Source organism: Streptomyces sp. NPDC002853 (genome assembly GCF_053591915.1).
On sequence record NZ_JBSFUS010000006.1, the window covers coordinates 230,685 to 346,027 of the forward strand.

The window sequence follows — 115,343 nt, forward strand, 5'->3', positions numbered from 1 at the left end:
GCGTACTCGCCGCTGCCCATGACCAGCGGATAGAAGCCGAGCGAGGAGAAGAGGAACCAGGCCGACTGCTCGCCGTTGTCCTCGTCGCCGTGGTAGCCCTGCCCGATCTCGCTGCCGGTGTAGAGGCGGGAGAGGACCTCGCGGACCTTCTCCTGCGTCTTGGACGGCTCACCGGCCGCGTCGTACATGTAGGCCGCGTGGTGGGCGACCTGGTTGGAGTGCCCGTACATGCCCATGCGTACGTCGCGTGCCTCGGTCATCTCGTGGATGACGCCCCCGTAGGAGCCCGCGAACTCCGCGGAGCCGGTCTCCGGAGTGGCGAAGTACGTGTCGAGCTTGTCGCCGAGGCCCTTGCGGCCGCCGTACAGGTTGGCGAGGCCGCGCGAGTCCTGCGGGGCGGTGAAGGCGTAGCCCCAGGCGTTCGTCTCGGTGTAGTCGTGACCCCACACGCGCGGGTCGAACTTGTCGGACTGGACGCGCCAGTCGCCCTTCTTGTCCTTGCCCTGGAAGAAGCCCGGCGTGGTGCCTGCGCCAGCCGCCTTGTCGTCGAAGAGATGCACGTAGTCCCGGGCGCGGTTGAGGAAGTACTCCGACTCCTCCTTGTAGCGCTTCTCGCCCGTCTTCTTGTAAAGGGCCTCACCCATGCGGGAGATGCCGTAGTCGTTGACGTAACCCTCGAGCGCCCAGGACAGGCCCTCGTGGGTCTCGCTGGAGGTGTAGCCGAGGAAGGGTGAGGTCTCCATGCCCTTGCGGCCGACGCCCTTGCTCGGCGGTACGACCGTCGCGTTCTTCAGCGCCGCGTCGTACGCGTCCTTGGCGTCGAAGTCCACGCCCTTGACGTACGCGTCGGCGAACGCCACGTCCGACGAGGTGCCCGTCATCAGGTCCGCGTAGCCGGGCGACGACCAACGGGACGTCCAGCCGCCGTCCTTGTACTGCTGCACGAAGCCGTCGACGAGCTCACCGGCCTTCTTCGGCGTGAGGAGCGAGTAGGCGGGCCAGGTCGTGCGATACGTGTCCCAGAAGCCGTTGTTGACGTACGGCTTGCCGTCGACGATCTTCGCGCCGGTGTGCGTCGGGGTGTCGGGACCCGTCTGCGGCGAGAAGGGCGACGCGTACTGGTACTTCGACTTGCCGTCCGCCGAAGTGACCTTCTCGAAGCCCGAGTTCGGGTAGAGGTACAGGCGGTAGAGGGAGGAGTAGAGGCTGGTCCGCTGGCCCTCGCTCGCGCCCTGCACCTCCACCTTGCCGAGGATGTCGTCCCAGCTCTTCTGCGCGCGGTTCTTCACGCGCTCGAAGGACGTGCCGGAGGGGATCTCGCTGTTCAGGTTCGCCTTGGCCTGGTCGAGGCTGATGAGCGAGGTCGCGAGGCGCAGGTTGACCGTGCGGTCCTTGCCGGCCTTGAAGCGCAGGTAACCGGTGACGTCACCGCCGCCCCCGCCGTCGAGCTTGCCGCCCGCGGTGACGGGCGAGTCGAAGGTGCCGTACACGAAGAGACGCGTGGCACCGGTGGAGAGCCCGGACTTCACGTCCGAGAAGCCGCTGACGACACCGCTCTCCTTGTCGAGGGTGAGGCCGCCCTTCTCCGAGACGTTGTCGAAGATGACGCTCGCGTCGTCACCGGGATAGGTGAACTTCATCATCGCCGCGTGATCGGTCGGGGCCATCTCGGCCTTCAGACCGTTCTCGAACGTCACGCCGTAGTAGTGCGGGCGTGCCGTCTCCTTCTCGTGCTTGAAGGGCAGCGCGCGCTTGGTCCGGGACGCGGATGGGGTGTCCTTGTCGACCGACGGCATCATCTGGAAGGTCTGCCGGTCACCCATCCAGGGGCTCGGCTCGTGGCTCGCGCTGAACGCCTGGATCGTCGGCAGGTTGTCCGCGTTGTTGCCGCGCGCGTAGTCGTAGAGCCAGCTCAGGGAACCGGCGTTGGTCACCGGCGTCCAGAAGTTGAACCCGTGCGGCACGGCGGTCGCGGGGAAGGTGTTGCCGCGCGAGAAGCCGCCGCTGGAGTTCGTGCCGCGGGTGGTGTCCGCGTAGTCCGAGGGGTGGGCCTTCGGCTTGGCCGGGGCCTTCTCCTTCAGGGAGACGTCGTCCACCCAGCCACGGAACTTCGCCGGGCCCTTGGGGGAGTCGTACGCGACGAGCACCCGGTCGACGGTCTTGCCGCGCGCGACCTGCCCGATCCGGGATGCCACGTTGTTCCACTGGTTGACGTAGAGGCCCTTCGCGGCGCCCTGGCCCTGCGGGGAGAGCGCGAAGCCGTTCTGGTCCACGGCCTTGAGGTCACTCAGATAGGTGCCGTCGGTGAAGGCCAGGTCGACCGACACGTTCGTGGCGTCGTAGTCGAGGTCGCCCTCCGCCATGGACGGGAAGATCCGGTAGGAGAGCTCGGTGTCCCGGCGCACCGAGACGTTCACGTCGAAGACCTTGTTGTACGAGTAACCGCGGCCGTCCACCTTGTGGGTGCCCGCGTAGCGCAGCGCGCGCTTGCCGGTGAACCCGGCGCCCGACTTCGCGGTCGGGGAACCGCTGGGCCCGCGGTCCACGAGGGAGAGCATGTCCTCGGGTACGGGCGACTCGGTGCCGCCGACGGAGAGCTGGACGTCGGAGAGCTGGAGGGCGTCGGACGCGCCGTTGTTGGCGGTGACCTCCAGGCGGTAGTGGGCGTACGCGGTGCCGTTCTCGAAGTCGTACTTCTTGGTCTGGTGGCGCTTGTCGAACGTTTCACCCTTGCGGGTGTCGAGGACCTTCCAGTCCTTGCCGTCCGTGGAGCCCTGCAGGGTCCAGTCCTTGGGGTCGCGCTCGTCGTGGTCGTTCGCCGACGTCAGCGCGTACGTCACGGCCTTGGCGGGCTCGTCCAGGTCGAACTCGACCCAGCCGGTGGCCGCGAAGGTGAGCCACTTGCTGGTGGGCTCACCGTCGATCAGGTTCTCCTTGACCTCGCCGCTGCCGGAGTTCTCGCCGCTGGCGCGGACCTCCGTGACGTGGTCGTTCACACTTCCGGGTATTCCCGCACTGAACGCGCCGTTGACACCGGCGGTCCGCTTCTTGCCGTCGGGGCCGGTGTCCACGGTGTTCAGCCAGTCGGGCTGGGCGTCGCCCTCCTCGAACGAGGAGACGAACTCCCGCGCGGCTTTGGGCGGTGCGTCCGGTTTGGCCACCGCCGCGCCCTGCGCGGTCGCGACGAGCGTGAACGCGGCGGCTCCGAGGACCGCGGCCGAACGATGGTGTCTGAAGCGAGGTCTGCGTGATCTGTGCGGCATCCCCGAACCCCTCCCTGCGAGTTGGACAACGTTGTCAATTCGCTGCTCAGGGTCATGTAGGGCGGTAAGTGGTGGGTGGTGTCAAGGCTGTTGGAAGCGTCGCGGGAGCCGGCAGGGGTGACGGGACGCAGGGGAAAGTCCAAGGGGACCCAGGAGAAAGTCCAATGAGGTGCGAGTGGCTGCCGGGGAAGATCCATGAAGGGGAGCGGCAGCGGGTCCCGGACGCGATCGTCTCCTTCGGCTGAATTTGCTCACGCCGTGAACGAACCAGGCCGTGTCTCCGCGAGGTCTCAACTCGGGAAAGACTGCTGGCCCAAGCTGCGTTCGATCTTGCTCTGCTGCCGAGAAGTGGACTATACCTATCGGCACCCTGAGTGGCGGGTGCGAGCCCTTGCCATGTAGTTGTCGCACGCAACGCACCACGAAAGCTTCAACTGACCCGCGGTGTCGGGCCCTTCGCCAATGGCGAGCTGTCGGGAGCCCCGTACGCCGCCTGAGTCCTGGAGAAGGCGAGGACTTGAGCATGGGATCCACCAGCATCAACCGTCGTGACGTGATGAAGAGGGCGGCGGCCACCAGCCTTCTCGCAGTGCCGGCCGTCGGCGCCCTGAGCTCCTGCGCGAGCGGTGGCGGGGAAGAGAACAAGGCGGAGAAGGGCGAGAAGTCCAAGAAGAACCCGCTCGGCGTGAAGGGCGACGCCGGACTCGCCGTGGTCGTCTTCAACGGCGGTTATGGCGACAAGTACGCCCAGTTCGTGACCGACATGTACAAGAAGCGGTACCCGGACTCGGATGCCGGCCAGAAGTCGACGACGAAGATCGCCACTCAGGTGCAGCCGAAGATCGTCCGCGGCAACCCGACGGCCGACGTCATCAACAACTCCGGCGCCGACCAGATGAACCCCGGCAAGCTGGTCTCCAACAAGCAGGTCGCGGACCTCACCGAGCTGCTCGACGCCCCGTCGTGGGACGACCCGAGCGTCAAGGTGCGCGACATCCTCGAACCGGCGGTCGAGGCGAGCGGCAATTTCGGTGGCTCTGGCACCTTCCAGGCCGGCATCTCGCTGACGGTCTACGGCACCTTCTACTCCAAGAAGCTCCTCGAGGAGGGCCTGGACTCCGCGTACCCGAAGACCTGGGACGAGATGCTGGCCGTCTGCAAGAAGGCCAAGGCCAAGGGCATCCACGGCTGGAGCTACCCGGGCGGCCACCCGCGGTACATGTTCTTCAGCATCTACACGATGTTCGCGCAGCGCGGCGGGCGCGAGATCACCACGGCCATGGACCACCTCGAGCCGGGCGCCTGGAAGAACGACGCGGTCAAGGACGTCTTCGAGGCCTGGGAGGAACTGGTCGCCAAGAAGTACGTCCTGACCGGCTTCGACGGCACCGAGGCGCACACCGAGATGCAGACCGCCTGGACCAAGGGGGGCAAGTGCGTCTTCGTGCCCAACGGTTCCTGGGTGGAGAACGAGGCCAAGGACACCACCCCGAAGGACTTCGGGATGTCGTTCGGCCCGAGCCCGTCACTGGACTCGGGCGACAAGATGCCGTTCGGCACGATCAACGCGCCGGCCGGTGAGTTCTACGTCGTCCCCGAGAAGGCGCAGAACCGGCAGGGCGGCCTCGAGTGGCTGCGGGCGATGTACAGCAAGGAAGCCGCCCTGAACAACTTCAAGGAGCTGTCCGCTCTGCCGGTGGTCAAGGGGGCCATCGACGGTCAGAAGATGCCGCACGGTGTGGCGAGCGTGCAGGCGGCGATCAAGGCCGCCGGCGAGAACGTCGTCATCGCCAAGCACATGGACTGGTACAACGAGCTGTTCCGCGAGGACTTCAACAACATGATCGCCAAGTTCATGCTGGGCCAGATCGGCACCAAGCAGGCCATGGACATCATGGAGAAGGCCGGGGCCCGGATCCTCAAGGACCCTGACGTCGTCAAGGTCAAGAAGTCCTGATCAGCGGCGGATCAACCGAGAACGCGGGCACGTGAGCGAGGCGGGGCGGAGTGGCGTGAAGACTGACACCCGGGTGGACGATTCGCCACCTTCGAAGAAGGCACCGGACGCGGCGGGACGGCCCAAGTCGCCCAACGGGTTGCTGTTCGTCCTGGCGGTGCTCCTTCCGCCCCGCTTCACCCCGCAGAGCGTGCGCTACGACCGGCGCTACCGGACCCTCGACAAGTACCGCTTCATCGCGGGCTTCCTGTCGCTGCCGCTCGCCTTCTACGCCCTGTTCGTCATCTCGCCCTTCATCCAGGCGATCTACTACTCGTTCACGGACTGGTCCGGCGGTCCGGTGGCGAACTTCATCGGCTTCGACAACTTCACCAAGATGTGGAACGACGAGCGCTTCTGGGAGTCCCTGGAGGTCAGCATCACCCTGGCGGTCGTCGCCCCGGTGATCACGCTCGTGCTCGGCATGTTCTTCGCGTACATGATCACGTCGGGCGGCAGGCACCGGAGGGGCCAGGCCATCGCGGGCGTCGCGGGCTCCTCGCTCTACAAGGTCGTCTACTTCTTCCCCCAGGTCCTGTCCGTCGCGATCATCGCCGTGGTCTGGGGCCGCGTCTTCAACACCAACAGCGGCCTGATCAACGGCGGGCTCGACAAGATGGGCGTCGACGGCCCGGCCTGGCTGGGCGGCGACCGCTCACTGGCTCTCATCGCCGTGATGATCGTGCTCTCCTGGAGCTTCGTCGGCTTCTACGTGGTGCTGTTCTCCGCCGCGATGGGCGCGATCCCCAAGGACATCTACGAGGCCGCGCTGCTCGACGGCGCGGGCCGGGGGCGGACCTTCTTCAGCGTGACGCTCCCGCTGATCTGGGACACCGTGCGGACCGGCTGGATCTACATGGGCATCCAGGCGCTCGACTCGTTCGCGATCGTCCTGGTCATGGTGCCCGAGCACGTCCTGAAGGTGACCCCGGTCTTCCTCTACGAACGGTTCCGTGACGGTCAGTACGGCTATGCCACCTCCATCGGCGTCGTCCTCCTCGTCCTCAGCATGGCGTTCTCGCTGATCGTCATGAGGATCGGGAACCGCGACCGGATCGAATACTAAAGACCGCGGGAGCACTGCATCATGACCACGACCACCGCACCCCGCGCCGAGTCCGCCGACACATCCCGCCGGGAGGGCGATTCGGCGAGCGGCGCGACCCTGAACGTCTTCTCGCACGCCTTCCTCGTCCTGTGGGTGGTCCTCGCGGCCGGCCCCCTGATCTGGGTCGCCCTCACCGCGTTCCGTCCCTCGGTCGAGATCCTCAGCGATCCGATGGGCTGGCCGACCTCCTTCCACTGGGAGAACTTCACCAACGCGTGGACCGAGGCGAACATCGGCCAGTACGCCATCAACTCGGTGATCATCCTGGCGGGTTCGCTGACCGGCACCATGCTGCTCGGCTCGATGGCGGCCTATGTGATCGCCCGCTTCACCTTCCCGGGCAACCGGTTCATCTTCATGCTCTTCGCGGGCGGCATGATGTTCCCCGTCATCCTCGCCCTCGTCCCGCTCTTCGCGGTCATGGAGAACTTCGGCCTCCTGGACACCCGCCCCGGCCTCATGATCGCCTACATCGCGTACTCGCTGCCCTTCACCACCTTCTTCCTCACCTCCTTCTTCCGTACGCTGCCGACCGGCGTGCAGGAGGCGGCGATGGTCGACGGGGCCTCGCACACGCGCACGTTCTTCCAGATCATGCTGCCGATGGCCAAGCCGGGCCTGGTGAGCATCGGCATCTTCAACTTCCTCGGCCAGTGGAACCAGTACCTGCTTCCGCTGCTGCTCAACAACGAGGAGGAGAGCAGGTACGTGCTGCCGCAGGGGCTCGCCACGCTGGCGGTCTCGCAGGGCTACCGGGGCGACTGGGGAGCGCTCTTCGCGGGCCTGACGATCGCGATGCTTCCGGTGCTCGTCGTGTACGCGGTCTTCCAGCGGCAGGTGCAGGCCGGGCTCACCGCGGGTGCTCTCAAGTGACCCTGTTCGCGGGTGATTTCAGCTTGGCCACGAAAGTGGTCTAGGCCTGTTGTGCCAATTCCGGCCGTGAGTAATGTCGGCCCCACGGCGCCGCGGGGGGAACCTTTTGCCCGCGTTCAAGTCGACACCGATGTCGAAGGGTTGAACAGCATGAGGAATCGATTGATCGCCACCGGTGCGGCAACGCTCGCGATGGCAATGGGAGTTACCGCCTGCGGCGGTGACAGCGACAGCGGTGACGGCAAGACCATCAAGATCGTCGCCGCCGACTACGGCGACAAGGCCTCCAACGCCTCCAAGAAGTACTGGAACGGCGTGAAGAAGGACTTCGAGGCGGAGAACAAGGGCTACAAGGTCGACGTCCAGGTCATCAACTGGAACGAGATCGACAAGCAGGTCAAGAACATGATCCAGGCGGGCAACCAGCCCGACCTCCTGCAGACCGGCGGCTACGCCGACAAGGTCGCGGACGACCTGCTCTACAAGGCCGACGAGGTCCTCTCGCCCAAGACGCAGGAGAACCTCATACCCACCTTCGCCAAGGCCGGCGAGGTCAAGGGCACGCAGTACGGCATCCCGTGGGTCTCCTCCAGCCGCGTCATGTTCTACAACAAGGCCGTCCTGAAGAAGGCGGGGGTCAAGACGCCGCCCAAGACCTGGGACGAGGTCGCCGCGGCCGCCAAGAAGATCAAGTCCTCCAAGGCAGCCGACACCCCGTACGCCCTGCCGCTCGGCCCCGAGGAGACCCAGGGCGAGACGATGATGTGGGAGCTCGGCAACGGCGGTGGCTACACCGACGAGAGCGGCAAGTACACGCTGGACAGCGCGCAGAACGTCGAGACCTTCGACTGGCTGCAGAAGAACCTCGTGAAGCCCGGCCTCACGTACTCCAACCCGGCCTCCACCGACCGCAAGACGGCCTTCGCGGACTTCGCGGCCGGCAAGGTCGGCATGCTCAACGGCCACCCGAGCCTGATCCAGATGGCCAAGGACGGCAAGGTCGACTACGGCGTCGCGCCGATCCCCGGCAAGGACGCGCCGCTGGAGTCCACCCTCGGCGTGGCCGACTGGATGATGGCGTTCAAGGACGGCGGCGCCGAGAAGGAAGGCGTCAAGAAGTTCCTGGACTTCACGTACTCCAAGAAGATGCTGGAGTTCGACGAGATGTACAACCTGATGCCCGTCACCCAGGACGCGCTGAAGGAGATGCAGACCAACGGCAAGCACAAGGACCTGGAGCCGTTCTTCGAGGTCCTGCCGAACGCCAAGTTCTACCCGCTCGGCGACACCGCGTGGGACGTCATCTCCGCCGAGATGAAGAAGACCGGCGGCAAGGCCGTGAGCGACGACCCGAAGACGGTCCTCGGTGACCTGCAGAAGAAGGCGGAAGCGGCGGCTGCCGAGGCCAAGTAGCAGGCAGCCAGCTCCCGTTCGCTCCGTACGCAAGGAGTCGTTGTGTCACTGAAGGCCCCTCCGCCCCCGGCCGACGCAGGCCGGGGACGGAGCGGGCGCGCACCCAGGCCGGTGAGCCGCCGCAGCGGCATCGCCCGGCTCGGCCCGCTGCCCTGGATAGCGCCCGTCATCCTGCTGATCCTCGCCGTGGTCATCTGGCCGGTCGTCGAGCTGATCCGCACCTCGTTCCTCAACATTTCGATCGCCGGCATCGTGCGCGGCAGCGCGGGGACCGACAAGTACAAGAAGCTCTTCGAGGAGACCGACTTCGGGGCGGTCCTGCTCTGGACGGTCATCTGGACCGTCGTCGTCGTGAGCGTGACGATGCTCCTCTCGCTGGCCCTCGCCCAGCTCTTCAACCAGAAGTTCCCCGGCCGCACCGTCACCCGCTGGGCGCTCATCGCGCCCTGGGCGGCATCCGTCCTGATGACCGCGATCGGCTTCAAGTGGATGCTCAACCAGACGGCGGGCGTGCTCAACACGCTGATGCTGGACCTCGGCCTCATCGACAAATCGAAGGACTGGCTCGGCACACCGGAGACGGCCTGGCCCTGGATGATGGCCGTGGCGATCTTCGTGTCGCTGCCCTTCACCACGTACACGCTGCTCGCCGGTCTGCAGACCATCCCGCACGAGGTCTACGAGGCGTCGCGGATCGACGGGGCGAGCCCCTGGCAGACGTACCGGCACATCACCGTGCCGATGCTGCGGCCCGCGTTCCTGGTCGGCGTGGTCATCAACCTCATCAACGTCTTCAACTCCTTCCCGATCATCTGGGCCATGACGCAGGGCGGCCCCGGCTATGACACCTCCACGACCATGGTGTTCATGTACAAGTTGAAGGAGACCGACATCGGTGAATCCGCCGCCATGTCCGTGGTCAACTTCGCGATGGTCGTCGTGCTCGTGCTGATCTTCCTGAAGGTCAGCCGCTGGAACGAGGAGGACTGATGGCCACCGCGACCCAGACCCGCGCGGGGTCCCCGAAGAGTCCCGCGCCCCGGCTCAAGGCCAAGCGCACGTTCCGGCCGCGCACCCTGGTCATCACCGTGGTCGCCTGGGCGCTGGCGGCGATCTTCCTGGCTCCGTACCTGGAGATGGTGATCACCGCGCTCCGGCCCAAGGAGGAGCTGCGGGACCGGACGTATCTCCCGAGCAACCTGGAGTGGTCGAACTTCATCGAGGTCTGGAAGGAGTCGGAGCTCGGCCAGAACCTCCAGGTGACGCTGCTCGTCGCGGGCGGTGCCACGCTCCTGGTGCTCCTGGTCTCGCTGCCCGCCGCGTACTACACCGCGCGCATGCGCTACCGCGGGCGCAAGGCCTTCCTGCTCCTCGTCCTGATCACGCAGATGTTCCAGCCCACCGCCCTCCTGGTCGGTCTCTACCGCGAGTTCCACCAGCTGGACATGCTCAACTCGGTCTGGACGCTGATCATCACGAACGCGGCGTTCAACCTTGCGTTCGCGGTGTGGATCCTGACGGCCTACATCGGCTCCATCCCGAAGGAGCTCGAGGAGGCGGCCATGGTGGACGGCACCAGCCGCTTCGGGGCGATGGTGAAGGTGACGCTGCCGCTCGCGCTGCCGGGCGTGGTGACCGCGGTGATCTTCACTTTCATCACCTCGTGGAACGAGTTCGTGATGGGCCTCACGCTCACCACCGAGCCCGACAAGCAGCCGCTGACCGTCGGCATCAACAACTTCATCGGCGCCTACACCGTGGAGTGGAACTACCTCTTCGCGGCCTCCGTGGTGGCGATCGTGCCGGTCATCGTGCTCTTCGCCTTCATCGAGCGGCACGTGGTCTCGGGTCTCACCGCGGGTTCGGTCAAGTAACGGATCGACCCGCACAGGCCGGGTCTGGGTGGTTTGGGGTGCATCCTCGCCACTTGGACCCGGCCTGTCCCGCTGTTCAAGGGTGCCGATTTGGGTCAAGGACTTGACTGCGCCAACCCGTTCAGCAGAGCTTGGAGTTCACAACTTGTACGGGCAGCGACGTCGCTGTTACGTCATACGGAAAAGGGTGGCTGAGTCAATGGAGACTCCGGGGTCGCAGTCGTCGCTGCACCGGGCCAATCTCGAGCGGGTCGTACGTGCCGTACGGCTCGCCGGATCGCTCACTCAGGCGGAGATCGCCAGGACGACGGGACTGTCCGCGGCCACGGTCTCCAACATCGTCCGGGAGCTCAAGGACGGCGGAACGGTCGAGGTCACGCCCACCTCGGCAGGTGGCCGCAGGGCCCGCAGCGTCTCGCTCAGCGGCGATGCGGGCATCGTCATCGGCGTGGACTTCGGCCACACGCACCTGCGCGTGGCGGTGGGGAACCTCGCCCACCAGGTGCTCGCCGAGGAGTCCGAGCCGCTGGACGTGGACGCGTCGGCCGCGCAGGGCTTCGACCGCGCCGAACAGCTGGTCAGCAGGCTGATCGGGGTGACCGGCGTGGACCGCGCGAAGATCGCGGGCATCGGCCTCGGCGTGCCGGGCCCCATCGACGTCGAGTCCGGGACGCTCGGCTCGACGTCGATCCTGCCGGGCTGGACCGGCACCAAGCCCGCGGAGGAGCTCAAGGACCGCCTCGGCGTCCCCGTGCACGTCGACAACGACGCCAACCTCGGCGCGCTCGGCGAGCTGGTGTGGGGCAGCGGCCGCGGGGTCAGGGACCTGGCGTACATCAAGGTCGCGAGCGGTGTCGGCGCCGGCCTGGTGATCAGCGGACGGATCTACCGCGGCCCCGGCGGCACCGCCGGCGAGATCGGGCACATCACCCTGGACGAGTCGGGTCCGGTCTGCCGCTGCGGCAACCGCGGCTGCCTGGAGACCTTCGCGGCGGCCCGCTATGTGCTGCCCCTGCTCCAGTCCAGCCACGGCACCGAGCTGACCATGGAGCGCGTGGTCGCCCTGGCGCGCGAGGGCGACCCGGGCTGCCGGCGGGTGATCGCCGACGTCGGCCGCCACATCGGCAGCGGTGTGGCGAATCTCTGCAACCTCCTGAACCCCAGCAGGGTCGTCCTCGGCGGCGACCTGGCGGAGGCCGGTGAGCTGGTCCTGGGGCCCATCAGGGAGTCCGTGGGGCGCTACGCGATCCCCAGCGCGGCCCGGCAGCTGTCCGTCCTTCCCGGGGCGCTGGGCGGCCGCGCGGAGGTGCTCGGGGCGCTGGCTCTCGCGCTCAGCGAAATGGGCGATTCGACCCTTTTGGACGGCTCTCTGCCCGCCACCGCACCTGCCTTCACTTAGATAACGCATGGCACCGTTGTCATCTCGTTAAGGATTTACTCCTTGACGCTGGTGTGGCGGCCGAGTTGACTTCGAGCCACCTCGGCCGCAACGACGCGGCCACGTCAGGGAGGTTCCCGAATGAACACGCGTATGCGTCGTGCCGCCGTTGCCGTTGCCGCCACCACCATGGCCGTCACCCTTGCTGCCTGTGGCAGCGCCAAGGAGTCCGGCGGTGACAAGGATGAAGCGGGCTCCGGCTCGAAGAAGGGCGACGCGCTGAACATAGGTCTGCTCCTGCCGGAGAACCAGACCGCGCGTTACGAGAAGTTCGACAAGCCGCTGATCGAGAAGCACGTCAAGGAGCTGACCGACGGCAAGGGCAAGATCACCTACGCCAACGCCAAGCAGGACGCTTCCGTTCAGAACCAGCAGGCCGACACCATGATCACCAACAAGGTGGACGTGCTGATCGTGGACGCGGTGGACTCCAAGGCCATCGCCGGTTCGGTCAAGAAGGCCAAGGACGCCGGCATCCCGGTCGTGGCGTACGACCGCCTCGCCGAGGGCCCCATCGACGCGTACACCTCGTTCGACAACGAAGAGGTCGGCCGCGTCCAGGGCAAGGCCCTCATCGAGGCCCTCGGCGACAAGGCCAAGGGCGGCACGATCGTGATGATGAACGGCGCGATCACCGACCCGAACGCCAAGCTCTTCAAGAAGGGCGCCGAGTCCGAGCTCAAGGGCAAGGTCAAGATCGGCAAGTCGTACGACACCAAGGAGTGGAAGCCGGAGAACGCCAACGCCAACATGGAGGGCGCGATCTCCTCCATCGGCAAGGACAAGATCGACGGCGTCTACTCCGCGAACGACGGCATGGCGGGCGGCATCATCACCGCCCTCAAGGCCGCCGGCATCAGCAAGCTTCCCCCGGTCACCGGCCAGGACGCCGAACTCGCCGGTGTGCAGCGCATCGTCGCGGGCGAGCAGTTCATGAGCGTCTACAAGTCCTACCCGCAGGAGGCCGAGGTCGCCGCGAAGATGGCCGTCGCGCTCGGCAAGGGCGAGAAGCTCGACTCGATCGCCAAGACGACCGTCGACAGCCCCACCGCCAAGGACGTTCCCACCGTGCTCGTGCCGGTCGTCTCGCTGACCGACAAGAACATCAAGGAGACCGTCATCAAGGACGGGATCTACGCGGTCGACGAGATCTGCACCGCCAAGTACAAGGCCGACTGCGCCAAGGTCGGCCTGAAGTAAGTCCCCGCTCCAGCCCGGGACTTCACCACCATTGAGGCCTGTCCGGCGCCCCGTTCCAACAGCCCCGCAGCTCTAGGCGGGGCGCCGGACAGAAACGCGCACCGGTCGCGTACAGGTCTTTTCGTTCGTTGCGTTCTTCTCGTTCTTCTCGTTCTCTTCTGTTCAACCTCCCGCCGGTCAGGCGGCGAAGGAGATGGTTCACGTGTCCGCTACGCCCGTGTTGGCGTTGCGCGGGGTCTCCAAGCGATTCGGTGCCGTCCAGGCGCTCACCGACGTCGAGCTTGAGGTCCACGCCGGTGAGGTGGTCGCCCTGGTCGGCGACAACGGCGCAGGAAAGTCCACGCTGGTCAAAACGATCGCCGGCGTGCATCCCATCGATGACGGCGTCATCGAGTGGGAGAGCAAGGCCGTATCGATCAACAAGCCGCACGACGCCCAGAACCTGGGCATCGCGACCGTCTACCAGGACCTCGCGCTGTGCGACAACATCGACGTCGTCGGCAATCTCTACCTCGGTCGTGAGCTGCGCAGGCGCGGTGTGCTCAACGAGGTCGAGATGGAGCGCCGCGCCCGCGAGCTGCTCACCACGCTGTCGATCCGCATACCCAGCGTCCGCATCCCGATCGCCTCGCTCTCCGGCGGTCAGCGCCAGACGGTGGCGATCGCCCGCTCGATGCTCGGCGAGCCCAAGCTCGTCATCCTCGACGAGCCCACCGCCGCACTCGGCGTGGAGCAGACCGCCCAGGTCCTCGACCTGGTGGAGCGGCTGCGTGAGCGTGGCCACGCGGTCATTCTCATCAGCCACAACATGGCGGACGTCAAGGCCGTCGCGGACAAGGTGGCGGTGCTCCGGCTCGGCCGGAACAACGGCGTCTTCGACGTGAAGTCCACCTCGCAGGAAGAGATCATCTCCGCCATCACGGGCGCCACGGACAATGCCGTGACCCGTCGCGCGGCGCGCAATGGGGAGGCCCAGAAGTGAGCAGCATCGACAAGACCTCCACGCCCGGCGACGCACCCGTCGACGCCCCGGCGGCCGCCGCCGACGCCGTCACCGCGGTCGACCCGCGCCTCCTGGTGCGCGAGCAGGGCTTCGCGGGCTACATCACCGAGTTCAAGCGGAAGATGCGCGCCGGTGACCTGGGCTCCATCCCGGTCGTCGCGGGCCTCATCATCATCTGGGCGATCTTCGCCTCGATGAACTCGCGCTTCATGACCGCGGAGAACCTCAGCAACATCTCCGTCGCCATGGTCGGCACCGGCATGATCGCCGTCGGCATCGTCTTCGTGCTGCTGCTCGGCGAGATCGACCTGTCGGTCGGCTCGGTCAGCGGTGTCGCGGGCGCGGTCGCCGCCGTTCTCGCCGTCACGCACGGCGCCCCCGAGTGGATCGCGCTGCTCGTCGCCATCCTCTCCGGCACCGTGATCGGCACCATCCACGGCTTCTTCTTCGCGCGCATCGGCGCCCCGGCGTTCGCCGTCACCCTGGCGGGCCTGCTGTTCTGGCAGGGCTTCATGCTCCAGATCCTGGGTGACAACGGCACCATCAACCTGGACTCCGAAGGCCTGATCGCCAAGCTGACCTCGTACTACTTCACGGACGTCGCCGCGGCCTACGGCCTCGCGATCGTCGCGGTCGCGGCCTTCTTCCTCTCCTCCTTCCTGGACAGCCGCCGCCGCGAGGCCGCCGGTGTCCCGTCCAGGCCGCTGAGCGAGATCATCGTCCGTACCGCGGTGCTCGCCGTGGTGGCCTTCGCCGCCGCGATCATGTTCAACCAGTACAAGGGCCTGCCCCTCGCCCTGGTGATCTTCCTGGTGGTCCTGGTCGGCACCGACTTCGTGCTCCGCCGCACCGGCTACGGCCGCAAGGTCTTCGCCCTCGGCGGCAGCGTCGAGGCGTCCCGCCGCGCGGGCATCAACGTCACCCTGATCCGTACGTCGGTCTACGCGATCGCCGGTACGTTCGCGGCGGCGGGCGGCCTCTTCATGGCCTCCAAGATCGCCGCGGCCAACCAGGGCGCCGGCACCGGTGACCTCCTGATGAACGCCATCGCGGCGGCCGTCATCGGCGGCACCAGCCTCTTCGGCGGCCGCGGCCGCACCTGGAACGCCCTCCTGGGTGTCATGGTCATCACCTCGATCCAGTACGGCCTGGCGCTCGAAGGCATCGCGACGCCGGTCCAGTACATGATCACCGGTGGCGTACTGCTCGCCACGGTTGTGATCGACTCCGTGACGCGCAAGACCCAGAAGACGGCAGGCCGCGCCTGACCTGCCAGAACCCAGAGCAGAGCTGCCCGGTACCGCAATGGAGCGGTGCCGGGCAGCTCTCTGTGCGGGGGCCGGACACCGCCGATCGCGTGACGCGGAACTCACGGCCCGGACGCCGTCCGCAACGGCGGAACATTAGACTCAACAAGCCCGGCAACATTCCGGTCAACGCTCGAACAGCTCTACTGCAAGGAGGCACGGGTGCCGCTGCTGACCCGCATCAGGGGACCGCGCGATCTGGACCGGCTCAGCCCGGAGGAGCTGAACCAGCTGGCCGGCGAGATCCGCGCCTTCCTCGTCGACGCAGTGTCCAAGACAGGCGGCCACCTCGGCCCCAACCTCGGCGTGGTCGAGCTCACGATCGCCATGCACCGCGTCTTCGACTCCCCGCAGGACAAGGTGCTCTTCGACACCGGCCACCAGAGCTACGTGCACAAGCTGCTCACCGGCCGCCAGGACTTCGGCAAGCTGCGCACCAAGGGCGGCATCTCCGGCTACCCCTCGCGCGCCGAGTCCGACCACGACGTGATCGAGAACTCGCACGCCTCGACGGTCCTCGGCTGGGCCGACGGCCTCGCCAAGGCCAACGAGGTGCGGGGCAAGGACGACCACGTCGTCGCCGTCATCGGTGACGGCGCGCTCACCGGCGGCATGGCCTGGGAGGCGCTGAACAACATCGCCGCCGCCAAGGACCGCCCCCTGGTGATCGTCGTCAACGACAACGAGCGTTCGTACGCCCCGACCATCGGCGGCCTCGCGAACCACCTGGCGACCCTGCGCACCACCGACGGCTACGAACGCTTCCTGGCCCGCGGCAAGGACCTCCTGGAGCGCACCCCGGTCGTCGGCCGGCCCCTGTACGAGACGCTGCACGGCGCGAAGAAGGGCCTCAAGGACTTCATCGCCCCGCAGGGCATGTTCGAGGACCTCGGCCTGAAGTACGTCGGCCCCATCGACGGCCACGACATCGAGGCCCTGGAGTCCGCCCTGGTGCGCGCCAAGCGCTTCGGCGGCCCCGTCATCGTGCACTGCATCACCGAGAAGGGCCGCGGCTACAAGCCCGCCGAGGAGGACGACGCCGACCACTTCCACGGCATCGGCCCGATCCACCCCGACACGGGCCTGCCGATCGCCGCGGGCGGCATGGACTGGACGTCCGTCTTCGGCGAGGAGATGGTCAAGCTCGGCCACGAGCGCGAGGACATCGTCGCGATCACCGCCGCCATGCTCCAGCCGGTCGGTCTGAAGAAGTTCGCCGAGCAGTTCCCCGACCGGGTCTACGACGTCGGCATCGCCGAGCAGCACGCCGCGGTGAGCGCCGCGGGCCTGGCCACCGGCGGCCTGCACCCCGTCTTCGCGGTGTACGCGACGTTCCTCAACCGCGCCTTCGACCAGCTCCTGATGGACGTGGCCCTGCACAAGTGCGGCGTCACCTTCGTCCTGGACCGGGCGGGCGTCACCGGCACGGACGGCGCCTCGCACAACGGCATGTGGGACATGTCGATCCTGCAGTGCGTGCCGACCCTGCGCATCGCGGCCCCGCGCGACGCCGACCAGGTCCGCCTCCAGCTGCGCGAGGCCGTCGAGGTCGACGACGCCCCGACCGTCGTGCGCTACTCCAAGGGCGCGGTCGGCCCGGCGGTCAAGGCCGTCGGCAAGGTCGGCGGCATGGACGTCCTGCGCAAGGCGGGCACCAACCGCCCCGACGTGCTGCTCGTCTCCGTGGGCGCGCTCGCGCCGATGTGCCTGGAGATCGCCGACCTCCTGAACAAGCAGGGCATCACGACGACGGTCGTCGACCCCCGCTGGGTCAAGCCCGTCGACGAGGCGCTCGCCCCGCTCGCCGAGAAGCACCGCGTCGTCGTCACCGTCGAGGACAACTCCCGGGCGGGCGGCGTCGGTTCGGCCGTCTCGCAGGCCCTGCGCGACGCGGGCGTCGACGTACCGCTGCGTGACTTCGGCATCCCGCCGCGCTTCCTGGACCACGCCTCGCGCAAGGAGGTCATGGCCGAGATCGGTCTGACCGCCCCGGACATCTCCCGTCAGGTGACCGGCCTGGTCGCCAAGCTGGACGGAAAGTTCGAGCGCACGGCCGCCGTCGACTCCGTCGAAGCCGGTGAGCCCGCGCGCGACTGACGTCAACGAGCACCGCCGATGGGCCGGTTCCGACACCCTGTACGGGTGGTGGAACCGGCCCATTCGCGTGAATAGGCTCGCGCCACGGCCTGCGGGGTACTCGCCCTCTCGATCATGTCGAGGACGACAAGCGTGGAGGTACGTCCGTGGCAAGCAGCCTTTTCAGAACGAAGAGCATCGAGCAGTCCATCCAGGACACCGAGGAGCCGGAGCACGCGCTCAAGAAGTCGCTGTCCGCCCTTGATCTCACGGTCTTCGGCGTCGGCGTCGTCATCGGCACCGGCATCTTCGTGCTGACCGGAGCGGTGGCCAAGGAGACAGCGGGGCCCGCCACCGCGATCGCCTTCGCCGTCGCCGGTGTCGTCTGCGCCCTCGCGGCGCTCTGCTACGCGGAGTTCGCCTCCACCGTGCCGGTGGCCGGATCGGCGTACACCTTCTCGTACGCCTCGCTCGGTGAGCTGCCCGCCTGGACCATCGGCTGGGACCTGGTCCTGGAATTCGCCCTCGGCACGGCGGTGGTCGCCGTCGGCTGGTCCGGCTATGTGCGCTCGCTGATGGACAACGCGGGCTGGAAGCTGCCCGACGCGCTCAGCGGGCCCGATGCCGCCGACGGCTTCAGCTTCGACATCCTCGCCACCGCGCTGGTCCTTGTCCTCACGGTCGTCCTCGTCCTCGGCATGAAGCTGTCCGCGCGGGTCACCACCGTGATCGTCGCCATCAAGGTGGCCGTCGTCCTCATCGTCATCATCGCGGGCGCCTTCTTCATCGACGCGGACAACTACAAGCCCTTCATCCCGAAGGCGGAGGCGGTGACCGCGGGCAACAGCATCGATTCCCCGCTCATCCAGTTGATGTTCGGCTACGAGCCCACCAACTTCGGCATCCTCGGCATCTTCACGGCCGCCTCCATCGTCTTCTTCGCCTTCATCGGCTTCGACATCGTGGCGACCGCGGCCGAGGAGACCAAGATGCCCCAGCGGGACATGCCGCGCGGCATCCTCGGGTCACTCCTCATCTGCACCGTCCTGTACGTCGCCGTGTCGATCGTCGTCACGGGCATGCAGCATTACAGCGAACTGTCCGTGGACGCCCCGCTCGCCGACGCCTTCAAGGCCACCGGGCATCCCTTCTACGGCGGCGTGATCAGCTTCGGCGCCGCCGTCGGCCTCACCACCGTCTGCATGATCCTGCTGCTCGGCCAGACCCGCGTCTTCTTCGCGATGAGCCGTGACGGACTGCTGCCCCGGTTCTTCTCCCACGTCCACCCGAAGTACCACACGCCGCACCGCCCGACCATCCTGCTCGGTGTCCTCATCGCGATCCTCGCGGGCTTCACCAGCCTCGACGAACTCGCCGAACTGGTGAACATCGGCACCCTCTTCGCCTTCGTCGTGGTCGCCCTGAGCGTCATCATCCTGCGCCGCACCCGCCCCGACCTGCCCCGCGCCTTCCGCACCCCGCTGGTGCCGCTGGTGCCCATCCTCTCGGTGGCGGCCTCGGTGTGGCTGATGCTGAACCTGCCCGCCGAGACCTGGCTGCGGTTCGGCGTCTGGATGCTGCTCGGCTTCGTCGTGTACTTCGTGTACGGGCGCTCGCACAGCCGGCTCGGTCAGCAGGGCAAGCAGCAGCCGACCGGTGACGTCCGGTAATCGCATCGGTCACTTCCGGTCAATCGCCCGGCCCCGTATGTCCCGATCCGATGGGAACTGCGGGGCCGGATAGCGTGCACCTCATGCTCGCCGAGCCCTCCGCATCACCACGCTCCGTACACGGGCCGAGGCTGCCGCGCCCGCGCACGGAGCAGGCCTTCGCGCCGTACTGGCCGCGTCTGCTGCCGCTCCTCGCCGCACTGGCCTGCGTCACCCGTGTCCCGTCCTTCCGGTGGCCGCTGTGGAGCCCGGACGAGGGCTATCTCGCCGTCCAGGCAAGGATGTTGGCCGACGGGGGCGAGCTCTACGAAACGGTCGTCGACCGCAAGCCGCCGCTCGTCCCCTGGCTGTACGAGGCGGCGTTCGCGCTCTTCGGCGACGCGACGCTGCTCCCGCTGAAGGTGCTCGCGGTCGCGGCCCAGCTCCTGACCGCCGTCCTCCTGGTCTGCGTCGCGAGGCGCCGCTGGGGCGACGGCGCGGGCCGTACGGCGGGCGTGCTCTATCTCCTCGTCTCGGTCGGCCTGAACCCCGAGGACGTCCAGGCGGCCACCTTCGAGGTCTTCATGCTGCCGTGTACCGCGGCCGCCCTCTGGTGCGCCGACCGGCGCCGCTGGGGCGCGGCGGGCGCCGCGGTGGCCTGTGCGTTCCTGGTCAAGCAGACCGGGGGAGCGGTCCTGGTGCCGGTGGTGTGGCTGCTGTGGCAGGCGGGCGGTGCCCGAAGGGACGTACTGCGCCTGGGGGCCGGCCTGTGCGGGCCGGTCCTCGCGGTGGCCGCGGTCACGGATCCCGCGGGGTTCCTGTTCTGGACGGTGACGGGGTCGGGCGCGTACGCATCCTTCACCGGCTCCGAACTTCACGTGCTCTTCCGCGGGTTGACCAACGCGGCGATCCTCGCGGCGGCCTGCGTCGGCATCATCCCGCCCGTCGTACGGGTCCTGCGCATCGCCCGCACCGGCTCGACGGAGCTGTGGCTCTGGCTCGCCTCATCGGCGGGAGCCGTCCTCGTCGGCTTCCACTTCTTCGGCCACTACTACCTGCAACTGACCCCGCCCCTCGCCCTGTTGGGCGCCGCAGCGCTGCAGATCCTGCCCCGCGAGCGCACCCTGACGGCGGTCTCGGTCACGGCAGGGGCGTGCGCGCTGTTCCTGACCTGGGGGATGCTGGCGCCGCGCCCCGAACTGGCGCACGCCACGCGCCTCGCGGAGAGCGTCCGGGCGCTGACGTCACCGCAGGACAAGGTGCTGTTCTGGGGGATACACCCGGAGGCGTACTGGCTCGCCGACCGCCCTCCCGCGAGCCGCTACCTCACGGCGGGGCTGCTCACCAACTACAGCGGGGGCAGGAACGGGCCGCAGGTGGGCGAGAGGTACGCGGTCGAGGGCTCCTGGAAGGTCTTCCGCCGGGAACTGGCGGAGCACCCACCGGCGGTCGTCGTCGACGACTCCAGGGGCAAGCCGTTCGCCCCGGAGCGGCTGCCGTCACTGCGGCGGGTCCTCGCCGTCGGATACGAGCCGGTGGCGAAGGTGGGGGGAGCGGTGGTGTACGCCCGTGCCGAGCGCTGAGGCGGGCGCGGGGCGGCGGGGGAGAGGTCAGTCGTCGCGCACCGTTCGCGGGCCCACCGACCGTGCCCCGCACTCGCCCACCCTGCGGCGCAGCTCGCGGTCGGCCGTGACGACCACGCACGGGCGGCCCTCGGCCTCGGCGGCCAGTTCCACGATGCGGTCGTCGCCGCTGCCGGGTGCGGGAACCACCCGTACGCCCTCGACGGACTCGACACCCCGGGCGGCGCCCTCGACCACGAGCACGACCTCCAGCGGCCCCGGATGCCCCGCGATGCCCTCGTCGGCGTACGCGACGAGCCTGTCCCGCAGCCGCTCGGCGGCCCCGTGCCGGTCGCGCCACCAGCCGTCGGGCACCGAGCCCACGACGTTGGCGGCGTCCACGACAAGGAGAGTTCTCATGGCGCCACCCTGGCACACCGGCAACTTAGACTGATCGAGCCGGAGAAACGCACGCCCACAGGAAGGTCCGCGCCGAGTCATGCCGCAGAGGTCCGCCCCCAGGCCCGAGCGGGAATCATCCCGCCCGACGGCCGCCGCCGCCGGCCACGTGGCGAGCGGCACCCTCGCGACCGCCCGCTGGCTGCTGCGCGGCAAGGACGGCAGGCTCACCGCCTACGCCCGCTCGGCGGACGGCCTGCTGCGCTGGACGGAGTCCCGCCCCGGCGGCCCCGACTGGACGGGCCCCGACCTCTTCGAGACACCGCACCTGACCCACCTGACGCTGGCCCAAGGCGCCGACGGGTACGTCCATTTCGTCGCCCTGCGCAAGCTGCCCAAGGACGGCGGCGGCACGGAGGTCGACGTCGTGCACGCCGTCCAGTACCAGTCGGGCCGCCCGCTCATGGACTGGCGCTCGCTCGGCAACCCGCACACCAAGATGGTCGAGCGCGCCCCCCACCTCGGCGCCCCGACCGCCGCGGTGGACGCCTCCGGCACGGTCCACGTCTTCGTGCGCGACGCGGTGAACAGCGTCCGGCTGCGGCGCGAGGGCAAGGGCGGCAAGTGGGAGGGCTGGAAGGACTTCAAGGTCCGCGAGGTCCTGGACGGCATCACGGCGCTCGCCACCTCCACCGGCCGGGTGGAGGTCTTCGGCCCGGCCGAGAACAAGACGCTGCACTGGACCCAGGAGAAGCAGGGCGCCGAGTTCCAGCGCACCGACGACATCCCGCTGCCCCCGGCACCCGGCTCGGGCACGGCCCTGGAGACGGCCCCGGACCGCCTGACGTACTACGCCACCGACGTCCGCGGCAGGGGCGTCCTCGCCCACCGCTCCGACGCCGAGGACGCGCGCGTGCTCGGCGGCGCCCCGGACACGGGCCACACGGCCGCCCTCCGCGCGACGATAGAGGGCCACGACTGCACGGTCCTCGCCCACCGGGGCGCGGACGGCCGCCCGGTCATCGCGGCCTACCCCACGCAGGACGAGAAGGCGGGCGCCTGGTGGGCCGCCACCGGCGAACCCTGCCTGGGCTCCCCGGCGTTGGCGCTGGACGCGCGGGACCGCGTGGTGATGGCGACCATCGGCCTCGACGGCACGCTGCGGCTCGCGCGGCAGAAGGCGGAGTCGGGGCTCGCGCTCGACGCGTGGACGCGCGTGTAGCCGAACGACCGCAGAAACGGGCGATGCCCGGCCGCCCGAGCAGGACGGCCGGGCATCGCCCGTACGCGGAGGTGTTACGCGGGAACGCTGGCCACGCCCGGCGCCAGGAACCGCTTGCCGGTGACGCGCTCGCTGACACCCTCACGGTCCAGGTACGGCGTGATGCCGCCCAGGTGGAAGGGCCAGCCGGCGCCGGTGATCAGGCAGAGGTCGATGTCCTGCGCCTCGGCGACGACACCCTCGTCGAGCATGAGGCCGATCTCCTGCGCCACGGCGTCGAGCACACGGTCGCGGGTCTGCTCCTCGGTCAGGACGGTGTCGCCCTGCTTGAGGAGAGCGGCGACCTCGGGGTCCAGCTCCGGCTTGCCGGAGTCGTAGACGTAGAAGCCGCGCTTGCCGGCCTTGACGACCGCCGCGAGGTTCGGGGAGACCGTGAAGCGCTCCGGGAAGGCGCGGTTCAGGGTCTCGGACACGTGCAGACCGATGGCGGGCCCGACCAGCTCAAGCAGCACCAGCGGCGACATCGGCAGACCGAGCGGCTCGACGGCCTTCTCGGCGACGGCGACCGGGGTGCCCTCGTCGATGACGTTCTGGATCTCGCCCATGAAGCGGGTGAGGATGCGGTTCACGACGAACGCCGGGGCGTCCTTCACCAGGACCGCGGTCTTCTTCAGCTTCTTGGCGACACCGAAGGCCGTGGCCAGCGAGGCGTCGTCCGTCTGCTCGCCGCGCACGATCTCCAGGAGCGGCAGGATCGCGACGGGGTTGAAGAAGTGGAAGCCGACGACCCGCTCGGGGTGCTTCAGCTTCGACGCCATCTCGGTGACCGAGAGCGAGGAGGTGTTGGTGGCGAAGATGGCGTGCGCCGGAGCGACCGCCTCGACCTCCGCGAACACCTGCTGCTTGACGCCGATCTCCTCGAAGACGGCCTCGATGATGAAGTCGGCGTCGGAGAAGCCCTCGGCCTTGTCGAGCACGCCGGAGACGAGCCCCTTCAGACGGTTCGCCTTGTCCTGGTTGACGCGGCCCTTGAGGAGGAGCTTGTCGATCTCCTCGTGGACGTAGCCGACGCCCTTGTCGACGCGCGCCTGGTCGATGTCGGTCAGCACGACCGGCACCTCGAGGCGGCGCAGGAACAGCAGCGCGAGCTGCGAGGCCATCAGACCGGCGCCGACGACGCCGACCTTGGTGACCGGGCGCGCCAGGTTCTTGTCCGGGGCACCCGCCGGGCGCTTGGCGCGCTTCTGGACGAGGTTGAACGCGTAGATGCCGCTGCGCAGTTCGCCGCCCATGATGAGGTCGGCGAGCGCCTTGTCCTCGGCGTCGAAGCCCTTCTGCAGGTCACCGTCCTTGGCGGCCTCGATGATCTCCAGGGCGCGGTAGGCGGCCGGGGCGGCGCCGTGCACCTTGGAGTCCGCGATGCCACGGCCACGCGCCACAGCGGCGTCCCAGGCCTCGCCACGGTCGATCTCGGGGCGGTCCACCGTGAGCGAGCCGTTGAGGACGGAGGCCGTCCAGATCAGCGACTGCTCGAGGAAGTCCGCGCCATCGAAGAGCGCGTCGGCGATGCCGAGCTCGAAGACCTGCTTGCCCTTGAGCTGGCGGTTCTGGTTCAGCGAGTTCTCGATGATGACCGAGACCGCGCGGTCCGCGCCGATCAGGTTCGGGAGCAGCGCGCAGCCGCCCCAGCCCGGTACGAGACCGAGGAAGACCTCGGGCAGCGAGAAGGCCGGGAGCGCCTTGGAGACGGTGCGGTACGAGCAGTGCAGACCGACCTCGACGCCACCGCCCATGGCGGCGCCGTTGTAGTACGCGAAGGTCGGCACGGCGAGGCCGGAGAGCCGCTTGAAGACCTCGTGGCCGCCCTTGCCGATGGCGAGTGCGTCCTCGTGGCGCTTGAGGATCTCGACGCCCTTGAGGTCGGCGCCGACGGCGAAGATGAACGGCTTGCCGGTGACACCGACACCGACGATCGTGCCCTCGGCCGCCTCCTTCTCGACCTGGTCGATCGCGGTGTTCAGGTTCGCGAGCGAGCCCGGACCGAAGGTGGTCGGCTTGGTGTGGTCGAAGCCGTTGTCGAGCGTGATGAGCGCGAAGCGTCCGGCGCCCGCGGGCAGGTCGAGGTGGCGTACGTGCGCCTGCGTGACGACCTCGTCCGGGAACAGCTCGGCCGCGCCCTTCAGAAGCTCCGTGGTGGAGCTGGTGGAGCTGCTCACTTGTCGCCTCCGGCGTCCTTGTGGTTCGGGTTCTCCCAGATGACCGTGGCGCCCATGCCGAAGCCGACGCACATCGTGGTCAGGCCGTAGCGGACGTCCGGCTGCTCCTCGAACTGCCGCGCCAGCTGCGTCATCAGACGCACGCCGGAGGAGGCGAGGGGGTGGCCGTACGCGATGGCGCCGCCGTACTGGTTCACGCGCGCGTCGTCGTCCGCGATGCCGTAGTGCTCCAGGAAGGCGAGCACCTGCACGGCGAAGGCCTCATTGATCTCGAAGAGACCGATGTCGGAGATGGAAAGGCCCGCCTGGGCGAGCGCCTTCTCCGTGGCCGGGATGGGGCCGTAGCCCATGACCTCGGGCTCGACACCCGCGAAGGAGTACGACACGAGCCGCATCTTGACCGGCAGGTCGTTCTCGCGGGCGAAGTCCTCGGAGGCGATGATCGACGCCGTGGCGCCGTCGTTCAGGCCCGCGGCGTTGCCGGCGGTGACGCGACCGTGCGTACGGAACGGCGTCTTGAGCGTGGAGAGGCTCTCCAGGGTCGTGCCCGGACGCATCGGCTCGTCGGCGGTGGCGAGGCCCCAGCCGGTCTCACCGGCCTCCTCGTTCGTGCGGCGTACGGAGACGGGCACCAGGTCCTGCTGGATCTTGCCGTTGGCGTACGCCTTGGCGGCCTTCTCCTGCGAGCGCACCGCGTACTCGTCCGCGCGCTGCTTGGTGATCGTGGGGTAGCGGTCGTGCAGGTTCTCGGCGGTCATGCCCATGAAGAGGGCGGACTCGTCGACGAGCTTCTCGCTCACGAACCGCGGGTTCGGGTCGACGCCCTCGCCCATGGGGTGGCGGCCCATGTGCTCGACGCCACCGGCGATGACGGCGTCGTACGCGCCGAACGCGATGGAGCCGGCGGTGGCCGTGACGGCGGTGAGCGCGCCCGCACACATGCGGTCGATCGAGTAACCGGGCACGGACTGGGGCAGGCCCGCCAGGATGCCGGCGGTGCGGCCCAGCGTCAGACCCTGGTCGCCGATCTGCGTGGTCGCGGCGATGGCGACCTCGTCGATCTTGGCGGGGTCGAGGGCCGGGTTGCGGCGAAGGAGCTCCCGGATGGCCTTCACGATCAGGTCATCCGCACGGGTCTCGTGGTAGATGCCCTTCGGGCCCGCCTTGCCGAACGGGGTGCGGACGCCATCAACGAAGACGACGTCCCTGACGGTACGAGGCACGATGGCTCTCCTCCAGGGTGCGGGTGCGCCTGCCGGCGCGCTTCCGGGTTCCATGCTACTTGTCGGTAACTATGCTGCCCAGTCCCGGCTCGGGGAGGCGAAGGTCACACTTGCCCTGCGGGCCCGCTTGGTGGTGCCTGTTCGCCGCTTCGCGGCGGATGCTCCCCACCCACCCGCCCGTTCACCCGGCATCCGCCTGGAACCGTTCCGGGCGTGGGCGAGGGGCTCCCCTCGGGCCGGTGGTGGCACCCCTGTCCCGCCGCTTCGCGGCGGATGCTCCCCACCCACCCGCCCGTTCACCCGGCATCCGCCTGTTCCGTGTCGGGCCTGGGTGAGGGGCTCCTCGCGGCCGGTGGTGCCCGCTTCCCTCCCGCCCCACCGCGCCCCCGACGCGAACCACCCACCCGCTCGCCCCGGCACTGCGGGGAAACGGGTGGGTGGGTGGGAGTGAGCCGCCGCGGAGCGGCGAGGGTGTTCGCGGGGGGCCGGTCGTCAGGCCGAGGTTGCGGTTTGGGTGAGGGCGGTGACCAAGGCCGGGGTCACGTGGGTGATCTGCCACTGCCGCGCCCCGTGCGAGGCCAGCGCCGCGGCCACGGAATCCGCGTCCACCTGACCCGGCGGCTCCCAGCAGACCCTTCGTACCGTGTCCGGAGTGATCAGGTTCTCCTGGGGCATGTTCAGCTCCTCCGCCAGGGAGGAGACAGCCGCACGCGCCGCGGAGAGGCGGGCCGCGGCGGCCGGGTCGCGGTCCGCCCAGGAGCGGGGCGGCGGCGGCCCGGAGACGGTCTGTCCGGGCTGCGGAAGCTCGGAGTCGGGCAGGGCTCTGGCCCGGTCCACGGCGGCTTGCCACTGCTCCAGCTGACGGCGCCCCATGCGGTGCCCGAAGCCGGTGAGCGCGGAGAGCGCGTGCACGTTGGGCGGCAGCCCCAGCGCCGCCTCCACGATCGCGCCGTCACTGAGCACCTTGCCGGGCGACACGTCACGCCGCTGGGCCACCTTGTCGCGAGCGGTCCACAGCTCCCGTACGACCGCCATCTGGCGACGGCGACGCACCTTGTGCATGCCGGACGTACGCCGCCAGGGGTCGACGCGGGGCGGCGGAGGCGGCGCGGAGGAGATCGCGTCGAACTCCTCGCGGGCCCACTCCAGCTTGCCCTGCCGGTCGAGCTCCTTCTCCAGCGCGTCCCGCAGGTCCACGAGCAGCTCGACGTCCAGTGCCGCGTAGCGAAGCCAGGGGTCGGGCAGCGGGCGCGTCGACCAGTCGACCGCCGAGTGGCCCTTCTCCAGGACGAAGCCGAGCACACCCTCGACCATCGCGCCGAGGCCGACCCGGGGGAATCCCGCGAGGCGCCCCGCGAGCTCCGTGTCGAAGATGCTGGTGGGGATCATGCCTATTTCACGGAGGCAGGGGAGATCCTGCGTGGCCGCGTGGAGGACCCACTCGGCTCCGGAGATCGCCTCGCCGAGCCCCGACAGGTCGGGGCAGGCGACGGGGTCGATCAGGGTGCTGCCCGCGCCTTCACGGCGCAACTGCACGAGGTAGGCACGCTGGCCGTACCGATAGCCGGACGCGCGTTCGGCGTCCACGGCCACGGGGCCACTGCCGGCCGCGAACGCGGCGATCACCTCTGCGAGGGCGGTCTCGTCGGCGACCACCGGGGGGATGCCATCACGCGGCTCGTCCAAAGGGATCGGCGCCGTTTCGACGTCGTCCGGAGGGCCGCCTCCGGTGGTTCGCAGTGAGCTGTCTGCTGCGGTCTCTTGGGCGTCGGTCACCTGTCAAGGGTATCTGTGTATGCACAGCGCCCGTCGACGGAACGTTCCGTCGACGGGCGCGCGAGGGGTGTAAATGAGTCAGTGGATGATTCCGGTGCGCAGGGCCACCGCCACCATCCCGGCGCGGTCACCCGTGCCGAGCTTGCGCGCGATGCGGGCGAGGTGGCTCTTCACGGTCAGGGCGGAGAGCCCCATCGAGACACCGATGGCCTTGTTCGACTGACCCTCCGCGACGAGGCGGAGAACCTCCACCTCACGGCCGGACAGCTCTCGGTAGCCACCGGGGTGGCTGGGTGCGCCCGGCGGGCGGCGGTGCATTCGGGCGGCGGCCGAGCCGATGGGCGCGGCGCCGGGGCGGGTGGGGAGACCGACGTTGTTGCGGGTGCCGGTGACGACGTAGCCCTTGACGCCGCCCGCGAGGGCGTTGCGTACGGCACCGATGTCATCGGCGGCGGAGAGGGCGAGGCCGTTCGGCCAGCCCGCCGCGCGGGTTTCCGATAGGAGCGTCAGGCCGGAGCCGTCGGGGAGGTGGACGTCTGCGACGCAGATGTCACGGGGGTTGCCGATGCGGGGACGAGCCTCCGCGATCGACGAGGCCTCGATCACGTCGCGTACACCGAGGGCCCACAGGTGGCGGGTGACGGTGGAGCGGACGCGCGGGTCGGCCACGACGACCATGGCGGTCGGCTTGTTCGGGCGGTAGGCGACCAGGCTTGCGGGCTGCTCGAGGAGAACGGACACCAGGCCTCCTGGGGTGCGGGACTGAACCGGCTCGGGGATGAAGCCGGGACGAACCGTGCTTTCAAGGTCACCAACCTCTTCGGCATCAAACCCGTCCGCCTTTAGAGAATGATCACGATTTGGTGAGTAACAATTCGGGCGATTCGGACATGCGCTCGATCATCCGAAGATCAACCCGAATCGCAGTCGTTCAGAATCGCTCATCCGCGTGATCGTCCAGTGTCCGTCCAGTGCCCGTTCGGGTCCGTTCGGTGTCGTTCGAACGCATCCCGCCGCCCGGCACGGCGCCCTCACGGCGTCTGCGGCCCCCGCCGCTGGGGCAGCGACACCACCGAGCCGTCGCCGCCGTGCCCCTGGTTCACCGGCGGCAGCCCCGCGATCTGGCAGAGCAGATCGCACCACGCCGCGAGATGCGCCGCCGTGTCCGGCACCCCGCCGTGCCCTTCGCGCGGCGTCCACGACGCCCGGATCTCGATCTGCGACGCGGGCGGCCGCTCGGCGAGCCCGCCGAAGTAGTGCGAGCCCGCACGCGTGACGGTGCCGCTCGGTTCCCCGCAGGCCAGACCGCGCGCCTGCAGCGCGCCCGTCAGCCAGGACCAGCAGACCTCGGGGAGCAGCGGATCCGCCGCCATCTCCGGTTCCAGCTCCGCGCGGACGAGCGTGACGAGGCGGAAGGTGCCCTGCCAGGCGTCGTGCCCCGCCGGATCGTGCAGCAGGACGAGCCGTCCGTCCGCCAGATCCTCGTCGCCTTCGACCACCGCCGCCTCCAGGGCGTACGCATGCGGGGCGAGGCGCTGAGGCGGCCGCGTCGGGTCGATCTCGATCTCGGGCCGAAGCCGTGCCCCCCGCAGCGCGTCGACCGCCGCGCGAAAGGGCAACGGAGCCGAATCCGCCACCTTCCCCTCCGTACTTTCCATCTCGCCAGCGCCGTCCGACCGTTGTCCCTGAGCCGCAGCCATGCGGGGAAGATTAAGGGGAACGGCGGCTTCGCGCAGGGAGAGACACCCGTGAGAGGGGCCCCGGTCAAGCCAGGGTGTCCCTCCGGGCAGGGGGCGTGCGGGCCCGTGCGAGACTTTCCGCGTGAGTGCCAACAGCAGCAGCCCCGCGGGCCAGCAGAACGCAGCGACGTACGACTCAGCCTTCATGAAGGCCTGCAGGCGCGAGCCCGTGCCGCACACGCCGGTCTGGTTCATGCGGCAGGCGGGGCGCTCACTTCCCGAGTACCGCAAGGTGCGCGAGGGCACGGCCATGCTGGAGTCCTGCATGATGCCGGAGCTGGTCACCGAGATCACGCTGCAGCCGGTGCGCAGGCACAAGGTCGACGCCGCGATCTACTTCAGCGACATCGTCGTGCCCCTCAAGGCCATCGGCATCGACCTGGACATCAAGCCGGGCATCGGCCCGGTCGTCGCGAACCCCATCCGCTCGCGCGCCGACCTCGCCCAGCTGCGGGATCTGACGCCGGACGACGTGAGTTACGTGACCGAGGCGATGGGCATGCTGACGGCCGAGCTGGGGTCGACCCCGCTCATCGGATTCGCCGGAGCGCCTTTCACTCTCGCGAGTTACCTGGTCGAGGGTGGTCCGAGCCGTAACCACGAGAACACGAAGGCGCTCATGTACGGCGACCCGCAGCTGTGGGCCGACCTGCTCGACCGGCTCGCGGAGATCACCGGCGCCTTCCTCAAGGTGCAGATCGAGGCGGGCGCGAGCGCCGTGCAGCTCTTCGACTCGTGGGTGGGCGCGCTGGCCCCCGCCGACTACCGCCGCTCCGTGATGCCCGCGTCGCAGAAGGTCTTCGACGCCGTGGCCTCGTACGGCGTCCCGCGCATCCACTTCGGTGTCGGCACGGGCGAGCTGCTCGGTCTGATGGGCGAGGCGGGCGCCGACGTGATGGGCGTCGACTGGCGTGTGCCGATGGACGAGGCCGTGCGGCGGGTCGGTCCCGGCAAGGCGCTGCAGGGGAATCTCGACCCGGCGGTCCTCTTCTCCACGCGTGAGGCGATCGAGGCCAAGACGGACGAGGTCCTGGACGCCGCGGCGGGGCTCGAGGGCCACATCTTCAACCTCGGCCACGGCGTCCTGCCGACCACGGACCCCGACGCCCTGACGCGGCTCGTGGAGCATGTCCACACGCGGACCACACGCTGACGAAGTCGTTTCGTAGTTGGCTGAAAATCTCGCCTGAATGTGATGGGTGAGGAGGGGAAAGGGGCGTGTCCGCGGTGCGGACCCGCCCCTCGCGGCCCTAGCCCGCCGCCCGCACCGCCGCGACCGCCTTGCGTGCCGCCACCAGGACCGGGTCCCACACCGGTGAGAACGGCGGTGCGTAGCCGAGGTCGAGTGCCGTCATCTGGTCCACCGTCATCCGGGCCGTCAGGGCCACGGCGGCGATGTCGACGCGCTTGGCCGCGCCCTCACGGCCGACGATCTGGACGCCGAGCAGCCGTCCCGAGAGGCGCTCGGCGAGCATCTTGACGGTCATCACGGCCGCCCCGGGGTAGTAGCCCGCGCGGCTCGTCGACTCGATGGTCACCGTCACGTACTTCAGCCCTGCCGCCCGCGCCTCCCTCTCGCGCAGACCGGTGCGGGCGATCTCCAGGTCGCAGACCTTGCTGACGGCCGTGCCGACGACACCGGGGAACGTCGCGTAACTGCCGCCCACGTTCGAGCCGATGACCTGGCCGTGCTTGTTGGCGTGCGTGCCGAGCGCGATGTGGCGCTCGCGGCCCGAGACCAGGTCGAGGACCTCGACGCAGTCTCCGCCCGCCCAGATGTTCTCGTGGCCCCGCACCCGCATCGCGAGATCCGTGAGCAGCCCGCCGTACTCACCGAGCGGCAGACCCGCCGCGCGGGCGAGCTCCGTCTCGGGGCGCACGCCGATGCCGAGCACCACCACGTCCGCCGGGTACTCGGCGTCCTCGGTGGCCACCGCCCTGACCCGGCCGTCGTCACCGGTCAGGATCTTGGTGACCTCCGCGCCGTTCACCATCTCGATGCCCATGCCGGACATCGCGTCATGGACGAGGCGGCCCATGTCCGGGTCGAGCGTCGACATCGGTTCCGCGCCGCGGTTGACGACCGTGACCTGGTACCGGCGCTGGATCAGGGCCTCGGCCATCTCGACGCCGATGTAGCCGGCGCCGATGACGACCGCCCTGCGGCCCGGCGTGCGGGCCAGCGTGTCCAGGAGCGCCTGGCCGTCGTCCAGGGTCTGTACGCCGTGCACGCCGGGGGCGTCGATGCCGGGCAGGGCCGGGCGGACCGGCCGGGCACCGGTGCCGATCACGAGCTTGTCGTACGCCGTCCAGGCCTCCGCGCCGGACTCCAGGTCCCGTGTGCGGACCCGGCCGCCCTCGACGTCGATCTCCATGACCTCCGTACGCATCCGCAGGTCGATGTCGCGGGCCCGGTGCTCCTCGGGCGTACGCGCGATCAGCTCGTCCCGCGAAGGGACGTCGCCGCCGACCCAGTAGGGGATGCCGCAGGCCGAGTACGAGGTGAAGTGGCCGCGTTCGAACGCGACGATCTCCAGCTCGTCCGGCCCCTTGAGCCTGCGTGCCTGCGACGCGGCGGACATCCCCGCCGCGTCGCCCCCGATGATCACCAGTCGTTCTTTCGCGCTCCTCATACGGACACGCTACGACCCGGCGGCAGTTGGCGGGCCGCTAGTCGTCGTCGCCCTCCCGCTCCGGGACCGCGGGAGCCGTCGCCGCAGCGGGCCGCCGCGCAAGCCTCGGCCGCACCAGGCGCTGCCACAGCAGGAACAGCAGGGCCGCCACCGCCACGAACGGCAGGATCGCGCCGAGGGCGACCGCCACCCACCGCAGCATCGTCACGAAGGCACTCCAGCCGCCGGACAGCGCGTCCACGAACGTCGGGTCGTCATCGGCGGCGTCCGCCTTCTTCACCGCCGTCTCGCTGAGCGAGAGCGTGATCGTGGACATGCTCGTACGGTCCTTGAGCGAGGACTGCTGGGCGAGCAGCGCCTCCAGTTCGGACTGCCGGGAGCTCAACTCCCCTTCCAGGGTGACCACGTCGCTCAGCTTCGTCGCCTTGTCCATCAGCTCCCGCACCCGCGCGACGCTCGCCCGCTGCGACTTGACGCGGCTCTCGACGTCGACGACCTGATCGGTCACGTCCTGCGCCTTGGCCTTGCGCTCGATCAGCTTGCCGGTTCCTTCGAGCGACGTCAGGACCTCGTCGTACCGGTCCTGCGGGACGCGCAGGACGACGCGGGAGCGCTCGTGGCCCCGGCCGTCGCGGTCCGTGGTCTCGTCGCCCACGACGCCGCCCGCGTCGACGGCCACCGCGCGCGCCTCGTCCAGGGCCTTGGGCACGTCCTTGACGCGGACGGTCAGGGTGGCGGTGCGGATGATGTGCGTGCCGGTGAGCTCGGGCGGCTTCTTCTTGCCGGACTTGTCCGCCTGGCCGCCGCCCACCCCCTTGGAATCCCGGTTGCCGGCCGCGTCGGCCCCCTCCTGGGCGGCGCTGCCCGCCGCCTTGTCGCTGTCGCCGCCGGAGTCGCCGCCCGCGGTACAGCCGGTGAGTGCGAGGGCGACGGCCAGGAGGAGGGCCGAGAGCGCCTGGACCGTGCGGTGCCTTGACGTGCTTTCACTGGACGCGTGCATCTCGACGTACCCCCGAGGGTCGTGGTGACTGATGCTCCTTTGACGCCGGAGAGGGGCAGAACGGTGGTTGCCGACCGGTCCCGATGGGGTCACGGTCGGGACTCGCGCGACGCGTGGAGCACGACTCGTAGAGTGGAGGCATGCGCGAAACGGACACACGTACGGGCCATGTCGTAGTCATCGGCGGCGGGATCGCCGGCCTTGCCGCCGCCCACCGATTGCTCGATACCGGCGCCCGCGTGACCGTCCTGGAGGCCTCGGACAGGCTCGGCGGCAAGCTGCTTCCCGGCGAGATCGAGGGCGTGCGCGTCGACCTCGGCGCCGAGTCGATGCTGGCCCGCCGCCCCGAGGCCGTCGCCCTGGCCCGCGAGGTGGGCCTCGCCGACCGGCTGCAGCCGCCCGCCACGGCGACCGCCGCGATCTGGACCCGCGGTGCCCTGCGGCCGATGCCCAAGGGCCACGTCATGGGCGTGCCAGGCGACGCGTCGGCCCTCTCCGGAGTGCTCTCCGACGAAGGCCTTCAGCGCATCGAGCGGGACCGTGACCTGCCGCCCACCGAGGCCGGGGACGACGTCGCGGTCGGTGAGTACGTGGCCGCGCGCCTCGGCCGCGAGGTCGTCGACCGCCTCGTGGAGCCGCTGCTCGGCGGGGTGTACGCGGGTGACGCGTACCGCATCTCGATGCGCTCGGCCGTCCCGCAGCTCTTCGAGGCCGCCCGCACGCACGCCTCGCTCACCGAGGGCGTCCGCGCCATCCAGGCCCGCGCCGCCAAGAACCAGCAGACCGGGCCCGTCTTCATGGGCATCGAGGGCGGCGTCGGCCAACTACCGCTCGCCGTCGCGGAGTCGGTACGCGCGCGGGGCGGAGACATCCGCACCGGGACGCCGGTCACCGAGCTGCGGCGCACCCCGGAGGGCTGGCAGGTGAGCACCGAGGAGTACACCATCGACGCCGGTGCCGTGGTCGTCGCCGTGCCCGCGTACGCCGCCGCCGCGCTGCTCGGCGTCGAGGCGCCCGCCGCCGCGGCCGAGCTCGCAGGAGTCGAGTACGCCTCCATGGCCCTGATGACCCTCGCCTACCGCCGCAGCGAGATCGACCTCCCCGAAGGCAGCGGTTTTCTCGTGCCGCCCGTCGACGGGCACACCATCAAGGCGTCCACCTTCGCGTCACGCAAGTGGGGCTGGATCGCCGAGGAAGACCCTGACCTGCTGGTGCTGCGCACGTCGGTGGGGCGCTATGGCGAAACGCAGATACTGAAGCGCGAGGACGCCGAGCTGATCGAGCTCTCCCGGCACGACCTGCGCGCGGCCACCGGCCTGGACGCCGAGCCCGTCGCCACCCGTGTCACCCGCTGGCACGACGGCCTGCCGCAGTACCCCGTCGGCCACCACGCGCGCGTGGCCCGCGTCCGCGAGCACGTGAGCAAGCTGCCCGGCCTCGCCGTGTGCGGAGCGGCGTACGACGGAGTGGGCATCCCCGCGTGCATCGCGAGTGCGTACGCCGCCGTCGATCAGCTGGGCGGTGACCTGGCCGGTGTGCAGGAGCTCACCGCCAACCCGGTGCAGAGTCTGCACGGCGGCGGAGGAGAATAGGGCCATGAGTGACGACGCCCCCGCCAAGAGCCCGAACGCGGGCAAGAAGGCCAAGGACCTCAACGAGGTCATCCGCTACACGCTGTGGTCCGTCTTCAAGCTGAAGGACCTGCTCCCCGAGGACCGCGCCGGCTACGCCGACGAGGTCCAGGAGCTGTTCGACCAGCTCGCCGCCAAGGACATCACCGTCCGCGGCACGTACGACGTGTCGGGCCTGCGCGCCGACGCGGACGTCATGATCTGGTGGCACGCCGAGACCTCCGACGAGCTGCAGGAGGCCTACAACCTCTTCCGGCGGACCAAGCTGGGCCGCGCCCTGGAGCCGGTCTGGTCGAACATGGCGCTGCACCGCCCCGCCGAGTTCAACAAGTCGCACATCCCGGCCTTCCTGGCCGACGAGACGCCGCGCAATTACATCAGCGTCTACCCCTTCGTGCGCTCCTACGACTGGTACCTCCTGCCCGACGAGGACCGCCGCCGCATGCTCAAGGACCACGGCATGATGGCCCGCGGCTACCCCGACGTGCGCGCCAACACCGTCGCCTCGTTCTCCCTCGGCGACTACGAGTGGCTGCTCGCCTTCGAGGCGGACGAGCTGTACCGCATCGTCGACCTCATGCGGCACCTGCGCGCCTCCGAGGCACGCATGCACGTCCGCGAAGAGGTGCCGTTCTACACCGGCCGCCGCAAGTCGGTGGCGGACCTCGTGGCGGGCCTCGCCTAGTTGAATCGGTTGCCGCTGCACGCACTGCGGTGTCCTGCACGCCAACCGCACGGCGGGCGACGACAACGCCCTGCCGCTGACCCGGCTCGCGGTGCGCCCGCTGGCCCAGCCGCCGTTCCCGCTGGAGCGGCTCAGCGCCTTGTAGTCGTCATCTAGTGCTTCTCGGGGAGAGCCGCCGCCCGCTCGCCGGACAGCGGCTCGGGCTCCTTGTGGGGTGCGCACGCCGCGCGCTCCACGGGGAGCCTGCCCTCGAGGAGGTAGGCCTCCATGTGGCCGTTGACGCACTTGTTGGGTCCGGCACCGATGCCATGGGTGCCCGCGTCCCGCTCGGTCACCAGGACCGAACCGCCCAGCCTGCGATTCAGCTCCCGCGCGCCCTCGTACGGGGTCGCCGCGTCCCGCTCGGCGGCCAGGATCAGCGTCGGGGGCAGCTCCCCCGCCTCGGTGCGGACGTCCAGGGGCTGCCGGCGGGTCTCGGGCCAGTAGGCGCACGGCAGGTTCATCCAGGCGTTGTCCCAGGTCTCGAAGGGGGCGACGCGCGCGAGCATCGAGTTGTCGCGGTTCCAGGTCTTGAAGTCCGTCGGCCAGGGCGCGTCGTTGCACTCGACCGCGGTGTAGACCGCGTTGCCGTTCTCCTGCTCCTTGGCCGCCTTCGGCTCGGGCGCCGCCTGTTCGATCAGCGGCTTCGGGTCGCCCTTCACGTACGCCGAGAGCGCCGAGGCGCGGGCCGGCCAGTAGTCGTCGTAGTACCCGGCCTGGAGGAAGGCCGACTGCAGCTGGCCGGGGCCGACCTTGCCGCCCGCGGGCTTGGCCGCCAGCTTGTCGCGCACCGTCTCGTAGCTGCGCAGCACCGCTTCGGGCGTCTTGCCCAGGTGGTACGTCTTGTCGTGCTTGGCCACCCAGGCGCGGAAGTCGGCCCAGCGCCGCTCGAAGGCCGCGGACTGGTCGAGGTTGTTGCGGTACCAGATCTGCGCCGGGTCGGGGTTGACCGCCGAGTCGAAGACCATGCGGCGCACGTGCGAGGGGAAGAGCGAGGCGTACACCGCGCCGAAGTAGGTGCCGTACGAGGCGCCCATGAAGGTCAGCTTCTTCTCGCCGAGCGCCGCCCGCAGCACGTCCAGGTCACGGGCGTTGTTCAGACTCGTGTAGTGCCGCACCGCCTTGCCGGAACGCTTGACGCAGCCCTCCGCGTACGCCTTGGCCTGCTTGACGCGCTCCAGTTTGTACGCGGTGTCGGGGTGGGTCGGTGACTGCGTCGGGGCCTTGGCGAACTCCTTGGGGTCCTGGCAGGAGATCGGCGCCGAGCGGCCGACACCCCGCGGGGCGTAGCCCACCAGGTCGTACGCCGCCGCGATGCGCTTCCACTCGGGGAGCATGCCGACCATCGGGAAGTACATGCCGGAGCCGCCGGGGCCGCCCGGGTTGAACACGAGGGCGCCCTGCCGCTTCACGGACTTGCCGCGCCGCGGTTCGGCCCGCTCCGTGGCCTTGATGCGGCTGACGGTCAGTCTGATCTGCCTGCCGCTCGGGTCCGCGTAGTCCAGCGGCACGGAGACCGTGGCGCACTTGACCGAGGGGGGCAGGCCCTCGGCCTTCGGGCAGGCGGCGAAGCGCAAACCCGCCGCCTGCGCGCGCTGGGCCGCGATATGGGTGCCCTGCGTTTCCGGGTACGGGGTGGTGTCGGCCGCGGACGCGCTTCCCGTGGGGGCGGCGACGAGTGCGGTCAGGACCAAGGATCCGGCGGTTCCGTAGAGGGCGGCTGCTGCTCTCATCGCTCTTCATCCCTTCATTCGGCCGTGCGTTGCTCGAACAAAAGGGATGATTCGTTTGGTATTGGGCGAAGTAAAGCACCGCCCCGCCGGTGTCGGGCGTGTCGGGCTCAATGACTCCGATGCGCCGTGTCCCGGTGCGCGAAGGCCGCACGGAGTTCCGGGTCGGCGAGGGCGCGGGTGCCGCGTACGGCGACGGTGGTGAGGTCGGAGCCGCCGCGGGCGGGCAGTGCGCTGAGCAGGAGCTGGCCCGCGGGCGAGGCCCAGCGCGGGTAGGGGTGGATCTCGAAGCGGGCGATGGCGAGGCAGCTCGCGTTCAGGACGAGGGCCGCCGCGAACCAGAGCGCGACGGGCACCTCTCCTTGCGGGTCCTGGGCCGGCATCAGCAGCGCGACGGTGCCGAGGGCGAGCACCGCGGCCGCGGCCGCCCGCACCTGCCTGACCGCTCCCGCGACCCCCGACCAGGTGCCTTCCGGCAGGGCGAGTCCCGCCGCGACGAGACGGTCGGCGAGGGCGCGCATCGCGTCGGTGCCGGCCGCCGCACGGCGCACCGGCGCTATCGGTGACTGCCCGCCCGGCCCTATCGCGCCGAGCACGGACCGCTCCATGTCGTCGCCGCCCACCGGGTCGACGACCGTCGCCCAGCCGGTGTGCGCGAGCAGCAGACGCCGGGCGCGGGCCATCGACACCAGGGTGAGGTCGGTGACACGGGCGGGGCCGCCGGAGAGGAACGCGGCTTCGTAGAGCGTCAGTTCATGGCCTTGCCCCGGTGTCGCGTCGTGCCGGGCGGCGCGGTACGCCGTGAGACAGAGCCGGGCGCAGGACAAGCCCGTCGCGACCCAGGCCACGAGAAGGAGCGGAAGCCAGAACATGCCGGTGTTCTATGCGAGGGGGCGGGGCAGTGCCATGGGTTATTCAGCATGCGGACGCGGGGTCGCGGGTACATAACGTTCCGCTTTGCTGCGGGGCTTCTCCTTGCCGCTGTCACGCCCCTTGTCCTTCTTGGGTCCCTTGTCCTGCGTGGGGCCCTCCTCCTTCGGCTTGGGGCGGGAGGCGGGTGGAGGCAGCGAGAACGTGGGGGAGGGGGAGACCGGGGTCGCCGGAGCCGGGGACTCGGTCGGTCCTGGCGGGGCGGGGGAGCGGGTCACCGGGACGGGGCCCGCCGACGCCGCGTCCCGCGCCAGATCGTCGAAGTCGACCAGGCCCGTGCCTTCGAGGACCGTGATGTGGTCGAGGACCGTCGTGTTCGCGTCGTCCGCGAGGGCGCGCACCAGCGAGTTGCGGGTGGTCGCGCGGACCTCGGCGACCACCGAGAAGACCTTGCCGTGGGCGGCGCGCAGGATGTTGGCGAACTTCTCGTCGTACGCGCCGCCGTGCGCGTCGCTCATCTCGTCGAGCCAGCCCCGCTGCTGCGAGGTCGGCTGGTTGGGCAGTTCCATGTTGAGCCGCGTCGCCACCTCGCGTACGCGCGCGTCCAGGAACGTATGGCCCTCGACCAGGTGCTCGCCCGCCGTCTGTACGGCCTTGGTGGTGCCGCGCGCCTCGGCCTGCTGTCCTGCGGGCAGCTCCCAGAGGCCCGCGAGCCGCACCTTGGTGATGAAGTCCCGGTCGAGCGCGGAGAGCGGGCCGAACTCCGTCGACACGGTCTCCGCGTCGAGGAGGTCCTGGCCGGTGCCCGACCTGTCCTCGTACGACCAGACGGGAAAGAGCAGCGCGGCCAGCGTCGCGACGAGCCCCGCGACGATGAGGCCGGTGCCGTTGATGGATCGCATGACGCCTCCTGTTGCGGCACCGCACGTTAGTGCGCCACAGAGAGGCACCTGCGCCATACGGAGCGGAGTACGTCAACTGCCGTACGGGTAAGGGGCATCGGATGCGGGGCGGGTGCTGCGGACGCGGCGGAGGGCGGCGAACCGCCCTTGTCGCCGCCTTCGCGCCACGGCGCGGGGTCCGGGTCCTGCCCGGCGCCCGCGCGCCGGGCAGCCGCCTAGGAGCTGCCCCCTCCGCCGCCCCCGCAGCCGCCGCCCCCTCCACCGCCGCCGCACGACGAGGAGCCGCCCCCGCAGCCGGAGCTGCCGCAGCTCGCGCCGCCGCACGCCGAGCTGCTTCCCGTGCCCCCGCACCACGCGATGGTGCCCGAGCCGGAGCTTGCGTACGACGAGGATGTCGCCGCCGTACGACCCGGCCGGACGCGGTGCGCGGCCTGGAGCTGGGCGCGCAGATCGGGGTCGAGGACGCCGACCAGGCCTTCCACGGCCACGCGGTATGCCGCGCCCGGCGAGAGCGCGCCCGCGGCGCGGTACTCCGCCAGAGCGGTCCGGCCCGTGGCGGTCACCCGTGTGCGGGTGGCGCGGCCGCCGAGCAGGCCGACCAGGGCGCCGAGCACCCAGGCCACGATCAGCAGGATCGTCGCCGTGCTCACGGGATCCCAGGAAGGGCCGTCGCCGTCCTCGACGGCGATGACGCCGATGACGAGGAAGAACCCGATGAAGATCAGGGCGTTGTGCCGGATCTTGCGGCGCCGCAGGCGGACAAGGGCCTCGGGGCGCACCATGAGCCCGCGCCGGGCCAGCGTGTCGCCGATCGCCTGCACGGCGGGGCTGCGCATCACGCCGATGCGCAGCCAGTGCAGGGCGCCGCTCGGCGCGGCCTCGTGCGCCTGGAGCACCGCGCCTTCCACCGGGTTGCGGACCTCGGCCGAGCGGAGCGCGACGACACCGGGGAACGCGACCACCAGGCGTCCGTCCTCGTGCATGGCCGCGATCGCGGCGTCGGCGACCCGGCCGGGGCCACCGCCGAGGAAGGCGGCTTCCATTGGGTCGAACACCGCGCCGTGCCGGGCGTCGGACTGCGGCGGCGCGGCCTGTCGTATGCGCGAGACGCCGACGAGGAGAGCGGCCGACGAGGCCGCGACCAGTAAGGCGAAACAGATGGACAGGATCTCCACGGCTGCCGCCCCCCTAGCCCCGGCGCAGCGCGAACCGCGCCGCCCGCAGCCACCGGGTGACCGGCCGCGCGTCCAGCGGCGCAGGCCCTGACCGGTCGAGCCACCACCGGGTCAGCCTGCCCCGCGCCTCCGCGTCCTCGGGCAGCCCGGCGAGCAGCAGCCGCTCGGCGAAGTCCAGCGCGTCACGTCGGTAGCCGCCGGACATCGGCCGCGACTGCGCGTAAGCGAAGAACTCCGCGCGATAGCGCTCGCCGAGGATCTCCGGCAGCTCGGGCGCCACCTTGGCCACGACGTCCGCCCGCTTGCCGGTCAACGCCCGGCTCTGCACGGTCAGCCGGGCCCGGTCGAAGCCCTCGGGCGCGGGTGTCCTGGCCACCAGGGCGGAGAGGAGCGCGGTCTGCGCGAGGGCGAGCCGCTGCCGGGCGGCGGCGGGGGCGGCGGCGGACGCCGTCTCCGCGCCGGGCTCACCCGCGTCCCGCGCCGTACCGGAAGCGCACTCACCGGATGCGGGCGCCTTCGTCCGCACCCTCTCCCGTATCGCCTCCAGCTCCCGCTCCAGCTCGCGCGGCGCCGGAAAGTTCTCGTCCCGTTCCAGCAGGACACCCGGAGGGCTCACGCGAGCCGCCAGATCCGACAGGATCGCCAGGACCGGCTCGGGCACCGGATGGGCGTGACTGTCGTGCCAGACACCGTCCCGCTCGAAGCCGCCCGCGACATGGACGTACGCGATGGCCTCGACCGGGAGCTCGTCCAGGGCCTTCGACGGGTCCTCGCCGCGGTTGACGTGATTCGTGTGGAGGTTGGCGACGTCGATGAGGAGACGTACGCCGGTGCGCTCGACGAGCTCGTACAGGAACTGCCCCTCCGTCATCTCCTCGCCCGGCCAGGAGATCAGCGCCGCGATGTTCTCCACGGCGAGCGGCACCGGCAGCGCGTCCTGCGCGATGCGCACGTTCTCGCACAGCACGTCCAGGGCGTCGCGGGTGCGCGGCACCGGCAGCAGATGGCCCGCCTCCAGCGGCTGCGAGGCCGTCAGCGGGCCCCCGGCGCGCACGAACGCGATGTGCTCGGTGACCAGCGGCGAGCCGAGCGCCTGCGCGCGCTCGGCGAGCGCGGCGAGGCGCGTCTCGTCGGGGCGGTCGGCGCCGCCGAGGCCGAGCGAGACGCCGTGCGGCACGACCGTGACCCCGCGTTCCCGCAGCCGCAGGAGGGAGTCGGGGAGGTGCCCGGGGCACAGGTTCTCCGCGACGGCCTCGACCCAGTCGATGCCGGGCATCCGTTCCACGGCGTCCGCGATCTCCGGACGCCATCCGATTCCGGTCCCCAGATGTTTCATGATCCCCCTCCTCCGCCAAGACCCCGCGTCGCGCCACGTGTCTTGTGAACGTGTGCAGGAGTCATGGCCCCGGCCGGGACGGCCGAACCCCTGAGGAGGGACGTTCAGAGCTACATTTGAGGTTCCGGCCGGTCCGTGTTGACCTCGCCGGGCGGCGCCGGAGAGGGCCGCGAGGTCGTGGACACGTCGCCGGTCGGGCCGGCCGGCGGGGGCTCCGGGGGAGCGACGCCGGAGGGCGGGGGAGGACCGCTGGGGCTGGCCGTGGCGGTGGCCGCGCCGCCGTTCGCGATGTCGTCGAAGTCCACGAGGCCGGTGGCCTCCAGCATCGTGATGTGGTCGAGGACCGTCTGGTTGGAGTCGCTGGCGAGCTGGCGTATCAGCGTGTTGCGGGTGCTGTCCCGCACCTGCGCGATCACGCTGAACACCTTGCCGTGCGCGACCCGCAGCAGATTCGCGAACTTCCGCTGATACTCCATGCCCTCGGCCTCGGTCAACTCCTGCAGCCAGCCCTGCTGTTGGGCGGTGGGCTGGTTCGGCAGCTCCACGCCGAGCTGCGCGGCGACCGCACGGGCCCGCTTGTCGAGGTCCGTGTGGCCGACGATCAGATGGTCACCGGCCTCCTTGATCGCCTCGGTCGGTGCCCGCTCGACGGCCTGCTGGCCCGCGGGCAGTTCCCACAGGCCGGCCAGCCGTACCTTCACCAGCAGATCGCGGTCGGCCGCCGAGAGCGGACCCCACTGGGTGGCCACGGAACCGGCGGCCAGATTGGCGGGCCCCGTGCCCGAACGGTCCGCGTAGGACCACATGGGGAACGCGAGCGCGCCCAGTGTGACCACGAGTGCCGCGATGATCAGAGCCGTGCCGTTGATGCGCCGCAATGTGCCGTGCCTTCCTGCCCGTCGACCTGCCCGTCAACCTGCCGTGAGGCAAGCTACTTCCTGGTACCAGGGGATACGGAAGATGCGTGCGTGATGTTCAACGCTTTGCCCGGCCGTTGTGTGACGTGGGCGACCTCCCCAGGAGCGCCAGCATCTCCTCCAGCGGCGAGGCGTCCTCCGGTGTGGGCAGGGCCGGCGCGAACGCGGCGCCTGGCCCCCGGAGTTCGGGATCCTTCGGCACCCGGCGGCCGATGTCGAGCGCGGCATCCACGACCGGCCCGGGGAGGTCGAGGCCGACCCCGAGGGTCGTCGCCACGTCCCAGGAGTGCACCACGTAGTCCAGGAGATGGAAGCCGACGGCGATCCGCCCCGTGAACGTCCCGCCGATCTCGGGAAGCGTGAACCCCCTTTCCATGAGGCCCTCTTCGGCGAACGCGGCCAGCACATGGCGCACCGACTCGTCGTAGACCTTGAACGGGTCGCGTCCGAGGTCCGGCGCGATCCAGTACGTACGATCGGCGCCCGATCCGCGAGCCGCCGCCGCGAACCCGTGGTGCTGAGCGGTCATGTGGGCCACCAGGTCGCGCAGCGTCCAGCCGGCGCAGGGGGAGGGAAGCTCCCAGTCGGGGTCACGGACCGCACGCAGGACGCGGAGGGATTCCTGGAGGGCGGCGCGGTCGAGTGCGATGAGGTCCGTCATGCGGGTGTCACTCACTTTCCGTGGCGTGAACGGCGCCGGGTGGCGGGGGAGTTGAGCCGATGGGGTCCGGGCCGGTGAGCAAGGAGTGCGCGGTGGCCCAGGCGCCGTCGGGATCGAATCGGCCGACCGCCCAGGCGGTGGCGCGCATCTCGCCCCGGTCCCGGTGCGCGCGGACGATCCGTACGTGGTCGGGGCGTCCGACGAACGCGTACAGCGACCGCTCGTCGGTCCAGACCGAGACGGAACCCGAGCGCTTGCGCCACGGGTCGGCCCAGAGCCACATGCCGACGGCGCCGGGCGTACGAGGCCAGCTCCGGCGCAGCCGCAGCCCCGCCAGGGCGATCGGGAGGGTCTGGGAGTGACGGCGGGCGGTGAACTCCGTGACGCTCACCAGGGCCGGGCCCGGCGTGAGTGCCTCCGGGCCGGGTTGCCAGGGCGAACGGGAGATTGATCGCGGGATCAGTGAAGGCATGCGAGGAGCGTAAATCTAAACGAACGGTCGTGCTACTTGTTTCGCGAAGTCGGCTGGTTCGGGATGAGCCCGGCCGGTCGGCGGGAAAGTCCCGCCAGGAGCCGGGCTCGGCACCTCAGGGGAGTGGGGGCACTCGCGAGGGGTCCGTCGCCGCCGCGCGCAGTCGTGCCGTGATGGCGACGCCCGCCCTGCGGTAGGCCTCCGGCTCGCCGTGCAGCACCGAGTGCGCGTTCGCCGTCTCCATCGGGGCGATGAGCTCGAAGGCGAGCTGGGAAGCATCCGCGTCCGGGAGCAGTTCGCCGGTGTCGCGCGCCTCGGTGACGCAGCGCTCCACCCGGCCGGTCCAGTCACGGTTGGCGCGGACCAGCGCGTCGTGCACGGCGCCCTCGCGGGCGCCGAACTCGGCGATCACCCCGTAGAAGAAGCAGCCACCGGGAAAGACCCGCCGCTCCGAGTAATCGAGCCAGCACGCGCACAGCTGCCGCAGCCGGTCGAGGCCGGGCGGCGACTGCCCGGCCGGTTCCACCACGGCGTCCAGGAAGATGCGGCCCGCCGCGCGTACGGTCGCGAGCTGCAGTTCCTCCTTGGAGCCGAAGAGCGCGAAGACCCCGCTCTTGCTGAGCTTCAGCTCGGTGGCGAGACGGCCGACGGAGAGCGCGTCCAGGCCCTCGACCGAGGCGATGTCGACCGTGCGGCGCAGGACGAGACGCCGGGTCTGGTTGCCGCGCTCGACGCGCCCGTCAAGCTTGGCACCGGCCGCACCGGCGCTCACGCTCACACGGGACTCGCTCGCCATGTGGATCTCCTCAACGCCGTGCCTCGGTGGGCTTCTTCCCGGGTACATCCTCTCGCGTGGCGCCGGGCCGGCCGTCGGTTCCGCCGGTCGTCGGCTTCGCGGCGCGGGGTGGGCTCAGCGCAAGGCGGGGTGGTCGGCGACCACGGTGCAGGAGCCGGGGGCGATCTCCGTGAAGCCCGCGTCCCGTACCACCGGCAGGCCGCTCGCCACGAGCTCGCTCCAACGTGCGGCGTCCGGGGTGCGGACGGAGAGCGGGTAACCGGCGTCGCGCCAGGCCCGGCGCTCCTCGTCCGACAGCTCCCACCAGGCGAGTTGGGCGCCGTGCCCCGCCTGTGCCATCGCCTTGCCCGCCGACATGTCGACATCGGGGCTCATCCACAGGACCGGTGCCGTCGCGTCCGCGGGCGGCACCGCCTCCGGGTCGTCCAGGTCCGTGCCCGAGACCTGGAGCCGGGCCAGGTCCTTGGGCCAGCCGTCCAACGGCACCGGGGGAAAGACGCGGACCTGCGCCGACTTCCCCGTGACCGTGATGCCGGGCAGCGCCTCGGCCCGCCGCCACTCGGCGCCGCGGGCCCGCCGGACCACCTTGCGGATCCTGGCGTCCTGCCAGTCACGCATGGCCTGCGCCCACTCGCCGTCGCCGAGGGACCGCTCGTCGCCGAGCATGACGAGCACCGCGCGGGCCGCGGTCTCCAGGGCGTCCGTACGATGCGGAGGCTCGGCGCGCTCGATGCGGGCCACCAGCGGCAGTACGTACTGCGGTGCCTCGTCGCGTGTCGTCTTCTCCACCCGGAAGGGGCTGTCCTGGGGGTCTGGGATGTCCTGCGGCTGGGAGATCCCGGCGGTCTGGTCGCTGCTCACGCGTCCAGTCTGCCAGGCGGAAGATCGGACCCGCCGGGGGCTTCGCCTCGCCCACGGTTCCTGCTCCCGCCTCCCGCTCTTGCCCCGTGGCGGTGGCCCCTGCGCGAGGATGACCGCATGGACAGTGATCTCGCAGGGGCCGTGCTGCGGCTCGACGGGGTGGGGCGGCGCTACGCCATGGGTGGGCCGTGGGTGCTGAGAAACGTCGGACTGGGCGTCGGCGCGGGCACGCTGGTGCGGGTCGATGGGGCGAACGGCACCGGCAAGTCCACTCTGCTGCGGTTGTTCGCCGGGATCGACGCCCCGACGGAGGGCCGCGTCGCCGGACGGCCGCGCACGGCGTACGTTCCCGAACGCTTCCCCGTGGCGCTGCCGTTCACGGCCGCCGGGTATCTCACGCACCTGGGTCGCATCCACGGCCTGGCGAGGGGAGCGGGCGCGCGGGGCGCTGAGGAGTGGCTCGAGCGCTTCGGGGCCGGGAGCTACGCCCGTACGCCCCTGTCCGAACTGTCCAAGGGCAGCAGTCAGAAGGTCGCCGTGGCCCAGGCGCTCCTCGCGGGGCCGGAGTTGCTCGTCCTCGACGAGGCCTGGACGGGTCTGGACACGGCGGCCCGCGACGAACTCGACCGGGCCGTCGCCGAGCGGGTCGCCGAGGGCGGCGCCGTGGTGTTCGTGGACCACGACCCGCGCCGGCTCTCGGGGACGGTCGACGTGACGTACGCGGTGATCGGTACGTCGGTGAACGCCCGTACTTTTGAGGGCACTTCACCTGAAGAAGGCGCCGAGGGGACGGGAACCCCCCGTGACCGTGATCGAGGCGCAGGGCCCGCCGGGCGCCGCACCGCCCTCCCTGCCGGGCACCGTCACCGGGCACTCCCGAGATGGGGCACTGCGACTGACGGTGCCCTCCACCCAATCGGACATCGCCCTGCGCGCCCTGCTGTCGGCGCGCCCGCCGTGGGAGCGGCCTGCGGGCTGGCCTCGCGCCGGGGTTGAGTACGTCCGGATGTCAGAGAGGGGCTCAGCCCGAGCAGGCCGTGCGCTGTGCCTCGTGCCACTCGCACACGGGGCACAGCGTCACGCCCTTGTGCGTCTCCGGATACTCGGTGGGCTCACGGCAGAGCACACACTCGGCGAACGGGCCCGTGGCGGGACCGGCAGCATCGGCGGATTCGCTGGTGGCGGGGGGGCCGGCGGTCTCGTCCATGCCCGCAAGGCTAGGGCTTGAGGCCCTCAGGACCCTGGCCGCGTGCGCCCGCCGCCCTGATCTGCTCCGACACCTTCACGAACCGGAAACCGCGCTCGCGCAGCTTCGGGACGATCGTCCGCAGGGCACGTTCCGTCGTGGGCGCCGCGCTGCGCGTGCAGTGCATGACGACCACCGAGCCGGGACGCACCCCGTCGAGCACCTGCCGGGCCACGGCGTCGGCGTCCGTCGCGAAGGCGTCGCCGCTCACCACGTCCCACTGCACGGCCGTGACACCGCCGGGGGCGATCGCGCGCAGCGCCCGCTTGTCGTAGCAGCCGCCGGGGAAGCGGAAGTACGGCACCTGATGCTCGACGCCCGCCTTGCGGAAGGCGGCGAAGGCGCGCTCGACGTCGTCGTGCATACGGGAGGCGGGCACGGTCGGCAGCCCGTAGCAGCGTTCGGTGAAGGCGTAGTGGCTGTACGAGTGGTTGGCGACCTCGAAGAGCGGATCCCGGCCGATGTCCTTGGCCTGCGCCGGGTACTCCTCGGCCCAGCGCCCCGTCATGAAGAACGTCGCGGGCACCTTCAGGCGCCGCAGCGTCGACACCAGTGCCGGATTGTCGAACCGCTCGCCCGCAGCGGCACGTGACCCCTGGTCGGCAGTCATGTCGGCGTCGAAGGTCAGAGCGACGGCGGGGGAGGCGGACGCCGGGGTGCGGGGGGCGTTCTTGAAGACGGGGGTGAGGCCGGCGGGACCGGGGGCGAGGGTCGCGGGGCGGGGCGACGCGTCCGCCTTGGGGTGCTCGGTCCGGTCGCGGCTGCCGGGCGCGGGGTCGGCGCCGCAGGCTACGAGCGTGGTGAGGGCGAGGGCGCTCAGGACGCAGCCGGCGGTGAGCCGCGGAGCCCTCCGTCTCCTTGGGGCCGGTCTTGGCGCGGTCAGTGTGCGTGTCGGGGCGTTCATCCGGCGAACGTATCGACATAAAAAGGATGAAATGGTTAGGTGCGCTTCATGCCGCCCCACGCCACCCCGGACGGCCGAACCGCGGACCCCGCCTCCCGTGTGCGGGCGTGACGGCAGCCTGCAGGAAGAGCGCGGAACGCCGGTCCGCGGAGAGCAACGTGAACAGCGAGAGCGGCGCCCCCCCCGGCCCCGGCCTCTCCGGAACGGCGCCCCTCCGATCAGCCCTCTGATCGGCCCTCCGGACAGCCCTCCGAAGTCACGCGCCGTCCGCCGCCGTCTGGCGCAGCCCTTCCGTGAACCGCTGCCGTAGCAGCTCGTACTCCGCCTGGCGGCGCGGCAAGCGGCCCGGCGGGCGTTCCGCGGAGCGGGGTGCCGGGCTCGCATCGCGCTGACCCGAACCCCCCGCCCGCACCCATTTTGAAGCGATCGATTCAGAATGTGCTAGCGTCCCGATCGTTGATTTTGGAGCGAGTGCTCCAAAATGTGGATCGCGATCAGGAGGAGCAGCAATGCCGCCTGCGGTATACGTGGTTGGGTTCGGCATCTTCACCCAGGGGACCTCCGAGTTCATGCTGTCGGGCCTCCTGCCGGGCATGGCCGCCGACCTCGGGGTGTCGATTCCGGACGCGGGGCTGCTGATCTCCGCCTTCGCGATCGGCATGGTCGTCGGCGCACCGCTGCTCGCGGTGGCCACCCTGAGCTGGCCCCGACGGACCGCACTGGTCTCCCTCCAGGCGGCCTTCGTCGTCGCCCACGTGATCGGCGCGCTCGCGCCCGGCTACGAGGTCCTCTTCGTCACGCGCGTGGTCAGCGCTCTCGCGTACGCGGGGTACTGGGGCGTGGCCGTGGCCACCGCGGTCGCCCTCGTGCCGCCCGCCGCCAAGGGCAAGGCGGTCGCCGTGGTGGCGGGCGGCCTGACGCTGGCCACGGTCGTCGGCGTGCCGGCCGGCACCCTGCTGAGCCAGTACTCCAGCTGGCGTGCCGCGTTCTGGGCGGTGGCCGCCGCCACCCTGGTGAGCCTCGTCTGCACGCTGCTCGTCGTCCCCGGCGGCCGGTCCGAGGCCGGGCGTACGTCGGCGAGGGAGGAACTGCGCGGCATGGCGCGGCCCCAGCTCTGGCTCTCGTACGCCGTCACGGCCTTCGCTTTCGGCGCGGTCATCGTCACCTTCAGCTATCTCGCCCCGCTGCTGACCGAAGTGAGCGGAGTGCCCGAGGGGTGGGTGCCGGCGGTTCTCGCCCTGTTCGGTGTCGGCGGGATGGTGGGCCTCGTCATCGGCGGACGCACGGCCGAAGCCCGTCCCCTGCGGACCCTCGGCCTGGGGCTCGGGGCGCTCGCGGTCTTCTCCGCGCTGCTCGCGCTGACGGCCGGTTCCGTGGTCGTCGTGATCGTGCTTGTCTTCCTCCTGGGCCTTACCGGGTACGTCACCAACCCCGCCCTGCAGTCACGGGTGTTCACCCTCGCCCCGGCCGCCCCGACGCTGGTCGGCGCCACCAACACGGCCGCGTTCAACGTCGGCAACACCCTGGCCCCGCTCCTCGGCGGCCTGACCATCGACGCCGGGTTCGGTTACGCCTCCGTGGCCTGGGTCGGCACCGCGCTCGCCACTGCCGGGACGGTGGCGGTGCTCTGGGCCCGGCGGCTCCAGCGGGCGGAGCGGCGGGACGGCGCGGCGCCGACCCTTGAACGCACGCGCGCCCGTATGACGCAGGCCTGATGAGGGAGGCCAGTCGGCATTTCGTCGAGGATCGCCGCGCTGTTTTGTACGTGTGTTCCAAAACCCGTACTGTGGGGTCCATGGCCAGGCCGAGAGAGTTCGACGAGGACCGCGTCATCACCGCGGCCATGGACACCTTCTGGCGCCACGGCTACGAGGGCACCTCGACCCGTGCGCTCTGCGACAGCACCGGCCTCGGCCCCTCCAGCCTCTACAACACCTTCGGCGGCAAGCGGCAGCTCTATCTGCGCGCGCTGCGGCGCTACCACGAGACGAGCACGGCCGAGCAGGTCGCGATCCTGCGGGGCGAAGGCACGGCCAAGGAGCGGTTGCGGGACATGATGGTCCACGCCTTGGACGCCGATCTCGACGAGGCGGACGGACGCGGCTGCTTCGCGATCAACGCGGCCGTCGAGATCGGCGGGCTCGACCCGGAGGTCAAGGACGCGGTGCGGCGCAACTTCGACCAGGTGGAGGAGGAGCTGCGCGCGGTCGTGGCGACCGGCCGGCGCACGGGTGAGCTCCGGTCGACGGCCGACGCGCGGACCGTCGCCCGCCGGGTGCAGAGCACGTACTACGGCCTGCGCGTCCTCGCCCGCGTCCAGGACGACCGGCAGGCACTGCTCGACACGGTGGAGAGCGCGCTCGCCGACCTGTGAACACCAGGTCGGCCCCCGGCTGTTCACGTTCCGGCGGGCCGCATCGCGTCCTGGCGGGACGCACAAAATCATCGCTCTCCCGACGCGCGTTCTTTGTTCACGCGACGTATCCCCAGAAGTAATCACGGCTGATTGGATGTGCGGCGCCCCATCAGCCACGCCGCGTGCACCACACGCACATCGCGTGCACGCCCCCAACAACCCCCCACCACCAGGAGATTCAGTGCCGCACCCAGCGCTGCGCAGGACTCACGCCGCCGCGATCACCACCGTGCTCGCCGCGGCCACGCTCACCGCCGTCGCGCCGGCCGCGACCGCCGCCGACGCGCCTGCCGCCTCCGTCGACACTCCCGCACTCAAGGTGCTCTCGTACAACGCGTTCCTCTTCAGCAAGAACCTCTACCCGAACTGGGGCCAGGACCACCGCGCCAAGGCCATACCGGCCGCGGACTTCTTCCAGGGCAAGGACGTCGTCGTCCTCCAGGAGGCGTTCGACAACTCCTCGTCCGACGCGCTGAAGGCCGAGGCGGCGGACCGCTACCCGCACCAGACCCCCGTCATGGGCCGCAGCAAGAACGGCTGGGACGCCACCGGTGGCGCGTACTCGGCGGTGACCCCGGAGGACGGCGGCGTGACCGTCCTGAGCAAGTGGCCGATCCAGCGCAAGGAACAGTACGTCTACAAGGACGCCTGCGGCTCCGACTCGTACTCCAACAAGGGCTTCGTCTATGCCCAGTTGAACGTGAACGGCACGAAGGTGCACGTCGTCGGCACCCACGCCCAGTCCACCGACCCGGGCTGCGGCTCCGGCGAGGCGGCCGCGACACGCGCCCTGCAGTTCAAGGAGATGGACGCCTTCCTGGCCGCCAAGAACATCCCGGCGGGCGAACAGGTCATCGTGGCAGGGGACTTCAACGTCGACGCGCACAGCGGTGAGTACGCCTCGATGCTCGCCGACGGCAACTTCGCGCCCGCGGACGGCCGCAGGGGCCACCCGTACTCCTTCGACACCCAGGACAACTCCATCGCGTCCGAGCGCTACCCGGACGACCCCCGCGAAGATCTTGACCACGTCTTGCACCGCAAGGGCCACGCTCGCCCCGCCACCTGGCACAACGAGGTCGTCAAGGAGCAGAGCGCACCCTGGACGGTGTCCAGTTGGGGGAAGCGGTACACGTACACCAACCTGTCCGACCACTACCCGGTGATCGGCTCCTAGCAGGTGCCACGGGTGGGGTGCGCGACGACCGCCGCGCACCCCGTCCGGTCACTGGCGGGTCGGATCAGGTCCGGTGCCAGGGCCCCGTCACGGCGAACGTGGTGCCGGGGTTGTAGCAGTTGACGTACATCGTGTCGTGGTCCGGCGAGAACGAGACGCCCGCGAACTCGCCCCACTCGGGCTCCTCGGGGGTGCCGACGTTCTGCCGGCCGCGGGCCATCGCGTAGACCTCGCCCCGGCGCGTCACGCCGTACACGTGCTGGGCGCCGCCGCCGTCCTCGGCCACCATCAGGCCGCCGCTGGGCGCGAGGCAGATGTTGTCGGGGGACTCGCCGGGCAGCTGGATGTCGGTGCTCGGGCCGAAGACGATCACCAGGGTGAGGCGGCGTTTCGACGGTTCGTAGCGCCAGATCTGCCCGAAGTGGTCGGCTGCCGAGCCCTCCGCGCTGTGCGCGAAGGACGACACGAAGTAGACGGAGCTGCCGCCCCAGTAACAGCCCTCCAGTTTCTGCGCGTGCGTGATGCCCTTCGGTCCGAAGTCCTGCAGCCGGATGGGCGTCTGGACGGCGAGCGGGTCGGGTACGTCGACCCATTCGACGCCGCCGAAGGACGCGCCCGTCTCCTGGATCGCGGACAGGTCGGGCACGCCGGGTACGCGCATGGCCTGCAGCCTGCCGCCCGCGCGGAGCGAACCGCGGCCTCCCTCGGGCTTCTTGGGCAGGAAGCGGTAGAAGAGGCCGAAGGGCTTGAGGAAGGCGTCCTCGGTCTCGTAGACCACGCCCCGCCTGGGGTCGACGGCGATCGCCTCGTGCTGGAATCGGCCCATCGCGGTGAGCGGCACGGCTCCCGTGCGGCGCGGGTCGACAGGGTCGACCTCGAAGATGAAGCCGTGGTCCTTGGTGTAGCCGTTCGTGCCGGCCTTGTCCTCGGTCTCCTCGCAGGTGAGCCAGGTGCCCCAAGGGGTGGGCCCGCCCGCGCAGTTGACCGCGGTCCCGGCGATGGCGACGCGCTCGCTCAGGACGTTGTTGTGGCGGTCGAGCGCGAGTGCCGTACAGCCGCCCTTGCCCATCGGGTCGTAGGTGAGGCCCTTGACCGTGGGCACGGGGGTTCTTCCGTTGTGCCGGTTCTCGTGGTTGCGGACGAGGTGCACGCCCCCGCGCTTGCCGCGGAACGCGTCCATGCCGTCGAAGTTGCTCGGCACCTTCCCCTCACCGGAGGGCAGGTCGCCGCCCTCCCGCGAGAGGACCTTGTAGCGGAAACCTTTCGGCAGATCGAGCAGCCCGGCCGGGTCGGGCACCAGCGGCCCGTACCCGGCCTTGCCCTGCGCGGCCGCGCTCCCCGCGAAGAGTTCCGTGAGGGCGCCGGTGAAGGCGATTCCCGCACCCACCGCACCGGTTCGGGCGAGCACCTGACGTCGTGTCGTGGACATAAAAGGTCGACCTCCTGCTGGCGGACAGGAACATGACCGGATGTGTGTACCACGCGCCTAGGCGTGCGGGAACCACGCGCGTAGCGTGAGTCGCTACGGCTTTACGAGGCTCTTCGCGTCCCGTGCCAGGGCCGTGAGCCGGGATATCGCCCGGAAGTACTTCTTCCGGTAGCCGCCGTTCAGCATCTCCTCGCTGAACAACTGGTCGAAGGGGACACCCGAGGCGAGCACCGGGACCTCGCGGTCGTACAGCCGGTCGGCGAGCACCACCAGGCGCAGGGCGGTCGACTGGTCGGGCACGGGCATCACGTCGGTGAGGCAGACGGCCCGGAGGTCGTCGGTGAGCGCCCCGTACCGGCTGGGGTGCACGCGCGCGAGGTGGTCGAGCAGCTGCGGGAAGTCGTCGAGGCTCGCGCCCTCCGTCGCGTACGCGGCCTTCGTGACCTGCCCCTCCGAGTACGGAGCGGGAGCTTCCGGCAGGCCCCGGTGGCGGTAGTCCTCGCCGTCGATGCGCAGCGACTTGAAGTGGGTGGCCAGGCCCTGGATCTCGCGCAGGAAGTCGGCGGACGCGAACCTTCCCTCGCCGAGCTTGCCCGGCAGCGTGTTCGAGGTGGCGGCGAGCGCCACGCCCTCGTCGACGAGCCGCGCGAGCAGCGAGGAGACGAGCACCGTGTCGCCCGGGTCATCGAGTTCGAACTCGTCGATGCAGAGCAGCCGGTGACCGCTGAGGGTGCGCACGGTCTGCTGGAAGCCGAGCGCGCCGACCAGGTTCGTCAGCTCGACGAAGGTGCCGAACGCCTTCTGTTCGGGCGCCGCGGGCGTCGCGTGCCAGAGGGAGGCGAGCAGGTGGGTCTTGCCCACTCCGTAGCCACCGTCGAGGTAGACGCCCCGGGGGCCGGTGGGGGCCGCGGGCTTGGCGCGGCCGAACCAGCGCTTCTTGCCCGCGCCGGAGGCGTGCGCCCCGCCGAGCCCGGCCGCGAAGCCGCTCAGGACCCGCACGGCCTCGGTCTGGCTCGGCTGGTTCGGGTCCGGGATGTACGTATCGAAGCGGACGGAGTCGAAGCGCGGGGGCGGCACCATCTCGGCGACCAGGCGGTCGGCGGGGACATGGGGCTCGCGGGCGCACAGCGACAGGGGAGCCGCTTCGGCTATGGGGCTCTGCCCGGAGGCGGCGGTGGAGGACGACACGGTTCCTAACCCTAAGGGCCGTGCGAGACTGCTGGGCATGCGACGCCTGTTCCCTGTGACCGACCAGACAGACGAAACATCAGTACGAGAGTGGGGACTGGGGGAGCTGGCCGACGCGTACGCCTATCCTCCGGACGCGACCTCCTGGCTGCGCGCCAACATGGTGTCCACGCTGGACGGGGCGGCCCAGCACGACGGCCGCTCGCACCCCATCTCGAACGACACGGACATGAAGATCTTCGGCACCCTGCGTGCGGTCGCCGATGTCGTGGTCGTCGGTGCCGAGACGGTCCGCCAGGAGGGTTACCGCCCGGCACGCGCGCGTGAGGCCTTCGCGGAGCGCAGGGCGGCGGCCGGACAGTCGGTGGCGCCCGCTATCGCCGTCGTCAGTGCGAGCCTCGACCTGGATTTCAGCCTTCCGCTTTTCACCTCGCCCCTTGTGCCCACGCTCGTGGTGACCGGTGCCGCGGCCCCCGCCGACCGGGTCGCGGCCGCCGAGAAGGCGGGTGCCGTGGTGGTGGTCGCGGGGGAGGGGACCGCGGTCGAGCCGGAGCGGGTCGCGCCCGCTCTGGCCGGGCGTGGCCTGACCCGGTTGCTCACGGAGGGCGGGCCCCGGCTGCTCGGCCAGTTCGTGGCGGCGGGAGCCCTGGACGAGCTCTGTCTGACGGTGTCCCCGATGCTCACCGCGGGCGACGCGCAGCGGATCGCCTGGGGGTCGGCGTTGGCGGTGCCGGAGCGGTTCGCACTGGCGTCCGTACTGGAGGAGGCCGGGTTCCTCTTCACCCGATACCGTCGAACCTGACAATCAGCGGAATCAGCCGTTCCGTTTCGCTTCCGTTGGGCACACTAAAAGTCGCAGACCCCGTGCGGCCACGGGGCAGGATGGTTTCCGCAGGGGCCTGTCGAGACAGACACTCGGCAGCCCACGGATGAGAAGGGCGCCTGTCGTGTTCACAAGCGTATTGATGATCGAGAAGGCCCTGACGTCCGCCGACGTGGAGTTCGTCACCACCTTGCACGGCGACGAGACGGTCAGCTTCCGGGTGCTGCTCCAGCCCCGCGGAGATCAGGCGGACCGCCTCCTTCGGGCCATCGACGACGTGGCTCTGGGGGAGCTCGACGAGGCGGCGAAGGAAGGCGACGTACCCGAGGGGCAGGACGCCACGGCTCCCGCGCAGAAGGCCCTGGAGGTCTCGCTGACGGCGCTGCGCGCGGCGGGCTGCGAGGCAGCGGGACGGCTGATCGAGGACCACCCCCTCGACGCGCTCAAGCAGCTGGTCGACGAGGCGAACGCGGACGAGGTCATCGTGCTGACCGACCCGCACTACGTGGAGGAGTTCTTCCACCGGGACTGGGCCTCGCGGGCGCGGCACAAGGTGGGCGTACCGGTCCTGAAGCTGTTCTCGCACGCGAAGGACTGAGCGCGGCGGCGTCCGGCGGGGCTCAGGCGGGGCTCAGGTGTGCCCGGTGCCTGCCCGAGGCAATAGTCTGGGCCCTGCTCATCTGCCGTAACTCTTGGACTCTTGGGGAGACACACGTATGGCACCCGGCCTGCCCACCGCCATGGACCGACCGCACTTCATCGGCATCGGCGGCGCCGGAATGTCGGGCATCGCCAAGATCCTGGCCCAGCGCGGGGCCAAGGTCGCCGGCAGCGACGCGCGGGATTCGGCCACGGCCGAGGCCCTGCGGACCCTGGGCGCCACGGTCCACATCGGCCACGACGCCGCGCACCTCGCGTCCGACGCCACCTGCGTCGTCGTCTCCTCCGCGATCCGTGCCGACAACCCCGAGCTGGCCCGCGCCACCGAGCTGGGCATTCCGGTCGTCCACCGCTCGGACGCGCTCGCCTCCCTCATGGAGGGCCTGCGTCCGATCGCGGTGGCCGGCACGCACGGCAAGACCACGACGACGTCGATGCTCGCCGTCACCCTCTCCACCCTGGGCCTCGACCCGTCGTACGCGATCGGCGGCGACCTGGACGCGCCGGGTTCGAACGCGCTGCACGGCGACGGCGACATCTTCGTGGCCGAGGCGGACGAAAGCGACCGCAGCTTCCACAAGTACGCGCCCGAGGTCGCCATCGTCCTGAACGTGGAGCTCGACCACCACGCCAACTACGCGTCGATGGACGAGATCTACGAGTCCTTCGAGACCTTCGCGGGGAAGATCGTTCCCGGCGGCACGCTGGTGATCGCGGCGGACCAGGAAGGTGCCGCCGAGCTGACGAAGCGCGTCCGTGGCCAGGGCGAGCTGAAGGTCGTCACGTACGGCGAGTCCGAGGGCGCCGACCTGCGCGTCCACAAGATCACCCCGCGCGGCCTGACCAGCGAGGTCACCGTCGTCCTGAACGGCAAGTTCCTGACCTTCACGGTCTCGGTCCCCGGCCGCCACTACGCCCACAACGCGGTGGCCGCCCTCGCCGCGGGCATCGCCCTCGGCATCCCGGCACACAACCTCGCGTCGGCCATCGGCTCGTACACCGGCGTCAAGCGCCGCCTGCAGCTCAAGGGCGAGGCCGCGGGCGTCCAGGTCATCGACTCGTACGCGCACCACCCCACCGAGATGACCGCGGACCTGGAGGCGATGCGTTCCTCCGCGGGCGACTCGCGCATCCTCGTCCTCTTCCAGCCCCACCTCTTCTCCCGCACGCAGGAGCTCGGCAAGGAGATGGGCCAGGCCCTGGGCCTCGCGGACGCCTCCGTGGTCCTCGACATCTACCCCGCGCGCGAGGACCCGATCCCGGGCATCACCAGCGCACTGATCATCGACGCGGCGGCCGAGGCCGGCGCCGACGTACGGCCCGTGCACGACAAGGGCGACGCCGCCGCGGTCATCGCGGGAATGACGAGGCCCGGCGATCTCGTTCTCACCATGGGAGCGGGCGACGTCACGGACCTCGGCCCGCAGATCTTGGCAGAGCTTTCGAAGTAAGGGGTTCAGTCTCATGTCGTACGACGTCGAGAAGCCGGACGAGCAGTGGCGCGCGGAGCTCAGCCCCTCGGAGTACGCGGTGCTGCGCCAGGCGGGCACCGAGCCCGCGTTCGTGGGTGAGTACACCGACACCAAGACCAAGGGTGTCTACTCCTGTCGCGCCTGCGGCGCGGAGCTGTTCACCTCGGAGGAGAAGTTCGAGTCGCACTGCGGCTGGCCGAGCTTCTTCGACCCCAAGGACACGGACGCGGTCGAGCTCCTCCAGGACTCCTCGCACGGCATGGTCCGCACGGAGGTCCGCTGCGCCCGCTGCGGCTCGCACCTCGGCCACGTATTCGAGGGCGAGGGCTACGCGACGCCGACGGACCAGCGGTACTGCATCAACTCCATCTCGCTGACGCTGGCGCCCACGGAGGGCTGAGCGGCGGTTCACGTCATCGGGGCCCGGCAGCGGACGAACGCTGCCGGGCCCCGAGGCGTGTCCGGTCAACAACGCCTCAGAACGTCAGCTTCCAGCTGTTGATGTAGCCGGTGTCCTGCGCTGCCACGTCCTGTACGCGCAGCTTCCAGGCGCCGTTGGCCGCCTCGCTCGACGCGTTGACGGTGTACGTCGCGATGACGTTGTCCGCCGAGTCGTTGCCACTGGAGTTCTTCAGGCGGTACGCCGTGCCGTCGGGCGCGAGCAGGTCGACGACCACGTCGCCGCGCCAGGTGTGCCGGATGTCGACGTCCGCCTTGAGCGTGGCCGGGGCGTTGCCCGTGCGGCCGGTCACGTTCACCGTCGAGGTGACGGCCGCGCCGTTGTCCGGGATGGCGACGTCCGCGGTGTTCTCGTACGAGTCGCCCGGCGGGACGGGGGTATCCGTGCCGAGGGTCCAGACGGCGTGCGCGATGGCGTCGCTGTTGCGGTCCAGGGCGGTGTCGTTGATGTTCGACGTGGTGTCGCACGACGAGTGGTAGCAGCGGTCGAAGGCCTGGCCGGCCGTGCCGCCCCACTTCTGGGCCTGGGCGCTGGACTTCGTGCGGCTCGCGCCGGTGAAGAGACCGCCGACCGGGATGCCCACGTTCTTGAAACTGGCGTGGTCGGAGCGGCCGTCACCCTCGGTCTCTATCTCCGTGGGGACGTTCAGACCCGCGTAGTAGTCCTTGAAGGTCTTCTCGATCGTGGGGTCGTCGTCGTAGACGAAGTAGCCCGGGTTCGGGGAGCCGATCATGTCGAAGTTGAGGTAGCCCGCGACCTTCGAACGCTCGGTGGAGGGAAGGTTGTTGACGTAGTACTTCGAGCCGACCAGACCCAGCTCCTCCGCGCCCCACCAGGCGAACCGCAGGTGTTTCGTCGGCTGCAACTGAGCTCGTGACACGGCGAGCGCGGTCTCCAGGACTCCTGCCGAGCCCGAGCCGTTGTCGTTGATGCCGGGGCCCGAGCTGACGCTGTCGAGGTGGGCGCCCGCCATCAGGACCTTGTTCGGGTCGCCGCCCGGCCAGTCCGCGATGAGGTTGTAGCCGGTCGCGCCGCTGGAGGTGAACTGCTGCACGGTGGTGGTGAACCCGGCCGCGTCCAGCTTGGCCTTCGCGTAGTCGATGGAGGCCTTGTAGCCGGGGCGGCCGTGGGCGCGGTTGCCGCCGTTGGCCGAGGCGATGGACTGGAACTGGGAGAGGTGCGCCTTGACGTTGGCGAGCGGGATGTCGGGTGCCGCGAGCGTCGGGGAGGGTGCCGCCAGTGCCGTGGGCGCGGCGGTGGCGAGCAGTCCGGCGGCGGCGAGGGTGGCGACGCCCGCGGTGACCCGTCTCAGGGTGCGGGGTATGGCAGGTCTGGAGATCTTCATGTGGGGCTCCGAATTCCGAACAGCGAGGGGGACGGAACGTACTGACGCCCTGCGACGCGGATGCCGCAGGGCGCTGGAGCTGTACTGAGCAGAGGTGGGGCGCGTGGTGCGTTGCCTGATGTTGGGGGTGGGGCGGGGCAGCGTCAAGAGGGGAAACCGGTCAGAAGCCGGTCAGCCAGTTTCGGATATCGGACAGCCCTCGTCCGGCTGCTGTCGGACGGCCCTCGTCCGGCTGCTGTCGGACGGCCCTCGTCCGGGCCGCGGGGCAGCCGGACGGGCTCAGTCCTCTTCGGGCGTCTCCGGACGCAGCAGCGGGTGCTTCACGCCCGGGAACACACGTGCCTTGACCACCGGCTCGGCGTCCGCACCCTGGACCACCGTCTCGGCGATGCCCCAGGGGCGGCCCGGCAGGACGACGAGGATGGTGTACGAGGAGGCGCAGCCCATGCAGTCGTAGCGGTCCGCCCAGGTCTCGACCTCGGTGCGGCTGCCGGGGTAGCGGGCCACGTGGCGGTGGCGGGCGTGGCAGTGGTCGCACTTCTCGCCCGGCTCGCAGGTGCCGCCGCAGGGGCACGGCACGTCCAGGGTCTCGGCCGGCTGCCAGCGCTGCGTGACGACGGCCTCGCGCGTGGCGCCCATGTCCTTCATGGCCTTGAGGTTGCGGGCGGCGACGTTGTACGACTCGCCGGTCGACGTCATCCGGTTGCGGATCACGTCCTTGCGTCCGCGGTTCGTCGTCATGCTGGGGCCTCCTGGGGTTCACGCAGCCCACCAGGAGGCCCATGAGATCGGTCCTCCTACGGTACCTGCCGCAGGGCACCGCCCTGGAACGCCTACTCGATGACGAGCTCGACCTCGATGTTGCCGCGGGTGGCCTTGGAGTACGGGCAGTACGCGTGCGTGGCCTCGACCAGCTGCTGCCCGGTCTCGCCCGCCAGGGAGTCCGGCAGCTCGACGCGCATCACGACCGCGAGCCCGAAGCCCGCGTCGTCCTTGCCGATGGAGACCTCGGCGGTCACCGAGACGTCCTTCGTGTCGACCTTCATCTCACGGGCGACCGCGCCCATGGCGCTGGCGAAACAGGCCGCGTACCCGGCGGCGAAGAGCTGCTCGGGGTTGGTGCCCTGTCCGTTGCCGCCGAGGGCCGGGGGCATGGCGAGCGCGAGGTCGATCTGGCCGTCGGAGCTGACGGCGCGGCCCTCGCGGCCATTCGCGGTGGCGACGGCGGTGTACAGCGCGTTCATGGGGTGCCTCTTCCATTGGGTCGGCTTGTTCGCTGCCATAATGGTTGCACACCATTCAGTTGTGCACAACTGAATGGTGTGTGCGAGTACCCTGGACGCATGACGTCATCGCCGACCGCAGGACCCTCCGGCCCCGTAGCCGGACGCGAGATGCCCGACGTGACCGACGACGCCGAGCTCCTCCGCCTCGATCACCAGGTCTGCTTCTCGCTGCACGCCGCATCGCGCGCCTTCGGCGGCGTCTACCGCGATGCCCTCAAGGACCTGGGCCTCACCTACCCCCAGTACCTGGTCATGCTCGTCCTCTGGGAGGACGGCCCGCAGTCCGTCAAGGCCATCGGCGAGCGCCTGCGACTCGACTCCGGCACGCTCTCGCCGCTCCTGAAGCGGCTCGAGACGGCCGGTCTCGTACGGCGTGAGCGCAGCGCGGCCGACGAGCGCTCCGTCACCGTTCACCTGACCGACGACGGCTCCGCGCTCCGGGAGCGGGCGCTGGCCGTGCCGCGCCGGATACTCGAATCGACCGGTCTGACGGTCGAGGAGGCCCTCGCGCTGCAGGGACTCCTCGGCCGCCTCACCGGCGCGCTCGACCGGGCGGCACGCTGACACCGCCAAGGTCTCAGCGCTCCAGTTCCCGCACGTACTTCCCGAACTTCTCCAGGCCGTCGATGTTGCGGGGCCCGCTGATGCCCTCGTTGTAGTCCAGGACGAAGAAGTTGTTCTTCTTCACGGCGGGCAGTTCCTTGGTGTGCGGGGACTTCTTCAGGAAGTCGATCTTCTTCTTGGCGGGCATGTCGCCGTAGTCGAAGATGATGATGACCTCGGGCTCGGCCTCGGCGACGGCCTCCCAGTTCACCTGGGTCCAGCGCTCGTCGAGCCCGTCGAAGATGTTCCTGGCGCCGGCCGACTTGATGATGTCGTTGGGCGGGACCTGGCTGCCCGCCGTGAAGGGCTGGTCGGTGCCGGAGTCGTAGAGGAAGACGGGGACGCGTCTGCCTTCGGGGGCCTTGGACTCGACGGCGGCCACGCGCTTCTTGAGGTCGCCCACGACGTCGTCCGCCTTCTTCTCGACCTTGAAGATCTTGCCAAGGCGGTCCAGGTCCGAGTACAGGGCCTTGAACGGGGTCACTTTCTCCGGGTACTCGGGGTAGTTGAAGCAGCTCTCCGTGTGCATGAAGCTCTGGATGCCGAGCTTGTCCAGGATCTTCGGGGTGATGCCGCGCTGGTCGCTGAAGCCGGAGTTCCAGCCCGCGACGACGAAGTCCGACTTGGCCTCCACGACGAGCTCCTTGTTGAGCAGGTCGTCGCCGAGCATCTTCACCTTGGCGTACTCCGACGCCCAAGGCGACTCGCTCACCGGCGGGTTGGCCGGTGGCATGACGTAGCCGTGGACGTGCTCCGTCAGGCCGAGGCTGAACATCTTGTCGGCGCTGCCGCCTTCGTAGACCACCGCGCGCTGCGGAGTCTTGTACGTGACCGGCTCACCACAACGCTTGACGGTGACCTTCTTGGACTCGCCCGCGGCCTTGGAGTCCGAGTCGACCTCCGCGCCGCAGCCGCCGATCAGCAGGGTGAGCACGAGTGTGGATCCGGCGGCGGTACGGGTACGGGTTCTGGGCATGACGTCGTTGCGCCTTTCAGAGGGGAGTGGACGGAATCAGTGCGTAGAGAAGCTGGGGGTCGCCGGTCAGGGGGTGGCTGATCACGCTGGCCTTGACGCCGAACACCTCGTCGACGAGACCCGTGGTGAGCACCTCTTCCGGCGTTCCGGCGGCCACCAGCGCGCCCTGCGACAGCACGCCGATGCGGTCGCACGCGGCCGCCGCGAGGTTGAGGTCGTGCAGGACCACGAGGACGGTCAGGCCCGAGCCCTTCAGGAGCGAGAGGAGCTCGATCTGGTGGCGCACGTCGAGGTGGTTGGTCGGCTCGTCGAGGACCAGGATCCGTGGCTCCTGCACCAATGCCCGGGCGAGGAGCACCCGTTGGCGTTCGCCGCCCGACAGGGTGAGTACGCCGCGGTCGGCGAGGCGGGTGAGGTCGAGCCGGGCCATCGTCCGGGCGCACAGGTCCCGTTCGCGTGCGTCGAGTGCCTGGTTGCCGCGCAGATGGGGTGCGCGGCCCAGGGCGACGACCTCCTCCACCGTGAAGTCCAGGTCCACCGCGCCGTCCTGGGCCATGGCGGCGACGACTCGCGCACTCTGGCGCGGCGAGAGGCGGGAGAGGTCGTCGGCGCCCACCCGGACCACGCCGGAGCTCGGGCGCAGCGCGCGGTAGACGCACTTGAGCGCGGTGGACTTGCCGCTGCCGTTCGGGCCGACCAGGCCCACGATCTGGCCGCTGCCCACCTCCAGGGACAGGTCCCGGACGAGGAGCTTGCCGTCGATCGTCACGGACAGGCCGTCGAGTGCGAGTTCCACCTCAACGGCCCCCGAACATATAGCCCTTGCGCCGCATCAGCGCGACGAACACCGGCACTCCGACCAGTGCCGTGATGACCCCGAGCGGCAGCTCGCGCGGCGCCACAAGGGTGCGCGACACCAGGTCGACCCAGACCATGAACACCGCCCCGACCAGCGGTGCGACGGCGAGCACCCGGGCGTGGGTGGCGCCGACCACCATGCGTACGAGATGGGGCATGACCAGGCCGACGAAACTGATCGCGCCGCTGACGGCGACCATCACCCCGGTGATCAGCGAGGCGAGCATGAGCAGGCCCTTGCGGTGCCGGTCGGGGCTGATGCCCAGGCTCGTCGCGGTCTCGTCGCCGAGCGCCAGGACGTCCAGGGCCCTGCTGTAGCGGTGGAGCACGGCGAGGCCGAGCAGCACGCAGGCGGCCACCACGGGCAGCGCGCCCCAGCTCGCGGCGCCGAAGCTGCCCATCGTCCAGTAGAGGACCATGCTGGTGGCCTCGCTGTCCGGCGCGAAGTAGATGATCACGCTCATCACGGCCTGGAAGCCGAGCGCCATGGCCACGCCGGTCAGGACGAGCCGCAGCGGCGAGAGCCCGCCGCCGCGGCTCGCCGAGGCGACGTACACGAGGAGGGAGGCGACGAGCGCTCCGATGAACGCCCCCGCCGACACCGCGTAGATGCCGAGGGCCGCGAGCCCGCCGGTGACCGTGACGGCGACCGCGCCGACCGAGGCGCCGGACGAGACGCCGAGGACGAACGGATCGGCGAGCGCGTTGCGCACCAGTGCCTGGATGGCGACGCCCACCGCGCTGAGCCCGGCCCCCACAAGTGCGGCCAGGAGCACGCGAGGTGTGCGGATCTGCCAGATGATCTGATACGTCGTCACCTCGTCCGCGTCGATGTTCCCGCCGCTCAGCGCCGCCCACAGCAGCCGGGCGGTGTCGCCCGGCGAGACGACGGCGGAGCCGAGGCCGATGGCCACGACGACGGAGCCGAGGAGGACGAGGAGCAGCGCGACGCAGGCGGCCGCAAGGCCCGCTCGGGAGCCGATCCGACTCCGCACGCCCTTGACCGCCGGGTCTGGAGGGGGTGCGTCGGGCACCGTGGTGATGGCTGCCGTAGGAGACGGGACGGGTGGAGGAGGGGAGGGTGCGGGTGGAGGCATGGCGGTCGGTCCTTCGCGTCAGGGTGGAGGGGATGTGCGTGTGGGCCGGCGGGGCACCGGGTGGTTCGGCGGAGTCAGAGCGGTACCGCGCCCTGAAAGGGGCGCGGGGAACTGCGCGGCCGCCCCCGCCGGCCCGCGGTTTCCACCACCGCCCGGCCGGCGGAACGCTCAGGCCGCGGGCTCCGCCTCCTCCGCCTCCCGCGCAGGGCCCGCGGCCCCCGGGTCCCCGGGGTCGGCCGGTCCGGCCCTCAGCACGAGCACCGCGGCCCCCAGCGCCACCACCACCAGCGCGCCGAAGGTCACGGCGACACCGGGGTACCCGGCCAGCCCGAGCCCGAGCCCGCCGAGGCCGGCGCCCACGAAGACGCCGAGGCTCATTCCCGCGGAGTTCACGCTCAGGGCCGCGCCGCGCTGCGTGCCGCAGCGGCGGACGAGGAGGCTGACCACGCAGGCGGCCACGACGGCGTGGCTCGCGGCGTGCAGGGACGTCATGGCGAGCGCGAGCGGCAGCCAGTGGGTGAAGTAGAAGCCCACGACCGAGACGAGCGCGGCGAACAGGCCGATGGCCAGCATGCGCTCGGTGCCGATCCGTGGCTCCTCGGAATTCGTGATCCGCCCGGTGAGGAGATTGCTCACGAAGAACGACGCGCCGCTGAGCGTCCACACGAACGCGAAGAGCCCGGGGTCGAGCTGGAACCGGTCGTCGTAGTACGCAGCCAGGTAGGACAGGTAGCCCATGAAGACGGCGGTGCGCAGCAGGGCGATAAGCAGCAGCGGCACGACTCCGGGGATGGCCCCGAGTGCCTTGAACGAAGCGACGTAGCCGAGGCGTTGGGTCTCGTCGCTCTCCTCCACCGGCTTGTTCTTGCCGCGCACGAAGAAAACCGCGGCGAGCAGCAGCGACACCCCGGTCACCGCGAACAGATCGCCCTGCCAGCCCCAGAACAGCGCGGGCAGCGCGATGACCGGCGCCGCCAGCATCGCGGTCATCGACTGGGTCGCCGTGACGAGCGTCGCCGCGCGCCCGGCCGCCTTCCCGGAACCGAAGCGGTCGGCGGCGGCCGCGGTCAGCGCGGGGTTCAGTACCGACGTACTGGCGCCGACCAGCAGGCAGAACACGGCGAGCAGGATGAAGTCCCCGCTCGCGCCGAGGGCGGCGGACACGCCGAGTGCGGCCAGGCCGCCCGCCGCCGCCCACTCCTTGCGCACCCGGTCGATCAGCGGGGCGAGCGCGGTGCCCACCAGCAGGGCCGCGAGGCCGCCGAGTCCGCGCAGCCCGCCCAGGGTGGCGACGCTGCTGTCGGCGTCCTCGGCCATCGGCACCAGATACGTGCTGAAGACGGTGAACGGCAGCAGTCCGACCGCGGACGCGACCAGGACGGGCCACAGTGTGCGGGCCATCCGCAGGTCGCCGGGCAGTGCCTCCTCGGCGGGAGCGCCGGGGGCGGGGGGCGGGGAAGCCACGTCGGAACCCGTGGACCTGGATTCGACGCTCACGCCGCCTCCTTGTAGCGGTAGAGCGGCGTCTCGTCGGCGCTGAACTGCGAGAACGCGAAGGGCTCGGCGGAGAGGCCGGAGACCCCGGCGGGCAGGAACGCGCGGGCCACGGCGCTGCCGCTCTGCGCGTACACCACCAGCGGCACCCCGTGCTCGCGGCAGTGCGCGAGGATCAGGTCGAAGGTGCCGTTGCTCAGCGTCATGCCGGTGGCGACCACGGCGTCGGCCTCCTTGAGCACCTCCGTCATGTCGTCGGTGACCCGGTCGCCCCACTGGGTCGTACGGAGGTTGAGATCGCAGGGCAGGCAGACACCGCCCCGCTCGCGTATCGCCGCGACCAGCGGATTGACCACGCCGATGAGCGCCACCTTCGCGCCCGGCTCGATGTCGAGGAGCCCGGCGATGGCCGCGTCGCGGGCCTTTGCCCGGACCTCCGGGGTGCCGGTGGGCAGCATGACCCGCTCGGCGTCGGCGGCGTCCCGGTGCGGGCTGACCTGCGCGAGGTAGGCGTCGAGCGCGGCGATGCGGACGGGTGTGGACTCGGCGCGCAGCAGCTTGTCGAGGGTGTGGCCCGATGCGTTCTCGCAGAAGTCCGGGGCGAGTTCACCGGCCTCGAAGGAGCAGGCGCCGAACGCCGTGCCGACCCGCAGCAGCAAGTAGTGGTTGTGGTAAGTCACTTGGCTGCCCGCGAGGCGAGTGGTGTTGTAGAGCCAGAACGCGCTGGTGACGGAGAGGTCCTTGGGGTGGGGGCCGTACTCGCCCGCCAGGACGGCGTCGATGAGCTCCGCGACGTTGTGCGGCGTGCGCGGATCGGGGTGTGACATGGGGAGTTCTCTCCGTGTGGTGGTGACTGCGTGGCGAATACGGTGGTCGGTTCGGCGGTGGATGCCGTCAGGGAAGGTCGGGCCAGGAAGTGGTCGACCACGGGTGCCTCAGCTCGTCGAGCGAGGTGATCTCGTGGGGCTTCAAGGTGTCGATGTCCGGTGCCTGCGCGTGTTTCGCGTAAGCGCTCTCGACATAGCGGTGGCCCGTGTCCGCGGCGATGAAGACGTACGTACGGGAATCGTCGCGGCGCTGTTCCCAGAGGGTCGTCAGATAGGCGGCGCCGGTGGACAGGCCGGCGAAAATGCCGCTGTTCCTGAGAAGCGACACCGCGCCGGACACCGCGCAGTCGAAATTCACCCAGTGCACGCGGTCGTATGCCTCGTGCCGGACATTCTCGAATGCGATGGCGCTGCCGATCCCGGCGATGATCATGTCCGGGTCGGCCACGTGTTCCGAGCCGAAGGTGACGCTGCCGAAAGGCTGCACGCCGACCAGTGAGACATCGCGGCCCGCGTCCCGCAGATACCCGGCGATGGCGCCGGTTGAGGCGCCCGAGCCGACCCCGCCCACCAGGGCGAGCGGCCCCGCGGGCACCTCGGCGTCGATGGTCCCGGCCACGTCGCGGTAGCCGAGGTAATGAATGCTGTCGTGGTACTGCCGCATCCAGTGGTACGAGGGATTCGCCTCGAGTATCTCGGCGATGCGCCGCACTCTCAGCTCCTGGTCGAGCCGGAGATTCTTCGAGGGCCGCACCTGTTCCAGCGTGGCGCCGAGTATGTCCAGCTGGACGCGCAAGGTGTGGTCCACGGTCGTGGAACCCACGATGTGGCATTTCATTCCGTAGCGGTGGCAGGCGAGTGCGAGGGCCTGCGCGTAGATGCCGCTGGAACTGTCGATGAGGGTGTCGCCGGGTTTCACGGCACCGGAATCAAGAAGGTGACGGACCGCTCCCAGAGCCGAATAGATCTTCATCGTCTCGAACCGGAGACAGACCAAGTCCGGCTCCAGGGCTATGAGATCGGGTTTCTTCACTGCTTCGGCTATGTGGTCGTGCACGTCTGCCCCCTGTGTTCCTGTGTTGCTGTGTTTCCGGGTGTCCCTGGTCGGTCCGGTGCCGGTCGCCGAGCCGAGAGCATCACACTAGATGAAAATGATTGTCAAGACGCATTGGGTTGTGGCAGCCTGTGGGCGCTGGAGGCGTCGGGCCAGAGGCGTCGAGATGTCGGGAGGAGACCCGTGAAGCTGTCCCAGGAGGCCGGACCAAGGCCCCGCGCGGCGGGTGTGAGAAGGGCCGGAATCGGGGTGGGCACCGCCTTCGGGACCTTCGGTGAGCTGCTTCAGGGCGTGCTGCCGGAGGAGGACGGAGACTTCCTGGTGACGCTGCCCGTCGCCCGGTGGACGATGGCCACGTACCGGCCGCAGCCCGGCTTCGATGATGTGGTGGTCCGGCCGGGCGGCAAGACCAAGGCGCTCCAACTGGCCCGCACGATCAGCGAGTTGGCGGAGCGGCGGACGGGCATGCCGAGTGGGGGAACCCTCGACGTCAACAGCGTCATCCCCGAGGGCAAGGGCCTGGCGAGCTCATCGGCCGACCTGGTCGCGACCGCGCGGGCGGTCGGCCAGGCGCTGGGCGTCGAGATGCCGCCGGCGCGCATCGAGCGGCTGCTCGCGGGCATCGAGCCAACGGACGGAGTGCTGTACCCGGCGATCGTCGCCTTCCACCACCGCACCGTGCGCCTGCGCGGCATCCTCGGATCGCTGCCGGTCATGGCCGTGGTGGGGATCGACGAGGGCGGCTCGGTCGACACGGTGGACTTCAACCGCATCCCCAAGCCGTTCACCCTGGCCGACCGTCACGAGTACGCACGGCTTCTCGACCGGCTCGCGTGCGCCGTTCGCCGCCGCGATCTGGCGGAGGTCGGCAGGGTCGCGACCCGCAGCGCCCGGATGAACCAACTCCTGCGCCACAAGTGGTCGTTGGAGCCGATGCGGGAGATCTGCCGGGAGGTCGGCGGCCTGGGCGTCGCCGTCGCGCACAGCGGCACGACCCTCGGCATCCTCCTCGACACCGCCGATCCCTCGTACACCCAGCGCGTCAGCGCGGCGGCACAGGCGTGCGCGGAGCTGGCGGGCGGCGTGACGGTGTACCGGACGCTGAGCTTCCCCTAGAAGAACACCCCGCACCGCAGCAGCACGTTCGCGTACGGCGTGGCCTCTCCGGTGCGTACCATCAGGCGGGCCGTGGCCGTGCGGCGCTTCAGCTCCTCGTGCGGGATCAGGGTGAGGGGCGTGACCCGGGCGCAGAGGAGCCGGGCCGCCGCCGGGTTCGCCTCCTGGACCTCCTTCGCCGCCGTGCCGCCCTCCGTCACCAGCTCGGCGAGCAGCCCGTCCAGGACCTCGGCGAAGGACGGGACGCCCGCCCGGAAGGCCAGGTCCACGACCCGCGGACCCGGCGGGATCGGCATCCCCGCGTCGCAGATCAGGACCGTGTCGCCGTGGCCCAACTCGGCCAGGGCGCCGGAGAGATGGCGGTTGAGTATGCCGGCCTTCTTCACGCGGGGACACTCCCGTCAGGGGCCGCGACCTCGTCCGCCGTCGGGTACGACTCCTGCGCGCCGCGCCGGGTGACCGATGCGGCCCCCACACGCGCCGCGTACGCCGCCGCCGTCGGGAGGTCATCGCCCAGGCCGAGGCGCCAGGCCAGCGCCGCCGTGAACGCGTCGCCCGCGCCGGTCGTGTCCACCGCGTCCACCTTCGGGCTCGGCACCGTGACGGGAGAGCCGTCGCCGTCCGCCGTAAGGGCGCCGTCCGCGCCCAGGGTGATCACCACCGAGCGCGGGCCGAGGGCGAGGAGTTCGCGCGCCCAGTCCTCGGGAAGGTCCGATGAGGTCCCGCCCAGGATGTATCGCGCCTCGTGCTCGTTCACCACCAACGGGTCGCACGCCGCGAGGACTTCGGCCGGCAGCGGGGCGGGCGGCGAGGGGTTGAGGACGAAGCGCGCGGCGTCCGGCAGGGTGCGCACGAGCTCCGTCACGGACTCGACGGGGATCTCCAGCTGCGTCGAGACCACCCGCGACGCGGCGAGCAGACTGCCCGCAGCGCGGATGTCCTCGGGCGTCAGCCGGGCGTTGGCGCCCGGCGAGACCACGATGCTGTTGTCACCGGACGGGTCGACGGTGATCAGCGCGACACCCGTGGGCGCCCCGCCGACCAGGACGCCGACCGTGTCCGCGCCCGCCGCGCGCTGCGAGTCGAGCAGCAGCCTGCCGTGCGCGTCGTCGCCGACCCGTGCGAGCAGGGCGGTGCGGGCGCCGAGACGGGCCGCCGCGACCGACTGGTTCGCCCCCTTGCCACCGGGATGCGTGGCGAGGTCGGAGCCGAGGACCGTCTCGCCGGGGGCGGGGCGGCGCTCGACGCCGATCACCAGGTCGGCGTTGGCCGACCCGACGACCAGGAGGTCGTACGTGGCGTCATCGATGTCGGGCTCGCGGTCGTGCATCAGTGGGTCCAACTCCTGCTCGTACGGGGAACGGCGACGGTGGCGCGGCGCGTGGTGGCGCGGCGCGTGGAGGCGTGGCGTGTGGAGGTGCGGCGCGTGGAGGTGCGGTCAGGAGAAGTCGGCCACGTTCTTCTTCGTGACCACCTTCACCGGGACCTTCACCATCGTCTCGACGTCCTTGCCGCGCGCCGCCTTCACCGCGTTCCGCACGGCGATCCTGCCCAGCTCCTTCGGCTGCTGCGCCACGGACGCGTACAGCGTGCCCGCCTCAACGGCCTGGAGGCCGTCGGGAGTTCCGTCGAAGCCGACCACCGAGACCGACTTGCCCGCCTTGCCGCCGAGTGCCTTGGCTGCGCCGAGGGCCATCTCGTCGTTCTCGGCGAAGACGCCGTCGATGCCGGGGTTGGACTGCATGAGGTTCGTCATGACGTCCAGGCCCTTGGTGCGGTCGAAGTCCGCGGGCTGCGAGGCGACGACCTTGATGCCGGGGTACTCCTTGATGCCCTCGGCGAAGCCCTTGCCGCGCTCGCGGCTCGCCGACGTGCCCGCGACGCCCTGGAGCGTGACGATCTTGCCCTTGCCGCCCAGCTTCTCCGCGAGGGTCTTCGCCGCGAGCTTGCCGCCCGCCACGTTGTCGGAGGCGACGAGCGTCGCCGCCTTCGCCTTGTTCACGCCGCGGTCGGCGGCGATCACCGGGATGTCCGACTTGTTGGCGCCCCGCACCGCCGGGCCCACCGCGTCCGAGTCGACCGGGTTGACGATGATCGACTTCATGCCTTCGCCGGTGAAGTTCTGCAACTGGTTCGTCTGCTGCGAGGCGTCGTTCTGCGCGTCCGTCACGGTCAGGTCGATGCCCGCCTTCTCGGCCTCCGCCTGCGCGCCCTCCTTCATCTGGACGAAGAAGGGGTTGTTGAGGGTGGAGAGCGACATGCCGACCTTGGTCGTCGTGCCGGAGGAGGAGTCCTTGTTGAAGACGGAGATGCCACCGATGACGGCCGCCACCAGCACGGCCGCGAGACCGAGCTTCAGCACCTGCGGCCCCTTCTTCCCGCCGCCCGCTGCCGCGCCCGTCGAGGCTCCGGGAGTCGCCCCGGCCTTACGGCGCAACGTGTCGAGCAGGACCGCCAGCGCGATGACCACGCCGATCACGACCTGCTGCCAGAAGGCGGACACGGACAGGAGGTTGAGGCCGTTGCGCAGGACCGCCAGGATCAGCGCGCCGATCAGGGTGCCGGACGCCTTGCCGACCCCGCCCGCCAGGCTCGCGCCGCCGATGACGACCGCGGCGATCGCGTCCAGCTCGTAACCCTGCGCGGCCTGCGGCTGCGCGGAGACCAGCCGGGAGGCGAGGACGATGCCCGCGACGGCGGCGAAGAGGCCGGAGAGGCCGTAGATGACGAGCTTCTGGCGCTTCACGCGAAGGCCGGAGAGGCGGGCGGCCTCTTCGTTGCCGCCGATCGCGTACATGGAACGGCCGATGTACGTGCGGCCCAGGACGAGCGCCGTGATCAGCCCCATCGCGACCATCACGATGACCGGGACCGGCAGCCAGCCGCCGATGGTGTCACCCAGGTTGGAGACCGAGTCGGGGAACGGGATGGGGCTGCCCTGAGAGATGACCAGGGAGAGACCGCGGGCCACCGACAGCATCGCCAGCGTCGCGATGAACGGCGGCAGTTTGCCGTACGAGACGAGCAGGCCGTTCACGAATCCGCACGCGATGCCGGTGCCGACCGCGAAGATGATCGCGAGCCAGACCGGCAGCCCCTGTGAAGTCGCCGTCCAGGCAAGGACGGTGGCCGAGAGCGCGGCCACCGAGCCGACCGACAGGTCGATGCCCGCCGAGACGATGACGAAGGTGACGCCGAACGCGAGGATCGCGGTGACGGCGGCCTGCACGCCCACATTGAGCAGGTTCTGGGTGGTGAGGAAGTCCCCGGACAGCAGCGACATCGCCACCAGGAGGACCACCAGGGCGCTCAGCGCGCCGTTGTCGAGCAGCACGCGGCGCAGACCGGTGGCGCCACCCGCGTTGCTCTTCAGCGTTTCAGTGGCCACGGGAGGCCTTCCCTTCGGTTGTTCCGTTCTGGACTGCTGCGGGTGCTTCCGTCGCGGTGGTGCTGACGGCCAGGGCCATCACCGCGTCCTGTGTCGCGTCGTCCGCCGCGAGTTCGCCCGCGATGCGGCCCTGCGCCATGACGAGCACGCGGTCGCTCATGCCGAGGACCTCGGGCAGATCGCTGGAGATCATCAGGACCGCGTGCCCGGAGGCCGTCAGTTCGTTGATGAGCTGGTAGATCTCGACCTTCGCGCCCACGTCGATGCCGCGGGTCGGCTCGTCGAGGATCAGGACCTTGGTGTCGGCGAGCAGCCACTTGCCGATGACGACCTTCTGCTGGTTGCCGCCGGACAGCGTGCGTACGTGCTGGCCGAGCCCGGCCATCCGCACGCCGAGCTGCTCGGCGATCCGGGCCGCCGCGACGCGCTGGCCCTTGAGGTCCACGAGCCCGGAGCGGGTCGCCGAACGCAGCGTCACCAGACCGAGGTTCTCCTGCACGGAGGCGTCGAGCAGGAGTCCCTGGCCCTTGCGGTCCTCCGGTACGAGGCCGATGCCCGCTCCCATCGCGGCGATCACGTCGTGCCGGGGCAGCCGTTCACCGCGTACGTCGACGGAGCCCGCGTCGTACGGATCGGCGCCGAAGACGGCACGCGCCACCTCGGTCCGCCCCGCGCCGACGAGCCCCGCGAGGCCGACGACCTCGCCGGCCCGCACCTCGAAGCTGACGTCGTGGAAGACGCCGTCGCGAGTGAGGCCCCGCACGGAGAGCAACGCACCCCCGGTGTCCGGGCGTTCACGCGGATACTGCTGCTCGATGCTGCGGCCCACCATCAGGCGCACGAGCTCGTCCTCGGGGGTCGAGGCCGGCACCTGGTCGACGCTGCGGCCGTCGCGCAGGACGGTCACGCGGTCACCGAGCGCCGCGATCTCCTCCAGGTGGTGGGTGATGAAGACGACGCCCACGCCGTCCGCGCGCAGCTGCCGCACGATCGCGAAGAGCTTGTCGACCTCCTCGCTCGTCAGGACGGCCGTCGGCTCGTCCATGATCAGGACGCGGGCATCGAGGCTGAGTGCCTTGGCGATCTCGACCATCTGGAGCCGGGCGATGCCCAGTTCGCGCACCTTGGCGCGCGGCGAGACCTGGACGCCGACCCGCTTCAGGAGTTCCTCGGCGGCAGACTCCATCGCCTTCCGGTCGATCATCCCGAAGCGGCGCGGCTGGCGGCCCAGGAAGATGTTCTCGGCGACGGTGAGGTCGGGTACGAGGTTGAACTCCTGGTAGATCGTGGCGATGCCGAGCCGCTCGGCGTCCTGCGCCCCGTGGATGCGGGTTTCCTCGCCGTCCACGAGGATGCGGCCGCTGTCGGGGCGGTAGGCGCCGGAGAGCATCTTGATGAGCGTGCTCTTGCCCGCGCCGTTCTCGCCGAGCAGTACGTGCACCTCGCCGCGGCGCAGGTCGAAGTCGACGGAGTCGAGCGCGACGACGCCGGGGAAGGTCTTGCGCATCCCCTCGATCCTCAGCAATTCGTCGGGGCCGCCGCCGGCGCGGCGCGGCAACTCGTCCGTGTCGCTCACGTGTTGCTCCTCTGCTCGGTGGGGGACGCGCCGCAGGAGCGGCGTACGACGAGACGGGCGGGCAGGGTCACCGACTGCGGGTGCCTGCCCTCGATCCGGTCGACCAGGGCCTGCACCGCGGCCCGGCCGAGCTCTCCGGTCGGCTGGGCGATGGCGGTGATCGGCGGATCGGTGTGCACGAACCACGGGATGTCGTCGAAGGCGGCGAGCGCGATGTCGTGCGGCACGCGAAGGCCGCGGGCGCGGATCGCGTCGAGCGCGCCGAGAGCCATCAGGTTGTCCGCGGCGAAGATGACCTGGGGCGGCTCCGGCAGCGCCAGGAACCGCTCGGTGTTCCGGCGCCCGCTGTCGGCCTGGAAGTCGCCCTGCCCGATGTGGTCGTCGGGCAGCGGGAGCCCGTACGCGCCGAGTGCCTCGCGGAAGGCCTCGACGCGCTCGCTGCCGGTGGTGGTGGCAGCGGGCCCGGCGATGATCGCGAGCCTGCGGTGGCCGATGGCGTGCAGGTGGGCGACCAGGTCACGGACGGCGGCGCGGCCGTCGGCGCGGACGACCGGGACGTCCACGCCCGGGATCCAGCGGTCCACGAAGACCATCGGGGTGCTGGAGCGCGCCGTGTCGAGCATCAGCGGGGAGCCGCCGTCGGTGGGGGAGACCAGGAGTCCGTCGATCCTGCGGTCCAGGAGCGTGCGCACATGGTGGTCCTGCAGCTCGGGCCGCTCGTCGGCGTTGCCGATGATCACGCTGTAGCCGAGCGCGCGGGCCGCCTCCTCGACGGAACGGGCCAGGGCCGTGAAGTACGGGTTGAGTACGTCGCTGATGACCAGGCCGAGCGTGCGGGTCTGGTCGGTGCGCAGCGAGCGGGCGACGGCGTTCGGGCGGTAGCCGAGGCTTTCCACCGCGGCGATGACGCGGGCGCGGGCGGCCGGGCTGACCGAAGGGTGACTGTTCAGGACGCGAGAGACCGTGGCGACGGATACGCCTGCCTCGGCTGCGACGTCCTTGATGCTCGCCATCGCCGGTCCACCTCCTCGTGGAATCGATTACACGGAGGATTGGAATCGATTACACGGACGGGTGGCAAGACCCTGACGGGACAGCGAGACCAGATTGTGATGCGAGGCGCTCAGGTGAGCGGAGTGGTCCGGGAGCCCGCCGGGCGGCTACCGGATCATGCGAAGGGCACCGTCAGCCACGGGCTGTCCGGATCGGAGACCAGCTCGCGGTGGGCCTGGAGCACCGTCGTGTACCAGTCGCCGAACTGCTCCTCGTCGAAGTGGAGGCAGCGGCCAAGGACGTACCCGGCGGAGAACTCCTCCCACGAGGCGTACGCCGACGACCTGGCCGCGCGGCTCACGCGCTCGACCGCCGCCTCCAGCTCCGCATGGGTCGCGTACCGGGCGCCGCGCCCCCAGCGGGCCATCTTCGAGGCGCGCCCGATGTCCCAGGCCGCCACGGAGCGGACATGACCGTCGGGCGGCAGGAGCCCGTCGGCGCGGAAGCGGGACTCGTAACGGATGACCTTGCCCACGAGGCCGCGCAGCGCGGCCACGAAGTCGTCCAGGTCGGGGTCGTCACCCGGCTTGTGCGGGGAATCGGGGCCGCCGGACTCGGCCGTGCGGTCACGGATCGTCACTTCCACGCACTCGCGCCACAGCTCCGGGTCGACGCGCGGCCCGAACCGCTCGATCAGCGACGTGCGGGCGCCGAGCACGAAGTCCCAGTACCACGGGCTGACTTCACGCTGCAGGAGTCGCTCCTGCGTCGCGAGCCAGTCCGCACGGCTGTGCACGTCCCACCACTCCGCCAGGCGCTCGACCTCGGAGTTGTAGCCCGCGCCGTGCCAGTCGAGGGTGTTCCAGGCGTCGCCGTTGGCGAAGCAGAGGTGGGCGCCGCAGGCCAGGCCGTGCAGCAGGGCGGGGGAGTCCGGGGCGCCGGTGCGGCGGGTCTCGACGCGATCGTGCAGACGGCCGTCGACGTAGAGGTCCGCGTGCAGGTCCGCCCAGACGTCCCGCTCCTCCTCGGTCGTCAGGTAGAACTGCTGGCAGGGTGTGGCCGCGTTGATGACCAAGATGTCGATGTCGTCGGGCAGTTGGTCCGCGAGCGTGCCGAGCGTGACGAACTCGTACACCACCTCGGGGTGCGGGCGGGGGAGCAGCCCGACGGTGTACATCTGCGCGATCCGGCGGCCGTCGGGTATGTCGACGGAGAGGACCGGGCGCTCGGTCGCGCCCGGCTCGACGTCGGCCACCGCGACCGGGCGGTAGAGGCCGGTGACGGCTATCGCCCGCAGGTAGGTGTACGAGTCGTCGGCCTCGCACAGTTCGTACAGGTGCTCTTCGAGGTCGGCGGGCGCCTGCCAGGGTGAACCGTCCGCGGGTGCCTCGACGTTCGGGAAGACGTCGTCGTGGTTCTCGTCCTCGGCTGCGGGGACGGCTGCGCCGTGCATGCGGGGGTCTCCGTGGTCAATGGCGCGCGGGCGCGCGGGGCTCGCGGTGGATCTTGAACCGTATCCGATGGCTTCCGCGCCCCGGCACCTGGACCGGCGGCGAACCCAACCCGTTGATGAAGTGGGACACGGGGTGCGGCCCGGGGCCGCGTGGGCCTCAACCCCCGCAGCCCAAGGGTGCGTTGGGTGTCTACGATTCCGTGGCCGGGGTGTCCACCGCCTGCCGTTCCAGCGAGGCGATGCGTGCGTCGGCGGCTGCCCGGCCCTGGTCGGTGTCCTGCAGTGACCGGTGCAGGCGCGCTGCCCGCATCGCCTGGGTGTAGTCACCGATCCGTGCCAACTCATCCCGCAGTACTGCCAGTTGTGCTGCGTCGGGGCCGGTGTCGTCCAGCTCGCGGATCAGGTAGGCGCGGGCCGCCTCCACCATGCCCTGCTCCCGTGCGAGCTCCAGCCAGGTGGATTCCGGTTCGTCGTCGGGGTCCATGCCGTAGTTGGAGTCGTCGAACGAGCGCGCCCACTCGCGCACCTGACCGGCCTCCCGCGGAAGACCGGCAAGACCGCACCAGGTGTCGTACGTCGTCTCGTGGACCTCGCGCAGCAGCGGCAGGTCCTCCGCCAGGCCGTGGAGCCCCACGAGGACGACGGCGAGCCGCAGTTCGTCGGACATGGGGGCGTCCGCCTCATGCTTGAGGAGGTGGCGCAGGAGAGGGCGGTCCGTGTTCCGCCGGTCGTACTGCGCGGCACGCAGCGCCGCCACCCTGCGGGCCCGGCTCCCCGCCACGGCGTCCCAGACCGCGCGGTCGCCCGTCCGCAGCAGGGCCAGGTCGCTGCGGCCCCTGGCGAGCACCAGCTCCCACAGGGGCGGGCGCGGATGCGGATCGAGACGCCTGTACGCCAGGTGCTCGACGGCGTTGAGGAGGAGGTGGTCCGGTTCGGTGCGCAGGAGTGCGGCGTGCAGGCGCGCGACGAGCTGCAAGGGGGAGCGCTCGGGCAGCCCGAGCCCGGCCCGCAGCTCGGTGCGGCGCGCGTCGAGATCGGGCACGCAGTCCTCGCGGAAGTCGCCCTCCGTGTCGGCGATCTCCGCGAGTATCCGTGCCTCGCCGTCGGTCGGCGACAGGCCCACGTAGTCATGCCAGCCGGGCAGGCCGACGAGGATCTCCAGGGCTTCGTCCACGCTGTCCCCGATGGTCCCGGCGGACCCCTCGGAATCGGCGTACAGCACGGAGCCGTCCCCGCACACGAAGTACGTGCCCCCGGAATCGTCCCCCGCGATCGGTTCCAGCGGACCGCCCGACGCCAGGCGGACCTCTTCGACGTGGTCCGCGCGGGACAGGTCGAATGCGAAAGGGAACGCGGCCAGCTCGGCCAGGCGCGGGTCCTGACGCAGCAGACGGAGTGCACGTTCGGTCATGTTCCGAAAGTAACAGCGGTCCCTGACAGCAGACCCACAACAGGACTCACCGATTCCCTATGTGCTTTCCGATACTTTTCCTGCGGAATGGGGGATTCGTGGAACTTGGCACGGGCGCCGGGAGTCTTCTTGTGTGAGGGGGGCGGCCACTGACCGGGCCACCCAACCGGCCGCGCCACAGCGGCCATTGCGTTTGCATTGATCAACACGGGGGTGTTCATCATGACCGACATCATCGAGCGCGCAGCGGACCGATCGACAGGTGTGCCGGCCGGCGCGGACCCGCCCGCGCGGGCACAGGGGGAGCTCACGCCGTTCGTCGCGCCGTTGCCGGTGCCACCGGTCCTGCGGCCGGACTCCGTCGACGTACGCGACGAGACAGACGTGCCCGCGGAGACCGAGATCGCGCTGCGCCCGGCCTGGATCCGGCTGCACCCGCAGCTGCCGCCGACCCTGATGTGGGGGTATGACGGCCGTGTGCCGGGCCCGACGATCGAGGTGCGCCGCGGCAGGCGCGTCCGGATCGCGTGGACGAACCGCATCCCGAAGGACAGCGAGTATCCCGTCACCGCCGTGGAGGTCCCGAGGGCCGTCCCGAGCCCCGGCACCCTGCCCGGGCGCGCGGGTGTCGAGCCGAACAAGGACGTGGCCGCGCTGCCCGCCTGGTCGGTGACGCATCTGCACGGCGCGCAGACCGGCGGGGGCAACGACGGGTGGGCGGACAACGCGGTGGGCTTCGGCGACGCCCAGTTGTCCGAGTATCCGAACGACCACCAGGCGGTGCAGTGGTGGTATCACGACCACGCCATGAACATCACGCGGTGGAACGTCCTGGCGGGGCTTTACGGCACGTATCTCGTGCGGGACGACGAGGAGGACGCGCTCCGTCTGCCCTGCGGTGAGCGGGAGATCCCGCTGCTGCTCGCCGACCGGAATCTGGACACGGACGAGGACGGCCGGCTGAACGGCCGACTGCTGCACAAGACCGTCATCGTCCAGGCGAAGAACCCCGAGACGGGCAAGCCGGTCTCGCTGCCCTTCACGGGCCCGTACAGCACGGTGAACGGCCGCATCTGGCCATACGCGGACGTCGACGCGGCCTGGCACCGCTTCCGCCTGGTGAACGCGTCGAACGCCCGTATCTACGACCTCGTGCTGGTCGACGAGGACAACAACCCGGTGCGGGGCGTCATGCACCAGATCGGCAGCGACGGCGGTCTGTTGCCGCGCCCGGTGCCGGTCGACTTCGACGACGCGCTGCCCACGCTCACCGTCGCCCCGGCCGAGCGGATGGACCTTCTGATCGACTTCCGCGCGCTGGCGGGCCGGCGGGTGCGTCTGGTGAACAAGGGCCGTGGCCAGGCACCCGGAGTGCCGGACCCGGCGAACGACGTGCGGTATCCGCAGGTCATGGAGTTCCGCGTGCGGGACGCCGAGGCCGATGACCCCTTCTCGCTCCCGGAGGTCCTCTCGGGCTCGTTCCGCCCGCTGAGCCACGACATCGACCACGGTCACCGCCTGATCGTCCTGACACCGCCCGCCACGAAGGGTGGCGGCGGCCACCCGGAGATCTGGGAGATGGCCGAGATCAAGGACGCGGGCGACGTCCGGGTCCCGACGGAGGGGATCATCCAGCTGCGAGGCGCGGACGGAAGGACCAAGACCTACCGCCGCACGGCCCGTACGTTCAACGACGGGCTCGGCTTCACCCTCGCCGAGGGCAGCCACGAACAGTGGAGCTTCTTGAACCTCGCGGTGAACCCACCGGTGACGCACCCGATGCACATCCACCTGGCCGACTTCCAACTCCTGGGCCGCGACGCGTACGACGTGTCAGGCTTCGACGTCGCCGTGGGCGGCACCCTGGCCCCGATCGCCTTCGACCCGAGGACGGAGATCCCCCTCGCCCCGAACGAGCGGGGCTGGAAGGACGTCTTCCTGGTCCCCGGCGGTCAACTGCTGCGGGTGATGGGCAAGTTCGACGGCGCGTACGGCCGCTTCATGTACCACTGCCACCTCCTGGAGCACGAGGACATGGGCATGATGCGTCCCTTCGTGGTCATGCCGAAGGAGGCCCTGAAGTTCGACCACGGGGCGGGGCACGGTGGTCATGGCGGCGGGCATGGCGGGGCCGGGACCGGTGGCGAAGGGGGTCACACGGGCTGACAGAGCCCCCGGGCGGACAGCCAGTCCCGCAGGCCATCGGCATCCACCAGCGGGAACTGGCCGTCCTTGCCGCAGTCGAGGTCACCGCCCGACCCGCTCAGGTGCAGGGTCAGCTGCTCGACATGCCGGCCGCGGGCATCGCTGAGCGTGAACCGCAGATCGCCCCAGCACATGCAGCAGAAGGCGTCAGCGGTCAGGTCGACCGCCAGCAGCCGGGACAGCTCGCGCAGTTCGCCGGGGTCGCGCACGTCGCGCTCCAGCTCCGGTTCGCCCATCGTCCCGGTGATCTCGACTCTGGTGGTCCGGGCCCAGAGGGCCGTGAGGTCGGCGGCTGTCGTCATGCGGTCACGGTATCCACCGCGTCGGCCGTGAAGGACGCACACATGGACGTCACTCGTTCGTGAATCGTCGCGCCGCATCACGCCGGGTAGGGCTGTGGCCGGAGGCGAGCCATGGAACAGACTGCGTTGCGTCCCAAGCCGATGCCCGGACAGGAGCCCGGCACAGGCGGCAAGTTCAGCAGAGGCGGCAGAGGCAGCAGAGACGGCAGATTCGGTGCGGGCCAGAAGTTCGGCGTCGGGCGAAGGCTGGGCATCGGGCGCAAGGCCCGCGCCGGGCAGACACCCGGCACGGGCCGCGGATCCGGTACCGGCCACCGTCCGCACGCCGCGCGGCGGCGCGGGCGGCGGCTTGTCACCCTGCTCTTCGGGCTGCTCTTCTCGGTCGTCCTCGTGCTGGCGGGGGTGGGGCTCGGCACGGTGAGCGCCACCGTCATCGGCATGAGCAAACTCGCCGACATGCAGAAGCAGGCACAGGCCGCCCAGGGCGGCGCCAAGGGCGGCGCCAAGGGACAGGGCGGTCAGGCGACTCCGGATGGGCAAGCGGCTCCACATGGGCAAGCGGGCCCGGGCGGCCCTGCCGGGCCCGGTACGCCCGCCGCTCCGGGCCGGGCGTCCAAGCCCGCCGCCCCGCCGGAGCCGCCGCGGAAGGAGCCGGGCGGCGGCGGGGAGCGGACCGCACGCCCCACGCTCGGCGTGGAGGCCGTCGACGCCCCCAGGGGCCCCGGGGCCCTGCTCGTCGGCGTGCACAGCCCGGGGCCCGGGTACACCGCGGGGCTCGTACGCGGCGACGTGCTGCTCGCCTTCGGCAAGACCCGCGTCGCGTCGGCCAAGGCGCTGGCGGCCGCGGTCGCCGCCGCTGCCCCGGGAAGGAACGTGACCGTGACCGTCCGCCACCAGAACGGAGGGCGGCAGTCCCTGTCGGTGACGCCGGGCTTCGTGACGTGAGGCGAGCGAGAGGACATGAGGTGACGTGACCGGGGCCGCCGTAATCGGCTCGCGCATGCCCTGGGGCAGGGGCAGGATCGGCATCATCGGCACCGTGCCGTACTCGCCGCAGCGAGCAGCCCTGGAGGCCCCCATGACAGGCATCCCCGCGCCTTTCACCGCCGACGACTACAAGGCCCGAATGGACCGCGCCGCGGCAGCCGCGGCGGACGCGGGGCTCGCCGGACTGCTCGTCGCGCCGGGCCCCGACATGGTCTGGCTGACGGGGTACGCACCGACTGCCGCCACCGAGCGCCTCACCGTCCTCGTGCTCGCCGCGGGCCAGGAGCCGGTGCTCGTGGTGCCCACCCTGGAGGCCCCGGACGCGGAACTGGCCGCGGGCGCGCGGGCGCTCTCCCTGCGGGACTGGACCGACGGCAAGGACCCTTATGCCGCGACAGCGCCGCTCCTGGACGTCGACGGCCGCTTCGGGATCAGCGACAACTCCTGGGCCATGCACCTCCTGGGCTTCCAGAAGGAACTGCCGAACACCTCCTACGTATCCCTGACCGAGGCGCTCCCCATGCTGCGCGCCGTCAAGGACGCCGCCGAGCTCGAGCGTCTCGCGGCGGCGGGAGCCGCCGCGGACTCGGCGTACGAGGAGATCAAGAAGGTCCCCTTCGCGGGCCGCAAGGAGACCGACATAGCCGCCGACCTGGCCGATCTGCTGCGGCGGTTCGGGCACTCCCAGGTCGACTTCACCGTCGTCGGCTCCGGGCCGAACGGCGCCAACCCGCACCACGAGGCGGGCGGCCGCGTCATCGGGAACGGCGACATGGTCGTCCTCGACTTCGGCGGCCTGCTGCACGGCTACGGCTCGGACACCTCGCGCACCGTGCACGTGGGCGAGCCCGGCGCCGAGGAGCAGCGGGTCCACGACATCGTGCGCGAGGCGCAGGAGGCCGGCTGCGGCGCGGTGCGGCCCGGTGCCGCCTGCCAGGACGTCGACAGGGCGGCACGGGCGGTGATCACCGATGCCGGATACGGCGAGAACTTCATCCACCGCACCGGGCACGGCATCGGCGTCACCACCCACGAGCCGCCCTACATGATCGAGGGCGAGGAACTGCCGCTCGTCCCCGGCATGTGCTTCTCCGTGGAGCCCGGCATCTATCTGCCGGGCCGCTTCGGGGTGCGCATCGAGGACATAGTGACGGTCACCGAGGACGGCGTACGGCGCCTCAACTCCACGCCGCGCGAGCTGGCTGTCGTCAACTGACCGCCCGCGCGGGCTTCCTGAGCCGGTCCGGCCGGTCCGGCCTCATGGTGTCGCGAGCACCGCGCACGACTCGGCGGGCAGCCGCAGCACCCCGTCCGCCCCGGGCGCGGTGACCGGTTCCCACGCCGCGAGCACCCGGGCGCCCCGGCCGCCCAACGGGATGTCGGCCGGCTCCTTGCCGATGTTCACCGCGATCCGCAGGTCGCCGCGCCGGACCGCGAACCAGCGCCTCTCCTGGTCGTACGCGACCCGCAGCGCCGCCAGGTCGGGGTCGCGGAGGTCGCCGCGGGCGCGGCGCAGGGCGATCAGCTCGCGATACCAGGCCAGCACGCGCGCGTGGGGGTCGGTCAGGGGCTCGGCCCAGTCGAGACAGGAGCGGTCCCTGGTGGCCGGGTCCTGCGGGTCGGGGATGTCGCCCTCGGCCCAGCCGTGCGCCGCGAACTCCCGCCGCCTGCCCCGGCGCACGGCTTCCGCGAGCTCGGGATCGGTGTGGTCCGTGAAGAACTGCCACGGGGTCGCGGCGCCCCACTCCTCGCCCATGAAGAGCATCGGCGTGAACGGTCCGGTGAGGGTGAGTGCGGCGGCGCAGGCGAGCAGACCGGGGGAGAGGGTGGCGGAGAGCCGGTCTCCTTGCGCTCGATTGCCGATCTGGTCGTGGGTCTGGGTGTAGCCGAGGAAGCGGTACGCGGGCGTCCGGGTGCGGTCCACGGGACGGCCGTGCCGGCGCCCGCGGAAGGTCGAGTACGTCCCGTCGTGGAAGAAGCCGCCGGTGAGCGTCTTGGCGAGCGCGGCGAAGGGTGCTCGGGCGAAGTCCTCGTAGTAGCCGTGTGCTTCCCCGGTCAGCGTGGTGTGCAGCGCGTGGTGGAAGTCGTCGTTCCACTGCGCGTGCAGGCCCATGCCGCCCTGAGCGCGCGGGGTGATGACCCGCGGATCGCCCTGGTCGGACTCGGCGATCAGCGAGAGCGGCCTGCCGAGCTCGTCGGACAGCTCGTCCACGGCCGCCGACAGCTCCTCCAGGAAGTGGCACGCGCGCGTGTCCCGCAGCGCGTGCACCGCGTCCAGGCGCAGGCCGTCCAGGCGGTAGTCGCGCAGCCAGGCGAGCGCGCTGCCGATCAGATACGCGCGCACCTCGTCCGAACCCGGGGCGTCGAGGTTGACCGCCGCGCCCCAGGGGGTCTGGTGGGTCTCCGTGAAGTAGGGCCCGAACGCGGGCAGATGGTTGCCGGACGGGCCGAGGTGGTTGTGGACCACGTCGAGCACGACGCCGATGCCGTGCGCGTGCGCGGCGTCGACAAATCGTTTCAGCGCTTCGGGGCCGCCGTACGGCTCGTGCACGGCCCACAGGGAGACACCCTCGTACCCCCAGCCGTGCCGCCCGGGGAACGGGCAGAGCGGCATCAGCTCCACATGGGTGATGCCGAGCTCCGCGAGGTGGCCGAGCCGCCCCGCCGCCGAGTCGAGCGTGCCGTCCGGTGTGTACGTCCCCACGTGCAGCTCGTACAGGACCGCGTCCCGCACTCCGCGCCCCGTCCAGGGCGCCCGCCAGGCGTACCGGTCGTGGTCCACGACGGCGCTGAGGCCGTCGGGGCCGTCCGGCTGGCGACGTGAGCGGGGGTCGGGCAGCACGGGGCCGTCGTCGAGCGAGAAGCCGTATCGCGCCCCGTCGGCGGCGTCCGCGGCCACTCTCCACCACCCGGCCCGGCCCTCGGCACGCTCAAGCGCACGCGTGCTGCCCTCGCACAGCAGTGCGACGCGTTCGGCTCCCGGTGCCCACACCTCGAACTCCACCGACAGTTCCCCCTTGTCCGCCATCCGCCGTCGTCCGTCGTGTCCGTCCTGTCCATCGTGCTGCAGAAGTGATCGGTTCGCGGTCGTTACGCGTTTTCTGGACACCCCGGCCGAGCTGACCGACAATCACCAGGGTGACGTCGTCCTTTGAGATCCACACGTACCCCGCGCGGCTGACCGACGCCGAGCGCGACAGGGCGCTGAAGGTGCTCAGGGAGGGCGCTGCCCTCGGCAAGCTGTCGCACGACACGTTCGTGCGGCGCATGGAGCTGGCGCTCGCCGCCCGGCAGCCGGACGAACTCGCCGCGCTCACCGCGGATCTGCGGACCGAGGGCCGTCTCTCGCGGGCGGTGTTCGGCACCGTCGGCGCGGTCTCCGGGTTCACGGTCCGGCTGCGCAGGGCCTGGCAGGCCGAGAAGCTCCCGAAGCTGCTCCTGCCGGTGCCGGGGAACCCGTATCCGCTGCGGATCGGCCGCGACCCCGCGAACGGACTCAGGCTCAGTCACGAGACGGTCTCCCGGGTGCACGCCGAGCTGAGCAGGCAGGGCGGCATGTGGGTGCTGCGCGACCTCGGGTCGACCAACGGCACGTCCGTGAACGGCCGCAGGGTGATCGGCGCTGCCGTCGTCCAGGACGGCGATCAGGTCAGCTTCGGCAAGATGGGCTTCCGCCTGTCCGGTTCGTAAGCCCCGCACTTGGCTGGTCGGCCCCCACGCGCGCGTGGCGTGCGGCCGCGACCGTCGTCCGTGACTGGTGCTCGACCTGATCCTCCAGCGGCACCCAGCGCGCCCTGAACCGCTCGGCGAACGCGTCGCTCCACCGCAGGACGAGCCTCTCCAGGCGGGGCGCCGCCGGGTCGCCCGCCGTGTCGAGGACCCGCAGCAGCATCGCGGCGGACCGCAGCGGAAGACGGCGGCCGAAGGCGTCGACGCTCCCGATGTACGCCTTCGACGTCCCCGCGGGCGGCAGCCTGGCCCAGTCGTCGGCGAGGCCGGGCACCAGGTCGAGCGCCCAGCGCGCCGCGCGCAGCAGCGGCCCCTGCGCCTCAGGGAGCCGTGGCAGCGCCTCGCGCAGGATGTCCTCGACCAGTCCCGCGTCGTGCCGCAGCCGCCGTGAGAAGCCGCGCAGCGCCCGCACCGGGAAGGGATGGACGGCCGCGTCGTCCACGAGGTCGCTGGCCCACATGGGGACCTCGACGATGGCGGTCAGGCCGCCGTACCGGTGGGCGTGGTGCCAGGTCGTGTGCCGGGCGTCCTCGGGGAGGCTCGGGTAGGCGGCCGCCGAGCCGGGCCCGGGAAGCACATGAACCCCCGGCCCCGAGACCGGCCAGCCCGCGGCGTCCGAGGCCCCCGTCTCCACCGGTATGTGCAGCTCGGCCGCGGACTTGGCGAACGGCTCCGCGAGCCCCGGGATGTCCCGCGTCAACTGCACCCAGCTGCCGCCGAGATCGGTGCCGTGCAGCGACACCTGCAAGTAGGGCCGCAGTTCGTCGATGACGCCGGTCAGGGCGCGGGTCTCGGGCGGCAGCCGGTCGGGCGGCAGCACCGAGGGAGACCACTCCGGCTGCTCGGGGCCCGCGGGGCGGAAGAAGTGCCGGTGGTAGTCGAACAGGGTGCGCGGGGCCGGCGTGCGGTGCAGGTTCGCCCCGTCCGGGTCGGCGCACAGCAGGAAGTGCCAGGAGGTGTCGGCGCGCAGGTCCTCGTCCCGCAGGGCCCGTTCCGCGAGGTTCAGCAGCGTCGAGCCGCCCGTGGGTTCGTTCGAGTGCGCGCCCGCGACGACCAGGACGGCACGCGGGGAGCGGCCGACGGACAGCAGGTGCAGAGGTCTTCCGGCGCGCGATGTGCCCACTTGACGCAAGGTGCTGAGCTCGGGGCGGTGGGCGGCCAACTCGCGGGCGGACAGCACGAGTTCGGCCACATTGGGATAACGCTGGTCCGCCAGTTGACTCACCCCCGCCTTGTCCGCTGACGCAATCCGCAGTACGCCACGCGGTCGGGCACGTGTCAAGCGGGTGGCCCAAGGGATGTCAGCCCACGTCGGCGTTGCCCCGCAGCGTCACTCGAATGGGTGTATGCGGACTGCGTGCGCCGCCCCGCGGTGGTCCCCTGAGATCCACCGACCACGCCCGTTCCGGCGGGGGTGCCCAAGAGGAACGGGGAGTCTGCCGTGTTGTCGAGCTCGGCCCCCCACGGGCACCTTCTGCCACCGGCCCCGCTGCCCAGCCTGCTGTCCGCCGACGTGGCGCGCGACCCCTACCCGCACTACCGGCTCCTCCGTGAGCGCCACCCCCTCGTCCGCGACGAGCTTCTCGGGGCCTGGCTGCTCAGTCGGTACGCGGATGTGCGGACCGCGCTCGGCGACGTACGGCTCGGTGCGGCGGGGGCCGGGCCGAGCCCGGTCCGCCGCAGGCTCGTCGAGCCCGCGCTGCGGGCCGCCGCCGAACGCACCGCCTTCGTCCTCGCGCGGCGGATGGCCGGGCGGCACGAGGTCGACCTCGTCGCCGAGTTCAGCGCCTGGCTGCCCGCGGCCGCCGCCGTCGCCGCGCTCGGGCTGCCCTGGGAGGACGCCGCACGGGTGCGGGAGTGGTGCCGTACGGCGCCCGCGCACACCGGTGGCCCGGACCCGGGGCTGGCCGCGCTGCTGCGCCCCCACGTGACGAGGCGGCGCGCCCACCCCGGCCGCGATCTGCTCTCCGTGCTGTGCGGGGCGCGCACGGACGGGCGGGCCCTCTCCGACGAGGCGGTCACCGCTCTCGCCGAGACGCTCCTCATGGGCGGCGGCGAGGCCGCCGGCCTGGCACTGGCCTCCTTCCTCGCCAACCTCCTCGACCACCCCGCCCAGTTGGCGCTCGTGCGCGCCCGCCCGGGGCTGATACCCGGCGCCTGGGCGGAGTCCCTGCGCCGTGACCCGCCCGCCCAGGTCGTGCTGCGCCGCGCGCTCGCGCCGATATCCCTGGGCGGCACCACGCTGCCCACGGGCGCGATGGTGGCCTGCCTCATAGGCTCCGCGGGGCGTGACCCGTTCCGCTTCGCGGACCCCGACCGCTACGACATCTTCCGCCCGGACCCGGCGCACCTGGCGTTCGGCGCGGGACAGCACTTCAGCCCGGCCGCCGCTCTGGCCGCGCTCACCGCCGAATGCGGCCTGCGGGCCCTCCTCGACGCCATGCCGGGCCTGCGCTGGGCGCCCGGAGCCAGGCCCGCGCCCCAGGGCGTGATGGCGCGGGCCCCACGCCGGCTACTCGTCCGCCCCTGCTGAGTCCTCACCCGCGTCCGTCCCGGCCGCCGGGACCCGCTCCAGCAGCACCACCGGCAGCTCCCCGAAAAGCTCCGCCACGCGCGCGTGCCCGGTGAACTCCCGCCCCCGGGTGAGCAGATCCGTCCACCGCCCCTTCGGAAGCTCCAGTTCCGTCGAGCGCCAGCCGCCCGCCTCCGCCAGCCGCAGGGAGAGCCGGCTCACCGCCGCGATCACCTCTCCGGAGCGAGCGAAGGCCACGCAGTGCGCGGCGCCGGGACCCCGCGCCGCCAGTGGTTCGTACGTCGCGGCGCCGCCGAACAGCTCCGGGCGGCGCCTGCGCAGCCGCAGCGCGGTCGCCGTCAGCGCCAGCTTCTCCTCGGAGAGGTCCCAGCGGTCCCGGTGCTGTTCCAGGTACTCCAGGACATGGGGCTGGAACCGCACGGGCCGCCGGTTGTCCGGGTCCACCAGGGCGCGGTACTCGCCCTCCGTGCCCTGGTAGAGGTCGGGCACCCCGGGCATCGTCAGCTGGAGCAGCGTGGTCCCCAGGATGTTCGCCCGCACATGGGGCCGCAGCCCGTTCGCGAACTCCGCCACGGTGTAGAGCGGCGGCCCGCAGGGCCCCGCCTCCACGAACGCCGTCACGGCCTTCTCGTACGCCTCGTTCGGCTCGGTCCAGCTCGTGTGCAGGCCCGCCTCGCGCACGTGCTTGAGCAGCGCCTTCTGCAGCCGCTCGTCGTAGGGGAAGCCGAACCCGACGGCCGTCTGCCAGGCGGCCCAGGCCAGTTGGGGGTCCGGTGCGCTCGCGCCGCCCATCCGCGCGGTCTGCTCGGTCACGTCGACCAGGAGGTCGGCCCACTGATCGGGGCACTGCGAGAGGACGGCGATGCCCGCTCGTACGTCGGCGCTGCGCTTCGTGTCGTGCGTGGTGAGCACCGTGCCCGAGTACGGCCAGTCGCGCTGCACGCGCGCGCAGTACGCGTGAAAGGCCTCCGTGGACACCGCGGGACGCTCGGGGGAGCCGCCCACCTCTGCGGCCGAGAGGAGCGGCGCGTGCCGGTAGAACGCCGTGTCCTCGACCGCCTTGGCCCGCAGCGCCGACGAGATCTGCGCGAACCGCGCCCGGAAGCCGTCGACCGCGGGCCCCGACCCCAGCCGTCCGAGGACCAAGTCCCGTACGACGTCGACCGCCTCGGCCTCCTCCCGCACCGCGAAGGCGGCCTTGGACTCCTCGGCGGCCCCCACCGTGAGCACCGAAGCCGGTTCGGCGCCCCCGGAGACGTACGGCCGGTAGACGGGAAGCCGCACCAGCAGCTCCAGGAGCGCGGTGCGCAGGGCCCACGGCGCGTGGTCGCGCAGAGCGGGGTCCGCGGCGCACAGGGCGGTCGCCTCGCGCGTGAGGCGGTCGGTCTCGGCGGCCAGCTCATGGGTGAGCACCTTGTACGCCGCGCGCCGCACCGTCGCGTCCCAGTCGCCGCCCCGGTCCACCGCGGGAGCCGTGAAGCGCCGGTACTGGCCGAGGAGCTCGCCCGCCCCCGCCGGGTCCGTGAAGAGGCCGTCGAGGTGGCGCAGCGCGTCGTACCCGGTGGTGCCCGCGACGGGCCACGCGGCCGGCAGCCGCTCCCCGTCGGCGAGGATCTTCTCCACGACCGTCCAGCGCCCGTGCGTGGCCTCCTGGAGCCGCTGGAGGTAGGCCCCCGGGTCCGCGAGCCCGTCCGGGTGGTCGATGCGCAGCCCCTCCACGACCCCTTCCCGCAGCAGTTCGAGGATCTTCGCGTGGGTCGCGTCGAACACCTCGGGGTCCTCGACGCGCACCCCGATGAGGTCCGAGATGGTGAAGAAGCGCCGGTAGTTGAGCTCGGTACGGGCAAGGCGCCACCATGCGAGCCGGTACCACTGGGCGTCCAGGAGCCGGGGCAGCGGCAGCTCGCCGGTGCCTTCCCGCAGCGGGAACGCGTGTTCGTGGTAGCGCAGCACGTCGCCGTCCACCCGCAGACTCGCCAGCTCGTCCCCGACCCCGCGCCCGAGCACCGGGAGCAGCACGCGCCCGTCGCCCGCGTCCCAGTCGATGTCGAACCACCGCGCGTACGGCGAATCGGGGCCCTCCCGCAGGACCTCCCAGAGGGCGTGGTTGTGGCGCGGCACCGCCGCCATGTGGTTCGGCACGATGTCCACGACAAGGCCGAGCCCGTGCGCCCGCGCGGTGCGTGAGAGGGACCGCAGCCCCTCCTCGCCGCCCAGCTCGCCCCGCACGCGCGCGTGGTCCACGACGTCATAGCCGTGCGTGGACCCCGGGACGGCCTCGAGCACCGGCGACAGATGCAGGTGCGAGACCCCCAGCGATGCCAGGTACGGGACGGCCGCCTCGGCGGCGTCGAACGGGAACTCCGGCTGAAGCTGCAGCCGGTACGTGGCGGTGGGCGGCGGCGGGACCGCGGGCTCTGGGCGCTCAGGCGTCATGCGAACGTACGTACCCGCCTGGCGGGCTTTCGTGCCATCGACTCATGCTTCTGGGCGTCATGGTGTGACTAGCTTCGGACGATGGCTGCAAAAGCACAGGTCGCACAGGACGCGCACGAGGGGCGGAAGGAGGGGCGGAAGGAGGACCGGGGCGCACCCGGTCTCCTGGACACCTACCGGGTGGTGATCGGGCACACCGGAACCCTCCTGCCGGTGATCTCGTTCCTCGGCAGGCTTCCTGTCGCCATGATCCAGTTCGGCAGTGTCCTGCTGGTCACCGAGACCAGCGGATCGCTCGCCACGGGCGGCGTGGTCGCCTGCGCGCTCGCGCTCGGCCAGGTGACCATGGGCCCGCTCGTCGGCCGCCTCGCCGACCGCCGGGGCCAGCGCCCCGTCGTCCTCGGGTTCTCGCTGCTCAACGCAGTGGCGATCGCGGTCTACACGCTCGGCGCCCTGCTCGAACTGCCCACGCCCGTGCTCGTCGCCCTCGCCGTGCTCGCCGGCGCGAGCATCCCGGGGATCGGCCCGCTGGCCCGCGCACGCGCCGTCCCGCTGGTGCGCGAGGCGGGCGGTGACGACCGTCTGGTGAACACCGTCCTCTCCCTGGAGAGCACCATGGACGAGCTGTCCTTCGTGCTCGGCCCCGCCTTCGTGGGCCTGGCCGCGGTGGCGGGCCACCCGGCGTACGCCTTCGGCGCCGCCGCGGTCCTGGTCGCCGTCTGCGGCTCCGGCTTCGCGCTGCACCCCACGGGCCGGACCCCCCGCGTGACGGGGCAGGCGGCACGCGCGCGTGGCGGCCGCGAGCGCCTCCCGCGCCAGGTCGTCGTCGTACGCGTCGGGCTCGTCTTCGTCGGTGTCCTGCTCGGCGCCTGTGGAGCGGGCATCACGGCCCTCACCGAGGAGTTGGCGCAGCCCGGCCAGGCGGGCCTCGTCTACGCCGCCATGGGCGTCATGAGCGCCGTCGTGGGGCTCTCCATGGCCGCGCTGCCCGAGCGGTTCGGCCTGTACGCGCGCTGGCGCGTGGCGACGGCCGCCGCCGCGCTGCTCTCGCTGCCGCTGGTGTGGACGGACAGCATGACGGCCCTGTACCTCGTGGTGACCGTCTTCGGCGCCGTGTACGCCCCGAACCTGATCACCGGCTTCGCGCTCACGGAGCGCTCCTGCCCGCCGCGGCGCCTCGCCGAGGGCATGACGTTCGCCGCGAGCGCCTTCGTCGGCGGCCAGGCGGTCACCCTCGCGGTGGCGGGCCGCCTTGCCGAGTCCCACGGCCCCGGCGCGGCGTTCGCACTCGGCAGCGTGGCAGCCGCCGTCGCGTTCCTCGTCGCGCTGGTGGCCCGCCCCCCGGCGGAGGGCAGGCCGCAGGTCACGCCGGGCGCCGCAGGACGGTGAGGCTTCGGTCGGTGAGCGTCAGGCGCTCACCGGCCCCCGCCTTCGGACCCGAGTCCGGCGCCACGCCCTCCGCCCGCGAGGTGTCCACGACCACCTGCCACTGACGGCCGTGATTGACCGGGACCACGAACTCCAGCGGTTCCGCGGACGCGTTGAACATCATCAGGAACGAGTCGTCCGAGATCCGCTCGCCCCGGGTGCCCGGCTCGGAGATCGCGTTGCCGTTCAGGAACACCGTCAGCGCCCGTGCCTGCGACGCGTCCCAGTCCTCCTGCGTCATCTCCTCGCCCTCCGGCGTGAACCAGGCGATGTCGGAGAGCTCGTCGTGCGTGCCCTCCACCGGACGGCCGTGGAAGAAGCGCCTCCTGCGGAAGACGGGGTGGTCGCGCCGCAGCCACGCCATCGCGCGCGTGAACTCCAGCTGAGCGCTCTCGCCCTGCGGCCAGCGCACCCACGCGATCTCGTTGTCCTGGCAGTAGGCGTTGTTGTTGCCTCCCTGCGTCCGGGCGAACTCGTCGCCGTGGCTGAGCATCGGGACGCCCTGCGAGAGCATCAGCGTCGCGATGAAGTTGCGCATCTGCCGCTCGCGCAGTTCCCGGACGTCCGGGTCCTCGGTCTCGCCCTCGGCCCCGCAGTTCCAGGAGCGGTTGTGGCTCTCGCCGTCCTGGTTGCCCTCGCCGTTGTCCTCGTTGTGCTTCTCGTTGTACGAGACGAGGTCGTACAGGGTGAAACCGTCGTGACAGGTGGCGAAGTTGATCGACGCCAAGGGTCGTCGCCCGTCGTCCTGGTAGAGGTCGGACGAACCGGTGAGCCGGGACGCGAACTCCGCGAGGGTGCGCGGTTCACCCCGCCACAGGTCGCGCACGGTGTCGCGGTACATGCCGTTCCACTCGGTCCACAGGGGCGGGAAGTTGCCCACCTGATAGCCGCCCTCGCCGACGTCCCAGGGTTCGGCGATCAGCTTCACCTGGCTGACGACCGGGTCCTGCTGCACGAGGTCGAAGAACGACGACAGGCGGTCCACCTCGTGGAACTGGCGCGCGAGTGTCGCCGCGAGATCGAAGCGGAAGCCGTCCACGTGCATGTCGGTGACCCAGTGCCGCAGCGAGTCCATGATCATCTGGAGTACGTGCGGCGACCGCATCAGGAGCGAGTTGCCGGTCCCCGTGGTGTCCATGTAGTAGCGGGGATCGTCCGTCAGGCGGTAGTACGAGGCGTTGTCCAGGCCCTTGTAGGAGAGCGTGGGACCCAGGTGGTTGCCCTCGGCCGTGTGGTTGTACACGACGTCGAGGATCACCTCGATGCCCGCCTCGTGCAGCGCCTTCACGGCCTGCTTGAACTCCAGGACCTGCTCGCCCCGGTCGCCCCACGAGGCGTACGCGTTGTGCGGCGCGAAGAAGCCGATCGTGTTGTAGCCCCAGTAGTTGTTCAGGCCCATGTCCACCAGGCGGTGGTCGTTCACGAACTGGTGCACCGGCATCAGCTCCAGGGCCGTCACCCCCAGCTGCACGAGGTGATCGATGACCGCCGGATGCGCGAGCGCGGCGTACGACCCGCGCAACTCCTCCGGCAGGTCGGGGTGGAGCATGGTCAGGCCCTTGACGTGGGCTTCGTAGAGGACCGTCTCGTTGTACGGGGTGCGTGGCGGCCGGTCGTCCCCCCAGTCGAAGTAGGGATTGACCACCACGGAGGTCATCATGTGCGGCGCCGAGTCCATGTCGTTGCGCTTGTCCGGGGCGCCGAAGCGATAGCCGTACACCTCCTCGCCCCAGTCGACCTTGCCGCTGACCGCGCGCGCGTACGGATCGAGCAGCAGCTTCGCCGAGTTGCAGCGGTGCCCTTGCGCGGGGTCGTACGGACCGTGCACACGGAAGCCGTACCGCTGGCCCGGCATCACGCCGGGCAGGTACGCGTGCAGCACGAACGCGTCGGACTCACGCAGCTCGACGGCCGTCTCCGAGCCGTCGTCGTGCAACAAACAGAGCTCTATGCGGTCGGCGGCCTCGGAGAAGACCGCGAAGTTCGTGCCGGCGCCGTCGTACGTGGCACCGAGTGGATACGCCTGCCCTGGCCACACCTGCATGCATACGACTCTTCCACTACCGCCCCCTCGGCTCGGGGTCACTTTGGTCAGAGTCTCCCCGAAAGTGGGGCAACCACGCGGGAGTTGAACCCGTCTAACCGACCGACCACATACTCGGTATGCCCCTTTGTAGGGGCTCGTGGGGGAAAAGGGGAGTAAGTGCGAGAGCTAGTCAGACGCCACCTGGGGAAGGTGGTGGCGAGCGCGGCAGTCGCGGTGGCCGCCACCGCGGTGCTGGTGGGCGTCACACTGCCGGGGGCAGGCGAGTCGGGGGGCCGCCAGGCCAACGCGGCGGACGCGAAGCAGAACGCGATCGCGAAGGACGGCGTCGTCGAGGCCGCGCCCGACGAGGGCGAGAAGGGCATAGGCAGCGACCCGCTGACCGACGCGGAGATGGAACGGGCCGAGAAGGCGTCGGTGTCGGGCGCCCTGCGCTCCAGCGCCAGGGACGTCGAGGGCGACCGCGGCCCGCAGCTCCTGTCGACCAACCTCAGTGAGCCCGAACCCACCGACGCGGGCGCCGCGGCCCCGCGCCGCGCGGAAGTCGTCTACTACGACTACAAGAAGGACGCGGTCATCACCAAGACGGTCAATGTGGAGACCGGCAAGGTGGAGAACACGAACACCACGCAGAACGTCCAGCCGCCGCCCAGCCAGGAAGAGCTCGCCGAAGGCGCCCAGCTGCTGATCGGCGACCCGCTCGGCAAGGGCCTGAAGAAGGACTTCAAACACGCCACGGGCAAGGCGCTGACCGGGCCGGGACAGCTTCAGCTGAGCGGCATGGTCTTCCGCAAGGAGACCGTCGAGCGTGTGCCGGCCGGCCTCGCCGAGTGCGGCAAGCACCGGTGCCTGCAGGTCGTCACCAAGGTCAAGAACGGCCCGTGGATCGACACCAGGTCCCTCGTCGTCGACCTGAGCACCCGCTCCGTGGGCCGCCTCGGCTGACCGGGGCCGGACCCGCACGACACCACACTTCTGCTTCTCCTCGTACGAGGGAGTTCTCACCGCAATGCACGTCAACAGACTTTCGCGCGCCCGCAAGAGGGCCGGCCTGGCCCTCGCGGTCTCCGCGCTGATCGGCGGCGTCGTCACCGTCGCCTCGCCCGCATCGGCCACCCCCAAGGCGCCGAGCGCCCCAGCGGCGGCCGCCGACTGCAGTGACGCCTACAAGATCGAGCAGACCGTCGACGGCGGCACGACCTGGCGCATGTGCTGGCACTACAACACGCTGTCCGGCCTGATCCTCGACAAGATCAGCTACCAGCCCAAGGACGAGGCCAAGCCGATACCCGTCCTGACCAGCGCCCGCCTCGCGCAGGTCCACGTCCCCTACGACGACGGCGAGGCCGAGTACGACGACGTCACCGGCACCGACTTCGGCCAGGCCCTGCAGAACCTGAACCCCGGCGAGTGCCCCGGCGGCACCATCAAGACCGTGAAGGTCCCGCAGCGGGGCGACGTGAAGGGCCTGTGCACCACCACGCGCGCGCGTGGACACGCGTACCGCCTCAACGACGACGAGAGCACCGGCGGCACCGGCAAGGTCTTCACCGGCCAGGGCAAGGACCTGCTCGTCTACACCGTGAACAAGGCCTCCTGGTACGAGTACATCACCGAGTGGCGGTTCTCCTCGGACGGCACCATCACCTCCCAGGTCGGCGCGACCGGCAGCCTCTCGCCGTATGACTACGACGGCGGCGACAGCCGCGGCTGGCCCATCGGCAAGGGCGACCAGGCCAAGGCCGAGAGCCACGCCCACAACGTCTTCTGGCGGCTCAACTTCGGCCTTGACGGCTCCCCGAAGGCCAAGGTCGAGCAGTACGACTCCAAGGTCACCCCGCCCACCGGCCAGGGCAGCCCCACCACGAAGACCACCCGCACCAAGGTCACCAAGGAACTCGCCGGTGACCGCAAGGACATGCGCTGGTGGCGCGTGGTCAGCGGGGCGGGCAAGAACAAGGACGGCCACCCCCGTTCGTACGAGATCGTGCCCGGCGCCAGCACCAAGCACGCCGGACGCCCCTTCACCAAGCACGACGTGTACTTCACCGAGTACAAGAAGTGCGAGCAGTACGCGAGCAACAACCCGGGGTGCGCCAACGGCGTACCGGACAGCGTCGACAAGTGGGTGAACGGCCAGTCCCTCACGCACCCGGTCACCTGGGTGCACGTCGGCTTCCACCACATCGCCCGTGACGAGGACCAGCAGCCCATGCCGGTCCACTGGCAGGGCTTCTCGCTGGCCGCGCGCGACGTGACCGCTATGAGCCCGCTCACTCCGCAGGACCTCGCCGACCAGAACGGCCAGCCGCCGCTGGGCGGTTGAGAATCCACCCTCCCCATCCGGCTGCACCGGCCGCCGCTCCCGGAGTACCCTTCCTTGATCGTTGAACGGGGGAGTGCTCGGGGGAGCGGAAGGGGTGCGTCGGGTGAGCTCGGGAGGGCGGGAACTGCCCCCTGGTGACGAGGGTCACGAGGGGAGTTCCGCGGACGGCCCGCCCGGAGCGGTGTCCCTGGCGCGGCCGATGGAGATGGGATCTCAGATCGGACCCGAACTGGACTGGGGCGCCGACGCCTGGCGCGAGGTGCGCACGCGCGCCCAGCGCGCCGGGCGGGCCTACATCTGGCTGAATCTCGTGGAGCAGCGGCTGCGCGCGGTCGTGGCCGCTGTCCTGCGTCCCATCTACGAACCGGTGCACGCCGACGACTGGGTGGTCGCCGCCGCCGGGCCCGCGGGCCAGGAGTGGGTGCAGCGGGCCGTCGCCGTACGCGAAGTGAGCCGCCGCAAGGGGTACTTGCTCGACCCGGCCGACGACAACGTCCTCAGCTTTCTCACGCTGCCCCAGCTGCGGGAGCTGATGGTGCAGCACTGGCCGTGCTTCGAGCCGTACTTCGACGACCGCAGGGACGTCGAACTGGCCCTGGACGAGCTGGAGGTCACCCGGAACGTCGTCTCCCGCAACCGCGCCCTGTCCACCGCCGTGCTCGCCCAGGCCGAGCGCGCCTCGGCGAAGCTCCTGGACATTCTCGGCGCGGGCTCCGACACGCCGTCCGCGCGCAGGCTTCCCGTGGACGCCGTCGAGTCCCTGGTCGGCGACCGGTACGCCGACGTGGTGGGCGTCCACTCGGACCGGGTACGGCTGCTTCGGCAGTTCCCGGCCGAGGACATCTTCGGCGGGGCACGGCGCCTGGACGCGATCGGGATAGGCCTGAACCTCCTGGTCCAGAACTTCTCCGGGCGCCGCCTGGTGCGCCTCGCCGAGTCCGGCTGCCGGGTACGCCTGCTCTTCCTCAACCCGGCGAGCAGCGCGGTCAAGCGCCGGGAGCGCGAACTGGGCCTGAAGCGGGGCGAACTGAGCCGCAGCGTCGAGATGAACATCCTGCACATGCGCCGGGTGCGGGCCCGCCTGCGTGATCCCGGTGCCTTCGAGATCCAGGTCTTCGACGAGACGCCGCGCTTCACCGCGTATCTGGTCGACGGCGACGGCGCGGACGGCATCGCGGTCGTCCAGTCGTATCTGCGCAGGACGCGCGGGATGGAGGCGCCGGTGCTCGTGCTGCGCGGCGGCCGCCGGGTGGTGAAGGCGGACGAGCCGGACGAGAGCGGACTCTTCGAGACGTACCGGGAGGAGTTCGAGCTGGCCTGGGCGGACTCGCGGCCGGTCTCCTGAGCAAGCGGAACGCGAGCCTCGGATTGTCAGTGGCGCGTGGGATCGTGGTGGTCAATGGGGGAAAGCACCACAGAGAAGGGGGCGGCCATGGGCTGGCACCGGGAGCTGCTGATCGGTTTCGACCTGGAGACGACCGGGACGGACCCGCGCGAGGCGCGCATCGTCACGGCGGCGGTCGTCGAGGTCAGGGCCGGCGAGACGCTGGGCCGCAAGGAGTGGCTCGCCGACCCGGGGGTCGAGATCCCCGCGGAGGCCGTGGCGGTGCACGGCATCTCGAACGAACGGGCGGCCGCGCACGGCAGACCCGCCGACGAGGTCGCCGACGCGATAGCGGCGGTCCTCGTGTCGTACTGGCAGGCGGGCGTCCCGGTCGTCGCCTACAACGCCACCTTCGACCTGACCCTGCTCTCCGCCGAGTTGTACAGGTACGGCCTGCCGTCCCTGCGTGAGCGTCTGGGCGGTGCGGAGCCGGCCCCGGTGATCGACCCGTACACCATCGACCGGTCGGTCGAGCGCTACCGCAAGGGCAAGCGGAACCTGGAAGCGGTCTGCACGGAGTACGGCGTGCGCTTGGAGTCGGCGCACGACGCCATGTCGGACGCCTTGGCCGCGGCCCGCCTGGCCTCCGCCATAGCCGAGCGGCACCCCAAGCTGGCCGCGTTCGGCCCGGCGGAGCTGCACCGCCGGCAGATCGACTGGTATGCGCAGTGGGCCGCGGACTTCCAGAAGTTCCTCCGGAAGAAGGGCGAGACGGACGCGGTGGTGGACGGCACGTGGCCGCTCAAGGAGGAGTTCAGCGCGTCCGGGGTCTGACCCCGCTCAGACCTCAGAAGGGGTACCACCGCACACCCGGGTCTCCGTCACGGAGCGAGGCGACCCGGCGGCGGAACTCGGCCAGGGCCTTCGGATTGCTGGGGGCATGCTGCGCGACCCACGCGCAGCTGGCCGTCTCCCGGGCACCCCGGAGCACCGCGCACCCCTCCCACTCCCGCACGTCCCAGCCGTACTCCGCGACGAACCCGTCGTACGCCTCGGCCGGCAGACCGTACCGGTCCCGTGAGAGCGCCATGACCACGAGATCGTGTTCCCGCAGATCGGCGGCGAAGGTCTCCAGGTCGACGAGGACCGGACCGTTCGCGCCCACTAGGACGTTCCGGGGCAGCGCGTCGCCGTGGATGGGGCCGGGAGCGAGCCGGGGGGTGAGCGCCGACGCGGCGGCCTCGAATCCGTCCCTGCGCTCGCGCAGGTAGTCCGCGTCCTCGACGTCGATCGCGTCGCCCGCGAGCCGCAGCCACCGCTCGACCCCGCCCAGCAGCTCACGCCGGGGCAGCTCGAAGTCCGGCGCGGGGAGGGCGTGCACGCGCACGAGGAGGGCGGCGAGGTCGCGCGGCTCGGCGGGGCGCACGGCCTCCGGCAGCCGGTGCCACACCGTCACCGGGTGCCCCTCCACCAGCCGGGGTTCGCCCTCGGCAGCCCGCACCGCGGGCACGCCCGACTGCTCGAGCCAGTGCGCGATCCGCAGCTCCCGGCGCGCACGGTCGAGAAGCTCGGGCGCCGCACGCCCGACCTTGACCACCGTCCCGCCACCGCCGAACACCGCGTTCTCGCCGAGCGCGAGCAGCGTCGCGTCCCGATCGAGACCCGCGGCGCCCAGTACGTCCCGTGCCCGCGCCTCGTCCATCCATTGCCTCCCGCACCGCTCGCCGCGTTCGCCACGCGGCCCGGCACAGTCTCCCATTCGTACAGGCCAAGCGGCTGCGAGGCCTGCGCAGCTGCTTGACGTATCAAGATCCCATCAGCACGATGACGGGGGCCGCCTGGGCGGCCAAACCCCGATGAGCCGCCCAAAGGAGCCGATTCCGTGACATTGGCGACCGCGACAAAGCGGTCAGCGAACGGCGCGTCCGCCCGCAGAGGTGCGGACCACGGCGCCTGGTTCCTGGTGCTTCCCGCGCTGATCCCGATCCTCGTCCTGAGCGTGGGACCGCTCCTCTACGGCATCGCGCTCGCGTTCACCGACTCCCAGTCGGGCCGCACAGAGCCCACCGAGTGGATCGGCCTCCTGAACTTCCAGGACCTGCTGCACGACACCCTGTTCTGGGACTCGTTCCGCATCGGCCTGCTCTGGGCGTTCGGCGTCACCGTGCCGCAGTTCTTCCTCGCCCTCGGCCTCGCCCTCCTGCTCAACCAGCCGTTGCGGATGCGCTGGCTGGCGCGGGCGCTCGCGATCATCCCGTGGGCGATGCCCGAGGTGGTCGTCGGCATCATGTGGCGGCTCGTCTACCACCCGGACGCGGGCGTGCTGAACGAGACGCTGTCCAACTTCGGCCTGGGGGAGGGCAAGGACTGGCTGACCGGGACGGCGACCGCGCTCTTCGCCGTCATCGTCGTCGGCATCTGGGCCGGCATGCCGCAGACCACCGTCGCGCTGCTCGCCGGACTGCAGAACACCCCGCGCGAACTGCACGAGGCCGCCGCGATGGACGGCGCGGGCGCCTGGCGCCGCTTCCGCACCGTCACCTGGCCCGCGATCAAACCGATCGCCCTCGCCATCACGGCGCTCAACTTCATCTGGAACTTCAACTCCTTCGCCCTGGTCTACGTCCTCACCCAGGGCGGCCCCGGCGGCCGCACCCGCCTGCCCATGCTCTTCGCCTACGAAGAAGCCTTCCGCTACGGCCAGTTCGGCTATGCCGCGGCCATGGGCTGCGTGATGGTCGCGGTGATCTCCGTGATCCTCGCCTTCTACCTCGTCGGCCGCCTGAAGGGAGCCGACGAGTCATGATGCGCACGAAGAAGTCCACGCGCACCGCGCAGTACGTGGCGCTCGCCGCCTATCTCGTCTTCCTCGCCTTCCCGTTCCTCTGGCTGATCTCCACGGCCTTCAAGCCCGCACGGGAACTGGGCAGCCTGAACCCCACCTGGATTCCCGAGAACCCGACCCTGGAGAACTTCCGGCAGGCCTTCGACGAGCAGCCGCTGCTCCAGGCCGCCGGGAACTCCCTGATCGCGGCGCTCAGCGCCTCCCTGATCGCGGTCGTCATCGCGACCCCCATGGCGTACGTCATGGCGCGGCACCGCAATCGCGTCTCGAAGGCGGCGACGGGCTGGGTGGTGATCAGCCAGGCGTTCCCCTTCGTCCTGATCATCATCCCGCTGTTCCTGATCCTCAAGAACCTGCACCTGATCAACTCGCTGGTCGGCCTGATCATGGTGTACGTCGTGTGGTCGCTGCCCTTCGCGCTGTGGATGCTCGTCGGGTACGTCCGCGCCGTCCCCACCGAGCTGGAGGAGGCGGCCGCGGTCGACGGCGCGAGCAAGGTGCGTACGTTCGTCTCGGTCGTCGCGCCCCTGCTCGCCCCCGGCATCGTCGCCACGGCGATGTTCGCCTTCATCACCGCATGGAACGAGTTCTTCTTCGCGCTCGTCCTGCTCAAGACCCCGGAGAAGCAGACCTTGCCGGTCATCCTCAACCGCTTCATCGGCTCCGAGGGCGTCGCGGACCTCGGGCCGCTCGCCGCGGCGGCGTTCCTCGCGACCATCCCCTCGCTCGTCATCTTCGCGATCATCCAGAAGCGGATCACGGGCGGCATGATGGCAGGGGCGGTGAAGGCCTGATGCGCACGGCACCACGGCTCATGACCGCCGCCACCGCGGTACTCGCGCTGCTGCTCTCCGGCTGCAGCGGGGACTCGGGTGACGACGACGGGAAGATCACCCTCCAGTTCCAGTCGCTGGCCTGGCAGGCGGAGTCCGTCGACGCCAACAAGGCGCTGGTCAAGGAGTGGAACGCCACCCACCCCGACGTCAAGGTCGAGTACGTCCAGGGCAGTTGGGACAGCGTCCACGACCAGCTCCTCACCTCCTTCGAGGGCGGCGAGGCGCCGGACATCATCCATGACGCCTCGGACGACCTCGCCGACTTCGCGTACGGCGGATATCTCGCGGACCTCGACGAGCTGCTCCCCGAACGGCTCAAGTCCGACATCCCGGAGCGGAGCTGGCGGACGACGACGTTCGGGGACGGCGTGTACGGCGTGCCGTTCCTCCAGGAACCCCGTGTCCTGATCGCCAACGCGAAATGGCTGAAGGAGTCGGGCGTACGGATTCCGACCCCCGAGAAGCCCTGGTCCTGGGAGGAGTTCCGGACGGTCACCAAGGAACTGAGCGACGGCAAGGGCAAGTACGGAGTGGCCTGGCCGCTCAAGGAACCGGTCTCCGCGACGCTCAACCTCTCGCTCTCCACCGGCGGCACGATGTTCCACCGAGGCGATGACGGCAAGGTCGACATCCGCTTCGGCAAGGCCGACGAGACCATGCCGCGCACGGTCCACGACCAGGTCAACATCGACAAGAGCGCGTCGGGCACCACCCTCGGCATGGGCGGCTCCGACACACTGCCGGGGTTCTTCGGCGGCAAGTACGCGATGGTGCCGCTCGGCTTCTCCTACCGCCAGCAGATCGTCCAGCAGGCGCCCAAGGGCTTCGACTGGCAGGTGCTGCCCGCACCGGCCGGAGCGGAGGGCCTCGCCCAGGGCGTCAGCCCGCAGACGCTCTCGGTCTCCGAGGACACCGAGCACAAGAAGGAGGCGGTCGAGTTCATCGACTTCCTCCTCCAGCCGGAGAACATGGTGCGCCTCGCGCAGGGCGACTGGATGCTGCCGACGGGCGAACAGGCCCTCAAGGACCCGGCGCTGCACACGAAGAAGAACGACTGGGCGACGGGCACCGCACTCGCGAAGGACCTCCGCTCGGCGCCCGCCCAGTCGGTCCGGGGCTACCCGGAGTGGAAGGACAAGGTGGCGACACCGGCGCTCCAGGAGTACTACAGCGGGGCGATCGGCCTGGCGGAGCTGCGCAAACGGCTCGTGAAGGACGGGAACCTGGTGCTGAAGAGGTACCAGCGCTAGGGCCCTTGTGACGGATCTCCGTCAGAAGGACCCCAGGCCGTCAGCACCGCCGGTGGTCAACGGGAGCCGTTCCCCTCGCCCGCCCGCACGAGCCCCGACTCGTACGCGGCGATGACCGCCTGCGCGCGGTCGCGGACGCCCAGCTTGGCGAAGATGCCGGTGGCGTGGTTCTTCACGGTCTGGACGCCGATCTCCATCCGCCGCGCGATCTCGGTGTTGTCGAGTCCCGCGGCGATCAGGCGCAGTACGTCGACCTCGCGCGGGGTCAGTCCGGCAAGGTCGGCCGTCGGCGGGGGCGAGGCCGGAGCCGGCGTCACGAAGGTGGCGAGCAGCCGGGTCAGGAGCCGCGGGGCTACGACGGCCTCGCCGCGGTGGACGGTGCGCAGCGCGGCCACCAGTTCCTCGGGGGAGACGTCCTTGGGCAGGAACCCCGAGGCCCCCGCACGCAGGGCACCGACCACGTGCTCGTCCATGTCGAAGGTGCTGAGCGCGAGGACCCGGCACCCGGGCAGCTCGGCGCTCAGGCGCTCGGTGGCCCGGACGCCGTCGAGCACGGGCATGCGGATGTCCATCAGGACCACGTCGGGCCGCAGTTCGAGCGCCGACGCGACGGCCTGCTCGCCGTCACCCACTTCGCCGATGACCTTGATGGAGGGGTCCGAGAGCAGGATCAGCGAAAGGCCCCTGCGCACCAGCGGCTGATCGTCCGCGATGAGTACGGTGATGCCGTCGGGCTCGGTGCCGGGTTCGGTGGGGGAGGTCATCGGATCCTGTCCCTCTCGTACGTGTCGGTGGACAGCGGCACGCTCGCGAGCACCGCGAATCCGCCCTCCTCGCGGTTGCCGGCCCGCAAGGAGCCGTCGTGCAGGGCGACGCGCTCCCGCATGCCCAGCAGACCGTACCCACCGCCCTCGGCCTTCCCGCCGGGCGCCCTGCCGGCACCGGCGCCGTCGTCGGCGACCTCGACGGTGACGCGGTCCCGGAGATAGGCGAGCCGCACCGTGGCGCGGGCGGGTCCCGCGTGTTTGCGGGCGTTGGTCAGCGCCTCCTGGACGATCCGGTAGAGGGTGAGGCCGACCGGCATCGGCAGCTCCACGGGCCGCCCGGTGACGTGGAGTTCGGCCGGCAGGCCGGCGGCGGCCGAATCGGCGACGAGCCGCTCGATGCCGTCCACCCCCGGCTGGGGTTCCGACGGCGTCTCCTCCGGGGTGTCGGTGCTGCGCAGCACCCCGAGGAGCTGCCGCATCTCGCGCAGCGCGGTGCGGCCGGACTCCTCCAGGGTCACCAGGGCGTCGCGGGCCGTGTCGGGGTCGCGGTCCAGGGTCGACCTGGCCCCGCCGGACATCAGGTACATGGTGGTGATGTGGTGGGCCACGATGTCGTGGAGTTCCCGCGCGATACGGCGCCGTTCCTCGGTCACCGCGCGGTCGGCGAGGAGCGTGCGGTTGATGTCCAGCTGCTGTTTCCACTGCCGCACGGCCAGGCCGATGGCGACGATGAGGCAGGGCGTGACCGCCACGTCGGTGATGCCCACCCCCAGGAAGGGCACGTCGTTGAACAGATACCGCGTGAGCTGCACGGGCACGGTGGCCAGGACGCTCAGGACGACGGTGCGCCGCCCGCTGTGCCGGGCCACGGTGTAGAGCGCCACCGCGACGGCGCCGCCGTAGCTGTTCGACATCGGCGAGCCGGGGTCGACGGCGAGCCCCAGGTTCACGGCCAACTGCACGGCGAGGACCGCGCCGAGCACCGGCACCGGGTGATGGCGCCTGAGGAGCAGCGGTACGAAGGAGGCGACGACCAGCAGCACTCCGAGAACGGTGACGGGCGCTCCGGGGCCCTCCTCGCCCGGGGCGAGGTAGGCGAGTACGTCGAGTCCCACCGCGACGGCCGCGATCACCACGTCACCCGTGGTCGGCCGCGGCCCGCCCGTGGGCGGAGCCGGAGGGAAGAAGTCGCGGCCCATCCGGGCGCCTCCTGGTCGAGCGGTACGGCGGGAACTGATGTGCCCGTCCTTCCGCACCATTACATCCCGGCCCGCGGCGCCGGGAATCGGCGTGGGGGCGGTTCTTCCGCCCAGTACCGGAGTACTGCCCGCGGGGGAGCACCGGACCACGGTCACGGGTGAGTCCCCTTCCGGCGGCCGACGCCCTCAAGGGCCTTTGCGTGATGACCTGTTAAGGCCTCGGGAGGTTCTCGCGGCTCATTTCGCCGGCCGGGACACAGCCCATTCCGCCGGCCGGGAAAAAACAGGGGAAAGAAAACATGATTCGCAAGCTGACCTCGTTCTCCACCCGACATCGATGGCTGACGATCGTCGTCTGGACCATCCTCGGAGCGGCCCTGTCGTTCGTGGGGAACACGATGATGTACGACGTCACCGACTCCGGGGCCGGGGATTTCCTGCCCAAGAAGTACGACTCGGCCGTGGCGCTGCGCATCGCGGAGGACGAGTTCGGCACCAAGCCCGACCCCAACGCCCTGACCGTGCTGGTCGGCAGGGACGACGGCAAGAAGCTCACGCCGTCCGACCAGCGGCGGATCGCCGCCACCGCGACCGCCCTGGGCCGGGAGCGGATCACCGCACCGAAACCCGAACCGCTCATGAAGGACCACTCCCAGACCCCGCGGGTGTCGCCGGGAGCCGTGGCCCCGGACAAGTCGTTCAGGCTCCTTACGGTGTCCCTCTCGGGAAATCCGAGCGACCCGGGCCTGCAGGACGTCTACAAGAAATTCCGGGACGGCGCGAAGGACGAATTCGCATCCGCCGACCTGCGCGTGGGATTCACCGGCGGAATAGCCTCCACGGTGGACGACACGGACGCGGAGGAGCCCACGGGGAAAGTCGTCGCCAACCTGACGATGGGCCTCATCGTCCTTCTGAACGTGCTGGTCTTCCGCAGCCTCGCGGCCGCGTTCGTCCCGCTCATCGCGGTGGCGCTGATCGGCGGTGTCGCGTCGGGAGCGGTGGTCGGCGCCGCGAAGCTCTTCGGCATCGCCCTCGACCCGTCCACTCCCTCGCTGATCGGTGTCGTACTCCTGGGGATCGGGATCGACTACTTCCTCTTCCTGATGTTCCGGTTCAGGGAACACCTGCGGAACCATCCCGAGCAGAACGCCCGTACGGCCGCGGCCGAGACGACCGGGCGCGTGGGCAGCGCGATCACGTCCGCGGCCCTGACGATCGTGGCGGCGTTCGCGACGCTCGGCCTGGCGAGCTTCGGGCAGTTCCGGGTCCTCGGCCCCGCCATCGCGATCTCCGTACTGGTGATGCTCCTCGCCAGCCTCACGCTCATGCCCGCCCTCCTCGCCCTGCTCGGCCGCGGCATGTTCTGGCCTGCCCGCGCGTGGAAGAAGGAGCGCACCGGCGGCATCAGCGCACGCCTGGGACACGCGGTGAGCGCACGGCCGGTGCGGTACGCACTGGGCAGCCTGGTGCTGCTCGGCGCCCTCGGCGCCGGCGCGGTCGGCATGAAGATGAGCTACGACCAGCAGGGCCTGCACGAGACCGCGGCGGTCAGGACCGCCGAGCAGATATCGCGGAGCCTGCCCGCGGGTGTCTCGGACCCGCACAGCGTCTACGTGAAGAGCACCGGCGGCGGCATCAAGGAGAGTTCACTCACCGGCATGACCCGTGCCCTCGCGAAGGCGGAGGGCGTCGGTGAGGTGGGCAAGCCGGTGCTCAGCAAGGACCGCACGGCCGCACGGGTCGACCTGTTCCTGAGCGTCGAGTCCCATACCCAGAAGGCGCGTGACCTGGTCTCGGGACCCGTCAGGGACACGGCCGCGCGGACCGCCCCGCAGGGCACCAAGGCGTACGTCACGGGAACGGCCGCCGTCTTCGCCGACATCTCGACGGCCGTGGAGAAGGACTTGCGCCTGGTGTTCCCGGTCGCGGCCCTGCTGATCGCGGCGATCCTCTTCCTGCTGCTGCGTTCCCTGCTCGCACCGGTGGTGCTGATGATCGCCGTGGGTCTCGGGTTCGTGGCCACCCTCGGCGCGAGCACGCTGCTCTTCCAGCACGGCCTCGACCGGCCCGGGGTGTCGTTCACGCTGCCCCTGGTGCTCTTCCTGTTCGTCGTCGCCCTCGGCACCGACTACAACATCCTGATCACCGACCGGATCAGGGAGGAGATGCAGAAGCCGGTCCCGGCGCGGCACGCGGTGGCCGAGGCGGTCCGGCACACCGCGCCCGCCGTCGCCACGGCCGGCATCGTGCTCGCCGGTTCATTCGCCAGTCTCGCCGCGAGCCCGGCCACCCAGGAGATCGGCTTCGCCACCGGCCTGGGGATTCTCCTGTCCTCGCTCGTGCTCTCCCTCGTCCTGGTGCCCGCGCTGGCCGCGCTCCTGGGCCGCGGGCTGTGGTGGCCGCGCAAGGCCGGTCGGACCCCGGGCCACCACCGCGCACCGGAGGGGCCGGTGCCCGCTCCCGAGCAACACCGGCCGTACGCGTCAGCACCGGAGTACTCGACACGCCGGTAGGCGCATCGCTGCCTCGGAGCCGGAGCCGGAGCCGGAGCCGGAGCCGGTGGCAGCCGCCGCCGTCACACGGCCACCGACTCCTCCATCTCCTCCTCCTGCTCCCGCTGTCCGTGCCCGGCCTCGCGGCCGGGCACGGGCGCGTCCGCCGCCGGTCGCGCACGCCGCTCCCAGAGCGCCGCGATGCCGGTGATCACCAGGCCGAGCAGCAGCCACGCGGCCAGCGTCCACACGTGCCCGCCGAGTGCGTGGCCGCCGAAGTAGAGGTGGCTGCGGATGCCCTCGACGAATCCGGCACCGTTCCAGAAGGCGTGCAGGGAGCCGAAGAAGCCGTTCTGCAGTTCCGGCCTGAACAAACCGCCGGACGACGTGAAGTTGAGCATCACGAAGAGGACCATCATCGTCAGCGTCGTCCAGCGCTTCAGGAACGTGTGCAGTCCGAGACCGATGAAGAGGATGCCGGCGGAGTACAGCCACGCCATGGCCCACACGCCCCACAGGCCCTGGTGCGCCAGGTGGAAGACGGGACCGGCGAGCGCCGCGCCGATCAGGCTCACGGCGAACGAGACGCCGACGACGAGCCCGGCACGGGCCCGCATCCGCATCCCGGCACCCGCTGCCCCCAGCGCCGCCACCGACGCGTACGAGCCGATGCTCACCGCGACGAGCAGGAAGAACAGGCCCTGCCCGGTGGGGTCGTCGTCCACCGTCGGCGCCACATCGGAGACCTTCAGCGGTACGCCCCGCTCCGCCGCGACAGGCGTGAAGATCTTCTCGACCGCCATGGCGCTCATGTCGGAGCCCGCGGTGGCGACGATCACCTCGGGTGTCCTGGCGTCGGGGACGTAGGCCCCCGATATGTCCATCGACCTGAGCTCGTCGACCGCCTGCGCGCGGGTGGCCACGGTCCTCACGTCGAGGGCGTCGCCCGCCTTGTCCTTGACGGTCTGCGCGAGGGCCTGCGTCTGCTCGCCCGATCCGACGACGGCGATCGGCAGGTCGTGCGGCTCCGGCGTGACGAACGCGCCCATGTAGGCGAGGCCCATGCCGAGGCACATCAGCAGGGGTGTGACGAGGTGCAGCAGGACGTGACGGAGTGGTCCGGAGGCGGTTGCCGGGCCGGCTGATGCCTTGTGGGCGGGCGCCGAGGTGGCGGTCATCGGGAGACCTCTCGCAATAGTTGGCTTATACACGCAAACTCGGTGTTGTACTGTACAACCATTCGCGGAGAGGGAGAAATCGTGACCGACAGGGACGGGTCCATCGAGATCATTCAGCGGGAGATGACGGCGTTCGCCCGGCGGGCCCGCGCCACCGCCGCGCGGATGCACCCCGAGCTGTCGCTCGTGTCGTACACGCTCCTCAGTCACCTGGAGTACCAGGGCGGATGCCGGGCCACGGACCTCGCGGCGCACTACACGCTGGACAAGTCGACGATCAGCAGGCAGGTGGGCGCACTGGAGAAGGCCGGCCTCGTGGAGCGGCGGCTCGATCCGACCGATCACCGGGTGCACGTGCTGCACCTCACCGCCCGGGGCATCGAGGTGCTCGCCCAGGTCACCGACGCGCGCCGGGTCGCCTTCCAGGAGCGGCTGACCGACTGGAGCGGGCCGGACCTGGAGAAGTTCGCCGAGTGCCTGCTGCGCTACAACGATGCCGCGTCGCGCAGCGGTTCTGACGTCGAGTAGGAGGCGGGTGCCCGCGGAGGGCGGTGACATGAGGTTGCACGAGACGTCTCGTCTCGCTTAAGGTCGGTGCATGACCTCACGCCAGCGTGCCCACATCGCCATGTTCTCGATCGCCGCGCACGGGCACGTCAACCCGAGCCTCGAAGTGATCCGCGAGCTCGTCGCCCGCGGCCACCGCGTCACGTACGCGATCCCGCACCTCTTCGCCGAGAAGGTCGCCGAGACCGGTGCCGAGCCCGTCCTCTTCGAGACGACGCTGCCGGGCCCCGACGACGACCCCGAGGCCTGGGGGACCGAACTGATCGACAACATCGAGCCGTTCCTCACCGAGGCGATCGAGACGCTGCCGCAACTGGCGGCGGCGTACGAAGGTGACGAACCGGACCTCGTCCTGCACGACATCACCTCCTACCCCGCCCGCGTGCTCGCCCGCCGTTGGGGCGTGCCCGAGATCTCGCTCTCGCCGAACCTGGTCGCCTGGGACGGGTACGAGGAGGAGGTCGCCGAGCCGATGTACGCGGAGCTGAAGGAGACCGAGCGCGGCAAGGCGTACTACGCGCGCTTCCACGCCTGGCTGGCGGAGAACGGGATCACCCAGCACTGTGACCCCTTCGTCGGGCGCCCGCCGCGCTCGCTCGTCCTGATCCCCAAGGCGTTGCAGCCGAACGCCGACCGCGTCGACGAGACGATTCACACATTCGTCGGTGCCTGCCAGGGTGACCGCTCGGCGCAGGGTGAGTGGCGGCGTCCCGCCGGTGCGGAGAAGGTGCTGCTCGTCTCACTCGGCTCGTCGTTCACCAAGCAGCCCGCCTTCTACCGCGCGTGCATCGAGGCATTCGGGGATCTGCCCGGGTGGCATGTGGTGCTCCAGGTCGGCAAGCACGTCGAGGCGGGCGAGCTGGGAGAGATCCCGGCGAACGTGGAGGTCCGCCAGTGGGTGCCGCAGCTCGCGGTGCTCAAGCAGGCCGACGCCTTCATCACGCACGCCGGTGCGGGCGGCAGCCAGGAGGGACTCGCCACGGGGACACCGATGGTCGCGGTGCCGCAGGCCGTCGACCAGTTCGGCAACGCGGACATGCTCCAGGGCCTCGGGGTGGCCCGGCATCTGCCGATGGAGGAGGCCGACGCCCGGACGCTGCGGGAGGCCGTGCTCGGCCTGGTCGACGACCCGGAGGTGGCGCGCCGGCTGGCCGAGGTGCGGGCCTCGATGGCGGGGGAGGGCGGCACGAAGATGGCGGCGGACCTGATCGAGGAGGAGCTCGCGAAGGCGGCCGGGCGGTCCGGGGCGTAAGGCCGGGTGGGCCGGGGCGTAACGCTCCGTAGGACGTTTTCTGTTACGTCCCGGTCATTTCTGTTACGAACCTGTCATTCGATAACGCTCAGGTAACGCAGGGTGGTTCTGGCATGGGTATTGACTCGTCCTGAAAGGTTGACCGTTACCCCCGGCCAAAGGTTGCACGGTCAGGTTCTTGTTCCTTGAACCAAAACCTTCTTAGCGTGAGGTGAACGTTCCGCGAACGCCAGGAAGTTGACCCCACATGCGACGAGACATACCGCCCCTCGACGAGGTGCGCCGCATCACACAGAAGAAGCGCGACGCGTGGTGGACCGTGATCCTGGTCGATCCGGTCGCCACGCCGCTCGTGCGGTGGACGGCGATGCGGACCAGGATCACGCCCAACCAGATCACCTGGGGCGCGTTTCTCCTCGGCCTTGTCTCGGCCGCGTTCTTCGCCATGGGTGACTGGCAGTGGCTCGTCGTCGGTGCGGTCGTCTATCACTTCAGCTTCATCCTCGACTGCATGGACGGCAAGGTCGCCCGCCTCACCGGCACCGGTTCGGTGTTCGGCGCGTGGCTCGACTTCGTCTTCGACCGCATCCGCGTGATGGCGTGTGCGGTGGCCCTGATGGGCGGCCAGTTCCACCGCACCGGGGATGCCTTCTACATCTGGGCCGCGGTCGCCGTGGTCGCCCTCGACACCCTGCGCTACATCAACGGCCTCGAGATCTTCAAGATCCGGCACACCATGCGCAAGCAGATCAAGGTCCGCATGCGGGCCGCCCGCCGGGCCGAGAACGAGGCCGAGCTGGCGTTCATGGAGGACCTCCTGCGGGACAACCCCGAGGCCGACATCGAGCAGGACATGCAGAAGGCGCAGTCGGAGCAGGGGATTCCGGAGGCGCCCGAGGCTCCGGCACCCGCGCCCAAGCGCCAGGTCATCGACCTGCACCAGGAGTTCCGCGGCAAGTTCCCGGCGTATCTGCGGGCGCGTTCCTTCCTGCTGCGGCACCGCATCCGTACGCACCTGGTGAGCGGCATCGAGTTCCAGATGGGCGTCTTCATGATCGGCCCGCTGTTCGACGTGGTGCTGCCCGCGACGATCGTCTCCGGCGCCCTGCTCCTCGTCTTCGAGCTGGCGATCATCTACAAGCTGCTGCTCTCGACGCGGGACTTCACGCGGACGATCGACTCCTTCGAGGAGCGCAAGGTCCTGGCCGCGGCGTAAGGGTCACCGGTTCCGCCGAGTCCGTCCGCAGACGCCGGCCGGGCTGAAACCATCCGGCCGGGCTGGATGATTCCAGCCCGGCCGGCGTTTTCGGGCGTGCCTCACGCCCGCACCCGCTCCCCTCGCGGAGCCACCGGCGCCTCCCCCGCGGGGGACTCGTCGTGCGTGAGGTCCGGCATCCATCGCAGCCATCGCGGCAGATACCAGTTGCGCTCCCCGAGCAGCGCCATCACCGCCGGGAGCAGCACCCCGCGGATCACCGTCGCGTCGATCAGGACCGCCGCCGCGAGGCCGACGCCCATCTGCTTCATGGACTGCATGGACAGCGTCCCGAAGATCGCGAAGACGGCCACCATGATCACGGCCGCGCTCGTCACGACACCCGCGGTGGTCACCACCCCGTGGCTGATCGCGTCCTTCGTCGTACGCCCCTGAAGCCGCGCCTCCCGAATTCGGGAGACGACGAACACGTGGTAGTCCATCGAGAGCCCGAACAGGATTACGAACAGGAACAGCGGCAGCCACGCGATGATCGCCCCCACTCCCTCCGCGCCCACGAGGGACGCGCCCCAGCCGTGCTGGAAGACCATCACCAGGATTCCGTAGGCCGCCCCCACCGACAGCAGGTTGAGGACGATCGACGTGACCGCGATGGTCAGCGAGCGGAACGACAGCAGCATCAGCGCGAAGGCGAAGACCACCACGAACGCGAAGACCGGCGGGACCGACGAGGAGAGCTGGTCGTTGAAGTCCTTCGAGCCCGCCACCTGCCCGGTCACCGGCGCCTCGACCCCGTCGACCTCGCCGAGCGTCGCGGGCCGCACCTCGTCCCGCAGCAGGTCGAGACTCTTCTCCGCCTTCGTCTGGTCCGAGCCGCCGACCAGCGGCACGGTCAGGAACGCGACGTTCTGCCGCTCGTGCACCTTCACCTCGACCGGCCCGCCGGACGCCCCCGAACTCACCGCCCGCTCGCGGAACTCCGCGATCGCCGCCCGTACCGGAGCAGCGTCGATGTCATCGGCCTTCACCACCACCTCGGCGGGTTCCGAGCCGCCCGGGAACGCCTCGTTCACCCGCTCGTACGTCGCCACGATCGGCAGTGAGTCGCCGAACTCCTGGTCAAGGGTGAGCTGCTGCGTCTTCATGCCGAGCGCGGGCAGCGCGACAGCGGCCAGGATGCCCGCCGAGATCGCCACCGAGACCACCGGGCGCCGCAGGACCCGGCCGACGACCGCGCGCCACAGCTTGCTCTCGCTGGGCACACCGCCCGCCCGCTCCCGGCGCCGCAGGAACGGCACGCGGCCCTTCTCCACCCGCTCGCCCAGGAGCGAGAGCAGCGCGGGCAGGACCGTCACCGAACCCACCATGGCGACCGCGACCACCATCAGCGAGGCGACGCCCATCGCCTCGAACTCGCCGATGCCGGTGAACAGCATGCCCGCCATCGCCACGCACACCGTGATGCCCGAGACGACCACGGCCCGGCCGCTGGTGGCCGCCGCGATGTTCAGGGCGGTCTGCGCGTCATGGCCCTTGGCGCGTTCCTCGCGTTCGCGCCGCAGATAGAAGAGGCAGTAGTCGACGCCGACGGCGAGACCCACCAGGAGCATCACCGAGTTCGCCGTCTCGCTCATCGGCTGGACCTGGCTCACCAGAGCCATCAGACCCATCGTCGCCATGATGGCGGTGACGGCCAGGGCCACCGGGAGCAGCGCGGCGACCAGCGCGCCGAACGCGATGAGCAGGATGCCGAAGGCGACGGGCACCGCCGAGTACTCGGCCTGCTGGAAGTCCTCGCCGAAGGCGTCGTCGAACGTCTTCTGCATGCTCGCGCCGCCGATCTCCTCGATCCGCAGCCCGTCGCCCTCATGCGCGTCCGCCACCTTGCCGACCGCGTCCAGGACGGGCCCGACGCGGTCACCCGCCGTCTCGTCGTCGCCGCGCATGTCGAAGCGCACCAACGCGCTCCGGCCGTCCTTGGAGACCGAGTCGCTCTTGTACGGAGATGTCACCGCCGTCACCTCGCCGGTGGCATCGACCGACTTCATGACGTCGTCGACGGCCTCGCGGAAGCGCGGGTCGGTCGCCTTGAGCGCCTTGCCGCCGCTCCCCTTGGCCTGGATCAGGACGCTCTCGCCGACCGGCTCCCTGATTCCCGCGTCGTCCACGATCTGTGTCGCCTGGTTGATCTCGCCCTTGAGATCGTTCTGGTCCACGTCGGTCCGGCCGACGGCTGAGCCGAGCGCCATGGACACCACGACGAAGAGCACCCAGATGCCCACGGCCGCCCATCGGTGCCTCGCGCTCCATCCGCCGGCCCGAGCGGCTATCCCCCGTACTCGCCTGTTCTGATTCGCCATGGCTCGAAGCTAGGGCGGGGCCGGGGGAGTGCTCGTCCTGCCGGCCGACGAGACGGGCGGACGCGATCTCCTCCCTCCGGACCGGGAGGTCTCCTCGTCAAGAAGGACTCCGGCCGTCACAAGCCCCTTACATCTATGACGACTTGAGGGATCCGGCCACGCGATGTCCGATCTGCAGACGGGGGCCCGTTTTGTTATTACAGAACCTTGTTGAACAAGTCACAGGTGCATGTAGGTATTGATCTGCGCGCGTCAATCAGACATGGTTTCGTCCCAACGCCCGGAGATCTTCCGGATCTCGGGGGCCGTTGCAGCGAAGTTTTGAAACCCCCCACATCCCCCCACATCACCACGAGGAGACCCCTCTTCATGGCAACTCACAAGCGTGTCCGCTCGGTGAAGCTCGTCGCGGCGATAGCCACGGCGGCCACCGCGGTCGGCGTCACCGTCTTCGCCACCTCGTTCGCCGGCGCGGCAACCCCCGCCGAGGGCAAGGTCTACGGAGCCAACGCCGAGGGCGCCGTCTCCGGCAGCTACATCGTCATGCTCGACGAGAAGGCCGACAAGGGCGCCAAGACCGACCTCGCCGAGGAGTACGGCGGCGAGCTGAAGCGGAACTACTCGTCCGCGATCAACGGCTTCTCGGCCAAGAGCCTCACCGAGACCGAGGCCAAGCGCCTGGCCGCCGACCCGGCCGTCGGCAAGGTCGTCCAGTCCAAGAAGTTCAGCATCGACGCCACCCAGGACAATCCGCCGTCGTGGGGCCTGGACCGCGTCGACCAGGCGGACACCGCGGGCGACAAGAAGTTCACGTACCCGGACGCGGCCGGTGAGGGCGCCACGGCGTACGTCATCGACACCGGTGTCCGCGTCAGCCACAAGGACTTCGGCGGCCGCGCCACGTCCGGCTTCGACGCCATCGACAACGACGACAACGCCGACGACGGCAACGGCCACGGCACGCACGTCGCCGGCACCATCGCCGGTGAGGCGCACGGCGTCGCCAAGAAGGCGAAGATCGTCGCGGTCCGCGTCCTGGACGACCAGGGCTCCGGCACCACCGAGCAGGTCGTCGCGGGCATCGACTGGGTCACCAAGAACCACCAGGGCCCCTCGGTCGCCAACATGAGCCTGGGCGGCGGCGCGGACGAAGCGCTCGACGCGGCGGTCCAGAAGGCGATCGCCTCCGGCGTCACCTTCGCGGTCGCGGCCGGCAACGAGTCCTCGGACGCCGGTCAGGGCTCCCCGTCCCGCGTGAAGGAGGCCATCACGGTCGCCTCCTCCACCAAGGACGACGAGCAGTCGGACTTCTCCAACTTCGGTTCGGTCGTGGACATCTACGCCCCGGGCTCGGACATCACGTCCGCCTGGAACACCGACGACAACGCCACCAACACCATCTCCGGTACGTCGATGGCGACCCCGCACGTCGTGGGCGCCGCCGCCGTCTACGTCGCGGCCCACCCGGACGCCAAGCCGGACGCCGTCGCCAAGGCGCTGACCGACGGCGCGACCGCGGACAAGATCTCGAACCCGAGCGAGGGCACGCCGAACAAGCTGCTCAAGGTCGTCGAGTAACACCCGGTCGGGCAACACCCATAGAACCGACGGCCGTCGCGCCCACCCCCACGGGGTGCGACGGCCGTCTTATGGTGTGCGGATGACGGTCAAGGCATACGCGGCGCTCCTGCGCGGCATCAACGTGGGCGGCAGCAGAAAGCTGCCGATGGCGGAGCTGCGTACGCTGCTCTCCGATCTCGGATTCGACGACGTACGCACCCATCTGCAGAGCGGCAACGCGGTCTTCACCTGTGCGGCCGGCGACGAGAACGCCCTGGCCGCGCGGGTGAGCGAGGCCATCCAGGGGCACTTCGGCTTCGACGTGAGCGTCCTGGTGCGCGACGGCGCCTACCTGAAGGCGGTCGCCGACGCCTGCCCCTTCCCCGCCGCCTCACTCGAAGGCAAGCAGCTGCACGTCACGTACTTCTCCGAGCCGGTCGACGCGGCCAGGCTCGACCCGATCGACCAGGCGGCCTTCCTGCCCGAGGAGTTCCGGCTCGGCGACCGCGCGCTCTACCTCTACGCGCCGGACGGCCTAGGTCGCTCCAAGCTCGGCGAAGTCCTCTCGCGCCCCGCCCTGTTCAAGGGCGTCATCGCCACCACCCGCAACTGGAACACCGTCACCAAGCTGGTGGAGCTGACCCGGGAGCCGGGCCATGGCTGACCGCACACCCGCCGTCGACGCGGCCATCGAGGCCGAACTGCGCCTGCTCGCCCCCGAGGTGCGCGCCTCGCCCGAGCTGCTCGGACAGCTGCTGCACCCGGAATTCACCGAGTTCGGCACCTCCGGCACGCACTGGGACCGCGCCTCGATCATCAAGGCCCTGACCGAGAGCACGAACCGGACAGGACGCCCGATCATGACCTCCCGGATGCGCGGCGTCCAGCTCGCCGACGACCTCGTGCACCTCACCTTCGACACCGAGAGCAACGGCCGCCTGGCACACCGCAGTTCGCTGTGGCGGCTGCGCGAGGGCGAGTGGCTGCTCTGGTTCCACCAGGGGACGCCGTTCAGCGAGGACGGGCCGCCCGGAGCCTGAGGCCGCCGCACGCCTGATCTTCCCGGTGCGATGTGCGAGGCTCGGCTCCATGCGCTACATCATCATCGGAGCAGGGGCGATCGGCGGCACCGTGGGCGGCCGCCTCGCCGAAACCGGACATGACGTGGTCCTCGTCGCGCGGGGTGCGCACTACGAGGCGGTGCGGGAGGGCGGCCTTCGGGTCAGGACGCCCGAAGGAGAGCTCACACATCGGCTTCCCGTCGTCCAAGGCCCCGCCGAGCTCGGGGAGTTGCGGCCGGACGACGTGCTGTTCCTCGCCGTGAAGACACAGGACTGCGCGGCCGCGCTCGACACCTGGGGCGCACGTCCGGTGGTCGGCGGCGGGACCGCGGGAGAGCGTCTCCCGCTGGTCTGCGCGCAGAACGGCGTGGAGAGCGAGCGCATCGCGCTGCGCCGCTTCCGGCGGGTGTACGGGATGTGCGTATGGCTGCCCGCGACCCACGTCGAGCCGGGTTCGGTGTCGGCGGCAGGTGCCCCTTACACGGGCATGCTGCACATCGGCCGCTACCCGCGGGGCATGGATGACACCGCCCGGCTCATCTCCGCCGACCTGGAGAAGTCGAAGCTGCTCTCCCCGGTCGTGGCGGACGTGATGCGCTGGAAGTACGGCAAGCTGCTCGCGAACCTGGCCAACGCCGTCGAGGCGGTCACGGGCGTGCTCTCCGGCAACGAGGCCGTCGCGCTCTACCGCCGGGCCCGCGCGGAGGGCGAGGCGGTGCTCGCCGCCGCCGGCATCGAGGCCGTGGGCGAGCAGGAGCAGAAGGAGGCCCGCGGCGACCGCGTCCGCTTCGAGCCCTTCGACGGCTCGGAACGCGGCGGCGGTTCCTCCTGGCAGAGCCTGAGCCGGGGCACCGGCACCATCGAGGCGGACTACCTCAACGGCGAGATCGCCCTGCTCGGCCGTCTGCACGGAGTGCCGACGCCGGTGAACGACACCCTCCAGGCGGTGGCGAACACCTTCGCGCGGGAGCGGCGCGCGGCGGGGTCGATGCCGGTGGCCGAACTGGTGGGGCTGGTGGCGCGTGCGCAGGAGCGGGTCAGCTGAGCACCGAGGTCATCAAGAGCGTGGTGCGGCCGTTGTCCTCGGGGACCGAGCGGCCCTGGGTGAAACCGAGGCGCTTGAGGACGGTGAGGGAGGCGGTGTTC

The 115,343-nt window shown here is 70.6% G+C and carries 97 protein-coding genes and 2 pseudogenes (2 of these 99 cut by a window edge); 49 read left to right on the top strand and 50 right to left on the bottom strand.

Annotated elements, in window-relative coordinates; all coding sequences use genetic code 11:
* Window positions 1-3,263: the 5' portion of a GH92 family glycosyl hydrolase gene (locus ACWD02_RS18190; RefSeq protein ID WP_451211277.1), read on the bottom strand. The gene continues 613 nt to the left of window position 1, outside the view; only the first 3,263 of its 3,876 coding nucleotides appear in the window; its start codon is at window positions 3,261-3,263; the stop codon falls past the left edge of the window.
* Window positions 3,264-3,786: 523 nt separating this feature from the next.
* Between ACWD02_RS18190 and ngcE the strand changes: the two genes are divergently transcribed.
* The 13 genes from ngcE (at window position 3,787) to ACWD02_RS18255 (ending at window position 20,783) form a co-directional block, all read left to right on the top strand.
* The gene (ngcE, locus tag ACWD02_RS18195; protein WP_451211279.1) at window positions 3,787-5,220 is read left to right on the top strand and encodes an N-acetylglucosamine/diacetylchitobiose ABC transporter substrate-binding protein; all 1,434 of its coding nucleotides are present in this window, start codon (window positions 3,787-3,789) and stop codon (window positions 5,218-5,220) included.
* 190 nt (window positions 5,221-5,410) lie between these two features.
* Window positions 5,411-6,325 (top strand): carbohydrate ABC transporter permease, encoded by a 915-nt coding sequence (locus ACWD02_RS18200; protein WP_451212042.1) that lies wholly within the window; start codon window positions 5,411-5,413, stop codon window positions 6,323-6,325.
* A gap of 21 nt (window positions 6,326-6,346) precedes the next feature.
* Window positions 6,347-7,240, top strand: a complete 894-nt coding sequence (locus ACWD02_RS18205) for a carbohydrate ABC transporter permease (RefSeq protein WP_451211282.1) — start codon at window positions 6,347-6,349, stop codon at window positions 7,238-7,240.
* 150 nt (window positions 7,241-7,390) lie between these two features.
* Complete coding sequence (locus tag ACWD02_RS18210) at window positions 7,391-8,653, top strand: ABC transporter substrate-binding protein (protein ID WP_451211285.1); 1,263 nt, start codon at window positions 7,391-7,393, stop codon at window positions 8,651-8,653.
* Window positions 8,654-8,764: 111 nt separating this feature from the next.
* Window positions 8,765-9,643 (top strand): carbohydrate ABC transporter permease, encoded by an 879-nt coding sequence (locus ACWD02_RS18215; RefSeq protein WP_451211288.1) that lies wholly within the window; start codon window positions 8,765-8,767, stop codon window positions 9,641-9,643.
* The gene (locus ACWD02_RS18220) at window positions 9,643-10,527 is read left to right on the top strand and encodes a carbohydrate ABC transporter permease (RefSeq protein ID WP_451211291.1); all 885 of its coding nucleotides are present in this window, start codon (window positions 9,643-9,645) and stop codon (window positions 10,525-10,527) included. Before ACWD02_RS18215 ends, ACWD02_RS18220 begins: the two co-directional genes overlap by 1 nt.
* 199 nt (window positions 10,528-10,726) lie before the next feature.
* Window positions 10,727-11,926, top strand: coding sequence for an ROK family transcriptional regulator (locus ACWD02_RS18225; protein WP_451211294.1), 1,200 nt, complete (start codon window positions 10,727-10,729; stop codon window positions 11,924-11,926).
* Window positions 11,927-12,046: 120 nt separating this feature from the next.
* Window positions 12,047-13,165, top strand: coding sequence for an ABC transporter substrate-binding protein (locus ACWD02_RS18230; protein ID WP_451211297.1), 1,119 nt, complete (start codon window positions 12,047-12,049; stop codon window positions 13,163-13,165).
* A gap of 193 nt (window positions 13,166-13,358) precedes the next feature.
* Window positions 13,359-14,147 carry an ATP-binding cassette domain-containing protein gene (locus ACWD02_RS18235; protein ID WP_363209857.1) on the top strand — a complete coding sequence of 263 codons (789 nt, stop codon included), beginning with the start codon at window positions 13,359-13,361 and terminating at the stop codon, window positions 14,145-14,147.
* Complete coding sequence (locus tag ACWD02_RS18240) at window positions 14,144-15,436, top strand: sugar ABC transporter permease (RefSeq protein ID WP_451211301.1); 1,293 nt, start codon at window positions 14,144-14,146, stop codon at window positions 15,434-15,436. Before ACWD02_RS18235 ends, ACWD02_RS18240 begins: the two co-directional genes overlap by 4 nt.
* 201 nt (window positions 15,437-15,637) lie before the next feature.
* A complete protein-coding gene (dxs, locus tag ACWD02_RS18245) occupies window positions 15,638-17,572 on the top strand; it encodes a 1-deoxy-D-xylulose-5-phosphate synthase (RefSeq protein ID WP_451211304.1) in 1,935 nt (644 codons plus the stop codon).
* Window positions 17,573-17,718: 146 nt separating this feature from the next.
* A complete protein-coding gene (locus ACWD02_RS18250; protein WP_451211307.1) occupies window positions 17,719-19,221 on the top strand; it encodes an amino acid permease in 1,503 nt (500 codons plus the stop codon).
* Between the two features lie 83 nt (window positions 19,222-19,304).
* Complete coding sequence (locus ACWD02_RS18255) at window positions 19,305-20,783, top strand: ArnT family glycosyltransferase (RefSeq protein ID WP_451211310.1); 1,479 nt, start codon at window positions 19,305-19,307, stop codon at window positions 20,781-20,783.
* A gap of 27 nt (window positions 20,784-20,810) precedes the next feature.
* Here ACWD02_RS18255 and ACWD02_RS18260 read toward each other — a convergent pair whose 3' ends face one another.
* Window positions 20,811-21,182 carry an NTP pyrophosphohydrolase gene (locus ACWD02_RS18260; RefSeq protein ID WP_451211312.1) on the bottom strand — a complete coding sequence of 124 codons (372 nt, stop codon included), beginning with the start codon at window positions 21,180-21,182 and terminating at the stop codon, window positions 20,811-20,813.
* Between the two features lie 79 nt (window positions 21,183-21,261).
* Here ACWD02_RS18260 and ACWD02_RS18265 point away from each other — a divergent pair, with 79 nt between their 5' ends.
* On the top strand, window positions 21,262-22,383 hold the full coding sequence (locus ACWD02_RS18265) for a hypothetical protein (protein ID WP_451211315.1): 1,122 nt from the start codon (window positions 21,262-21,264) through the stop codon (window positions 22,381-22,383).
* A gap of 74 nt (window positions 22,384-22,457) precedes the next feature.
* Here ACWD02_RS18265 and ACWD02_RS18270 read toward each other — a convergent pair whose 3' ends face one another.
* The 5 genes from ACWD02_RS18270 to ACWD02_RS18290 all read right to left on the bottom strand — a co-directional run bounded on the left by ACWD02_RS18270 (window position 22,458) and on the right by ACWD02_RS18290 (window position 29,298).
* Complete coding sequence (locus ACWD02_RS18270) at window positions 22,458-24,599, bottom strand: 3-hydroxyacyl-CoA dehydrogenase NAD-binding domain-containing protein (RefSeq protein WP_451211318.1); 2,142 nt, start codon at window positions 24,597-24,599, stop codon at window positions 22,458-22,460.
* Entirely contained in the window at window positions 24,596-25,822 is a 1,227-nt protein-coding gene (locus ACWD02_RS18275; RefSeq protein ID WP_451211320.1) for a thiolase family protein, read from the bottom strand. Before ACWD02_RS18275 ends, ACWD02_RS18270 begins: the two co-directional genes overlap by 4 nt.
* 492 nt (window positions 25,823-26,314) lie before the next feature.
* Complete coding sequence (locus tag ACWD02_RS18280; RefSeq protein ID WP_451211323.1) at window positions 26,315-27,598, bottom strand: HRDC domain-containing protein; 1,284 nt, start codon at window positions 27,596-27,598, stop codon at window positions 26,315-26,317.
* A gap of 78 nt (window positions 27,599-27,676) precedes the next feature.
* Complete coding sequence (locus tag ACWD02_RS18285) at window positions 27,677-28,339, bottom strand: response regulator transcription factor (protein WP_160507754.1); 663 nt, start codon at window positions 28,337-28,339, stop codon at window positions 27,677-27,679.
* 290 nt (window positions 28,340-28,629) lie between these two features.
* A complete protein-coding gene (locus tag ACWD02_RS18290) occupies window positions 28,630-29,298 on the bottom strand; it encodes a DUF3000 domain-containing protein (RefSeq protein WP_451211326.1) in 669 nt (222 codons plus the stop codon).
* A 121-nt stretch (window positions 29,299-29,419) separates the two neighbouring features.
* On the opposite strand from ACWD02_RS18290, the gene hemE reads away from it, so the two are divergent.
* A complete protein-coding gene (hemE, locus tag ACWD02_RS18295) occupies window positions 29,420-30,490 on the top strand; it encodes a uroporphyrinogen decarboxylase (protein WP_451211329.1) in 1,071 nt (356 codons plus the stop codon).
* 97 nt (window positions 30,491-30,587) lie between these two features.
* On the opposite strand, the gene ACWD02_RS18300 is transcribed toward hemE, so the two are convergent.
* Together ACWD02_RS18300 and ACWD02_RS18305 are read right to left on the bottom strand one after the other, a co-directional pair.
* A complete protein-coding gene (locus tag ACWD02_RS18300; protein WP_451211331.1) occupies window positions 30,588-31,970 on the bottom strand; it encodes an FAD-dependent oxidoreductase in 1,383 nt (460 codons plus the stop codon).
* 37 nt (window positions 31,971-32,007) lie between these two features.
* Window positions 32,008-32,970, bottom strand: a complete 963-nt coding sequence (locus ACWD02_RS18305) for a DUF4349 domain-containing protein (RefSeq protein WP_451211334.1) — start codon at window positions 32,968-32,970, stop codon at window positions 32,008-32,010.
* A 140-nt stretch (window positions 32,971-33,110) separates the two neighbouring features.
* On the opposite strand from ACWD02_RS18305, the gene hemG reads away from it, so the two are divergent.
* From hemG to ACWD02_RS18320, 3 genes and pseudogenes are all read left to right on the top strand, one after another.
* A complete protein-coding gene (gene hemG, locus ACWD02_RS18310) occupies window positions 33,111-34,562 on the top strand; it encodes a protoporphyrinogen oxidase (protein ID WP_451211337.1) in 1,452 nt (483 codons plus the stop codon).
* Window positions 34,563-34,566: 4 nt separating this feature from the next.
* Window positions 34,567-35,286 carry a hydrogen peroxide-dependent heme synthase gene (hemQ, locus tag ACWD02_RS18315; protein WP_249587134.1) on the top strand — a complete coding sequence of 240 codons (720 nt, stop codon included), beginning with the start codon at window positions 34,567-34,569 and terminating at the stop codon, window positions 35,284-35,286.
* A 13-nt stretch (window positions 35,287-35,299) separates the two neighbouring features.
* Window positions 35,300-35,431, top strand: a pseudogene (locus ACWD02_RS18320) (RNHCP domain-containing protein); the annotation flags it as partial.
* A 7-nt stretch (window positions 35,432-35,438) separates the two neighbouring features.
* Here ACWD02_RS18320 and ACWD02_RS18325 read toward each other — a convergent pair.
* The 10 genes from ACWD02_RS18325 to ACWD02_RS18370 form a co-directional block, all read right to left on the bottom strand.
* On the bottom strand, window positions 35,439-37,058 hold the full coding sequence (locus ACWD02_RS18325) for an alpha/beta fold hydrolase (protein WP_451211341.1): 1,620 nt from the start codon (window positions 37,056-37,058) through the stop codon (window positions 35,439-35,441).
* A 107-nt stretch (window positions 37,059-37,165) separates the two neighbouring features.
* On the bottom strand, window positions 37,166-37,927 hold the full coding sequence (locus ACWD02_RS18330; protein WP_451211344.1) for a TIGR04222 domain-containing membrane protein: 762 nt from the start codon (window positions 37,925-37,927) through the stop codon (window positions 37,166-37,168).
* Window positions 37,928-37,966: 39 nt separating this feature from the next.
* Window positions 37,967-38,827: a DUF4142 domain-containing protein gene (locus ACWD02_RS18335; RefSeq protein WP_451211347.1), complete on the bottom strand. Its 861-nt coding sequence runs from the start codon at window positions 38,825-38,827 to the stop codon at window positions 37,967-37,969.
* Window positions 38,828-39,042: 215 nt separating this feature from the next.
* Window positions 39,043-40,002: a TIGR04222 domain-containing membrane protein gene (locus ACWD02_RS18340; RefSeq protein WP_451211350.1), complete on the bottom strand. Its 960-nt coding sequence runs from the start codon at window positions 40,000-40,002 to the stop codon at window positions 39,043-39,045.
* A gap of 13 nt (window positions 40,003-40,015) precedes the next feature.
* A complete protein-coding gene (locus ACWD02_RS18345) occupies window positions 40,016-41,338 on the bottom strand; it encodes a DUF692 domain-containing protein (protein ID WP_451211353.1) in 1,323 nt (440 codons plus the stop codon).
* Between the two features lie 110 nt (window positions 41,339-41,448).
* Window positions 41,449-42,216 carry a DUF4142 domain-containing protein gene (locus tag ACWD02_RS18350; RefSeq protein ID WP_451211356.1) on the bottom strand — a complete coding sequence of 256 codons (768 nt, stop codon included), beginning with the start codon at window positions 42,214-42,216 and terminating at the stop codon, window positions 41,449-41,451.
* A gap of 97 nt (window positions 42,217-42,313) precedes the next feature.
* Window positions 42,314-42,931 carry a TIGR03086 family metal-binding protein gene (locus ACWD02_RS18355; protein WP_451211359.1) on the bottom strand — a complete coding sequence of 206 codons (618 nt, stop codon included), beginning with the start codon at window positions 42,929-42,931 and terminating at the stop codon, window positions 42,314-42,316.
* Window positions 42,924-43,388 carry a hypothetical protein gene (locus ACWD02_RS18360; protein ID WP_451211361.1) on the bottom strand — a complete coding sequence of 155 codons (465 nt, stop codon included), beginning with the start codon at window positions 43,386-43,388 and terminating at the stop codon, window positions 42,924-42,926. The genes ACWD02_RS18355 and ACWD02_RS18360 overlap by 8 nt, the downstream gene beginning before the upstream one ends.
* Window positions 43,389-43,503: 115 nt before the next feature.
* The gene (locus ACWD02_RS18365) at window positions 43,504-44,184 is read right to left on the bottom strand and encodes a TetR/AcrR family transcriptional regulator (protein ID WP_451211364.1); all 681 of its coding nucleotides are present in this window, start codon (window positions 44,182-44,184) and stop codon (window positions 43,504-43,506) included.
* Between the two features lie 114 nt (window positions 44,185-44,298).
* The gene (locus tag ACWD02_RS18370; protein WP_451211366.1) at window positions 44,299-45,045 is read right to left on the bottom strand and encodes a peptidyl-tRNA hydrolase; all 747 of its coding nucleotides are present in this window, start codon (window positions 45,043-45,045) and stop codon (window positions 44,299-44,301) included.
* Between the two features lie 117 nt (window positions 45,046-45,162).
* Here ACWD02_RS18370 and ACWD02_RS18375 point away from each other — a divergent pair.
* A pseudogene (locus ACWD02_RS18375) lies at window positions 45,163-46,027 on the top strand (ABC transporter ATP-binding protein); the annotation flags it as partial.
* Window positions 46,028-46,066: 39 nt separating this feature from the next.
* Here ACWD02_RS18375 and ACWD02_RS18380 read toward each other — a convergent pair.
* Together ACWD02_RS18380 and ACWD02_RS18385 are read right to left on the bottom strand one after the other, a co-directional pair.
* Window positions 46,067-46,252 (bottom strand): hypothetical protein, encoded by a 186-nt coding sequence (locus ACWD02_RS18380; protein WP_451212044.1) that lies wholly within the window; start codon window positions 46,250-46,252, stop codon window positions 46,067-46,069.
* Window positions 46,253-46,262: 10 nt separating this feature from the next.
* Window positions 46,263-47,195, bottom strand: coding sequence for a polysaccharide deacetylase family protein (locus ACWD02_RS18385; RefSeq protein WP_451211372.1), 933 nt, complete (start codon window positions 47,193-47,195; stop codon window positions 46,263-46,265).
* Between the two features lie 509 nt (window positions 47,196-47,704).
* On the opposite strand from ACWD02_RS18385, the gene ACWD02_RS18390 reads away from it, so the two are divergent.
* From ACWD02_RS18390 to sph, 3 genes are all read left to right on the top strand, one after another.
* Window positions 47,705-48,910: a Cmx/CmrA family chloramphenicol efflux MFS transporter gene (locus tag ACWD02_RS18390; RefSeq protein WP_451211375.1), complete on the top strand. Its 1,206-nt coding sequence runs from the start codon at window positions 47,705-47,707 to the stop codon at window positions 48,908-48,910.
* An 80-nt stretch (window positions 48,911-48,990) separates the two neighbouring features.
* The gene (locus ACWD02_RS18395; protein WP_451211378.1) at window positions 48,991-49,569 is read left to right on the top strand and encodes a TetR/AcrR family transcriptional regulator; all 579 of its coding nucleotides are present in this window, start codon (window positions 48,991-48,993) and stop codon (window positions 49,567-49,569) included.
* A gap of 223 nt (window positions 49,570-49,792) precedes the next feature.
* Complete coding sequence (gene sph, locus ACWD02_RS18400; protein WP_451211382.1) at window positions 49,793-50,788, top strand: sphingomyelin phosphodiesterase; 996 nt, start codon at window positions 49,793-49,795, stop codon at window positions 50,786-50,788.
* Window positions 50,789-50,852: 64 nt separating this feature from the next.
* Here sph and ACWD02_RS18405 read toward each other — a convergent pair whose 3' ends face one another.
* Both ACWD02_RS18405 and zapE read right to left on the bottom strand, forming a co-directional pair.
* Complete coding sequence (locus ACWD02_RS18405) at window positions 50,853-52,217, bottom strand: alkaline phosphatase PhoX (protein WP_451211385.1); 1,365 nt, start codon at window positions 52,215-52,217, stop codon at window positions 50,853-50,855.
* Between the two features lie 93 nt (window positions 52,218-52,310).
* Window positions 52,311-53,405 carry a cell division protein ZapE gene (gene zapE / locus ACWD02_RS18410; protein WP_451211387.1) on the bottom strand — a complete coding sequence of 365 codons (1,095 nt, stop codon included), beginning with the start codon at window positions 53,403-53,405 and terminating at the stop codon, window positions 52,311-52,313.
* A 37-nt stretch (window positions 53,406-53,442) separates the two neighbouring features.
* Here zapE and ACWD02_RS18415 point away from each other — a divergent pair, with 37 nt between their 5' ends.
* From ACWD02_RS18415 to msrB, 4 genes are all read left to right on the top strand, one after another.
* A complete protein-coding gene (locus ACWD02_RS18415; RefSeq protein ID WP_451211390.1) occupies window positions 53,443-54,207 on the top strand; it encodes a pyrimidine reductase family protein in 765 nt (254 codons plus the stop codon).
* 145 nt (window positions 54,208-54,352) lie between these two features.
* Entirely contained in the window at window positions 54,353-54,826 is a 474-nt protein-coding gene (locus ACWD02_RS18420; protein ID WP_451211393.1) for an indole-3-glycerol phosphate synthase, read from the top strand.
* A 118-nt stretch (window positions 54,827-54,944) separates the two neighbouring features.
* Window positions 54,945-56,339: a UDP-N-acetylmuramate--L-alanine ligase gene (murC, locus tag ACWD02_RS18425; protein ID WP_451211396.1), complete on the top strand. Its 1,395-nt coding sequence runs from the start codon at window positions 54,945-54,947 to the stop codon at window positions 56,337-56,339.
* A gap of 13 nt (window positions 56,340-56,352) precedes the next feature.
* Entirely contained in the window at window positions 56,353-56,760 is a 408-nt protein-coding gene (gene msrB, locus ACWD02_RS18430; protein WP_361194822.1) for a peptide-methionine (R)-S-oxide reductase MsrB, read from the top strand.
* 76 nt (window positions 56,761-56,836) lie between these two features.
* Here the strand turns inward: msrB and ACWD02_RS18435 are convergent, their stop codons facing one another.
* The 3 genes from ACWD02_RS18435 to ACWD02_RS18445 form a co-directional block, all read right to left on the bottom strand.
* Window positions 56,837-58,165, bottom strand: a complete 1,329-nt coding sequence (locus tag ACWD02_RS18435) for a M28 family metallopeptidase (RefSeq protein WP_451211399.1) — start codon at window positions 58,163-58,165, stop codon at window positions 56,837-56,839.
* 279 nt (window positions 58,166-58,444) lie between these two features.
* The gene (locus ACWD02_RS18440) at window positions 58,445-58,906 is read right to left on the bottom strand and encodes a hypothetical protein (protein ID WP_447050686.1); all 462 of its coding nucleotides are present in this window, start codon (window positions 58,904-58,906) and stop codon (window positions 58,445-58,447) included.
* 92 nt (window positions 58,907-58,998) lie between these two features.
* A complete protein-coding gene (locus tag ACWD02_RS18445) occupies window positions 58,999-59,409 on the bottom strand; it encodes an organic hydroperoxide resistance protein (RefSeq protein ID WP_361054176.1) in 411 nt (136 codons plus the stop codon).
* 99 nt (window positions 59,410-59,508) lie between these two features.
* On the opposite strand from ACWD02_RS18445, the gene ACWD02_RS18450 reads away from it, so the two are divergent.
* A complete protein-coding gene (locus tag ACWD02_RS18450; protein ID WP_451211403.1) occupies window positions 59,509-60,015 on the top strand; it encodes a MarR family winged helix-turn-helix transcriptional regulator in 507 nt (168 codons plus the stop codon).
* A gap of 13 nt (window positions 60,016-60,028) precedes the next feature.
* Here the strand turns inward: ACWD02_RS18450 and ACWD02_RS18455 are convergent, their stop codons facing one another.
* From ACWD02_RS18455 to ACWD02_RS18480, 6 genes are all read right to left on the bottom strand, one after another.
* On the bottom strand, window positions 60,029-61,030 hold the full coding sequence (locus tag ACWD02_RS18455; RefSeq protein WP_451211406.1) for an ABC transporter substrate-binding protein: 1,002 nt from the start codon (window positions 61,028-61,030) through the stop codon (window positions 60,029-60,031).
* Between the two features lie 16 nt (window positions 61,031-61,046).
* Complete coding sequence (locus ACWD02_RS18460) at window positions 61,047-61,826, bottom strand: ABC transporter ATP-binding protein (RefSeq protein ID WP_451211409.1); 780 nt, start codon at window positions 61,824-61,826, stop codon at window positions 61,047-61,049.
* A 1-nt stretch (window position 61,827) separates the two neighbouring features.
* Window positions 61,828-62,985 (bottom strand): FecCD family ABC transporter permease, encoded by a 1,158-nt coding sequence (locus tag ACWD02_RS18465; RefSeq protein WP_451211412.1) that lies wholly within the window; start codon window positions 62,983-62,985, stop codon window positions 61,828-61,830.
* A 168-nt stretch (window positions 62,986-63,153) separates the two neighbouring features.
* Entirely contained in the window at window positions 63,154-64,482 is a 1,329-nt protein-coding gene (locus tag ACWD02_RS18470) for an MFS transporter (protein WP_451211415.1), read from the bottom strand.
* A complete protein-coding gene (locus ACWD02_RS18475) occupies window positions 64,479-65,306 on the bottom strand; it encodes a Rossmann-like domain-containing protein (RefSeq protein ID WP_451211417.1) in 828 nt (275 codons plus the stop codon). Before ACWD02_RS18475 ends, ACWD02_RS18470 begins: the two co-directional genes overlap by 4 nt.
* A 67-nt stretch (window positions 65,307-65,373) precedes the next feature.
* A complete protein-coding gene (locus tag ACWD02_RS18480) occupies window positions 65,374-66,363 on the bottom strand; it encodes a pyridoxal-phosphate dependent enzyme (protein ID WP_451211420.1) in 990 nt (329 codons plus the stop codon).
* Between the two features lie 186 nt (window positions 66,364-66,549).
* Between ACWD02_RS18480 and ACWD02_RS18485 the strand changes: the two genes are divergently transcribed.
* The gene (locus tag ACWD02_RS18485; protein ID WP_451212047.1) at window positions 66,550-67,476 is read left to right on the top strand and encodes a GHMP family kinase ATP-binding protein; all 927 of its coding nucleotides are present in this window, start codon (window positions 66,550-66,552) and stop codon (window positions 67,474-67,476) included.
* Here the strand turns inward: ACWD02_RS18485 and rbsD are convergent.
* The 7 genes from rbsD to ACWD02_RS18520 all read right to left on the bottom strand — a co-directional run bounded on the left by rbsD (window position 67,473) and on the right by ACWD02_RS18520 (window position 76,297).
* The gene (gene rbsD, locus ACWD02_RS18490; RefSeq protein WP_451211423.1) at window positions 67,473-67,862 is read right to left on the bottom strand and encodes a D-ribose pyranase; all 390 of its coding nucleotides are present in this window, start codon (window positions 67,860-67,862) and stop codon (window positions 67,473-67,475) included. The genes ACWD02_RS18485 and rbsD overlap by 4 nt on opposite strands.
* A complete protein-coding gene (locus tag ACWD02_RS18495) occupies window positions 67,859-68,806 on the bottom strand; it encodes a ribokinase (protein WP_451211426.1) in 948 nt (315 codons plus the stop codon). The genes rbsD and ACWD02_RS18495 overlap by 4 nt, the downstream gene beginning before the upstream one ends.
* A gap of 108 nt (window positions 68,807-68,914) precedes the next feature.
* Window positions 68,915-70,864 (bottom strand): ABC transporter permease/substrate-binding protein, encoded by a 1,950-nt coding sequence (locus ACWD02_RS18500; RefSeq protein WP_451211429.1) that lies wholly within the window; start codon window positions 70,862-70,864, stop codon window positions 68,915-68,917.
* Window positions 70,854-72,371, bottom strand: coding sequence for a sugar ABC transporter ATP-binding protein (locus tag ACWD02_RS18505; RefSeq protein WP_451212050.1), 1,518 nt, complete (start codon window positions 72,369-72,371; stop codon window positions 70,854-70,856). The genes ACWD02_RS18500 and ACWD02_RS18505 overlap by 11 nt, the downstream gene beginning before the upstream one ends.
* A gap of 65 nt (window positions 72,372-72,436) precedes the next feature.
* Window positions 72,437-73,453, bottom strand: a complete 1,017-nt coding sequence (locus tag ACWD02_RS18510; RefSeq protein ID WP_451211432.1) for a LacI family DNA-binding transcriptional regulator — start codon at window positions 73,451-73,453, stop codon at window positions 72,437-72,439.
* A 155-nt stretch (window positions 73,454-73,608) separates the two neighbouring features.
* The gene (locus ACWD02_RS18515; RefSeq protein ID WP_451211433.1) at window positions 73,609-74,886 is read right to left on the bottom strand and encodes a DUF1266 domain-containing protein; all 1,278 of its coding nucleotides are present in this window, start codon (window positions 74,884-74,886) and stop codon (window positions 73,609-73,611) included.
* Window positions 74,887-75,076: 190 nt separating this feature from the next.
* Window positions 75,077-76,297: a hypothetical protein gene (locus ACWD02_RS18520; RefSeq protein ID WP_451211436.1), complete on the bottom strand. Its 1,221-nt coding sequence runs from the start codon at window positions 76,295-76,297 to the stop codon at window positions 75,077-75,079.
* Window positions 76,298-76,519: 222 nt separating this feature from the next.
* On the opposite strand from ACWD02_RS18520, the gene phsA reads away from it, so the two are divergent.
* The gene (gene phsA / locus ACWD02_RS18525) at window positions 76,520-78,463 is read left to right on the top strand and encodes an O-aminophenol oxidase PhsA (RefSeq protein ID WP_451211438.1); all 1,944 of its coding nucleotides are present in this window, start codon (window positions 76,520-76,522) and stop codon (window positions 78,461-78,463) included.
* Here the strand turns inward: phsA and ACWD02_RS18530 are convergent.
* Entirely contained in the window at window positions 78,451-78,804 is a 354-nt protein-coding gene (locus ACWD02_RS18530; RefSeq protein WP_451211441.1) for a hypothetical protein, read from the bottom strand. The genes phsA and ACWD02_RS18530 overlap by 13 nt on opposite strands.
* Before the next feature lie 111 nt (window positions 78,805-78,915).
* Here ACWD02_RS18530 and ACWD02_RS18535 point away from each other — a divergent pair, with 111 nt between their 5' ends.
* On the top strand, window positions 78,916-79,749 hold the full coding sequence (locus ACWD02_RS18535; protein WP_451211444.1) for a PDZ domain-containing protein: 834 nt from the start codon (window positions 78,916-78,918) through the stop codon (window positions 79,747-79,749).
* A 133-nt stretch (window positions 79,750-79,882) separates the two neighbouring features.
* Window positions 79,883-81,007 carry a M24 family metallopeptidase gene (locus tag ACWD02_RS18540; protein WP_451212053.1) on the top strand — a complete coding sequence of 375 codons (1,125 nt, stop codon included), beginning with the start codon at window positions 79,883-79,885 and terminating at the stop codon, window positions 81,005-81,007.
* Between the two features lie 42 nt (window positions 81,008-81,049).
* Here the strand turns inward: ACWD02_RS18540 and treZ are convergent, their stop codons facing one another.
* Window positions 81,050-82,795 carry a malto-oligosyltrehalose trehalohydrolase gene (treZ, locus tag ACWD02_RS18545; RefSeq protein ID WP_451212055.1) on the bottom strand — a complete coding sequence of 582 codons (1,746 nt, stop codon included), beginning with the start codon at window positions 82,793-82,795 and terminating at the stop codon, window positions 81,050-81,052.
* Window positions 82,796-82,929: 134 nt separating this feature from the next.
* On the opposite strand from treZ, the gene ACWD02_RS18550 reads away from it, so the two are divergent.
* Window positions 82,930-83,481: an FHA domain-containing protein gene (locus tag ACWD02_RS18550; protein ID WP_451211447.1), complete on the top strand. Its 552-nt coding sequence runs from the start codon at window positions 82,930-82,932 to the stop codon at window positions 83,479-83,481.
* Here ACWD02_RS18550 and ACWD02_RS18555 read toward each other — a convergent pair.
* Complete coding sequence (locus tag ACWD02_RS18555) at window positions 83,441-84,745, bottom strand: M14 family zinc carboxypeptidase (protein WP_451211450.1); 1,305 nt, start codon at window positions 84,743-84,745, stop codon at window positions 83,441-83,443. The two genes, ACWD02_RS18550 and ACWD02_RS18555, sit on opposite strands and share 41 nt — an antisense overlap.
* Before the next feature lie 216 nt (window positions 84,746-84,961).
* On the opposite strand from ACWD02_RS18555, the gene ACWD02_RS18560 reads away from it, so the two are divergent.
* Window positions 84,962-86,053, top strand: coding sequence for a cytochrome P450 (locus tag ACWD02_RS18560; RefSeq protein WP_451211453.1), 1,092 nt, complete (start codon window positions 84,962-84,964; stop codon window positions 86,051-86,053).
* On the opposite strand, the gene treY is transcribed toward ACWD02_RS18560, so the two are convergent.
* Window positions 86,033-88,489: a malto-oligosyltrehalose synthase gene (gene treY / locus ACWD02_RS18565; RefSeq protein WP_451211457.1), complete on the bottom strand. Its 2,457-nt coding sequence runs from the start codon at window positions 88,487-88,489 to the stop codon at window positions 86,033-86,035. The two genes, ACWD02_RS18560 and treY, sit on opposite strands and share 21 nt — an antisense overlap.
* Before the next feature lie 81 nt (window positions 88,490-88,570).
* On the opposite strand from treY, the gene ACWD02_RS18570 reads away from it, so the two are divergent.
* Window positions 88,571-89,878, top strand: a complete 1,308-nt coding sequence (locus ACWD02_RS18570; RefSeq protein ID WP_451211460.1) for an MFS transporter — start codon at window positions 88,571-88,573, stop codon at window positions 89,876-89,878.
* On the opposite strand, the gene glgX is transcribed toward ACWD02_RS18570, so the two are convergent.
* Window positions 89,853-91,961, bottom strand: coding sequence for a glycogen debranching protein GlgX (gene glgX / locus ACWD02_RS18575; RefSeq protein ID WP_451211463.1), 2,109 nt, complete (start codon window positions 91,959-91,961; stop codon window positions 89,853-89,855). The genes ACWD02_RS18570 and glgX overlap by 26 nt on opposite strands.
* A gap of 159 nt (window positions 91,962-92,120) precedes the next feature.
* On the opposite strand from glgX, the gene ACWD02_RS18580 reads away from it, so the two are divergent.
* From ACWD02_RS18580 to ACWD02_RS18595, 4 genes are all read left to right on the top strand, one after another.
* Entirely contained in the window at window positions 92,121-92,906 is a 786-nt protein-coding gene (locus tag ACWD02_RS18580) for a Tat pathway signal sequence domain protein (RefSeq protein WP_451211466.1), read from the top strand.
* A 64-nt stretch (window positions 92,907-92,970) separates the two neighbouring features.
* Window positions 92,971-94,287, top strand: coding sequence for a copper amine oxidase (locus ACWD02_RS18585; protein WP_451211469.1), 1,317 nt, complete (start codon window positions 92,971-92,973; stop codon window positions 94,285-94,287).
* Between the two features lie 73 nt (window positions 94,288-94,360).
* Complete coding sequence (locus tag ACWD02_RS18590) at window positions 94,361-95,632, top strand: SAV2148 family HEPN domain-containing protein (protein ID WP_451212058.1); 1,272 nt, start codon at window positions 94,361-94,363, stop codon at window positions 95,630-95,632.
* 87 nt (window positions 95,633-95,719) lie between these two features.
* Entirely contained in the window at window positions 95,720-96,445 is a 726-nt protein-coding gene (locus ACWD02_RS18595) for an exonuclease domain-containing protein (protein WP_451211471.1), read from the top strand.
* Window positions 96,446-96,458: 13 nt separating this feature from the next.
* Here ACWD02_RS18595 and ACWD02_RS18600 read toward each other — a convergent pair whose 3' ends face one another.
* The gene (locus ACWD02_RS18600) at window positions 96,459-97,313 is read right to left on the bottom strand and encodes a phosphotransferase (protein ID WP_451211474.1); all 855 of its coding nucleotides are present in this window, start codon (window positions 97,311-97,313) and stop codon (window positions 96,459-96,461) included.
* Window positions 97,314-97,493: 180 nt separating this feature from the next.
* On the opposite strand from ACWD02_RS18600, the gene ACWD02_RS18605 reads away from it, so the two are divergent.
* From ACWD02_RS18605 to ACWD02_RS18615, 3 genes are read left to right on the top strand one after another with little or no spacing between them, the layout of a single operon-like run.
* Window positions 97,494-98,417 (top strand): carbohydrate ABC transporter permease, encoded by a 924-nt coding sequence (locus tag ACWD02_RS18605; protein ID WP_363209784.1) that lies wholly within the window; start codon window positions 97,494-97,496, stop codon window positions 98,415-98,417.
* Window positions 98,414-99,250 carry a carbohydrate ABC transporter permease gene (locus ACWD02_RS18610; RefSeq protein ID WP_451211477.1) on the top strand — a complete coding sequence of 279 codons (837 nt, stop codon included), beginning with the start codon at window positions 98,414-98,416 and terminating at the stop codon, window positions 99,248-99,250. Before ACWD02_RS18605 ends, ACWD02_RS18610 begins: the two co-directional genes overlap by 4 nt.
* Entirely contained in the window at window positions 99,250-100,542 is a 1,293-nt protein-coding gene (locus tag ACWD02_RS18615) for an ABC transporter substrate-binding protein (protein ID WP_451211480.1), read from the top strand. Before ACWD02_RS18610 ends, ACWD02_RS18615 begins: the two co-directional genes overlap by 1 nt.
* 56 nt (window positions 100,543-100,598) lie before the next feature.
* Here the strand turns inward: ACWD02_RS18615 and ACWD02_RS18620 are convergent, their stop codons facing one another.
* Both ACWD02_RS18620 and ACWD02_RS18625 read right to left on the bottom strand, forming a co-directional pair.
* The gene (locus tag ACWD02_RS18620; protein WP_451211483.1) at window positions 100,599-101,306 is read right to left on the bottom strand and encodes a response regulator; all 708 of its coding nucleotides are present in this window, start codon (window positions 101,304-101,306) and stop codon (window positions 100,599-100,601) included.
* Window positions 101,303-102,508: a sensor histidine kinase gene (locus ACWD02_RS18625; RefSeq protein WP_451211486.1), complete on the bottom strand. Its 1,206-nt coding sequence runs from the start codon at window positions 102,506-102,508 to the stop codon at window positions 101,303-101,305. The genes ACWD02_RS18620 and ACWD02_RS18625 overlap by 4 nt, the downstream gene beginning before the upstream one ends.
* 299 nt (window positions 102,509-102,807) lie before the next feature.
* Between ACWD02_RS18625 and ACWD02_RS18630 the strand changes: the two genes are divergently transcribed.
* Window positions 102,808-105,024 (top strand): MMPL family transporter, encoded by a 2,217-nt coding sequence (locus ACWD02_RS18630; RefSeq protein WP_451211488.1) that lies wholly within the window; start codon window positions 102,808-102,810, stop codon window positions 105,022-105,024.
* 62 nt (window positions 105,025-105,086) lie between these two features.
* On the opposite strand, the gene ACWD02_RS18635 is transcribed toward ACWD02_RS18630, so the two are convergent.
* A complete protein-coding gene (locus tag ACWD02_RS18635; RefSeq protein ID WP_451211491.1) occupies window positions 105,087-106,181 on the bottom strand; it encodes a hypothetical protein in 1,095 nt (364 codons plus the stop codon).
* 81 nt (window positions 106,182-106,262) lie between these two features.
* Here ACWD02_RS18635 and ACWD02_RS18640 point away from each other — a divergent pair, with 81 nt between their 5' ends.
* The 3 genes from ACWD02_RS18640 (at window position 106,263) to ACWD02_RS18650 (ending at window position 109,216) form a co-directional block, all read left to right on the top strand.
* Window positions 106,263-106,709: a MarR family winged helix-turn-helix transcriptional regulator gene (locus ACWD02_RS18640; protein WP_451211494.1), complete on the top strand. Its 447-nt coding sequence runs from the start codon at window positions 106,263-106,265 to the stop codon at window positions 106,707-106,709.
* A 70-nt stretch (window positions 106,710-106,779) separates the two neighbouring features.
* Window positions 106,780-108,000, top strand: coding sequence for a macrolide-inactivating glycosyltransferase (gene mgt, locus ACWD02_RS18645; RefSeq protein WP_451211496.1), 1,221 nt, complete (start codon window positions 106,780-106,782; stop codon window positions 107,998-108,000).
* Between the two features lie 247 nt (window positions 108,001-108,247).
* Window positions 108,248-109,216, top strand: coding sequence for a CDP-alcohol phosphatidyltransferase family protein (locus ACWD02_RS18650; protein WP_451211499.1), 969 nt, complete (start codon window positions 108,248-108,250; stop codon window positions 109,214-109,216).
* Between the two features lie 101 nt (window positions 109,217-109,317).
* Here the strand turns inward: ACWD02_RS18650 and ACWD02_RS18655 are convergent, their stop codons facing one another.
* Window positions 109,318-111,576 (bottom strand): MMPL family transporter, encoded by a 2,259-nt coding sequence (locus ACWD02_RS18655; protein ID WP_451211502.1) that lies wholly within the window; start codon window positions 111,574-111,576, stop codon window positions 109,318-109,320.
* Between the two features lie 369 nt (window positions 111,577-111,945).
* On the opposite strand from ACWD02_RS18655, the gene ACWD02_RS18660 reads away from it, so the two are divergent.
* From ACWD02_RS18660 to ACWD02_RS18675, 4 genes are all read left to right on the top strand, one after another.
* A complete protein-coding gene (locus ACWD02_RS18660; RefSeq protein WP_451211505.1) occupies window positions 111,946-113,154 on the top strand; it encodes a S8 family peptidase in 1,209 nt (402 codons plus the stop codon).
* Window positions 113,155-113,236: 82 nt separating this feature from the next.
* Window positions 113,237-113,800, top strand: coding sequence for a DUF1697 domain-containing protein (locus tag ACWD02_RS18665; protein ID WP_451211508.1), 564 nt, complete (start codon window positions 113,237-113,239; stop codon window positions 113,798-113,800).
* Window positions 113,793-114,176, top strand: coding sequence for a nuclear transport factor 2 family protein (locus tag ACWD02_RS18670; RefSeq protein WP_451211511.1), 384 nt, complete (start codon window positions 113,793-113,795; stop codon window positions 114,174-114,176). Before ACWD02_RS18665 ends, ACWD02_RS18670 begins: the two co-directional genes overlap by 8 nt.
* Before the next feature lie 49 nt (window positions 114,177-114,225).
* The gene (locus ACWD02_RS18675; protein WP_451211514.1) at window positions 114,226-115,242 is read left to right on the top strand and encodes a ketopantoate reductase family protein; all 1,017 of its coding nucleotides are present in this window, start codon (window positions 114,226-114,228) and stop codon (window positions 115,240-115,242) included.
* On the opposite strand, the gene ACWD02_RS18680 is transcribed toward ACWD02_RS18675, so the two are convergent.
* Window positions 115,235-115,343, bottom strand: the end of a protein-coding gene (locus ACWD02_RS18680; protein WP_451211517.1) for a GNAT family N-acetyltransferase. Its footprint extends 401 nt past the window's final position; only the last 109 of its 510 coding nucleotides appear in the window; the start codon falls outside the window, past its right edge; its stop codon occupies window positions 115,235-115,237. The genes ACWD02_RS18675 and ACWD02_RS18680 overlap by 8 nt on opposite strands.

Coding starts and splice junctions, on each gene's coding strand:
- ngcE (WP_451211279.1), top strand. CDS start 3,787: ATGGGATCCACCAGCATCAACCGTCGTGACGTGATGAAGAGGGCGGCG.
- ACWD02_RS18205 (WP_451211282.1), top strand. CDS start 6,347: ATGACCACGACCACCGCACCCCGCGCCGAGTCCGCCGACACATCCCGC.
- ACWD02_RS18210 (WP_451211285.1), top strand. CDS start 7,391: ATGAGGAATCGATTGATCGCCACCGGTGCGGCAACGCTCGCGATGGCA.
- ACWD02_RS18220 (WP_451211291.1), top strand. CDS start 9,643: ATGGCCACCGCGACCCAGACCCGCGCGGGGTCCCCGAAGAGTCCCGCG.
- ACWD02_RS18225 (WP_451211294.1), top strand. CDS start 10,727: ATGGAGACTCCGGGGTCGCAGTCGTCGCTGCACCGGGCCAATCTCGAG.
- ACWD02_RS18230 (WP_451211297.1), top strand. CDS start 12,047: ATGAACACGCGTATGCGTCGTGCCGCCGTTGCCGTTGCCGCCACCACC.
- ACWD02_RS18235 (WP_363209857.1), top strand. CDS start 13,359: ATGGTTCACGTGTCCGCTACGCCCGTGTTGGCGTTGCGCGGGGTCTCC.
- ACWD02_RS18255 (WP_451211310.1), top strand. CDS start 19,305: ATGCTCGCCGAGCCCTCCGCATCACCACGCTCCGTACACGGGCCGAGG.
- ACWD02_RS18260 (WP_451211312.1), bottom strand. CDS start 21,182: ATGAGAACTCTCCTTGTCGTGGACGCCGCCAACGTCGTGGGCTCGGTG.
- ACWD02_RS18265 (WP_451211315.1), top strand. CDS start 21,262: ATGCCGCAGAGGTCCGCCCCCAGGCCCGAGCGGGAATCATCCCGCCCG.
- ACWD02_RS18290 (WP_451211326.1), bottom strand. CDS start 29,298: ATGGCTGCGGCTCAGGGACAACGGTCGGACGGCGCTGGCGAGATGGAA.
- ACWD02_RS18300 (WP_451211331.1), bottom strand. CDS start 31,970: ATGAGGAGCGCGAAAGAACGACTGGTGATCATCGGGGGCGACGCGGCG.
- ACWD02_RS18305 (WP_451211334.1), bottom strand. CDS start 32,970: ATGCACGCGTCCAGTGAAAGCACGTCAAGGCACCGCACGGTCCAGGCG.
- hemG (WP_451211337.1), top strand. CDS start 33,111: ATGCGCGAAACGGACACACGTACGGGCCATGTCGTAGTCATCGGCGGC.
- hemQ (WP_249587134.1), top strand. CDS start 34,567: ATGAGTGACGACGCCCCCGCCAAGAGCCCGAACGCGGGCAAGAAGGCC.
- ACWD02_RS18325 (WP_451211341.1), bottom strand. CDS start 37,058: ATGAGAGCAGCAGCCGCCCTCTACGGAACCGCCGGATCCTTGGTCCTG.
- ACWD02_RS18330 (WP_451211344.1), bottom strand. CDS start 37,927: ATGTTCTGGCTTCCGCTCCTTCTCGTGGCCTGGGTCGCGACGGGCTTG.
- ACWD02_RS18335 (WP_451211347.1), bottom strand. CDS start 38,827: ATGCGATCCATCAACGGCACCGGCCTCATCGTCGCGGGGCTCGTCGCG.
- ACWD02_RS18345 (WP_451211353.1), bottom strand. CDS start 41,338: ATGAAACATCTGGGGACCGGAATCGGATGGCGTCCGGAGATCGCGGAC.
- ACWD02_RS18360 (WP_451211361.1), bottom strand. CDS start 43,388: ATGCCTTCACTGATCCCGCGATCAATCTCCCGTTCGCCCTGGCAACCC.
- ACWD02_RS18365 (WP_451211364.1), bottom strand. CDS start 44,184: ATGGCGAGCGAGTCCCGTGTGAGCGTGAGCGCCGGTGCGGCCGGTGCC.
- ACWD02_RS18380 (WP_451212044.1), bottom strand. CDS start 46,252: ATGGACGAGACCGCCGGCCCCCCCGCCACCAGCGAATCCGCCGATGCT.
- ACWD02_RS18385 (WP_451211372.1), bottom strand. CDS start 47,195: ATGAACGCCCCGACACGCACACTGACCGCGCCAAGACCGGCCCCAAGG.
- ACWD02_RS18390 (WP_451211375.1), top strand. CDS start 47,705: ATGCCGCCTGCGGTATACGTGGTTGGGTTCGGCATCTTCACCCAGGGG.
- ACWD02_RS18395 (WP_451211378.1), top strand. CDS start 48,991: ATGGCCAGGCCGAGAGAGTTCGACGAGGACCGCGTCATCACCGCGGCC.
- ACWD02_RS18405 (WP_451211385.1), bottom strand. CDS start 52,217: ATGTCCACGACACGACGTCAGGTGCTCGCCCGAACCGGTGCGGTGGGT.
- ACWD02_RS18415 (WP_451211390.1), top strand. CDS start 53,443: ATGCGACGCCTGTTCCCTGTGACCGACCAGACAGACGAAACATCAGTA.
- murC (WP_451211396.1), top strand. CDS start 54,945: ATGGCACCCGGCCTGCCCACCGCCATGGACCGACCGCACTTCATCGGC.
- msrB (WP_361194822.1), top strand. CDS start 56,353: ATGTCGTACGACGTCGAGAAGCCGGACGAGCAGTGGCGCGCGGAGCTC.
- ACWD02_RS18435 (WP_451211399.1), bottom strand. CDS start 58,165: ATGAAGATCTCCAGACCTGCCATACCCCGCACCCTGAGACGGGTCACC.
- ACWD02_RS18440 (WP_447050686.1), bottom strand. CDS start 58,906: ATGACGACGAACCGCGGACGCAAGGACGTGATCCGCAACCGGATGACG.
- ACWD02_RS18445 (WP_361054176.1), bottom strand. CDS start 59,409: ATGAACGCGCTGTACACCGCCGTCGCCACCGCGAATGGCCGCGAGGGC.
- ACWD02_RS18450 (WP_451211403.1), top strand. CDS start 59,509: ATGACGTCATCGCCGACCGCAGGACCCTCCGGCCCCGTAGCCGGACGC.
- ACWD02_RS18455 (WP_451211406.1), bottom strand. CDS start 61,030: ATGCCCAGAACCCGTACCCGTACCGCCGCCGGATCCACACTCGTGCTC.
- ACWD02_RS18465 (WP_451211412.1), bottom strand. CDS start 62,985: ATGCCTCCACCCGCACCCTCCCCTCCTCCACCCGTCCCGTCTCCTACG.
- ACWD02_RS18475 (WP_451211417.1), bottom strand. CDS start 65,306: ATGTCACACCCCGATCCGCGCACGCCGCACAACGTCGCGGAGCTCATC.
- ACWD02_RS18495 (WP_451211426.1), bottom strand. CDS start 68,806: ATGCACGACCGCGAGCCCGACATCGATGACGCCACGTACGACCTCCTG.
- ACWD02_RS18505 (WP_451212050.1), bottom strand. CDS start 72,371: ATGCGCAAGACCTTCCCCGGCGTCGTCGCGCTCGACTCCGTCGACTTC.
- ACWD02_RS18510 (WP_451211432.1), bottom strand. CDS start 73,453: ATGGCGAGCATCAAGGACGTCGCAGCCGAGGCAGGCGTATCCGTCGCC.
- ACWD02_RS18515 (WP_451211433.1), bottom strand. CDS start 74,886: ATGCACGGCGCAGCCGTCCCCGCAGCCGAGGACGAGAACCACGACGAC.
- ACWD02_RS18520 (WP_451211436.1), bottom strand. CDS start 76,297: ATGACCGAACGTGCACTCCGTCTGCTGCGTCAGGACCCGCGCCTGGCC.
- phsA (WP_451211438.1), top strand. CDS start 76,520: ATGACCGACATCATCGAGCGCGCAGCGGACCGATCGACAGGTGTGCCG.
- ACWD02_RS18530 (WP_451211441.1), bottom strand. CDS start 78,804: ATGACGACAGCCGCCGACCTCACGGCCCTCTGGGCCCGGACCACCAGA.
- ACWD02_RS18535 (WP_451211444.1), top strand. CDS start 78,916: ATGGAACAGACTGCGTTGCGTCCCAAGCCGATGCCCGGACAGGAGCCC.
- ACWD02_RS18540 (WP_451212053.1), top strand. CDS start 79,883: ATGACAGGCATCCCCGCGCCTTTCACCGCCGACGACTACAAGGCCCGA.
- treY (WP_451211457.1), bottom strand. CDS start 88,489: ATGACGCCTGAGCGCCCAGAGCCCGCGGTCCCGCCGCCGCCCACCGCC.
- ACWD02_RS18570 (WP_451211460.1), top strand. CDS start 88,571: ATGGCTGCAAAAGCACAGGTCGCACAGGACGCGCACGAGGGGCGGAAG.
- glgX (WP_451211463.1), bottom strand. CDS start 91,961: ATGCAGGTGTGGCCAGGGCAGGCGTATCCACTCGGTGCCACGTACGAC.
- ACWD02_RS18585 (WP_451211469.1), top strand. CDS start 92,971: ATGCACGTCAACAGACTTTCGCGCGCCCGCAAGAGGGCCGGCCTGGCC.
- ACWD02_RS18595 (WP_451211471.1), top strand. CDS start 95,720: ATGGGCTGGCACCGGGAGCTGCTGATCGGTTTCGACCTGGAGACGACC.
- ACWD02_RS18600 (WP_451211474.1), bottom strand. CDS start 97,313: ATGGACGAGGCGCGGGCACGGGACGTACTGGGCGCCGCGGGTCTCGAT.
- ACWD02_RS18610 (WP_451211477.1), top strand. CDS start 98,414: ATGATGCGCACGAAGAAGTCCACGCGCACCGCGCAGTACGTGGCGCTC.
- ACWD02_RS18615 (WP_451211480.1), top strand. CDS start 99,250: ATGCGCACGGCACCACGGCTCATGACCGCCGCCACCGCGGTACTCGCG.
- ACWD02_RS18620 (WP_451211483.1), bottom strand. CDS start 101,306: ATGACCTCCCCCACCGAACCCGGCACCGAGCCCGACGGCATCACCGTA.
- ACWD02_RS18625 (WP_451211486.1), bottom strand. CDS start 102,508: ATGGGCCGCGACTTCTTCCCTCCGGCTCCGCCCACGGGCGGGCCGCGG.
- ACWD02_RS18630 (WP_451211488.1), top strand. CDS start 102,808: ATGATTCGCAAGCTGACCTCGTTCTCCACCCGACATCGATGGCTGACG.
- ACWD02_RS18635 (WP_451211491.1), bottom strand. CDS start 106,181: ATGACCGCCACCTCGGCGCCCGCCCACAAGGCATCAGCCGGCCCGGCA.
- mgt (WP_451211496.1), top strand. CDS start 106,780: ATGACCTCACGCCAGCGTGCCCACATCGCCATGTTCTCGATCGCCGCG.
- ACWD02_RS18650 (WP_451211499.1), top strand. CDS start 108,248: ATGCGACGAGACATACCGCCCCTCGACGAGGTGCGCCGCATCACACAG.
- ACWD02_RS18655 (WP_451211502.1), bottom strand. CDS start 111,576: ATGGCGAATCAGAACAGGCGAGTACGGGGGATAGCCGCTCGGGCCGGC.
- ACWD02_RS18660 (WP_451211505.1), top strand. CDS start 111,946: ATGGCAACTCACAAGCGTGTCCGCTCGGTGAAGCTCGTCGCGGCGATA.
- ACWD02_RS18665 (WP_451211508.1), top strand. CDS start 113,237: ATGACGGTCAAGGCATACGCGGCGCTCCTGCGCGGCATCAACGTGGGC.
- ACWD02_RS18670 (WP_451211511.1), top strand. CDS start 113,793: ATGGCTGACCGCACACCCGCCGTCGACGCGGCCATCGAGGCCGAACTG.
- ACWD02_RS18675 (WP_451211514.1), top strand. CDS start 114,226: ATGCGCTACATCATCATCGGAGCAGGGGCGATCGGCGGCACCGTGGGC.